At 63.6% G+C, this 112,350-nt stretch carries 117 protein-coding genes and 1 pseudogene (2 of these 118 running past the window's edge); 67 read left to right on the top strand and 51 right to left on the bottom strand.

The annotated features are described in order from the left end of the window. On the bottom strand, positions 1-356 hold the 5' end (the start) of the coding sequence (locus ACO07C_RS24350) for an HlyD family secretion protein (RefSeq protein WP_421916717.1). The gene continues 748 nt to the left of window position 1, outside the view; the window shows 356 of its 1,104 coding nt (coding positions 1-356); its start codon is at positions 354-356; its stop codon lies beyond the left edge, outside the window. Beyond that, on the bottom strand, positions 353-907 hold the full coding sequence (locus ACO07C_RS24345; protein WP_421916716.1) for a winged helix-turn-helix transcriptional regulator: 555 nt from the start codon (positions 905-907) through the stop codon (positions 353-355). Before ACO07C_RS24345 ends, ACO07C_RS24350 begins: the two co-directional genes overlap by 4 nt. A gap of 286 nt (positions 908-1,193) precedes the next feature. On the opposite strand from ACO07C_RS24345, the gene ACO07C_RS24340 reads away from it, so the two are divergent. Further along, positions 1,194-2,003, top strand: coding sequence for an MBL fold metallo-hydrolase (locus tag ACO07C_RS24340; RefSeq protein ID WP_421916715.1), 810 nt, complete (start codon positions 1,194-1,196; stop codon positions 2,001-2,003). A gap of 60 nt (positions 2,004-2,063) precedes the next feature. Here the strand turns inward: ACO07C_RS24340 and ACO07C_RS24335 are convergent, their stop codons facing one another. Then, positions 2,064-2,669 carry an NADPH-dependent FMN reductase gene (locus ACO07C_RS24335; protein WP_421916714.1) on the bottom strand — a complete coding sequence of 202 codons (606 nt, stop codon included), beginning with the start codon at positions 2,667-2,669 and terminating at the stop codon, positions 2,064-2,066. A gap of 88 nt (positions 2,670-2,757) precedes the next feature. Here ACO07C_RS24335 and ACO07C_RS24330 point away from each other — a divergent pair, with 88 nt between their 5' ends. Next, on the top strand, positions 2,758-3,126 hold the full coding sequence (locus ACO07C_RS24330; RefSeq protein WP_421916713.1) for a winged helix-turn-helix transcriptional regulator: 369 nt from the start codon (positions 2,758-2,760) through the stop codon (positions 3,124-3,126). A 46-nt stretch (positions 3,127-3,172) separates the two neighbouring features. On the opposite strand, the gene ACO07C_RS24325 is transcribed toward ACO07C_RS24330, so the two are convergent. Both ACO07C_RS24325 and ACO07C_RS24320 read right to left on the bottom strand, forming a co-directional pair. Continuing rightward, positions 3,173-3,481: a hypothetical protein gene (locus tag ACO07C_RS24325; RefSeq protein ID WP_421916712.1), complete on the bottom strand. Its 309-nt coding sequence runs from the start codon at positions 3,479-3,481 to the stop codon at positions 3,173-3,175. A gap of 119 nt (positions 3,482-3,600) precedes the next feature. Further along, on the bottom strand, positions 3,601-3,996 hold the full coding sequence (locus ACO07C_RS24320) for an acyl-CoA thioesterase (protein WP_421916711.1): 396 nt from the start codon (positions 3,994-3,996) through the stop codon (positions 3,601-3,603). Positions 3,997-4,125: 129 nt separating this feature from the next. Between ACO07C_RS24320 and ACO07C_RS24315 the strand changes: the two genes are divergently transcribed. The 6 genes from ACO07C_RS24315 (at position 4,126) to ACO07C_RS24290 (ending at position 10,030) form a co-directional block, all read left to right on the top strand. Further along, positions 4,126-4,416, top strand: coding sequence for a hypothetical protein (locus ACO07C_RS24315; protein WP_421916710.1), 291 nt, complete (start codon positions 4,126-4,128; stop codon positions 4,414-4,416). Positions 4,417-4,589: 173 nt separating this feature from the next. After that, a complete protein-coding gene (locus tag ACO07C_RS24310; protein WP_421916709.1) occupies positions 4,590-6,206 on the top strand; it encodes a GMC family oxidoreductase in 1,617 nt (538 codons plus the stop codon). After that, complete coding sequence (locus ACO07C_RS24305) at positions 6,203-7,414, top strand: mandelate racemase/muconate lactonizing enzyme family protein (RefSeq protein ID WP_421916708.1); 1,212 nt, start codon at positions 6,203-6,205, stop codon at positions 7,412-7,414. Before ACO07C_RS24310 ends, ACO07C_RS24305 begins: the two co-directional genes overlap by 4 nt. Next, complete coding sequence (locus ACO07C_RS24300) at positions 7,411-8,328, top strand: NAD(P)-dependent oxidoreductase (protein ID WP_421916707.1); 918 nt, start codon at positions 7,411-7,413, stop codon at positions 8,326-8,328. The genes ACO07C_RS24305 and ACO07C_RS24300 overlap by 4 nt, the downstream gene beginning before the upstream one ends. A gap of 158 nt (positions 8,329-8,486) precedes the next feature. Beyond that, the gene (locus ACO07C_RS24295) at positions 8,487-8,954 is read left to right on the top strand and encodes a DUF6790 family protein (RefSeq protein WP_421916706.1); all 468 of its coding nucleotides are present in this window, start codon (positions 8,487-8,489) and stop codon (positions 8,952-8,954) included. 95 nt (positions 8,955-9,049) lie between these two features. Beyond that, positions 9,050-10,030 carry an ankyrin repeat domain-containing protein gene (locus ACO07C_RS24290; RefSeq protein ID WP_421916705.1) on the top strand — a complete coding sequence of 327 codons (981 nt, stop codon included), beginning with the start codon at positions 9,050-9,052 and terminating at the stop codon, positions 10,028-10,030. 20 nt (positions 10,031-10,050) lie between these two features. Here the strand turns inward: ACO07C_RS24290 and ACO07C_RS24285 are convergent, their stop codons facing one another. Beyond that, a complete protein-coding gene (locus ACO07C_RS24285; RefSeq protein WP_421917593.1) occupies positions 10,051-10,989 on the bottom strand; it encodes a diacylglycerol/lipid kinase family protein in 939 nt (312 codons plus the stop codon). 203 nt (positions 10,990-11,192) lie between these two features. Here ACO07C_RS24285 and ACO07C_RS24280 point away from each other — a divergent pair, with 203 nt between their 5' ends. Together ACO07C_RS24280 and ACO07C_RS24275 are read left to right on the top strand one after the other, a co-directional pair. Beyond that, complete coding sequence (locus ACO07C_RS24280) at positions 11,193-11,444, top strand: hypothetical protein (protein WP_421916704.1); 252 nt, start codon at positions 11,193-11,195, stop codon at positions 11,442-11,444. A gap of 162 nt (positions 11,445-11,606) precedes the next feature. Beyond that, positions 11,607-12,128 carry a hypothetical protein gene (locus tag ACO07C_RS24275; RefSeq protein WP_421916703.1) on the top strand — a complete coding sequence of 174 codons (522 nt, stop codon included), beginning with the start codon at positions 11,607-11,609 and terminating at the stop codon, positions 12,126-12,128. A gap of 84 nt (positions 12,129-12,212) precedes the next feature. Here ACO07C_RS24275 and ACO07C_RS24270 read toward each other — a convergent pair whose 3' ends face one another. Together ACO07C_RS24270 and ACO07C_RS24265 are read right to left on the bottom strand one after the other, a co-directional pair. After that, positions 12,213-12,830 (bottom strand): hypothetical protein, encoded by a 618-nt coding sequence (locus tag ACO07C_RS24270; protein WP_421916702.1) that lies wholly within the window; start codon positions 12,828-12,830, stop codon positions 12,213-12,215. 212 nt (positions 12,831-13,042) lie between these two features. Further along, positions 13,043-13,285, bottom strand: a complete 243-nt coding sequence (locus ACO07C_RS24265; RefSeq protein ID WP_352610459.1) for a DUF1344 domain-containing protein — start codon at positions 13,283-13,285, stop codon at positions 13,043-13,045. A gap of 452 nt (positions 13,286-13,737) precedes the next feature. Between ACO07C_RS24265 and ACO07C_RS24260 the strand changes: the two genes are divergently transcribed. Further along, positions 13,738-14,232, top strand: coding sequence for a YegJ family protein (locus ACO07C_RS24260; protein ID WP_421916701.1), 495 nt, complete (start codon positions 13,738-13,740; stop codon positions 14,230-14,232). Between the two features lie 52 nt (positions 14,233-14,284). On the opposite strand, the gene ACO07C_RS24255 is transcribed toward ACO07C_RS24260, so the two are convergent. Continuing rightward, on the bottom strand, positions 14,285-15,334 hold the full coding sequence (locus ACO07C_RS24255) for a CapA family protein (RefSeq protein ID WP_421916700.1): 1,050 nt from the start codon (positions 15,332-15,334) through the stop codon (positions 14,285-14,287). A 97-nt stretch (positions 15,335-15,431) separates the two neighbouring features. Beyond that, positions 15,432-16,625, bottom strand: a complete 1,194-nt coding sequence (locus ACO07C_RS24250) for a TauD/TfdA family dioxygenase (protein WP_421916699.1) — start codon at positions 16,623-16,625, stop codon at positions 15,432-15,434. Between the two features lie 103 nt (positions 16,626-16,728). On the opposite strand from ACO07C_RS24250, the gene ACO07C_RS24245 reads away from it, so the two are divergent. Next, positions 16,729-17,658, top strand: coding sequence for a LysR substrate-binding domain-containing protein (locus tag ACO07C_RS24245; RefSeq protein WP_421916698.1), 930 nt, complete (start codon positions 16,729-16,731; stop codon positions 17,656-17,658). 12 nt (positions 17,659-17,670) lie between these two features. On the opposite strand, the gene ACO07C_RS24240 is transcribed toward ACO07C_RS24245, so the two are convergent. From ACO07C_RS24240 to ACO07C_RS24230, 3 genes are all read right to left on the bottom strand, one after another. Further along, positions 17,671-18,531 carry a hypothetical protein gene (locus ACO07C_RS24240; protein WP_421916697.1) on the bottom strand — a complete coding sequence of 287 codons (861 nt, stop codon included), beginning with the start codon at positions 18,529-18,531 and terminating at the stop codon, positions 17,671-17,673. Positions 18,532-18,605: 74 nt separating this feature from the next. Continuing rightward, positions 18,606-21,314, bottom strand: a complete 2,709-nt coding sequence (locus ACO07C_RS24235) for a hypothetical protein (protein ID WP_421916696.1) — start codon at positions 21,312-21,314, stop codon at positions 18,606-18,608. 38 nt (positions 21,315-21,352) lie between these two features. Then, a complete protein-coding gene (locus ACO07C_RS24230; protein WP_421916695.1) occupies positions 21,353-22,222 on the bottom strand; it encodes a protein-L-isoaspartate O-methyltransferase family protein in 870 nt (289 codons plus the stop codon). Between the two features lie 595 nt (positions 22,223-22,817). Between ACO07C_RS24230 and ACO07C_RS24225 the strand changes: the two genes are divergently transcribed. The 7 genes from ACO07C_RS24225 to ACO07C_RS24195 all read left to right on the top strand — a co-directional run bounded on the left by ACO07C_RS24225 (position 22,818) and on the right by ACO07C_RS24195 (position 32,927). Beyond that, entirely contained in the window at positions 22,818-24,503 is a 1,686-nt protein-coding gene (locus ACO07C_RS24225) for a tlde1 domain-containing protein (RefSeq protein ID WP_421916694.1), read from the top strand. A 153-nt stretch (positions 24,504-24,656) separates the two neighbouring features. After that, complete coding sequence (uvrB, locus tag ACO07C_RS24220) at positions 24,657-27,818, top strand: excinuclease ABC subunit UvrB (protein ID WP_421916693.1); 3,162 nt, start codon at positions 24,657-24,659, stop codon at positions 27,816-27,818. A 306-nt stretch (positions 27,819-28,124) separates the two neighbouring features. Then, positions 28,125-29,030: a DMT family transporter gene (locus tag ACO07C_RS24215; RefSeq protein ID WP_421916692.1), complete on the top strand. Its 906-nt coding sequence runs from the start codon at positions 28,125-28,127 to the stop codon at positions 29,028-29,030. Between the two features lie 247 nt (positions 29,031-29,277). Continuing rightward, positions 29,278-30,804 carry an ABC-F family ATP-binding cassette domain-containing protein gene (locus ACO07C_RS24210; protein ID WP_421916691.1) on the top strand — a complete coding sequence of 509 codons (1,527 nt, stop codon included), beginning with the start codon at positions 29,278-29,280 and terminating at the stop codon, positions 30,802-30,804. Positions 30,805-30,910: 106 nt separating this feature from the next. Further along, the gene (locus ACO07C_RS24205; RefSeq protein WP_421916690.1) at positions 30,911-31,297 is read left to right on the top strand and encodes a nuclear transport factor 2 family protein; all 387 of its coding nucleotides are present in this window, start codon (positions 30,911-30,913) and stop codon (positions 31,295-31,297) included. A gap of 486 nt (positions 31,298-31,783) precedes the next feature. Then, positions 31,784-32,206: a VOC family protein gene (locus ACO07C_RS24200; RefSeq protein ID WP_421916689.1), complete on the top strand. Its 423-nt coding sequence runs from the start codon at positions 31,784-31,786 to the stop codon at positions 32,204-32,206. 157 nt (positions 32,207-32,363) lie between these two features. Beyond that, positions 32,364-32,927 (top strand): dihydrofolate reductase family protein, encoded by a 564-nt coding sequence (locus ACO07C_RS24195; protein WP_421916688.1) that lies wholly within the window; start codon positions 32,364-32,366, stop codon positions 32,925-32,927. Positions 32,928-33,013: 86 nt separating this feature from the next. Here the strand turns inward: ACO07C_RS24195 and ACO07C_RS24190 are convergent, their stop codons facing one another. Next, positions 33,014-34,777: a tetratricopeptide repeat-containing sulfotransferase family protein gene (locus ACO07C_RS24190; RefSeq protein WP_421916687.1), complete on the bottom strand. Its 1,764-nt coding sequence runs from the start codon at positions 34,775-34,777 to the stop codon at positions 33,014-33,016. 44 nt (positions 34,778-34,821) lie between these two features. Continuing rightward, positions 34,822-35,016, bottom strand: a complete 195-nt coding sequence (locus tag ACO07C_RS24185; RefSeq protein WP_421916686.1) for a hypothetical protein — start codon at positions 35,014-35,016, stop codon at positions 34,822-34,824. A gap of 190 nt (positions 35,017-35,206) precedes the next feature. Here ACO07C_RS24185 and ACO07C_RS24180 point away from each other — a divergent pair, with 190 nt between their 5' ends. The 6 genes from ACO07C_RS24180 (at position 35,207) to ACO07C_RS24155 (ending at position 37,333) form a co-directional block, all read left to right on the top strand. Further along, the gene (locus tag ACO07C_RS24180; protein WP_421916685.1) at positions 35,207-35,443 is read left to right on the top strand and encodes a hypothetical protein; all 237 of its coding nucleotides are present in this window, start codon (positions 35,207-35,209) and stop codon (positions 35,441-35,443) included. Between the two features lie 186 nt (positions 35,444-35,629). Next, on the top strand, positions 35,630-35,896 hold the full coding sequence (locus ACO07C_RS24175) for a hypothetical protein (RefSeq protein WP_421916684.1): 267 nt from the start codon (positions 35,630-35,632) through the stop codon (positions 35,894-35,896). Then, positions 35,893-36,141, top strand: a complete 249-nt coding sequence (locus tag ACO07C_RS24170; RefSeq protein WP_421916683.1) for a hypothetical protein — start codon at positions 35,893-35,895, stop codon at positions 36,139-36,141. Before ACO07C_RS24175 ends, ACO07C_RS24170 begins: the two co-directional genes overlap by 4 nt. A 25-nt stretch (positions 36,142-36,166) precedes the next feature. After that, the gene (locus ACO07C_RS24165; RefSeq protein WP_421916682.1) at positions 36,167-36,304 is read left to right on the top strand and encodes a hypothetical protein; all 138 of its coding nucleotides are present in this window, start codon (positions 36,167-36,169) and stop codon (positions 36,302-36,304) included. A 91-nt stretch (positions 36,305-36,395) separates the two neighbouring features. Further along, a complete protein-coding gene (locus ACO07C_RS24160) occupies positions 36,396-36,620 on the top strand; it encodes a hypothetical protein (protein WP_421916681.1) in 225 nt (74 codons plus the stop codon). Between the two features lie 95 nt (positions 36,621-36,715). After that, positions 36,716-37,333: a flavodoxin family protein gene (locus ACO07C_RS24155; RefSeq protein ID WP_421916680.1), complete on the top strand. Its 618-nt coding sequence runs from the start codon at positions 36,716-36,718 to the stop codon at positions 37,331-37,333. A 15-nt stretch (positions 37,334-37,348) separates the two neighbouring features. Here the strand turns inward: ACO07C_RS24155 and ACO07C_RS24150 are convergent, their stop codons facing one another. Continuing rightward, positions 37,349-37,753, bottom strand: coding sequence for a Kazal-type serine protease inhibitor domain-containing protein (locus ACO07C_RS24150; protein ID WP_421916679.1), 405 nt, complete (start codon positions 37,751-37,753; stop codon positions 37,349-37,351). Between the two features lie 524 nt (positions 37,754-38,277). On the opposite strand from ACO07C_RS24150, the gene ACO07C_RS24145 reads away from it, so the two are divergent. The 3 genes from ACO07C_RS24145 (at position 38,278) to ACO07C_RS24135 (ending at position 39,560) form a co-directional block, all read left to right on the top strand. Next, the gene (locus ACO07C_RS24145; RefSeq protein WP_006202520.1) at positions 38,278-38,490 is read left to right on the top strand and encodes a cold-shock protein; all 213 of its coding nucleotides are present in this window, start codon (positions 38,278-38,280) and stop codon (positions 38,488-38,490) included. Between the two features lie 244 nt (positions 38,491-38,734). Then, positions 38,735-38,947: a cold-shock protein gene (locus ACO07C_RS24140; RefSeq protein WP_013530020.1), complete on the top strand. Its 213-nt coding sequence runs from the start codon at positions 38,735-38,737 to the stop codon at positions 38,945-38,947. Positions 38,948-39,161: 214 nt separating this feature from the next. Beyond that, positions 39,162-39,560, top strand: coding sequence for a BA14K family protein (locus ACO07C_RS24135; protein ID WP_421916677.1), 399 nt, complete (start codon positions 39,162-39,164; stop codon positions 39,558-39,560). A gap of 138 nt (positions 39,561-39,698) precedes the next feature. On the opposite strand, the gene ACO07C_RS24130 is transcribed toward ACO07C_RS24135, so the two are convergent. From ACO07C_RS24130 to ACO07C_RS24120, 3 genes are all read right to left on the bottom strand, one after another. After that, positions 39,699-40,337: an MBL fold metallo-hydrolase gene (locus tag ACO07C_RS24130; protein WP_421916676.1), complete on the bottom strand. Its 639-nt coding sequence runs from the start codon at positions 40,335-40,337 to the stop codon at positions 39,699-39,701. 249 nt (positions 40,338-40,586) lie between these two features. Beyond that, positions 40,587-40,904 (bottom strand): hypothetical protein, encoded by a 318-nt coding sequence (locus tag ACO07C_RS24125; protein WP_421916675.1) that lies wholly within the window; start codon positions 40,902-40,904, stop codon positions 40,587-40,589. A 145-nt stretch (positions 40,905-41,049) separates the two neighbouring features. Further along, entirely contained in the window at positions 41,050-41,943 is an 894-nt protein-coding gene (locus ACO07C_RS24120) for a branched-chain amino acid aminotransferase (RefSeq protein ID WP_421916674.1), read from the bottom strand. Positions 41,944-42,203: 260 nt separating this feature from the next. Here ACO07C_RS24120 and ACO07C_RS24115 point away from each other — a divergent pair, with 260 nt between their 5' ends. From ACO07C_RS24115 to ACO07C_RS24100, 4 genes are all read left to right on the top strand, one after another. Further along, positions 42,204-42,737 carry a MarR family winged helix-turn-helix transcriptional regulator gene (locus ACO07C_RS24115; RefSeq protein WP_421916673.1) on the top strand — a complete coding sequence of 178 codons (534 nt, stop codon included), beginning with the start codon at positions 42,204-42,206 and terminating at the stop codon, positions 42,735-42,737. Then, a complete protein-coding gene (locus tag ACO07C_RS24110; RefSeq protein ID WP_421916672.1) occupies positions 42,724-43,443 on the top strand; it encodes a response regulator in 720 nt (239 codons plus the stop codon). The genes ACO07C_RS24115 and ACO07C_RS24110 overlap by 14 nt, the downstream gene beginning before the upstream one ends. Positions 43,444-43,493: 50 nt before the next feature. Then, entirely contained in the window at positions 43,494-44,906 is a 1,413-nt protein-coding gene (locus ACO07C_RS24105) for an ATP-binding protein (RefSeq protein ID WP_421916671.1), read from the top strand. Positions 44,907-45,127: 221 nt separating this feature from the next. Then, positions 45,128-46,150 carry a glycosyltransferase family 4 protein gene (locus ACO07C_RS24100; RefSeq protein WP_421916670.1) on the top strand — a complete coding sequence of 341 codons (1,023 nt, stop codon included), beginning with the start codon at positions 45,128-45,130 and terminating at the stop codon, positions 46,148-46,150. Between the two features lie 67 nt (positions 46,151-46,217). Here ACO07C_RS24100 and ACO07C_RS24095 read toward each other — a convergent pair whose 3' ends face one another. From ACO07C_RS24095 to ACO07C_RS24085, 3 genes are all read right to left on the bottom strand, one after another. Further along, on the bottom strand, positions 46,218-46,577 hold the full coding sequence (locus ACO07C_RS24095; RefSeq protein ID WP_421916669.1) for a tRNA-binding protein: 360 nt from the start codon (positions 46,575-46,577) through the stop codon (positions 46,218-46,220). A 118-nt stretch (positions 46,578-46,695) separates the two neighbouring features. After that, complete coding sequence (locus tag ACO07C_RS24090; protein WP_227345645.1) at positions 46,696-47,196, bottom strand: YbjN domain-containing protein; 501 nt, start codon at positions 47,194-47,196, stop codon at positions 46,696-46,698. Between the two features lie 320 nt (positions 47,197-47,516). Next, positions 47,517-47,819 carry an accessory factor UbiK family protein gene (locus ACO07C_RS24085; protein WP_421916668.1) on the bottom strand — a complete coding sequence of 101 codons (303 nt, stop codon included), beginning with the start codon at positions 47,817-47,819 and terminating at the stop codon, positions 47,517-47,519. Between the two features lie 166 nt (positions 47,820-47,985). Here ACO07C_RS24085 and lgt point away from each other — a divergent pair, with 166 nt between their 5' ends. From lgt to ACO07C_RS24055, 6 genes are all read left to right on the top strand, one after another. After that, positions 47,986-48,846 carry a prolipoprotein diacylglyceryl transferase gene (lgt, locus tag ACO07C_RS24080; RefSeq protein WP_421916667.1) on the top strand — a complete coding sequence of 287 codons (861 nt, stop codon included), beginning with the start codon at positions 47,986-47,988 and terminating at the stop codon, positions 48,844-48,846. Next, complete coding sequence (locus ACO07C_RS24075) at positions 48,843-49,931, top strand: class I SAM-dependent methyltransferase (protein ID WP_421916666.1); 1,089 nt, start codon at positions 48,843-48,845, stop codon at positions 49,929-49,931. The genes lgt and ACO07C_RS24075 overlap by 4 nt, the downstream gene beginning before the upstream one ends. 118 nt (positions 49,932-50,049) lie before the next feature. Beyond that, positions 50,050-50,844, top strand: a complete 795-nt coding sequence (pgeF, locus tag ACO07C_RS24070; RefSeq protein ID WP_421916665.1) for a peptidoglycan editing factor PgeF — start codon at positions 50,050-50,052, stop codon at positions 50,842-50,844. Next, positions 50,844-51,995 carry a M24 family metallopeptidase gene (locus tag ACO07C_RS24065; RefSeq protein ID WP_421916664.1) on the top strand — a complete coding sequence of 384 codons (1,152 nt, stop codon included), beginning with the start codon at positions 50,844-50,846 and terminating at the stop codon, positions 51,993-51,995. The genes pgeF and ACO07C_RS24065 overlap by 1 nt, the downstream gene beginning before the upstream one ends. 42 nt (positions 51,996-52,037) lie before the next feature. Then, positions 52,038-52,637, top strand: a complete 600-nt coding sequence (locus tag ACO07C_RS24060; RefSeq protein WP_421916663.1) for a hypothetical protein — start codon at positions 52,038-52,040, stop codon at positions 52,635-52,637. A 127-nt stretch (positions 52,638-52,764) separates the two neighbouring features. Continuing rightward, positions 52,765-53,700: a ribose-phosphate pyrophosphokinase gene (locus ACO07C_RS24055; RefSeq protein ID WP_421916662.1), complete on the top strand. Its 936-nt coding sequence runs from the start codon at positions 52,765-52,767 to the stop codon at positions 53,698-53,700. 6 nt (positions 53,701-53,706) lie between these two features. On the opposite strand, the pseudogene ACO07C_RS24050 reads toward ACO07C_RS24055, so the two are convergent. Then, positions 53,707-53,925, bottom strand: a pseudogene (locus ACO07C_RS24050) (type II toxin-antitoxin system VapC family toxin); the annotation flags it as partial. 9 nt (positions 53,926-53,934) lie between these two features. Continuing rightward, positions 53,935-54,837, bottom strand: coding sequence for a LysR family transcriptional regulator (locus ACO07C_RS24045; protein WP_421916661.1), 903 nt, complete (start codon positions 54,835-54,837; stop codon positions 53,935-53,937). A 94-nt stretch (positions 54,838-54,931) separates the two neighbouring features. Here ACO07C_RS24045 and ACO07C_RS24040 point away from each other — a divergent pair, with 94 nt between their 5' ends. Continuing rightward, positions 54,932-55,813, top strand: a complete 882-nt coding sequence (locus ACO07C_RS24040; RefSeq protein WP_421916660.1) for an aldo/keto reductase family oxidoreductase — start codon at positions 54,932-54,934, stop codon at positions 55,811-55,813. Positions 55,814-55,834: 21 nt separating this feature from the next. On the opposite strand, the gene ACO07C_RS24035 is transcribed toward ACO07C_RS24040, so the two are convergent. Beyond that, positions 55,835-56,722: an AraC family transcriptional regulator gene (locus tag ACO07C_RS24035; RefSeq protein ID WP_421916659.1), complete on the bottom strand. Its 888-nt coding sequence runs from the start codon at positions 56,720-56,722 to the stop codon at positions 55,835-55,837. Between the two features lie 164 nt (positions 56,723-56,886). Between ACO07C_RS24035 and ACO07C_RS24030 the strand changes: the two genes are divergently transcribed. Beyond that, positions 56,887-58,128, top strand: a complete 1,242-nt coding sequence (locus ACO07C_RS24030) for an MFS transporter (RefSeq protein ID WP_421916658.1) — start codon at positions 56,887-56,889, stop codon at positions 58,126-58,128. 69 nt (positions 58,129-58,197) lie between these two features. Here ACO07C_RS24030 and ACO07C_RS24025 read toward each other — a convergent pair whose 3' ends face one another. Beyond that, entirely contained in the window at positions 58,198-59,061 is an 864-nt protein-coding gene (locus tag ACO07C_RS24025) for an alpha/beta fold hydrolase (RefSeq protein ID WP_421916657.1), read from the bottom strand. 147 nt (positions 59,062-59,208) lie between these two features. Here ACO07C_RS24025 and ACO07C_RS24020 point away from each other — a divergent pair, with 147 nt between their 5' ends. The 4 genes from ACO07C_RS24020 (at position 59,209) to ychF (ending at position 62,473) form a co-directional block, all read left to right on the top strand. Beyond that, a complete protein-coding gene (locus ACO07C_RS24020) occupies positions 59,209-59,637 on the top strand; it encodes a MarR family winged helix-turn-helix transcriptional regulator (protein ID WP_421916656.1) in 429 nt (142 codons plus the stop codon). 253 nt (positions 59,638-59,890) lie between these two features. Continuing rightward, the gene (locus tag ACO07C_RS24015; protein ID WP_421916655.1) at positions 59,891-60,532 is read left to right on the top strand and encodes a 50S ribosomal protein L25/general stress protein Ctc; all 642 of its coding nucleotides are present in this window, start codon (positions 59,891-59,893) and stop codon (positions 60,530-60,532) included. 23 nt (positions 60,533-60,555) lie between these two features. Continuing rightward, entirely contained in the window at positions 60,556-61,275 is a 720-nt protein-coding gene (gene pth, locus ACO07C_RS24010) for an aminoacyl-tRNA hydrolase (RefSeq protein ID WP_421916654.1), read from the top strand. A gap of 94 nt (positions 61,276-61,369) precedes the next feature. Continuing rightward, entirely contained in the window at positions 61,370-62,473 is a 1,104-nt protein-coding gene (gene ychF, locus ACO07C_RS24005; RefSeq protein ID WP_421916653.1) for a redox-regulated ATPase YchF, read from the top strand. A gap of 118 nt (positions 62,474-62,591) precedes the next feature. Here the strand turns inward: ychF and guaD are convergent, their stop codons facing one another. Continuing rightward, positions 62,592-63,950 carry a guanine deaminase gene (gene guaD, locus ACO07C_RS24000; RefSeq protein WP_421916652.1) on the bottom strand — a complete coding sequence of 453 codons (1,359 nt, stop codon included), beginning with the start codon at positions 63,948-63,950 and terminating at the stop codon, positions 62,592-62,594. A 125-nt stretch (positions 63,951-64,075) separates the two neighbouring features. On the opposite strand from guaD, the gene ACO07C_RS23995 reads away from it, so the two are divergent. The 4 genes from ACO07C_RS23995 to ACO07C_RS23980 all read left to right on the top strand — a co-directional run bounded on the left by ACO07C_RS23995 (position 64,076) and on the right by ACO07C_RS23980 (position 67,661). Beyond that, positions 64,076-65,410, top strand: coding sequence for a uracil-xanthine permease family protein (locus ACO07C_RS23995; protein WP_421916651.1), 1,335 nt, complete (start codon positions 64,076-64,078; stop codon positions 65,408-65,410). Between the two features lie 209 nt (positions 65,411-65,619). Next, positions 65,620-66,594, top strand: coding sequence for a magnesium/cobalt transporter CorA (gene corA, locus ACO07C_RS23990; RefSeq protein WP_421916650.1), 975 nt, complete (start codon positions 65,620-65,622; stop codon positions 66,592-66,594). 126 nt (positions 66,595-66,720) lie between these two features. Beyond that, the gene (locus tag ACO07C_RS23985) at positions 66,721-67,200 is read left to right on the top strand and encodes a MaoC family dehydratase (protein ID WP_421916649.1); all 480 of its coding nucleotides are present in this window, start codon (positions 66,721-66,723) and stop codon (positions 67,198-67,200) included. Continuing rightward, positions 67,197-67,661 (top strand): MaoC family dehydratase, encoded by a 465-nt coding sequence (locus ACO07C_RS23980; protein ID WP_421916648.1) that lies wholly within the window; start codon positions 67,197-67,199, stop codon positions 67,659-67,661. The genes ACO07C_RS23985 and ACO07C_RS23980 overlap by 4 nt, the downstream gene beginning before the upstream one ends. A 160-nt stretch (positions 67,662-67,821) precedes the next feature. On the opposite strand, the gene ACO07C_RS23975 is transcribed toward ACO07C_RS23980, so the two are convergent. The 7 genes from ACO07C_RS23975 to petA form a co-directional block, all read right to left on the bottom strand. Further along, positions 67,822-68,367 (bottom strand): adenine phosphoribosyltransferase, encoded by a 546-nt coding sequence (locus ACO07C_RS23975; RefSeq protein ID WP_227345623.1) that lies wholly within the window; start codon positions 68,365-68,367, stop codon positions 67,822-67,824. A gap of 86 nt (positions 68,368-68,453) precedes the next feature. Then, positions 68,454-68,909 carry a hypothetical protein gene (locus ACO07C_RS23970; protein ID WP_421916647.1) on the bottom strand — a complete coding sequence of 152 codons (456 nt, stop codon included), beginning with the start codon at positions 68,907-68,909 and terminating at the stop codon, positions 68,454-68,456. A 19-nt stretch (positions 68,910-68,928) separates the two neighbouring features. After that, complete coding sequence (locus ACO07C_RS23965; RefSeq protein ID WP_421916646.1) at positions 68,929-70,074, bottom strand: alpha-hydroxy acid oxidase; 1,146 nt, start codon at positions 70,072-70,074, stop codon at positions 68,929-68,931. Between the two features lie 171 nt (positions 70,075-70,245). Further along, positions 70,246-70,941, bottom strand: a complete 696-nt coding sequence (locus ACO07C_RS23960) for an acid phosphatase (protein WP_421916645.1) — start codon at positions 70,939-70,941, stop codon at positions 70,246-70,248. A gap of 129 nt (positions 70,942-71,070) precedes the next feature. Next, entirely contained in the window at positions 71,071-71,934 is an 864-nt protein-coding gene (locus ACO07C_RS23955; RefSeq protein ID WP_421916644.1) for a cytochrome c1, read from the bottom strand. 28 nt (positions 71,935-71,962) lie between these two features. Then, a complete protein-coding gene (locus ACO07C_RS23950; RefSeq protein WP_421916643.1) occupies positions 71,963-73,264 on the bottom strand; it encodes a cytochrome b in 1,302 nt (433 codons plus the stop codon). Positions 73,265-73,281: 17 nt separating this feature from the next. Further along, positions 73,282-73,842, bottom strand: coding sequence for a ubiquinol-cytochrome c reductase iron-sulfur subunit (gene petA, locus ACO07C_RS23945; RefSeq protein ID WP_421916642.1), 561 nt, complete (start codon positions 73,840-73,842; stop codon positions 73,282-73,284). Positions 73,843-74,156: 314 nt separating this feature from the next. Between petA and ACO07C_RS23940 the strand changes: the two genes are divergently transcribed. Next, positions 74,157-74,501 (top strand): cupin domain-containing protein, encoded by a 345-nt coding sequence (locus tag ACO07C_RS23940; RefSeq protein ID WP_421917592.1) that lies wholly within the window; start codon positions 74,157-74,159, stop codon positions 74,499-74,501. A gap of 81 nt (positions 74,502-74,582) precedes the next feature. Here the strand turns inward: ACO07C_RS23940 and ACO07C_RS23935 are convergent, their stop codons facing one another. From ACO07C_RS23935 to ACO07C_RS23915, 5 genes are read right to left on the bottom strand one after another with little or no spacing between them, the layout of a single operon-like run. Beyond that, a complete protein-coding gene (locus ACO07C_RS23935) occupies positions 74,583-74,888 on the bottom strand; it encodes a DUF6665 family protein (protein ID WP_421916641.1) in 306 nt (101 codons plus the stop codon). Position 74,889: 1 nt separating this feature from the next. After that, the gene (locus tag ACO07C_RS23930; protein WP_421916640.1) at positions 74,890-75,363 is read right to left on the bottom strand and encodes a GNAT family N-acetyltransferase; all 474 of its coding nucleotides are present in this window, start codon (positions 75,361-75,363) and stop codon (positions 74,890-74,892) included. Positions 75,364-75,367: 4 nt separating this feature from the next. Beyond that, positions 75,368-77,251, bottom strand: a complete 1,884-nt coding sequence (locus ACO07C_RS23925) for an ABC transporter ATP-binding protein (RefSeq protein ID WP_421916639.1) — start codon at positions 77,249-77,251, stop codon at positions 75,368-75,370. 10 nt (positions 77,252-77,261) lie between these two features. Further along, positions 77,262-79,142 carry an ABC transporter ATP-binding protein gene (locus ACO07C_RS23920; RefSeq protein ID WP_421916638.1) on the bottom strand — a complete coding sequence of 627 codons (1,881 nt, stop codon included), beginning with the start codon at positions 79,140-79,142 and terminating at the stop codon, positions 77,262-77,264. Positions 79,143-79,200: 58 nt separating this feature from the next. After that, the gene (locus ACO07C_RS23915) at positions 79,201-79,662 is read right to left on the bottom strand and encodes a hypothetical protein (RefSeq protein WP_421916637.1); all 462 of its coding nucleotides are present in this window, start codon (positions 79,660-79,662) and stop codon (positions 79,201-79,203) included. A 377-nt stretch (positions 79,663-80,039) separates the two neighbouring features. Here ACO07C_RS23915 and ACO07C_RS23910 point away from each other — a divergent pair, with 377 nt between their 5' ends. After that, a complete protein-coding gene (locus tag ACO07C_RS23910) occupies positions 80,040-80,498 on the top strand; it encodes a tRNA (cytidine(34)-2'-O)-methyltransferase (RefSeq protein WP_421916636.1) in 459 nt (152 codons plus the stop codon). A 175-nt stretch (positions 80,499-80,673) separates the two neighbouring features. Further along, positions 80,674-81,144 (top strand): redox-sensitive transcriptional activator SoxR, encoded by a 471-nt coding sequence (gene soxR / locus ACO07C_RS23905; protein ID WP_421916635.1) that lies wholly within the window; start codon positions 80,674-80,676, stop codon positions 81,142-81,144. 99 nt (positions 81,145-81,243) lie between these two features. On the opposite strand, the gene ACO07C_RS23900 is transcribed toward soxR, so the two are convergent. Then, positions 81,244-81,501: a hypothetical protein gene (locus ACO07C_RS23900; protein WP_421916634.1), complete on the bottom strand. Its 258-nt coding sequence runs from the start codon at positions 81,499-81,501 to the stop codon at positions 81,244-81,246. 206 nt (positions 81,502-81,707) lie between these two features. On the opposite strand from ACO07C_RS23900, the gene hemF reads away from it, so the two are divergent. Further along, a complete protein-coding gene (gene hemF / locus ACO07C_RS23895) occupies positions 81,708-82,622 on the top strand; it encodes an oxygen-dependent coproporphyrinogen oxidase (RefSeq protein WP_421916633.1) in 915 nt (304 codons plus the stop codon). A 249-nt stretch (positions 82,623-82,871) separates the two neighbouring features. Next, the gene (locus ACO07C_RS23890) at positions 82,872-83,057 is read left to right on the top strand and encodes a DUF1059 domain-containing protein (protein ID WP_421916632.1); all 186 of its coding nucleotides are present in this window, start codon (positions 82,872-82,874) and stop codon (positions 83,055-83,057) included. A 28-nt stretch (positions 83,058-83,085) separates the two neighbouring features. Here ACO07C_RS23890 and ACO07C_RS23885 read toward each other — a convergent pair whose 3' ends face one another. Genes ACO07C_RS23885 through ACO07C_RS23875 form a run of 3 tightly spaced genes read right to left on the bottom strand, consistent with a single transcriptional unit; the run spans position 83,086 to position 85,606 of the window. Beyond that, positions 83,086-84,348, bottom strand: a complete 1,263-nt coding sequence (locus ACO07C_RS23885) for a CCA tRNA nucleotidyltransferase (RefSeq protein ID WP_421916631.1) — start codon at positions 84,346-84,348, stop codon at positions 83,086-83,088. Then, the gene (locus tag ACO07C_RS23880) at positions 84,345-84,977 is read right to left on the bottom strand and encodes a CoA pyrophosphatase (RefSeq protein WP_421916630.1); all 633 of its coding nucleotides are present in this window, start codon (positions 84,975-84,977) and stop codon (positions 84,345-84,347) included. Before ACO07C_RS23880 ends, ACO07C_RS23885 begins: the two co-directional genes overlap by 4 nt. Then, positions 84,977-85,606, bottom strand: a complete 630-nt coding sequence (locus tag ACO07C_RS23875; RefSeq protein ID WP_421917591.1) for a DUF1285 domain-containing protein — start codon at positions 85,604-85,606, stop codon at positions 84,977-84,979. Before ACO07C_RS23875 ends, ACO07C_RS23880 begins: the two co-directional genes overlap by 1 nt. Positions 85,607-85,747: 141 nt before the next feature. Here ACO07C_RS23875 and ACO07C_RS23870 point away from each other — a divergent pair, with 141 nt between their 5' ends. The 4 genes from ACO07C_RS23870 to ACO07C_RS23855 are packed head-to-tail and all read left to right on the top strand — an operon-like array spanning position 85,748 to position 92,559. Continuing rightward, positions 85,748-86,752, top strand: coding sequence for an AAA family ATPase (locus tag ACO07C_RS23870; RefSeq protein WP_421916629.1), 1,005 nt, complete (start codon positions 85,748-85,750; stop codon positions 86,750-86,752). Beyond that, on the top strand, positions 86,752-87,666 hold the full coding sequence (locus ACO07C_RS23865) for a DUF58 domain-containing protein (protein ID WP_421916628.1): 915 nt from the start codon (positions 86,752-86,754) through the stop codon (positions 87,664-87,666). The genes ACO07C_RS23870 and ACO07C_RS23865 overlap by 1 nt, the downstream gene beginning before the upstream one ends. Continuing rightward, positions 87,663-90,485 carry a DUF4159 domain-containing protein gene (locus ACO07C_RS23860; protein WP_421916627.1) on the top strand — a complete coding sequence of 941 codons (2,823 nt, stop codon included), beginning with the start codon at positions 87,663-87,665 and terminating at the stop codon, positions 90,483-90,485. Before ACO07C_RS23865 ends, ACO07C_RS23860 begins: the two co-directional genes overlap by 4 nt. A 1-nt stretch (position 90,486) precedes the next feature. Further along, positions 90,487-92,559 carry a hypothetical protein gene (locus tag ACO07C_RS23855; protein ID WP_421916626.1) on the top strand — a complete coding sequence of 691 codons (2,073 nt, stop codon included), beginning with the start codon at positions 90,487-90,489 and terminating at the stop codon, positions 92,557-92,559. A gap of 245 nt (positions 92,560-92,804) precedes the next feature. Here the strand turns inward: ACO07C_RS23855 and clpS are convergent, their stop codons facing one another. The 4 genes from clpS to ACO07C_RS23835 all read right to left on the bottom strand — a co-directional run bounded on the left by clpS (position 92,805) and on the right by ACO07C_RS23835 (position 94,323). After that, on the bottom strand, positions 92,805-93,110 hold the full coding sequence (clpS, locus tag ACO07C_RS23850; RefSeq protein WP_421916625.1) for an ATP-dependent Clp protease adapter ClpS: 306 nt from the start codon (positions 93,108-93,110) through the stop codon (positions 92,805-92,807). A gap of 148 nt (positions 93,111-93,258) precedes the next feature. Continuing rightward, positions 93,259-93,579 (bottom strand): hypothetical protein, encoded by a 321-nt coding sequence (locus ACO07C_RS23845; RefSeq protein ID WP_421916624.1) that lies wholly within the window; start codon positions 93,577-93,579, stop codon positions 93,259-93,261. 151 nt (positions 93,580-93,730) lie between these two features. Next, complete coding sequence (locus ACO07C_RS23840; RefSeq protein ID WP_421916623.1) at positions 93,731-93,988, bottom strand: hypothetical protein; 258 nt, start codon at positions 93,986-93,988, stop codon at positions 93,731-93,733. A gap of 38 nt (positions 93,989-94,026) precedes the next feature. Beyond that, complete coding sequence (locus ACO07C_RS23835) at positions 94,027-94,323, bottom strand: hypothetical protein (RefSeq protein ID WP_227345598.1); 297 nt, start codon at positions 94,321-94,323, stop codon at positions 94,027-94,029. A 234-nt stretch (positions 94,324-94,557) separates the two neighbouring features. On the opposite strand from ACO07C_RS23835, the gene ACO07C_RS23830 reads away from it, so the two are divergent. After that, complete coding sequence (locus tag ACO07C_RS23830; protein WP_421916621.1) at positions 94,558-95,274, top strand: response regulator; 717 nt, start codon at positions 94,558-94,560, stop codon at positions 95,272-95,274. Next, positions 95,271-96,680 carry an ATP-binding protein gene (locus tag ACO07C_RS23825; protein WP_421916620.1) on the top strand — a complete coding sequence of 470 codons (1,410 nt, stop codon included), beginning with the start codon at positions 95,271-95,273 and terminating at the stop codon, positions 96,678-96,680. The genes ACO07C_RS23830 and ACO07C_RS23825 overlap by 4 nt, the downstream gene beginning before the upstream one ends. Positions 96,681-96,795: 115 nt before the next feature. Here the strand turns inward: ACO07C_RS23825 and ACO07C_RS23820 are convergent, their stop codons facing one another. From ACO07C_RS23820 to ACO07C_RS23805, 4 genes are all read right to left on the bottom strand, one after another. Next, positions 96,796-98,808 carry an autotransporter domain-containing protein gene (locus ACO07C_RS23820; RefSeq protein WP_421916619.1) on the bottom strand — a complete coding sequence of 671 codons (2,013 nt, stop codon included), beginning with the start codon at positions 98,806-98,808 and terminating at the stop codon, positions 96,796-96,798. A gap of 186 nt (positions 98,809-98,994) precedes the next feature. Then, the gene (gene choV / locus ACO07C_RS23815; protein ID WP_421916618.1) at positions 98,995-100,176 is read right to left on the bottom strand and encodes a choline ABC transporter ATP-binding protein; all 1,182 of its coding nucleotides are present in this window, start codon (positions 100,174-100,176) and stop codon (positions 98,995-98,997) included. Continuing rightward, positions 100,173-101,027, bottom strand: coding sequence for a choline ABC transporter permease subunit (gene choW, locus ACO07C_RS23810; protein ID WP_421916617.1), 855 nt, complete (start codon positions 101,025-101,027; stop codon positions 100,173-100,175). The genes choV and choW overlap by 4 nt, the downstream gene beginning before the upstream one ends. 132 nt (positions 101,028-101,159) lie before the next feature. Then, positions 101,160-102,095, bottom strand: coding sequence for a choline ABC transporter substrate-binding protein (locus tag ACO07C_RS23805; RefSeq protein WP_421916616.1), 936 nt, complete (start codon positions 102,093-102,095; stop codon positions 101,160-101,162). 238 nt (positions 102,096-102,333) lie between these two features. Between ACO07C_RS23805 and ACO07C_RS23800 the strand changes: the two genes are divergently transcribed. The 8 genes from ACO07C_RS23800 to ACO07C_RS23765 all read left to right on the top strand — a co-directional run. Beyond that, positions 102,334-102,945: a thymidine kinase gene (locus tag ACO07C_RS23800; RefSeq protein WP_421916615.1), complete on the top strand. Its 612-nt coding sequence runs from the start codon at positions 102,334-102,336 to the stop codon at positions 102,943-102,945. A gap of 174 nt (positions 102,946-103,119) precedes the next feature. Beyond that, positions 103,120-103,509 (top strand): c-type cytochrome, encoded by a 390-nt coding sequence (locus ACO07C_RS23795; RefSeq protein WP_421916614.1) that lies wholly within the window; start codon positions 103,120-103,122, stop codon positions 103,507-103,509. A 300-nt stretch (positions 103,510-103,809) separates the two neighbouring features. After that, positions 103,810-104,898 (top strand): hypothetical protein, encoded by a 1,089-nt coding sequence (locus ACO07C_RS23790; RefSeq protein WP_421916613.1) that lies wholly within the window; start codon positions 103,810-103,812, stop codon positions 104,896-104,898. Positions 104,899-104,924: 26 nt separating this feature from the next. After that, positions 104,925-106,070 (top strand): hypothetical protein, encoded by a 1,146-nt coding sequence (locus tag ACO07C_RS23785; protein WP_421916612.1) that lies wholly within the window; start codon positions 104,925-104,927, stop codon positions 106,068-106,070. A 48-nt stretch (positions 106,071-106,118) separates the two neighbouring features. After that, the gene (locus tag ACO07C_RS23780) at positions 106,119-108,029 is read left to right on the top strand and encodes an ATP-binding protein (RefSeq protein ID WP_421916611.1); all 1,911 of its coding nucleotides are present in this window, start codon (positions 106,119-106,121) and stop codon (positions 108,027-108,029) included. Between the two features lie 44 nt (positions 108,030-108,073). Beyond that, on the top strand, positions 108,074-109,366 hold the full coding sequence (locus ACO07C_RS23775) for a DUF6638 family protein (RefSeq protein WP_421916610.1): 1,293 nt from the start codon (positions 108,074-108,076) through the stop codon (positions 109,364-109,366). Between the two features lie 12 nt (positions 109,367-109,378). Continuing rightward, on the top strand, positions 109,379-110,497 hold the full coding sequence (locus ACO07C_RS23770) for a DUF2333 family protein (protein ID WP_421916609.1): 1,119 nt from the start codon (positions 109,379-109,381) through the stop codon (positions 110,495-110,497). 320 nt (positions 110,498-110,817) lie between these two features. Further along, positions 110,818-112,350: the 5' portion of a formate--tetrahydrofolate ligase gene (locus ACO07C_RS23765; RefSeq protein WP_421916608.1), read on the top strand. 147 nt of this gene lie beyond the right edge of the window; the window shows 1,533 of its 1,680 coding nt (coding positions 1-1,533); it begins with the start codon at positions 110,818-110,820; its stop codon lies beyond the right edge, outside the window.

The following is a 112,350-nucleotide window of genomic DNA, read 5'->3' as shown; positions in this document are numbered from 1 at the left end:
TTCTGCTCGACCGATGCCTGCGCATGCGCCAGTGCGGCCTTGAAGGGCCGATCGTCGATGCGGATGATGAGCTGGCCCGTCGCGACGTGCTGGTTGTCGTCAACGAGGATCTGATCGATATGCCCGGCGACTCGTGGTGCCAGCGGCGTTACATTGCCGCCGACATAGGCATCATCGGTCGACACCAGGAAACGGCCGGCCTGCCACCACTGGAAGCCATACCATCCGGCGACACCCATGGCGATCGCGGCTCCCGCCATCAGCCACGGCTTGCGGCGCTTCTGGACGGGAGCGGGAACCTGAACACTCGATGGCTGCGCCGGCTGCAACTCGGCCGCTGAGAGAACCTTGTTCATCTGCTTCGCGCCTCTTGATGGCTTTGATCGACCAACGTGTTGTCGACGAGCGGAAGACCTGAGCCCTCGCTGGCAAAGCGATATCTCTGCCGCATGCGCTCGGTGGCCATTGGCGCCGTGGCCATGGTGAAGTCCTCGCTGTCCAGTTCCCTGCCGCTGTGACGATCGACCACAACGGGCTCGGCCCAGCGCCCATCCACTTTGTCCACCATCACCAGGCTCGGGCCTTCGGGTGCCAGATGCTTGTTGCCCCAGGCGAGCAGGGTAAGCAGGACCGGGCGGAAGTCGCGTGCCTTGGCGGTCAGCACATATTCGTGGCGAAGCGGGCGCTCGCAGTAGGCGCGCTTCTCGAACAGACCGCGCTCGACCAGGCTGTTCAGCCGTCGCGTGAGGATGTTGGGCGCGATCTCCAGGCTCTTCTGAAACTGGTCGAAGCGCGTCAGGCCCTGGAATGCGTCCCGCAGAAGCAGGATGCTCCACCACTCGCCGACATCGTCAAGACTGCGTGCGATGGGACAGGGGCGTGTTTCGAAGCTTGTCTTTGCAACCATGGCATGAGCCTCTTTCATAATGATAGTGACTCATAGCTCAAGTTAGTTTCATTATGCAAGTCACTCGGTCGTGATCAAATAGCCTGGGCCCCGTTTCGCGGAAGATCGGAAAGCGCCCTGAGAGCGATCTCCGGGCACTGGATCGCGGTCATCCCCGACCATCTGTTCGACGGGCTCCGGCGGCTGACCGCGCTGAAGGCGCAGATGCCCGGAATGGACATTGCGGGTTGCCGACGCCGGGGCCCCATTGCAGACTGACGACCGTCTTCAGAATGGATCGACGAAAATGCACCGCACGGCTTCGGGCGACCTTCATTCGACCTACACTCTTGGTGAGCTACGCATCATCGCCTTGCGCGATGGCTATGTCGACATGCCGGTCGGACGGCTTCGACAACGCGACGACAAGCCATTTGGCGACGGATTGCCGGAACAGGTCGCATTGGTTGGCGGCCAGCTCAGGCTCTCCGTCAATGCCTTCGCGATTGACGATGGACATGAGATCATCATGATCGATACCGGCGCTTCAAATGCCTGGCACCCGACCATGGGCCGGCTGCCCCAGGCGCTGGACGAAGCCGGCATCGATGTCGGACGTGTCCGCACCGTCTGCTTCACCCATACGCATCTCGACCACATCCATGGTCTTGTGCTTGCTGACGGTGGGGACGCTTTCCCGCGCCTGGCGCGCCTGCTCATTCCCCGGGAGGAACTCGGCTTGTTTCGCGCCGAAGCGCGGCTCGAAAGATTTCACGGCATGGCCGAACCATTCGCAGACGGAGACCGCATCGGGGCACATGTCGACATTATCGGCGCTCATGGCCATGAAGTGGGGCACAGCTGCTTTCGCGTTTCGAGCGGCGGCGAGCGCATCTTGATCTGGGGCGACACCGTTCACGTTCCATCGCTTCAGTTCGATCGGCCTGAGGTGGCGTGGGAATTCGATGAAGATCAGGACCTGGCGCGCGAGAGCCGGTTGCGGCTGCTGGCGCTCGCGGCGGACGACAATCATCTTGTTGCCGGCGCTCACCTGGACTGGCCCGGCATTGGCCGTGTCGTGCGATCCGGCGGCAGCTTTCGATTTGAGCCGCTATGATTGAAAAGGGCGGCGCCAGCGCCGCCCCCTATCCCTTGGGAGGATAATTCTTCCAGCGGATCAGGCCGCCTTGATTTCCTCGTCGACCACGTCGGCGTCGCGCGCCTTCTTCAGCGCCTTTGCCCACCATGCGACGTCGTTGACCAGCGCCGTGGCGGCCTGGTTCAGATGCTCCAGATCCTCAAGCTTCTTCTCACCCTGGCGGACGGCGAGGAAATCCCCCCACACGATGTGGACCGCCGCCTTGACCGGAGCCATCTGCAGCTCGACGGCATGCATGCGGAGCTGCTCGACGGCACGGGCACCGCCGACACCGCCATAGCCGACAAAGCCGGCCGGCTTCTTGTTCCATTCATTCGCGGCGTAATCGATGGCGTTCTTCAGCACGGCCGTCGGGCCGTGATTGTATTCGGCGGCGGTGAAGATGAAGCCATCGAACTCGGCGACCTTCTTCTGCCAGCGCAGCGCCACTTCGTTGGTTGACGGCACCCAGGCGGAGGATGCAACCTCGTCGAAGAACGGCAGCGGAAAATCTCTGAGGTCGACGATCTCGACGTCGATGTCGGCATGCGACCTGGCGATCTTGGCGATCCATTGGGTCGGCACATCGGCGAAGCGCGCGGCGCGCGTCGAACCGATGACGATGGCGATTTTGGGTTTTGACATGGGGCTCTCCATACAAGCAATGCTGGTATCGTTTAGATACCAGAGCTATATGAGATACTGACAAAGCGCTGCGCAAGGAGGCACTTTTTTGATACCGAGGCACCCACACCGCACCGAAGACTGCCGCGCCGTTTCGGAAATCCTGCAACGGGTCGGCGACAAATGGACCGTGCTGGTCGTCGGCAAGCTGGGCGACGGACCACTGCGTTTCAATGAATTGCGCACCGCCGTCGGCGGCATCTCGCAGAAGATGCTGACCACCACCTTGCGGGGGCTGGAGCGCGACGGTTTCGTCACCCGCACCGTATTCCCGACCATTCCGCCGCGCGTCGATTACGAATTGACCGAGTTGGGCCACGAACTGCTCGTGCCTGTCAGCGCGCTTGGCGAATGGGCGCGCCTCAACACGCAGCGCGTCAGGGCCGCGCGGGAAAAGTTCGATGGCGTCCATGCCTGAAGCCCTTGCGCCGCAAGGGTTTGCATACGGCATGGCGAAACGAATTCTACGGCTGCATTTGCATTCCGGCCCACAACCGGCTTTCGCCCCGGCTTGACTTAGGGTCCCGCTCGACCAGCTTGCCGTTCACGGTGCAGGTCGTCTCCGCCGTGCAGTTTTTCACAGCCATCGCACCGCACGGGGCCGCAACGCAGGTTTGGCATCTTGCCGCTCGCGGTTTGACACCGCGATTTTCGGAGACGCAACTCGCCTCGGCATCGTCATGTTTGGCCTCGGTGTAGGCGGTCGCGGCCAGCAGGCAGAACAGTCCCGCCAAGGCCCCCACCAATACGCCGTTCAGCAATGGTTGACGCATTGTCTCTCTCCCAGGCCCACCGGGAGATGGTCAACGAAACATGCGAACGCGACTATGAAAGGCATCACACAGCATTGCGGTCCTCGATGCCTCGCGGGACCTTTAAGGCGAGTTGGCCGTCAGCTTTCCGGGGGAACCACCTTCGGCTTGCCCTCGCCGTCCAGCGCCACCATGACGAAGTCGGCATGGGTGACCTTTTCCATCAGGTCGGAGAGGTAGCGCTGCGCCCAGGCCTCGACCTTGAGCGTCATCGAGGTGCGGCCCACTCGCTCGACATGGGTGTAGATGCACAGCGTATCGCCGATCTTCATCGCCTTGGCGAACGACATTTCCTTCACCGCCGCCGTCACCACGCGCCCCCTGGCGCGCTCTGCGGCGCGGATGCCGCAGGCCAGATCCATCTGCGCCATCACCCAGCCGCCGAAAATATCGCCGGCCGCATTGGCGTCCGAAGGCATGGCCAGCGTCCGCAGGGTCAAATCGCCGATCGGCCGGCCATCCGCGTATTGCACCATTGGCGAAACTCCTTGTCCGGTCGTTGACTGCCTACCTATCGCGAAACGAATGGTCAACGTGGGCTGGACGCGGAAGAAGCCGTTGGTAGCATCCGGCACTCGAACGTGAATCAGAGCGAGGAGCCATCCATGACACGCGCCATTGTCATCGACTTCGACACAAGCCCGGAGGACGCTGATCTCAATTTCAAGATCTGGATTTTCGCCGAGGATCTGTACCGGGCGTTGAAGTCGAACGAACTTGCCTCGCTTCCGCTCGGCGAGGTGGATCGTGTCGCATCCCGCCTGGTCATCCCCGTTCACTCCAAGAAGAAAGTCCGCCGTGCCTCGGTGTTGATAGACCACCTGCTCGAAACCCATTTCCTGACCGCCGTCGCGAACCTTTCGATTGTCGATGGACACAGCCAGGTCGTTGAATAGGCCTTGGTCGGTTTTTGCATTTCTCATCCAAGGGATCGACAGCCGTCACCGATGGGACACGAGAGCCGACATTCCGGTCGCTTTTTTCACAACCAATGCCGGAACGCCCGGCGACTTCGGAACCTCGTCGCGTCTAGGCTGCACCCCGAATTCCGGAGCCGCCCGTACCCATCATGCAGACTTATGATTTTATCATCGTGGGCTCCGGCTCGGCCGGCTCGGTGCTTGCCGACAAGCTGTCGGCATCGGGCCGCTTTTCAGTGCTGGTGCTCGAAGCCGGCGGCACCGACCGGCGCTTCTACGTGCAGATGCCGCTCGGCTACGGCAAGACCTTCTTCGACCCGGCGGTCAACTGGAACTACAAGGCCGAGGCTGACCCCGGCCTTGGCGGCAATGTCGACCACTGGCCACGCGGCAAGCTGCTGGGCGGTTCGAGTTCGATCAACGCCATGGTCTGGATCAGGGGCGCGCGCGAGGATTTCGACGACTGGCGCGCGGCCGGCAACCCAGGCTGGGGTTACGACGACCTCCTGCCCGCCTTCAAGGCGCTCGAGGACAATGAGGCCGGGGCCAATGCATGGCGCGGCACCGGTGGTCCGCTCCACATCACGGACACATCCAACGCTGTCCACCCGCTGACCAAACGCTATCTCGCCGCTGGCCAGCAGGCAGGCCTGCCGTTCAATCCCGACTTCAACGGCGCCGCCCAGGAAGGGGTCGGCGTCTACCAGATCTCGACCCGGAATGGCCGCCGAATGTCGGCCGCCCGCGCCTTCCTGCGCCCGGCGATGAAGCGCGGCAATGTGCGCGTCGAAACGAATGCGCTGGCGACGAAAATCCTGTTCGAGGGCAAGCGCGCGGTCGGCATCGAATATCTGCAGGACGGTCAGGCGAAGACCGCCCGCGCCGGCCGCGAGGTCATCCTTTCCGCCGGTTCGATCAATTCGCCGCAGTTGCTGCAACTGTCCGGCGTCGGGCCCGCGGCGCTGCTCAAGGGATTGGGCATTCCGCTCGTCCACGCCAACGAGAATGTCGGCGCGCATCTGCAGGACCATGTCGGCATCAACTACACCTTCAAGGGCCGCGTGCCGACGCTCAACCAGATCCTGCGCCCCTGGTGGGGCAAGCTGCTGGTCGGCATGCGGTACATCCTGACGCGTTCGGGCCCGCTGTCGCTGTCGATGAACCATGCCGGCGGCTTCTTCCGCACCGACCCGGCATTGTCGCGCCCCAACATGCAGCTCTATTTCCAGGCCTTCTCGACGGTCATCCCCAAGAGCGGCGAGCGCCCGATCCTGACGCCCGATCCGTGGCCGGGTTTCTCCATCGGCCTGTCCAACTGCCGCCCGTCGAGCCGTGGCGAGATCATGATCCGCTCCAAGGACCCGCTGGATTATCCCAGGATCGTCGCCAACGCCTATTCCACCAACGCCGATGTCGAAGAGATGCTGGCGGCGGTTAAGTTCGTGCGCAAGATCGCCGCGATGCCGGCCATGGCCGAGATCATCGCGGAAGAGGTTTTGCCAGGCCCGTCAATCACTTCCGACGCCGATCTGATTCAGGATTTCAGGAAGCGCTCCGGCACCGTCTACCACCCGGTCTCGACCTGCCGCATGGGCCCGGATCCGGTGCGCTCTGTCGTCGATCCGCGCCTGAAGATGCACGGCCTCGAGGGCCTGCGCGTCATCGACGCCTCGATCTTTCCCGACAACATCACCGGCAATACCAACGCCGCCTCGGTCATGACCGGATGGAAGGGCGCCGAACTGGTTCTGGAGGACCAAAAATGAAGATCACCGACGTCAAGACCTGGGTTGTCGGCAACCCGCCGCCCGGCATCGGCGGCAAGTATTTCATCTTCGTCAAGCTGACCACCGATAGCGGTGTCGTCGGCTATGGCGAGGCCTACAACGCCACCTTCTCGGCTCACGTCACGGCAAAGCTCGTCGAGGACATGGCCGAGCGCTATCTCGTCGGCCACGACCCGCACGACATCGAGACCTTCTTCCGCCGCGCCTATTCTTCCGGTTTCACCCAGCGGCCGGACGTGACCGGCATGGGCTGTTTCTCGGCGCTCGAAATGGCCTGCTGGGACATTATCGGCAAGGAGGCCAACAAGCCGGTCTACAAGCTGCTCGGCGGCCAGGTGCACGAGACGCTGCGCTCCTATACCTACCTCTACCCGCATACCGGCAGCGTCCACACCGAGGATGTGCACGGCAAGAACGTCTACAACGATCCCGACCTCGCCGCCGCCTGCGCGCTCGAATACGTCGAGCAGGGCTTCAATGCGGTCAAGCTCGATCCGGCTGGTCCCTACACCGCCTTCGACGGCCACCAGCCCCGCCTTGTCGACATCGATCTCTCCGCCCGCATGGTCAAGGCGATCCGCGAAGCCGTCGGCAACCGCGCCGACATCCTGTTTGGCACGCACGGCCAGTTCACCGCGTCCGGTGCGCTGCGCATGGCGCGTGCCATCGAACCCTATGACCCCTTGTGGTTCGAGGAGCCGGTGCCACCGGACATGCCTGAAGTGATGGCACAGGTGGCTCGCGGCACGTCGATACCGATTGCCACCGGCGAGCGGCTGACCACCAAGTTCGAGTTCGCCCGCGTCATCGAGAACCGCGCCGCGACCATCCTGCAGCCGGACCTCGGCCGCTCCGGTGGCATACTCGAGACCAAGAAGATCGCCGCGATGGCCGAGGCCTACCACATCCAGATCGCGCCGCATTGCTATTGCGGTCCGATCGTCGGCGCGGCCAACATCCAGCTGGCGGTGACGCTACCCAACTTCCTCATCCTGGAATCGCTCAAGCAGTGGGACGGTTTCCACGCGACGCTTCTGAAAAAGAAGATCGAGTGGCAGGACGGCAATGTCATCCCGTCGAAGGAGCCGGGGCTCGGCGTCGAGCTCAACGAGGCGGTCTGCGACGCGCACCCCTACACCGGCAAGGATCTGCACCTGCAGATGATGCAAACGCCGTTGATGCCGTGAGCGAGAGCTACGCCTTCATCGGCCTTGGCCATCTTGGCGGCAACCTGGCCGCCAGCCTGATCCGCAACGGTTTTGCCGTCACGGTCTTCGACCGCGACCCTGCCGCCGTCGAACGCCTCGTGGCGCTCGGCGCCACCGCCGCGAACAGCCCCGCCGAAGCGGCCGCCCGCGCCGGCAATGCCATCACCTGCCTACCCTCGCCCAAGGTCAGCGAAGCGGTTCTGGCCGGCCCCGGCGGCTTGCTCGAAGGCCTGTCCAAGGGCGGCACATGGATCGAGATGTCGACCAATGGCCGCGACGAGATCGTGCGCCTCGCGGGCCTCGCCGCGGTCAAAGGCGTCGAGACCTTGGAATGCCCGGTCACCGGCGGCGTGCATCTGGCGGCGGTGGGCAAGATCACCGCGCTGGTCGGCGGCGATGCCGAACTTTACGCACGCCACCGCGCCGCCGTCGAGGCGATGTGCGCGAAATCGTTCCTGATGGGGCCGATCGGGTCGGCGGCGGTGATCAAGGTCATCACCAACATGCTGGCCTTCATCCATCTCGTCGCCGCCGGCGAGGCGCTGATGCTGGCCAAACAGGGCGGGCTCGACCTCGCCCAGTCCTATCACGCGATCGTTGCCTCCTCCGGCAACAGCTTCGTGCACGAGACCGAAAGCCAGCTGGTGCTCAACGGCTCCTACGACATTGGCTTCACGATGGACCTGGCGCTGAAGGATCTCGGCTTCGCATTGGGCATGGGCAGGGATTTCGGCGTGCCGCTCGACCTGGCATCGCGCGTCAACGCGATTTTCGAGCAGGGCAAGCAGGAATATGGCGGCGGCGCGTGGTCGACCCAGATCGTCAAATTGCTCGAGGATGCCGTCGGCACCGACCTTCGCGCCCCCGGCTTTCCGGCGAAACTGGAAATTTGAGCCTCCGAAAATATCGAACGGTTTCAGTCCGTTGAGCGAGACTTCGGATTCCAGGTCGAAACAAGCTGAATCAATCTCGCAGCCTCTTGATTCAGAAGGTCGGCTCCGCTCCAATAATCGCATGGCGCTGAAGTCGGGAGGACTTGGAGGGCGGTTCCATGTATCTGGCGGTCGTCGTGCTCTTGATGGGAGTCTTTCCCATCATTTCGATCCTGGTCGAATCCGCGCGCCACGGTGACGCCGGCCTGGTGTTCCTTATCGGTAAGTGGTTCGTCTTCTGGGCGGTCGGCATGCGGCTTCTGCTTGCAGGTGTCAGGCAGATGGCCAATCCCGCCTTCACCGCCGATACGATCTTCGGCATCAAGGACAAGGCAGCGCATATCATTGTCCGCGAGCTTGGCTTCGCCAATGTCGCCATCGGCGTCCTGGGCGGCCTGTCGCTGCTGAACCCCGAATGGGTTGTGCCGGCGGCGATCGTCGGTTGCCTGTTCTATGGCCTGGCGGGCGCCCTGCATCTGCGCAGTGGCCATCGCAACAGCAATGAGAACATCGCCATGATCTCGGACCTGTTCATCTTCGTGGTGCTGGCGGTCTACCTCGCCGCGACAGCCTTCAGGCCGGCTTGAACGGCCATCGGCGCGACCACTTAAATATCTCGGCGTCAGCGCGCCGGGTCTTGAAGTGACCACCCGTTTTCATAACCTTCGTATTGGAAACAGATATGAAGAAGCTGATCCTGCCGGTATTTCTGATCTTGTGTGGATTTGACAACGTGGCCGCGGCTGCGGAAAGGCACGCGGCTTCATCAGTCCTTCCGAAAGATTTGAGCAAACTGGAGGGGATGTACTGGTATAATTCCAAGACCGTCTTTTTCCACAGCGGGAAGACCGAAAGTCACGACGTTACCGACGTCCTGGAATTGGTTCCTTACGATGTGGATTCCATGTATTTCCGAGCGTCGCTGCAATTTTCCAATGGTCATTCTTGTTCGATTTCCGGAATAGCGGAACGGGATCAGGGACGTCTTACCTACTATGATACGACCTATGGAAATGGCTGCATTCTGCATGTCGTCCCGACGTCGACGAGCGTGACTTTGGCCGACCCGACGGGCCAGTGCCGGGCAATGAGTTGCGGCGCCAGAGGCGTTTACGGCTATGAGCAGTTCTCGCCGAGGCACAAGAAGAAAATCACCTACATGGCCGGGCTGAAAAACTCCCTGCGGTATCAGGAAGCGGTGGTGAACTATGACAGATTGAAGCTTGCCAAGGCCCGCGGAATTGCCCCCGAGTGGTCCAACGCCAGAGCCATGCTCGGCGTCTATGCTTTCTGGGGCAATCTGGAGGGGGTAAGGCAGGCGTTGACGCAGGGCGCCAGTTTGGAGTTCGACGACAAGCAGACACACGGGCCTGTATGGGGTGCCGGATATAGCCGGGACATTGGGATCACGCAGTTGCTGCTCGATCACGGATTGAACGTCAACAAGTTGGAAAACGGAAAAACACTGCTTTCCCACGCTGCTTACAATCGCCCCGGACGAGCCCTGGGCGATCAGCAATTTGCGTACGTAAAGTGGCTTTTTGAGAAGGGGGCGGACGCCAGCATTGCTGATGCCGATGGGGAAAAGCCTGTAGACATAGCAATCAAGACGAAGGCCGATCGGCGAGTTGTGGATTTGCTCAAAGACAAATCCGAAAAGTAAATCTACCTCGCAACGCCGGTTCAATATCTCAGCGTCAGCGCGCCGGGCAGGATGTCGAAGGTCGCGGGTATGCGCCCCGGCGACTCGCCGTCTATGTCGACCATTGCCCCATTCTTCTCCAAGTCGCCGAGCGGTTCCACCACCACTTTCCTGCCACGCAATATGGTGATCGCCGGATGGTTGCGGTGCCGCCCGCCATAGAGCAGGCGGATGTCCCAGATCAGCTTCAGCTTGCCCGCCGCGCGCAGGATGACGATGTCGAACTGGCCGTCTGTCAGTTCGGCATCGGGCGCGATCATCATGCCGCCGCCGAAGAACTTTCCGTTGGCCACCGCCACCAGCGCCATGCGCGCCTCGACCGGCGTGCCGTCGTCGATGGTGATCCGTACATCCTGGAACCGGTAGCGGATGAATTCGACCACCGTGCGCCAGAAGAACAGCGCCTTGGCCGACACCCTGCCCTTGCGCTTGTCGGCATTGACGGCGCGATCCGTGGCGCCGGACAGGCCCAGGCTGGCGATGTTGATGAAGTGGCGGCTGGCCAGCGCGCCATGGTCGTCGACATAGCAGACGCGCCCGGCGTCGACCTTGCGTCCCTCGGCCTCGGCCAACCGCTTCAGCGTCGCATCCACCTCTTTCGGCAGCCCAAGCCCGCGCGCGAAATCGATGCCGGTGCCGCAAGGCAAGAGGCCGAGTTCGGTGGTGCGGCCGGTCTCCCGCGCCGCCTGCAGCAGGCCGTCGGCCACTTCGCTGGCCGTGCCGTCGCCGCCCGCCGCGATCACCAGGTCAAAGCCACTCACGGCGAGATCGATTGCCAGCCGCTCGGCGTCGCCCTCGGCTTGCGTCTCGCGCAACTCGACATCGCCAAAATGCCTTTTCAGCGAAGCGGCGACCTCCGGCCAATGCCGTTTCAGCCTGCCGCCGCCGGCAATCGGATTGAGCACCACCCCGACCTTCAAAACGCATCCTCCCCAGCGCCGGGCATGCAGTGCCCGATCCTTTGCCGGCATTGAAACCCGCGCCTGCAAGCGGAGCAAGGGGCGAAACGCGCAGTCCCTGGTTTCGCCGGCTGTCTTTGTCACCTCACGCTCTTTTAACTACCCAGGGCTGCAACGGCCTCCGCCATCGGCTAATGTTCGACGTCAGGTGAAGGCAATACTTCGTGACATTGATCCAGAAGCTTGCGATGGCCTACGCCTTGCTGTTCTTCGGCCTGGTCGCCATCGGCTACGTGCCTGCCTTCAACGACGCCAACGGCAATCTGTTCGGCCTGTTTTCGCTGCAACGGTATGACGACCTGCTGCATGCCTTCACTGGCATCGTTATCAACGGTTCTGCTCGCTCAACGCAGCACTCGCCGAACCGGCCTCACGTTACCGTGCGCCGATTGCATCGGGTGTGCTGCCGGCGCTGATGATGGCGGGCGGAACGTGTCTACGACTACTGATGCTTTTCTATCACCTCCGATGCCAAAGCGGCCTTTGGCTTGGCTCGCCACGTTCATTCCACAATCGCATCCCAATCCCGCCTTGTTCCCCGGCGATGGGTGAGCTGGGGGAATTGAAGGGACAAGACCGTGATCAAGACCGCCCTTGTCGCCATGACCATCGTCGGCTGCGACTGCGACGCCAAGCTTTGCGAATATATCGGCGAGACGCCCGCCAAATGGGCGACCGTCGCCGATTGCGAAGCCGCGATGAAAAGCCAGATCCTGCGTCAGCACAATTTCAACTATCCGCTGGTGTCCGGCATCTGCCGCACCAAGGGTTCGTCGTCATCTTCGCAACTGGCGGCGACCGCGTCCGGCCCCGAACTGAAGTCTGTCAACCGGGCCGTTGAACCCGAAACGCCATTGCCGCCCGAACTGAGCCACCGGCCGAACGTCCCTGTCGGCTCCCCGACGACAGCCATGGAGGCGGCCGCCGCCCGGCCTGTTGCCTATGAGCAGGTGGTGGATGGCGGCACCGGGGTGCTCTATCGCACGAAGAACGGCTACGCCGTGGTCAAGACCGATCTCGGCCGGGCGGCATCGGCAACCGCCGACGCCGCGAAACGCTCCGTGAACTGGCTGGCCGGCCTGATGCCGAGAGGACTGTAGACCCCTTGATCGATCGCGCTCGCTTTCAAGCAGCCAAGTGCCGACGAAATCGACCGCCGGCGCCCCAGCCTAAAGCTTGAGCTTCTAAAGCTTGACCTTGAGGCTTTCCCAGAATTTGTCGAGCAGCGGCGCTTCGCTGCTGTCGTTCTTGTGGTCGATGCGGGTGACCATGATGATGCCCTGGTCGTCGCCGCCATAGCTCAGCACCTCGTAATCGGCACTCTCCGTACGCGTCTTCACCGTAGCGTGAATGCCGGTCAGTTCCTTGCCGTCGGCAAGCTTGCGCGTCGTCGGCTCCTGCGTCAGCGCCGCGCCCGCCTGCACGGATTCCTTGGTCATTTCCTGCAGCATCAACTGGTTCAGCGACACCGGGTTCATCGCCGAATATTCCTGTACCAGCACGATCGTGCCAAGCGCCGATGCCATCAGGTACTGTTTGATGTTGTCGCCGAGGTCGGTCTTGGTGACCGAGATGTTGCTGGGATGGACGAAGGAGAAGCTGCCGCCGGAAAAGGTGGCGAAGGCGTTGCGCTCCAGCGTTGCCTTGGCCTGCTTGCCGTCCGGCAGAGTGATATCGACACTTTCGCCGGCATCGATATCGACGGCAACGCCGTCTATCGTCAGCTTGAAGGCCTTCAAATCCTCCGCCCGGGCCGATGCGCAAAGCGCGATGAAAGCCAGTGTTGCCACTGCTTTTCTCATCCGCATGAAGTCTCCTGTCAGGTTCCACGCCAGCCCGCTCAGCGCCTTGATGGCACGATAGAACGTCGAGGAAAACCGTTCCGTGGGGTCACGTTGCCGTTGGCGGTGGGTAACGTCCGCGGCCCTTCGGACAGCGCCAGCAAAATGGCCGGCCCACGGGGGACCGGCCAAGGTTGGAACAGGGTATGGAAAATAGGATCAGGAGGTTGCGCCTAAGAAGCCTTTTTGATCGACGTCACAATGCCTGTCTTGTCGTCGACGGTCACCGCGACCTTGGCGCCGACCTTGAGCTTCCCGATCGCGGCCTCCGGTGACAGCTGGTAGATCTTGCCGTCGTCGAGCGTGATCGACTTGGTGGTCGGGTCGACCGCCTGGATGGTGCCCTGAACGGTCGCTGCATAGGCGGTGCCAAGAAAGGCGAGCAAAGCGGCGGTGGTTGCGAGGGTCTTCTTCATCTTTAGCACTCCGTGCTGTTTCGGTTTTCCGGACGGCCGTCTTGGGAACGGCAGCGCCGGACGACCTCAAACTGGTACGGATACCCTTGCCTGCGCAAATCACGTTGAGTGACTTTTCACAAACAGAATCAGAGGCTTAATTCTGACACATTAGCCGCGAGGCAGCCAACCCTTGCGACCGAAGGGCGGTTTGTGACAACGCTTTCCCTATGAAAAGAGTCTGTTACCCGGTCTGCCCGTGCGAGTGTGTGGCGATCATATGCTCGCCGCAATGCGCGCCTGGCGACATCACGGAACAGGCCGCGGAATAGTCGCCGAGACACATTTTGTTTCATGGATGAGGCGAAATCAGCGATGTCACTACAGATAAGATTCACGCTATGGTTGCAAATGCAAGACTGCTACACGATAATGCCAGCCATGACGAAGAGAGGTCGGGGGGCCGCCATTCCATGAAGCTTGCAATCCGCGCCGTGCTATCCGTGATTCTGGTGTTCGCTCCGGGGTTGGCTGGTGCACAAGCCACGGATCCGGGTGACGACAAGACGATGGTCTTTACTCCAGGCGACCCCGAGATGGCGGCGGCGACCGCGCGGGCGCTCGCCAGCCTGGATGAGTTCCTGGCCTTGTCCGAGGCACCACCAGCCGGCGCCGAAAGGTTCAAGCTGAAGGTCAAGGTGCGGGACGGCAACATCACCGAGCACTTCTGGGTCGTACCGTTCCGTCGCACCGAAACCGGGTTCGTCGGCATTCTGTCGAACCAGCCCGCGGAAGTGCGAAACGTCGTCCTCGGCCAGAATATAGAATTCACGCGGGAAGATATTTCGGATTGGGGATACAAGCGTAACGGCCGGCAGGTCGGCAGCTTCACTGTTTGCGTGATGCTCAAACGAATGCCGAAAGAAGAGGCGGACAGCATGCTTGAGAATTACGGCTTCGACTGCTGACGGATCTCTTCCCGCCAAGCCGCCTCATCCCTCGCGTCGCGCGGCGTGATGCCTATAGCGCCGCCGGGGAAGGAAACAGCGCATTCAGCCGGCCATCGACCTTGCCGCGCATCCCGCCCTCCAGCCTCGTCAACTCCACCAGCTTTTCATGATCCCCGGCGCGTAGCCGCACGAAAGGATGCAACCTATAGGAGGCGATCGAGCCCTTCGTTCCCGCATCCGCGCTGACATCGACGACGAAGATGCCGCCGATGCGGCCGGGCCAGGGCTGCGTGGCGAAGGCGGTGCCGAGGAAGTCGCCGAGCCCATAGGCGACGAGCGTGCCGCCGATCCGCTCGACTGGCTGGACGACATGCGCGTGGTGGCCGGCGATCAGCCCGACGCCCTGCCCGGCCAGCCGCCTTGCCAATGCCCGCGTCTCGGCACGCGGGAAATGCCGGAACTCCCAGCCCCAGTGGGGTACGGCGCAAAGGAGATCGGCGGCGCCGGCCTCGCGAGCCCAGTTTGCCGCATCGCTATCCATCGAGACGCGGCCCGCGAACAGGTCCGCATCGGCATTGCGCCACAGCGTGAAGGCGGCAAGCCCGATGCCGAGCGGGCCGACAGCCAGCCCTGCGACCGGGCCGTCCTCGGTTGTACCGATGGTGCGGATACCCATTCTTTTGAGCGCGGCGATGGTCTCGTCGAAACCGGCAACGCCTTGGTCGAGCACATGGTTGTTGGCCAGCGACAACACCAGCTTCTCGTTGGAAATGCCGACCGCCGCCAGTGCCTCGCCAAGAAACCGCTCGGTCATCGCGTGATGTGTACCGAGCCATGTCCCCAGAACGGCGCTCGGCCGCTCGACGATCGGGCTCTCGCAATTGCCGACGACAAGGTCGGCGGAACCGAGCAATGCCGCGATTGCTGAATCGCACCGCGGCGCGCTGGAATTGGCGATGGCGGAGATATCGCCGACAAAGGCAAGGCGAACCGTGCGCGCCGGCAGCGGATCGATCAGGGTCGCGGCGATCGGCGCGAAACCGCCGACGTCGCCGCGAAGCGACGGCTTCAGGAAGCGTGGCAACCAAGAAAGCTTGTAGGAGAGCGGATAGTTCGACACGCGATGCCCAGATGTTTGCCTTCTGTAGACCGTCCGGCTGACGGGTTGAAGCGTATCCGTCAACTATCGGGCACTGGAATCGCGTGCGTTCCGCTTCCTAGAAAATCGACCCCTGATAAAGCACCGCCTCCGCCTCTTGCGGCGCAAAGCGCCGCGCCAGCGTGCGGAACGCGCTGTGTACGCCGTCGCGGTCGATGTTGCAGCTTCTGAGATGCCGCACGGCCAGCGTCGGATCGAAGGCGCTGCGGCCATGCAGGACGCGCTGGTTGTCGAACAGCAGCACCTCACCCGGCTGCAGCTGGTGCTGGAACTGGTTTTGCGGATCGCGAATCAGCCGCGTCAGTTCGGCCAGCGCCTCGATCAGCCCGTCGATCCGGTCTTCGGACGCCCATTGCGGCGCAAGGCAGCGGTCATTGTATCGGATGCCGGTGACAGCACCGGCGGCGTCGAGGCTGATGACATGCGCTTCGGCGCTGAAGAACACCTCGCCCCCATGTTCGCGATGGAAGGTCACGCCTTGCCGCGTCAGCAGGTCGAACAGCTCCGGCGTGTTCGTCCGCATCAGTTCGGCGACATGAAACCCGTCGACCATCAACGATGTGCCGCCCGAGCCGGCTCCTGTGCGGATGGCGTGAAAGAAGATAAAACCCGGCGGCGAATAGCGGAAAGGCTCGTCCGTGTGCGGGATCTGCGCCCGCGCCGTCTCTCCGGCCACCCTCGCATCCGGCCGCGAAATCAGATCGAAGACCTTGCCGTAGCTGGTCTCGCGGATCGGCCCGTAGCGCCCGGCGACGCGTGCCGTCGCTTCGGTCTCGGCGGGCACCCCGGTCAGCATGGCGATGCCATGGTCGCGCAGCGCGCGCAGCGAGCCGAACAGCGCCTCGTTGTCCTCGACCACCGCGTCGAAGGCGAACCGGCCGAGTTTTCCGCTGAGATCGCTGCTCCACAGTTGCGGCCGAAACCGCACCGGGCCCCAACCGCCGGCATGGCTCGCCAGGAAATCCAAGCCATAGCGCGAGACATGGCCGTCATCCCAGACGACGCTCACCTCGCCGCCCGAAACGTCGAGCGCGGCGGCCCGAACCCCGACCGGCACATCGGCCGGTGTCAGCCATCTCTTGCCAGATGCGGTGTCGCCGCACACCTCGCATTCGCAGGCCAGGCGCAGCCAACGGGTGGAAAGCCGGCCGGTCCCGCCATTGTCGAGATCGACAGCGATACGGTCTCCCTCGTTGCGGATGGCGCGGACGAGCCCACCAGTCGCGGTTGATTGCCTCGGTGTATCCAGCACGGTCGCCTCTCCTTACGATTGATTTTGCTTCAAGGAAGCTATGGCTGGATTGCCTGGCAATCAAACGAGTTCCATTCGCCAGGCTTTGAGATAAACTCAATCCATGATGACACTGAGAGACCTTCCTTTGTCGGCCCTGCGGGCGCTCGCGGCGGCGGCGCGAACCGGCAGCCTGACGCGCGCGGCCGAGGAACTCGGCGTGACGCCGGGCGCCATTGGCCATCAGATCAGGCAGTTGGAGGACAGGCTGAGCATCAAGCTGGTTCGGCGCGCCGGCAACGGCATCGTTCTGACCCGCGCCGCCGAAGCCGCACTGCCCGACATCGACCGTGGCTTCGACGCGTTGTCGTCGGGCCTGCGTCGGCTGCGCTTCGAGCGGCGGGCCGAGACCTTCACCATATCGGCCGACCCATCCTTCGCCTCGCTGTGGCTTGCACCGCGCCTGGACCGGGTGCGCGCGGCACTGGCGAAGCTCGATGTCCGCATCGTCGCCTCGGTTGCCCTGGACGCGATGCTGGAGGAAGGCGTCGACCTCGCCATCAGCTACCGCAGGAGCACCGCGCAGGACATCGCCTCGGTCGACCTGTTCACCGAACGGGTGATTCCGGCCTGCGCCCCATCGCTGATCCCAGCCCGCGCCCGCCCGGATTCGGCTGATATGCTCGACAGGATGCCGCTGCTGCATATTGACCCGACCATGGGCGACGACGTCTACCCGGCTTGGCGCGACTGGTTCGCGGCCGCCGGCCGGCAGCCGAAAGGCATCGACCAGGGGGCGCGTTTCGGACTGACCATCGTGGCGGCGCAGGCGGCCATCGCAGGCATGGGCGCATTGCTGGCCAGCGAACTGGTCCTCAAGCGCCACCTGGAGCCCGGCCATCTCGTAGAGATCGGCCGCGACGTTCCCGCGCTGACGATCCGGCGCAGGCTGGTCTGGCCCATGCGCGGCCCGAAGGCGCGCCTCGCGGCCACGGTAGCCGCCCAGTTGGCTGAGATCGCGGACATCGCCATCGATGGCGCCCTGCCGCGGTGAACCAGCATAGGTTCAGCGAGGAAATCCGTGCATGCGCGCCAGCAGCCATTGCAGCGGATTGGCGACGAAGGCGCGGGTGACGAAGGTGTCGTGAGCGGCGTGCGAGGCAATGAACGCGATGGTTCCGGCATCGAGCCGAGGCGGCGGGTCCGAGCTGACCCGCACGCCGTGGCTGCCGAGCAGCCTGACAATCGCGGCATTGCCCGGGGCCGAGGAGTCGCCATAGGCGCTGACGAAGAAGCGGCTGGTTGCGTTGCCGGCGATCCAGCCGGCGAAGACATCGGCCTCGTCGAAGACGGCGTCGAGCAGGATGACGCCGCGCAGGCGGACGCCGGCGTCGCCATTCTTCAGCACCGCGGCGGCCGGGTTGTAGCCGCCGCTATAGGCTGCCAGCACGATCGGCATGGCGTCGAACCGTGAAGCCTTGGCGCCGGTGAGCTTCGCGAGCCCTTGCCCTGCCTCCTCCAGGAAACTCGTGAACGCGCCCGGCGTCCAGAAATTGCCGGCGCTGGAATCCAGCGCGTTGACGGCGAATTGCGGCGCCACCAGCACGGCGTTGAGGCCGGATGCCTCGACCTGCGCGAACACACGCTGGCGCTCGACGACGTCGCGCTGCAGGGTCGCGCCATTGCCATGGAAGAACACCACGATCACCGCCGGCTTGGCGGGGTCGAATCCCCTTGGCACCGCCAGCAGCGTGCTCCTGTCGCCATAGGTCTCGTCTTCCCAATAGATGCCGCCGCGCGGCGAGGTGTGGCCGCGCCGGCCATTGCGCGTCACGTCGAGAAACGGGCCAGAGCCGTCCGGTAATTTGCCCGTGTACGGGAAAGGCGAACTCCTGAACGGCACGATGGCCGAAATGGCCTTGCGCATTCGCGCTCCCTGGCTTCTCTGGGGAAACGCCACGGTGGCCAGCAGGCCGCCGACGATGGCGCGCCGGCTTGGCATCAGGCGGCCACGAGCCGGGCCGGCTGCGTCTTGGGCGGCCTGAGCACGGCGAAGAAGGCGGGTATGGCGATGACATAGGCGATTGCCGCCCATTGCAGCACGGCGCCGAGGCCGAAGCTGGTGGCGACGATCGGCACCGCGGCCGAGCCGATGACCGAGAAGCAGCCATTGATGCCCCAGGCCCAGACGAACAGGTGCTCCTTCTCGAGCCGCGCCAGCCAGGTCATGGCGGTGGCCATGGGCATGCCCATCAGGAAGGCCGGCGGCGACACCAGCAGGAAGCAGAACAGCAGGCGCATGGAATAGGGATAGGAGCCGATCCAGTCGAGCACCGGCGACAGATACAGGCCATAGACGAGCAGCAGAACCCCGATCGACGCCAGCACCGCCGGCAGCAATACGTTGGCGCGGTCGAAGATGCGCTCGGCAAACAGGCTGCCGAGGCCGGAAAACACCAGCATCGACGAAATCAGCACCGAGGCCGACACGGTCGGATTGGCGAGCGCCACGGTGAACCGGCTGATCAGGCCCACCTCGACCATGATGTAGCCGACCCCCAGGCAAGCGAAATACAGGATGGTGCCAAGCTTGCCGCGCGAGCGCGAAAACACGATCCGCCAGCCGAAGATCATCGGCAGCAGCACCAGCGATGCCGCGGTGATGCAGGCGATGCCGAGCGTCGCCCACAGCAGCAGATAGCCCCAGTCGTCCTGGAACAGGTCGAGCCGGTCGAGCGTCTTCGCCAGGTCGGCGGTCTTCACATAGGCGGCGAAATAAGGCTGGTCGTTGCTTAGCGAACGCGTGTCGAAGACATAATCATCGGCGACCTTCTCCCAACCGCCGATAAGCAGCGAATGCCAGGCCAGCCGCGCCAGGGCCGTCGCCGGCAGCACGTCGGTTGCAGGCGCCGCGGTGGCATTGGCGCAGCTATCCAGTGTCGGATCGGCCGGCGCCGTGGGATCGCAGTCCGCATTTGCCGGGGGCCCGGTCGGATCTGCCGGCGCCGTCGCATTGGCGGCGGGCCCGCTCAGCGTCGCATCTTGTCCGCTGCCGAAGATCGACGCGCGGTAGTCGTCGAGCAACTGCCGGCTTTTCGAACCATCGAAAGCCATGCCTGGATAATAGAGCTCCTCCCAAGACATCGACCTGGTGTAGTCGCGCAGCCTGGTGATCTCGTCGGCGCTGAAGCCGCCTCGCTTGAACAGCACTGTCGTCGTCGAGAGATAGCTCGACACGGCGAAGATGTCGTTCTGGGCGCCCGCGGGATCGAACGCCTTGGCCGCTTGGGCGATGGTCGTATAGAGCTTGAGCACCGATTTCGGCGGCTCTTCCTTGTTCCACAAGGTCACCGACAATACGCCGCCATCGGCCAACGCCCTGAAATAGCTCAGCATCGCCTCGTGCGTGTAGGCGTATTTTTCCGAGATCGCGAAGCCGCCGGGATTGGACAGGCCGACACTGTCGGCGAGGCTGAGATCGACGACGTCGTAGCGCTCGGCGGTGTTGGCGAGGAAGAGGCGCCCGTCATAGTCGATGACCTTGACGCGCGGATCGGCCAGGATATCACCGGTGACGTCTTTAAGGGCCGTATCGTGGAATGCCTTGAGCACCATCGGATTGCTCTCGGCGACGGTGACCGAGGTCGAACCGGCATTGAGCGCCGTCTGCGTGGATATGCCGCCGCCGAACTGAACCACGAATGTCTTGGAATTGCTCTTGATGACATAGGGATAGTGCATCGGCAGGTAGCGGAAATAGACCTGCTCGGCCGCCGCCAGATTGCGCATGATGCCTTCCGGCCCGTCGCCGTCGCGATACATGCCGACATAGGTGTTGGCGGGAACTTCCGGCATGCCGAAGGCGGCGTTGTCGCTCAGGCCGGGCGCGAAATGCATGTAGGAGCTGGCGTAGACCTGCAGGTCGCCGAAGGGCGAGATGCTGCGGTAGATGCGCTTGCCATCCGGAAAGTTGCGGGCATAGGCGACGCCCTTGTACTGCGACACGGCGATGTCGGGTATGCCGAGCAGGCCGGGCAGCGCGAGATAGCCGGCGATCGACAGCGCCGCCACGACCGCGCCGGCCACCACGCTCCTCCAGGCGCCAAAGGCTGTGAACCATAGGATCGAGCCAATGGCCCACAGCAGCAACGGCACGACGATGATGGTTTCCGGCGCGAACACATACATCGAGACCAGCACGACGAGGCCGGCCAATCCGGAACCGGTGAGATCGGCGAAATAGACTCGGCCGAAGGCGGTGCGGCTCTTCAGGAAGACGATGCCGAGGAAGAACGCGCCGGCCAGGAACGGCAGCAGATAGAGCAGGAAATTGGCCAGCAGGCGCCATTTCTGCGCGGGATCCGAGACCAGGAAGATGGCGTTGAACGGCACGGTCTGGGCGACGAGGTTGGAGCCAACCGCGAGCGGGCCGATCAGCAGCAGGGCGGAGGTGGCGGCGCCCTGCCAGTGCCGGTCGAACCAGTCCTTGCCGGCGAAGATGACGACGCTGGACAAAGAGAAGCCGAGCATGGCGAGGCTGACCACCAGCGAGCCGAAATGCGACCAGCTGCCGACGGCGAAGACACGCATGACGGCGATCTGCAGCGCGATGATGGCGCCGGCAATCAGCCCGATCGCCAGGAAATGCGCCAGCCGAGGCGTTTCCAGCGACGGGATGCTGATGCGGGAGTTCGACGCGACGGCTGCCATGCTAGCCCCGTTATGCGCTGACGATGCGGACAGGCAACTCAGCCGTTATGCGTACCGACGATCTGGTCGCCTTCCAGCTTGGTGAAGGGCACGAAGGGCACCACCTTGCCATTGTAGATGTCGGAGCGGACGATGTTGAAAGTGCCGTCCGGCAGCTTCTGCTTGACCACCTTGAGCACATGCTGCGCGCCGGGCGGCCCGACCGGAATGACCATGACGCCATCGGGCTTCAGCTGCTGCAGGAGCGATGGCGGAATATGGTCGATGCCGCAGGTGACGATGATCTTGTCGAAATCGCCGACGCCCTCCCAGCCGTAGTAGCCGTCGGCGCTCTTGCTGGCGATGGCGCTGAGCTCGCTGTAGCCGCGCCCGACCAGCCCGTCATAGATGCCGCGGGTGCGGGCCGCCAGCGGGTCGATGATCTCGATCGTGTGAACCTTGTCGGTCAGGTTGGACAGATAGGCCGACTGGTAGCCCGAGCCGGTGCCGATCTCCAGCACGGATTCGCCGAACTTCACGTCGATGGCCGTCGTCATGCGGCCGACCAGGTGCGGGCCGGAAATGGTCACGCCATAGCCGATATCGAGAAAGGCATGGTCGTAGGCGCGGGCCAGATTCTGCGGCAGCACGAATTCCTCGCGCGGCGTGAACAGGAAGGCGCGCTTGTTGCGGTCGTCCAGCACGTCCTTGTTGTAGACCATGATCTGGAAACGGTCGAAGCGCGCGGCCAGGTATTTCGGATCCTCGCCGCGATTGGCCACCATCCAGTCGATGAACGCCTTCTTGTCGCCCATCGGCACATCGGCATTGCGATCGAACGGAACCGGCACATTCGCCCTTGCGATGCCAGGAAGAATGGAAAACGCCGCCGCGCCCGCCGACAGCGTCAAAAAGTCTCGACGCTTCATCAATAGTCCCCCGGGAATAACCTAAGCCGCCAAAAATCCCTTGATTGATCCGATGCACCGGCACCCAAAACGAGTCAATGGCCGCTCAGTAGCCACACCGCCAAGGCCGTGAGCCCAAAGAAATCGTTGCAAGCATGCCACAGTAATATGTGAGCAATGACTGATGCACCAGCACAACATCGAGCGACAGAATTGCGGGCAGCTGCCGCAATCTGGGCTTTCGAAGGCCTCGATTGCTTGACTTGGGTCGGAAAAACAGGCAGCAAGCCAAGTTCGAAACGGGTGAAACACCATTTTGACGATTCTGGACGTGCCTTCTCGGCGAGAAGGAGACGCCCGCCGCATTGACGCCAAAAACAACTTTCGGCGGGCCATGCGTGGATCGAAAACGTGATGCGGCATCCTTTTCGCGTCCAATCGGGGTGCGACATAATAGAAGAGAGGGATTGGTTAACCAACTTTGTCCATATTTTGAGGCAATCGGCAACCAACGACAGGCGCGGACAACGCGTCGGGGACCACCTGGGATCATATCACAGAATGGTCGTCGCGGCTCTAAGGGCCGCGGGCGAGGGAGCTGATTTGAACAAGATTGGTGACTGTTTTGCGTAAGAATAAAGTTGGAGCGGACGAAAACTGGCATGGCGAAGACGCCGGTGCCCGTCGTCCAAGGCGCATCAATACCGGATCAATCGTTCGCTGGGTCGCCGTGCCCAGTGTCGGCACCGCGATTGGCCTTTGGCTGGTGGGCACCATGGCCGGCCTCAGTTCGGTCGGCGCTTCGCTTCCCACAGGAGGCCTGCAGCAAACCTTGCTGATGCACGGCTCGCTGACCCAGGCCAACCCGCTCAAGCAGCATTTCCAGACATCGACGGCGCCGTTCGTGCTCGCCAACGTCCATGGTGCCGAACAGGCACTGCACGACCACAGCCCTGAATGCGGCGACAGCTGCTTCAAGTTGGCCTCCGTCGAAACCCATGCGGAAAAATCGTCGCGTATCGCCGCCGCTACCGCCCAGCCGGCCGCCACCACCGGCACTGCGATTGTTACCCAGACCAAGGATCGCTTCGAGCGGATGGAAGCGGCCTTGTCGCCATCCCGTATCGCCGCCGCCTTTGCCGGCACGGCAAAGCCCCAGCAGACCGCGAACGCAGCCCCCCATCCCATCATTTCCAGCGTCGCGCCGGCTGTCGAGGCGTCGCTGACGCCTTCCAGCAAGGTGGTGGCCAGCCTGTCGAATGATGTGACCGGCATCTCCGACCAGTCCTACGAGACCGCAAGCCTGCCAACCGCGGCAGCGCCTGCCGCCGAACGCTTTGCCCGCGTCGATCCCAACTCGGTCGTGGTCCAGACCGCGCCGCAACCCATGCGCTTCGGCGCACCGGACGTCACCGAGACGCCGGATCCCTCGCAACTGGCGCTGGCTCTGGTCAAGTCGATGCCGGTCGACGACGAGGCGTTCGCTTCGCCGCTGCCGATCGAGGAATCCTCGGTCGATGTCGCTGTCACGCCAAGCAAGACGCTGCCCGAGAAGCCCGGCGACGTGGCATCCCTGCCCGATGCGCTGTCCGACGATGTTCCGCTGCCGACGCAGCGCCCGCAACTGGACAATGCCCCGGCGCCCAAAACCATCCAGCCCAGGGTGGTGGAACAGCCCAAGGCGGTTCCACAGCCGAAAGCCGTTCAGCAAACGAAGCCTGTGCAGCTGGCTGCAAGGCCGGCTCCGCAGACGCGGCAGGGCAAGCCCGCCAACAGCGGCGATGAGCTGGCCTACGCACGGCCGGACACGCCCTCGGGCGGTCTCGGCCAGGCATTCAAGAATCTGTTTAGTGGTCCGCGTGGAGGCAGCAGCGGCGCCGGCAATGGCGTCGCCGTTTACGACATCTCCGCGAAGACTGTTTATCTGCCGGACGGCCAGCGGCTGGAAGCCCATTCCGGCCTCGGAGCCATGGTCGACCAGCCCCGCTATGTCGACCAGAAGGATCGTGGGCCGACGCCGCCCAACACCTATGATCTGACTCTACGCGAATCGCGTTTCCATGGCGTCGAGGCCATCCGCCTCACGCCGGTTGGCGGCAAAGCCAAATATAACCGTGTCGGTCTGCTCGCGCATACCTACATGCTTCGCGGCGGCCGCGCCGAATCCAACGGCTGCGTCGTATTCAAGGACTACAATCGCTTCCTTGCTGCCTTTAAAAAGGGCAAGGTCACGCGTTTGGTCGTCGTCCCGCGCCTGAATGGATCTCCTACCCAGGTGGCATCCAACGCACGCGGCGTCTGACGGTTCCGAGCAATAACGCACGCATTGCCGAAAGGTTCCCAACGGGAATGTGGAGCCGTCTCCTGACAACCTTCTGTCAGGAGCAGCGCCTGGCACTGCGCGCCGCGCCGACGCACTCTTTCCATTTTGGCCGATACCTCCCATATTCGGGACATGGCCAGATCCCCCGACAAGAAGACGCCCTCGGCGGCGAGTGACAACCGCGCCGCGCCGAAGCGGCGCAGCCCGCTGACCGATTTCATGGACGCCTCGGAGCCGCTGCAGAGGGGCGGCTTCGCCGAGATGCCGCAACCCGAACTGTCGGGCGTGCCGCTGACCGGATCGATTGCCGACTGGGCGCAGCAGATCGAGCAGGAAGCCGAGAAGGAAGGCCGCCTCGCCGTGAAAGGCGACGGCGGCAAATCGCCCAAGGCCGGCAAGAAGATTCCAGAACGCTCCGCTTCACCGGGCCGCAGTTCGCGCGGCACCTCGATGGGTGGCGCGGCGTCAGCCAGGGAGCGCACGGCCGCCGGCCTCAACCCGGTTGCCGGTCTCGACATCTCGCTGGAAGACGCCGAAACCATGGCATCGAGCAGCGTCACCGCGACGGTGGCCGCGCTGTCGGCGCTGATCGAATCCGGCAATCCCCTGCATAAGGACGGCGTGCTGTGGACGCCGCACCGCCCTGCCCGCCCGGAAAAATCCGAAGGCGGTATCGCCATCAAGATGGTGTCTGACTTCGAGCCCGCCGGCGACCAGCCGACCGCCATCAAGGACCTTGTCGAAGGCGTCGACAACGGCGACCGCACCCAGGTGCTGCTCGGCGTCACCGGCTCGGGCAAGACTTTTACCATGGCCAAGGTGATCGAGGAGACGCAGCGCCCTGCCCTGATCCTGGCGCCCAACAAGACGCTGGCGGCACAGCTTTATTCCGAGTTCAAGAAATTCTTCCCCGACAATGCGGTCGAGTATTTCGTCTCCTACTACGATTATTACCAGCCCGAAGCCTACGTCCCGCGCACGGACACCTTCATCGAGAAGGAATCCTCCATCAACGAGCAGATCGACCGCATGCGCCACTCGGCGACGCGCTCGCTGCTCGAACGCGACGACGTCATCATCGTCGCCTCGGTGTCCTGCATCTACGGTATCGGTTCGGTCGAGACCTATACGGCCATGACCTTCCAGATGCAGATCGGCGACCGGCTCGACCAGCGCGCCCTCCTCGCCGACCTCGTCGCCCAGCAATACAAGCGGCAGGACATCAACTTCGTGCGCGGCTCGTTTCGCGTGCGCGGCGACACGATCGAGATCTTTCCCGCCCACCTTGAGGATCGCGCCTGGCGCATCTCCATGTTCGGCGACGAGATCGAGCAGATCACCGAGTTCGACCCGCTCACCGGCCAGAAGACCGGCGAGCTCAAGAGCGTCAAGATCTACGCCAACTCGCACTATGTGACGCCGCGCCCGACGCTCAACCAGGCGATCAAGTCGATCAAGGAAGAGCTCAAGCACCGTCTGGTGGAACTGGAACGCGCCGGCCGCCTGCTGGAAGCGCAGCGGCTGGAGCAGCGCACCCGCTTCGACATCGAGATGCTGGAAGCCACCGGCTCCTGTGCCGGCATCGAGAACTATTCGCGCTATCTCACCGGCCGCCAGCCGGGTGATCCGCCGCCGACCCTGTTCGAGTATATTCCCGACAATGCGCTGGTCTTCATCGACGAAAGCCACGTCACCGTGCCGCAGATCGGCGGCATGTATCGCGGCGACTTTCGGCGCAAGGCGACGCTGGCGGAATATGGCTTCCGCCTGCCGTCCTGCATGGACAACCGTCCCTTGCGCTTCGAGGAATGGGACGCCATGCGCCCGCTCTCCGTCGCCGTCTCGGCGACGCCGGGCAACTGGGAGATGGAACAGGCCGGCGGCGTCTTCGCCGAGCAGGTCATCCGCCCGACCGGCCTGATCGACCCGCCGGTCGAGGTGCGCCCGGCCAAGAGCCAGGTCGACGATGTCGTCGGCGAGATCCGCGAGACCACCAAGGCCGGCTATCGCACGCTGGTCACCGTGCTGACCAAGCGCATGGCCGAGGACCTGACCGAATATCTGCACGAACAGGGCGTGCGCGTGCGCTACATGCACTCCGACATCGACACGCTGGAGCGCATCGAGATCCTGCGCGACCTGCGCCTCGGCGCCTTCGACGTGCTGGTCGGCATCAACCTTCTGCGCGAAGGCCTCGACATTCCCGAATGCGGCTTCGTCGCCATTCTCGACGCCGACAAGGAGGGTTTCCTGCGCTCGGAGACGTCGCTGATCCAGACCATCGGCCGCGCCGCCAGAAACGTCGACGGCAAGGTCATCCTCTACGCCGATCAGATCACCGGCTCGATGGAGCGGGCGATGGCGGAGACCAGCCGTCGCCGCGAGAAGCAGATGGAGTGGAACGCGGCCAACGGCATCACGCCGGAATCGGTGAAGTCGCGCATCTCCGACATTCTCGACTCGGTCTACGAGAAGGACCACGTCCGAGCCGACATCTCGCAGTTCACCGACAGCGCCGGCGCCATGATGGGCAACAATTTCAAGGCCCATCTCGACGCGCTGGAAAAGCAGATGCGCGATGCCGCCGCCAATCTCGACTTCGAGAAGGCGGCCCGCATCCGCGACGAGATCAAGAGGCTGCGCGAGATGGAGCTGTCGATCTCCGACGATCCGCTGGCGCGCGAGGTAGAGGGCCAAAGTCCCGCCTCGGGCCGCGAAAAAGGCAAGCACAACAAGGGTGTGGCCAAACATCGTACGACCGAGGAACAGGAGCGTTTCCGCAAGCTCGACGAAGCACGCGCCGCCGAAGAGGCGGCCAAGGCTGCCCGGACCAATCTCTTCCGCAAGCCCGATCTCGACGAGATGGGCGCGGACGGCGCCGTGCCGGTGAAGAAACCGCTGTTTTCCAAGCCATCGATCGACGACATGGGCCCCGGCACCGACATGCCGACACCGGCCGGCGCCGTCTCGCGCTCGCTGTTCAAGAAACAGTCGGCGGCCGAGGCGCATGGCTCCGATTTCGGCGTTCCCGGCGAGCCGGTCAAACCGCTGTTCAAGAAGAATTCGCTGGATGAGATGACCGTGCGGCGCACGGAAAAGCCGGTCGAAGGTAAGGTGCCGGCGAAACCTCAGCCGGTCGCAGGGCCCGGCAGGACCGAGGCGGACGCCAAGGAACCCAGCGATTCCGCCAAGCCCATCATCCGCCAGCGCGCCGGCATCGGCTCCTACGAGGATCCCGGCGACGCGCGCCGGGAGAAGCGCAGGCCTGGCAAGACGGGTCGGCCGGGACGGTAGCGCCTTCGCGCCCCCTCTGTCCTGCCGGACATCCCCCTACGAGGAGGAGAGCGGCAGCTCCACCGCGCCCGTCTGACTATGTTGGCGATTGGCGAAAGCAGTCGTGACAGCCAATCTCCCCCTCGTGGGGGAGATGTCCGGCAGGACAGAGGGGGGCGCGCTGTCCCTCCAACATACGAAAGCTCTTCCTCGACCAACCTGACCAGCAGCTCCCTCCTGGACCATGCACCCGTCCTTGCCAGCCTCCGGTGGACACTATACGGGCCTTGCCATCCTGCACTCCGCCAGAAATATGCCGGCCACACCATGAAACCCAAGGACATCGCCGCCTACGTCTTCCTTGCCATCACCTGGGGACTGTCGTTCCTGGTGCTGCTCAAGGTGGTGCATGCCTTCGGCTGGGTCGGCGCGGTTACCTTGCGCTCGCTGATCGCGGGCATCACGCTCTTCCTGCTGGCGGCGGCAACGCGGCGGCGGCTCGATTTCAGCGCCGGCTGGCGGCACTTCGCAATGGTTGGCGCGACGACGGTCGCCGCGCAACTGATCGGCCTGTCCTACGCCACGCCGCGCATCGGCACGGCGATGGCCGCCATCCTGGTTGCCGCGATCCCGCTGTTCTCGATGATCCTCGGCCAGTTGTGGGGGCTTGAACGCATCACCCTTCGTGGCCTGGCGGGGCTGCTGCTCGGCGCCGCCGGGATCACCGTTCTGGTCGGTTTTCCCGCCGTTCCGATCACGGCATCCTTCGCCTTCGGCTGCGCTGCCTCACTGTTGAGTTCATTCTCCGCCGCCTTCGGCAGCAACTACGCCAACCGCCATTTGCGCTCCGCCGGCTCATGGGAACTCACCGGCGCCGCCTTCCTGCTCGGCAGTTTGATGACGCTGCCGCTGCTGCTGGCCGTGCCGGTGCCGGCGATGCCCGCCCCCATCGACTTCCTCTATCTCGTCCTTCTCGCCTGCGTGATGAGCGCGCTGACATACATTGTCTATTTCCGTCTGGTGGCCAGCATCGGCGCCACCAGGACAATCAGCGTCGAGTTCGCCGTGACCACGATCGCGGTGCTGGTCGGCACGGTTCTGCTGGGCGAATCGCTGACCATCATCCAGGCCTTCGGCGCGGTGGCGATCATCGGCGGCTGCATACTGGTGCTGGATCCCTTCCCGCGCCGGGTGAAAGCCGCGGCCTTGCCATCGGCCCCGCCTTTGGTGTAACGCGGTTACACACTCGAACGTTTTGAAAGGAGGGCTCACGTGTTTACGTTTTTTCGTCACCATCGTCAGCGTGGCCCGATTTCTGCCCTGCGAGTTCGCTTGCAGGGCTGACCAGGGACGGTCCGGGTTTTTCCCGCTTCGATTTTTTGGTCTGCCCTTCGTGGTGCCGCAACGCCGAGCCTGATGGCCAGCACGCGCACCGTCAAAGTGCACCCGGAATTGTTTCCGGCAAGACCAGAGAAATCCAATGGCCCTGATCAGCCTCAAATCCCTCGGCGTCACCATGAGTGCGCCGCTCTTTGCCAACCTCGACCTCACCATCGGCAGCGGCGACCGGCTCGGCATCGTCGCCGCCAACGGACGCGGCAAGTCGACCTTGCTGAAATGCCTGACCGGCGAGATGGAGCCGACCTCGGGCGACATTACCCGCACGCGCGGCCTGCGCGTCGGCCATGTCGAGCAGTCCGTTGCCCCTGCCCTTCTTGGCCGCACTTTCCATCAGGTGGTGGCCGACGCCCTGCCGCCCGAACAGGCCGAAAGCGAGATGTGGCGCGTCGACGTGGTGCTGGATTCGCTCGACGTGCCCGAACCGATGCGCGAACGCAAAATGCAGGCGCTGAGCGGCGGGTGGCAGAGGCTGGCGCTGATCGCCCGCGTCTGGGTCACCGACCCGGACGTGCTGCTGCTCGACGAGCCGACCAACCATCTCGACCTCGCACGCATCAGCCAGCTGGAAACATGGCTGAACGCTTTGCCGCGAGAAGTGCCGGTCGTCATCGCCAGCCACGACCGTGCCTTCCTCGACGCCACCACCAACCGGACGCTGTTCCTGCGTCCGGAACAGTCGCCGGTATTCGCGCTGCCTTATTCCCGCGCCAGGCAGGCGCTCGACGAAGCCGATGCCGCGATGGCGCGCAAGTTCGAGCGCGACATGAAGGTCGCCCAGCAACTGCGCAAGCAGGCCGCCAAGCTCAACAACATCGGCATCAATTCCGGCAGCGACCTGCTGACGGTCAAGACCAAGCAGCTCAAGGAGCGCGCGGAGAAGCTGGAAGACGCGGCCGCCCCGGCACATCGCGAGAGATCGGCCGGGGCGATCAGGCTGGCGAACCGCGGCACCCACGCCAAGGTGCTGATCACGCTTGACGACGCGGCTGTCGAAACGCCTGACGGAACGCTGCTGTTCAGGACCGGCAAGCGCCATATCTGCCAGGGTGACCGCATCGTATTGCTCGGCCGCAACGGCGTCGGCAAGTCGCGCTTCGTAACGCTGATCCGCAACGCCATCATGGAGCCCGATACGGTCCAGAATGTGAAGGTGACGCCGTCGACGGTGCTGGGCTACAGCGACCAGGCGTTGTCCGGCATCGGCGGCGACGACACGCCGCTGGCGATGGTTTCGCGCCGCTATGATGTCGGTGAACAGCGCGCCCGCTCGCTGCTCGCCGGCGCCGGCGTGGTCATCGAGATGCAAGAGAAAAAGATCGGCGTGCTGTCCGGGGGCCAGAAGGCTCGGCTGATGATGCTGGCGCTCAGGCTCGCCAACCCGAACTTCTATCTGCTCGACGAGCCGACCAACCATCTCGACATCGATGGCCAGGAAGCGTTGGAAGCCGAGTTGCTGGCGCATCAGGCAAGCTGCCTGCTCGCCTCGCACGACCGTTCCTTCATCCGCGCCATCGGCAACCGCTTCTGGCTGATCGAGAAGCGGCGGCTGACCGAAGTGGAGGATCCAGAGGAATTCTTCAGCTCGGTGGCCGAAGCGGGCGGCTAGCCATGCTTTCGCCGGGCCGGCACCCCAAGGGAGGCCGGCCCGCACTTCCCCGTCCCCGGGAAAAGGCGCATGCTGAACGTTCCGCAATCGAGGGAGGAAACCGGTCATGCGCGGCGTGGAGATCATCAAGAACCTTTATGATGCCTATGCGAAACGCGACATCGTGGGCACGCTGGCCCACTGTTCCGACGATGTCGTCTTCCGCTGGGTCGCCGAACCGCATGCACCCTACATCGCGACAGGCAATGGCAAGCAGGAGTTCCTCGCCCGCCTGATGTCGCTGGACAGTGATTTCGAATTCCGGAGCTATGTCCCCATCGACATCGTCGACGGCGGCGACAAGATCGCGGCGCAGGTCGAGATCCATTTGACGCGCAAGACCACCGGCCAGGAGCTTGTCATGCGTACCGCCGATTTCTGGACGATACGCGACGGCAAGGTCATCGAGATGGCGGAGTATTACGACACAGCTCTCGCCGCTTCGGTCGCCTGAAACAAGTTCGACGAGCTGTCGGGTCGTCCCGAACCGCCACGTCCTTGGGATGCCGGCACGATGGTGCCGGCGCCAGCCAGGGAGGAACTGTCATGTCGGTCCTGTCATGCGTCGGTCGCATCGCAACCCCATACGCCGCGGCATGGGCTCGTCACCGAAGCGAACGCATCCTGCTTTCACTGGCCGCCGCGCTCCGCAAGGATGTCGGCTTCCCCCGAAATCTTCGACGCGCAAGACGGCCGTCGCCGTTGACGCCGGCGGCCTTGGCGAGCACTTTCAATCATGCCTGTCGCCTGAAAGCGGCATCGCCCGCATGGATGCGCGTTTCGAAAGCCACGCGCGCCAGCCGCGTCCGCGTCCTCCATTGAACAATGCCCACCGCCCAAAAAATCTTCACCGCCATGTAGGATCGCCACGGGCTCGTGCGTCCTAGGGTCCGCAAGACCAAAGCCGAATGCCCCATCCAGATGCAAAGAGGAGCAAGACATGACCGACCAGACCCCCGTTCAGCCCAGGGCAGAAGTGCTCGGCGGATTGACCCCCTATCTGCAGGTGGACGGCGCCTTCAAGGCCGCCGAATTCTACAAGAAGGCCTTCGGCGCCGAACAGGTCTTCGCCTATCCGCCGGACGAAAAGGGCCGCACCATGCACATCCATCTCCATATTAACGGCTCGACGCTGATGTTGGGTGACGCCTACCCGGAGCATGGCCACCCGCACAAGGACGCGCAGGGCTACACGCTGCAGCTCCACCTGGCTAACAGCGATATCGATGCCTGGTGGCAGCGGGCCGCCGATGCGGGCTGCGAAATCGTCACGCCGCTGCAGGTGATGTTCTGGGGTGACCGCTGGGGCCAGGTGAAGGATCCCTTTGGCGTCTGCTGGGCGATGAACGCGCCGGTCAACTAGCTTTCCTTAGCGAGCAGGCGTCGCCCGCCTATACCAGGGCTGACGCGCTCACGGCGCCGGGTCGTATCCCCGCCGACCCGGCGCTCATTTCTCGGCGAACGAGACCCGCGATGTCCCACGTTGATGGCTTCTACATATTTCAAGATAGGACCGACTTATGCGCAAGCTGATCGTATTCAACAGCATCTCGCTCGACGGCTATTTTACCGACGGGCACGGCGCCATGGACTGGGCGCACAGCCAGGATCCGGAATGGAACGCCTTCGTCGCCGACAACGCCAAGGGCGGTGGCATGCTGGTGCTGGGCCGCGTCACCTACGACCTGATGATCCAGTTCTGGCCGACGCCGATGGCCGCCCAGATCGCCCCAGTGGTGGCCGAACGCATGAACGCCATGCCGAAGCTCGTGTTTTCCCGCACGCTCGACACGGCAAGCTGGAACAACACCGAGCTGGTCAAAAGCGGGCCGGCCGCGAAGCTTCGCGAGCTGAAGCAGCAGGCGGGCAACCACATGACGATCCTGGGAAGCGGCAATCTCGTCGCTCAATTGGCCGAGGAGAACCTGATAGACGAATACCAGTTCGTCATCGTCCCGGTCATGCTTGGCGCCGGCAGGACGATGTTCGAAGGCATCGGCAATCCGCTCAACGTGACGCTGGCCCGGTCGCAGGCCTTCGCCAATGGCAATGTCTTCCTGCGTTACGAGCAGAAGGCCGCCTGAGGCATGTCGCGCAAAATGGCTGGGCGATCAGGGCGATGGTTCAACCAACCGTCGTCATGATCCTCCAGGGAGCATGGGCAGCCTGTTCAGTCCAGCCTGTCCAGCAGCGGCTTCAGCCGGTCGCCGTAGAGCTTCCACAGGTCGACCGACCCCTGGTACATAGGCTGGCGCACCTGCGCGGCCGAGGCCGTGCGCACCGGGCGATCGGTTTCGTGGAACGACAGCACCTTGTCATCCCATGGCAGGCCGAGATGCGTCATCAGCGCCCGCGTCTGCCCTTCCTGGTCTGCGACGAAATCCTCGTAGCGCACATCGTGCACGACACCCGGCAGCACTGTGTGCCAATGCGCCATGATGTCGGTGTAGAGATTGTGGAAGTCGGCGAGTTCGCCTAGGTCGTAGCCATAGCGATGGGTGTCATTGCGGAAATGCACCTTGAAGATCGACAGGCAGGTGGCCGCCGCGTCGCGCGCGCAATGCACGATCCTGGCCTTCGGCAGCATCATGTGGATGAAGCCGATCAGCAGGAAGTTGCCAGGCATCTTGTCGGTGACATGGCGGAACCCCGGATAGCGGGTGTGCAGCATGTCGAGATAAGCCTGCCCGGCCTCCGCGAACGCCTTGTCCGGCAGGCCGGCGATGCCTGCGGGAAAGCCGCCGGGCATGTTCATGGGAAACTGCTTGCCGACCGCCGTCTTCAGGATGCTGAGCTCGCCCGCGCCATAGACCTGCGGATGGCTGGCGATGATCTGTTCGATCAGCGTCGTGCCCGAGCGTGGCATGCCGACGACGAAGATCGGCGTGTCGTCGACGATCGGGCTCGGCTTGTGTTTTTCGAAGAAGCCAGCATCGAAGGTCGCCTTCATCGCCTCGAACTCGGCCCGCGTCCTGGCCTTGTCGTAGTCGATACCCTTGCGTCGGATCGCATTGCCTTCGGTGTAATAGTCGAAGGCGCGGCCATAATCCTTCAGGTCGTCATTGGCCTTGCCGAGGCCGAAGGACAGCTGCATGCGCGCCAGGCTGCCTTCCGGCGCCTTGGCGTGCTGGGCTTCCATGCCCGTCAACTCCGTATCGCGTTCCTTCTGGCGCTTGACCTGCGTCAGCATCAGCCAGGCCCTCGACATGCCGGGATCGACCGCCAGCGCCTGCCGGAATGCATTGGCGGCCTCGTCGAGCTTGCCCTTCTCCATCAGTCCGACGCCCAGCCCGTGCAGCAGGTCGGCATCCTTGGGCCGGATGTTCAGCGCCTCGCGGAAGGTGGCCAAGGCCTCGTCCAGACGCCCGGCCTCCTGCAGCGTTTCGGCAAGCCCGATGCGCGCGCGGATATGGAACGGGTTGCGCCCGATGGTGCCGCGATAGGTCTCTTCCGCGCCCTCGAATTGCCCAAGCTGCTTCAGCGACGAGCCGAGATTATCACGCGCCGCGAGCTGGTCGGGACGAAGCTCCACGGCCTTGCGGAAGAAATCGATGGCGGCGGGAACGCGGCCGAGGTCGCGCATCACCGTGCCGACATTGTTCAGGAAATCCGGATTGTCCGGAAGCATCCGCACCGATCGCTCGAGCAGTTCCAGCCCTTCCGGGCTGCGCCCGGTCTGATGCAGCAGTAATCCCAGGAAATGCGCGGCCGCCGGATGATTGGCCTTCTGTGCCAGTACCTGGCGGTAAAGCGCCTCCGCTTCCTGCCGCCGGCCGGCCTGGTGCAACTGCAATGCCTGCTGTACGCGCTGGTCGAGCCCCAGCGGCGGCTGTGCACCGCCTGCGCCTGCTGGTCGTCTTGGATCTCGGTTGATGGGAAACCTGCCGTGTTTTTGTGCCTGACGCGATCTAGGCCATTGGCGCGGCAGGTTCAAGGGTTACGAGGCTATCGAGCCCCTATTCCGGCAAGCTCGGAGCGTCATATCAGGCGATTTGTCTCGGCCAGATGCCTAGCCCGCCGTAGCGTTCCGTCGGTGTCGGCGATGGTTCGCCTGGCAGCCTCATCGCTTCTGATGGTCAGCCGCGCCGACTTGACGGCGGCCGGTTTTGCGATGGGCATCGCGATCGGCGCGATTGTCACAATGGTACCCGCAGGGGTTTTTACGGAGATCATGAGATTTATTCCTTTCATGCGTAAATAAAATCAAAATCAGAGATAAATGTTCCCGCCTTACTTCAAACAATTTCCTGCCATGCGATGGATCCCTACCTGAATTTCCTGGATGGGCAAAGGCGATTAATTTTCAAGAGATGTCAGATTTTCTCGCATCACTTCTTGATTAAATCGAAGATTACGACTATCTGTGAGCTATCGTTTTTGGGCCAGCTTGGCATCTCGCGGCGTCAGAGGTTTTCGACCCGCCAATCTCATCCAGATTTCCGATACCCGGCGCGCGGCAGACCGCGACGATGTCTCGATTCCGAAAGACAGACTTATGAACACCGGAACTGTAAAGTTCTACAATGACCAGAAAACGCTGTTCGGGTTCGCGCAAGACAGCAAAGGCCGCGAATTGGCAGCCAGTCTGAAACTGATCTGATCCGGCCGAATTCGATGAACGCTGACCACGGATGTACTGGCAGCTCTCGAAGGCGGCTTATTTCCAGCGATTGCCGGAAATAGGAAAGCGGGGCTCGTCCCCGCTTTTTTGTCTTTCCGGCACGCTGTTCGTTCGCATGGCGTCGCGAGACGCAAGGTTCCCGGACAAAACGTCGAGGCAAACCAGATGTCGGCCCGCACCACCCATTCCATCGCGCATTTCACGGCACCCTTCGTGCTCGGCGGCGTGGAAGGACAGTTGCCGGCTGGCGACTACGACATCGACCACGACGAGGAATTGGTTGACGGCCTGTCATGGCTTGCCTGGCGCCGTGTCGCCACCTTCATCCATCTGCCTGCAAGGACGGTGAAAAATCCGACCAGCCAGCTCGTCGCCATCGACCAGACCGAACTAGAAGCAGCGCTGACGCGCGACAGGGAGAACGCAGCATGATCCGCTTCCAGCAGAACGCGCGCCCGCGCAACGACACGCCCGTGCATCTTTTCGCGGTCGGTCAGACGGTACGCATGAAGAGCCGCATGGGCCTCGTCCAGAAGACGGCGGAACTGTTCAAGATCCAGAGCAAGCTGCCGGTCAAGGACGGCTCGCCGCAATACAGGATCCGCAGCGACCAGGAGACCCATGAGCGGGTCACCACCGAGGACAATCTCGAATCCGCCGACAATCCAGCGGTCTGAGGACCCCAACCAAGGAGCACGGAACATGGCCAAGGGCCAACAGCGCAGCAACCGCGAGACACGCAAGCCCAAGAAGGACAAGGTCGCGGCCAAGCCCGCCGCCCCGTTCGGCTCGTCCGTCAAGCAGGCGGAAACCAACCTGAAGCCTAAATCTAAAGGCTGATAGTCTCTTCTCCGGCACCTTTCGGCGCCGGAGATCATCTCCAGCGCGATAGCGGACCGCGCAACGCCCTGCCCGCATCACGGAGGCGTGCTTGAACTTCGTCATCGAGTTCTACCGGTCCCGCGAAGCCGACGAAGCGACGCTCGACAAGGTGTCGCTGGAAGCACCCAACCTGCGCGCGGCGCTGCAGGGTGCCACCGCGCTGTTCCACACGCTGGCCATGCCGCAAATTCCAGACCGCCTGCGTATTTCCGACGAGGATGGCAGCGAACTCTACGCCGGTCCGGCCGACGGTGCCTATCCGGCCGGCATGTGAGCGCCACGCCGCCCAGTCAGCACCGCCCGGGTCCGCTCGCAACCGTCAGCCCCCGACGACGTTGGGCCTGCACATCAACATGCAGGAAGCGCGCAATGTCCCTCACCGCCTTTGCCATCAACTGCTCCTTGAAAGCCTCCCGCGACAAGGAGAAATCATCCACCGACAAGATCATCGCCGATCTGCTCTCGGCCCTGAAGCCGCATGGCGTGAAGGGCGAGGTCGTTCGGGCCCTCGATCATGACATCAAGCCCGGCGTCTTGTCCGACATGGGCAAGGGCGACGACTGGCCGAAACTGCGCGATAAGATCATCGCCAGCGATATCTTCATCCTCGGCCTGCCGATCTGGATGGGCCAGCCATCAAGTGTGGCCAAGCGTGTCATGGAACGCATGGACGCGTTTCTCGAGGAGACCGACGACAAGGGGCGCATGCCCGCTGCCGGCAAGGTCGCGCTGGTTGCAATCGTCGGCAATGAGGACGGCGCGCATCACTGCCACGCCGAATGCTTCCAGTCGCTCAACGACGTCGGCTTCACCATCCCGGCCAATGGCGGTGTCTACTGGGTGGGCGAGGCCATGGGCGACATCAATTATGTCGACCTGCCGAAAAGCCCCGACAAGGTCGCCGGCATGATCGAGATGGCCGCCTCGAACGCGGCCCACCTGGCCGCCCTGCTGAAAGGCAGGGCCTATGTCGGAGTGGGCAAGTAGAGCGGTTCGCGCCCCTCAGCACGGCCCGTCGCCGACGATGCGATAATCGGCGGCGCGCGCCTCACATGCGTTGGGAAAGCTGCGCATCTCGCCGCCGCGGCGGGCGCAGACAGGGCGGTATTCGCGCGTGCAGAATGTCTGTTCCCCGCTGCCACCACCGCCGTCACGGCACTGGCCATCGCGGATGATGCGGTATCCGGCCCGGTCGGCAAGGCAGGCATTGGCGAAGGTCTGGCGATCGCCGCCGCGCCGGGCGCAGACCGGTTGATACTGCATGGAGCAGAACTGCGGCTCGGGCCTTGGCGGACGCGGGCGCGGGCCGGGGCCGTCATCCACCACGACCGTGCAGGCGGCAAGGAGTGCCGACAGGAAAAGGACGGCAAAACCCTGGCGCGAGAAGACTGCCGCAAGAAATTTCATGATGACGTCCCTCCCCCATGCCTGCCGGCGGGAGACCGGCGAACGCTGTGCCGATCGTCGCGATTCCGTCGCCGAATGCAACCCCCGTTTGCAGGCGGCCATGCCTTCTGCAAAGGCGCGCGTCGGACCCCGGGCCGGGCTGCGATACGCACCGCTTTTGTGCGCTGGCCCATGCTTGGCCCGTCTCTGGCCGATGACCCGGCCGCACGCCAAGTCTATCCCCTGCCCATCGAAATCAGCGGACATCATGCGTCGGGACGCGCCCATCAGGGCGACCCGCGGCACTATCTTGCAACCTTCACGTTTCCGTGCGATAAATTCCGTGTTCGGGCATTTGCGACCCGGAGAGCGGAACGTTTTGGACGACCTTTCCCCGATACTGTGAATCTCTGACGGCCCCGTTTTCGGCGGGGGGTTTGACCATGCGCCAATGCATGACTGCCGAAGCAACCACCGGGACTTGCCCTCGACGCCAGGTGGCGGGCAGGACCAACATAGACTGAACGGGTGAAGGAGTTTCCCCAATGGCCCAGACCGGCACCGTTAAATTCTTCAACGCGACCAAAGGCTTCGGTTTCATTACGCCCGACGGTGGCGCCAAGGACGTGTTTGTCCACATCTCCGCGATCGAGGCCTCGGGCCTGCGCACGCTCGTCGACGGCCAGAAGGTCACCTTCGACGTCGAGCCGGACCGCATGGGCAAGGGCCCCAAGGCGGTCAATCTCCGCGCGGCCTGAATCGTCGCCACGTTGCGCGTCCCGGTGGGCGCGCGAGGCGGCTTCCACGTCCTGAACAGGCGTGCGAAGCCGGCTTTGAGTTTTGGAAGGCGCGGCGGTTTTCGTCGCGCCTTTTTCATGGCCGAGGCGCTGCATCGGGCCGGTCAAAACTTTCTCTTGCCGATAGCGCCAAAATAAAGGACAAATTTCCCTTCGGGCATTTGCCGGCCCGAGACTGGACTTTATGGGATTAAGGGAGCTTCCCATGCCGCAGACCGGCACCGTCAAATTCTTCAATCATGCCAAGGGCTTCGGCTTCATCACGCCTGACGATGGCGCCAAGGATGTCTTCGTCCATATTTCGGCTGTGCAGGCGTCGGGTCTTCCCGGTCTCGAGGACGGGCAGAAAGTGTCATTCGACACGGAGCCCGACAAACGCGGCAAGGGACCCAAGGCCGTCAACCTGTCGGTCGGCTAAGCCGGCTTCAGACGGGGGCTATAGCTGCTCGGGCAAATTGCTTTGCCCGCTCCGGGCTGCGTATGATGGGTGTTTTTCACGTTGATGTGATCACGCCCCACGAATTGCGGAACGATTTCGTTCAGCCTCCGTTCAGCCACGGTCCTATATTAGTCATCCGTAAAGCCGGATCGTATCCCCCGAGACCGCACGGACCGGCACGAAGGAGATCGACATGAACCGAGTTTTCAAGACTGCCATCCTGTCGGGCGCCGTCTTAGCGACGATGGCCGCGACTTTGCCCTCTGCAAGTGCCGATGACTGGCGCTGGCACCATCGCGGTGGCAATGCCCTCGCCGCCGGCGTGGTCGGCCTCGCAACGGGCGCCTTGATCGCGGGCGCGCTTAGCCAGCCCACTTACTACGATCCGGGCTATGACGACTACGACTATCGTTATTATCATCCCCCGGTACGTCGCTACTATGTGCAGCCGAGGGTAGCCTACAACAGCTATGCCGAGCCGTGGACGCGTGGCTGGTACGAGTACTGCTCGGACCGCTACCGGACCTTCAACGCCCGGACAGGCACGTTCACCGGCAACGATGGCGCGCAGCATTTCTGCACCGCCAACTGACCGGACTGACAGTATCGGCATACTGTGTCCTTCTCCTCCGGGGACACGGATCGGTCGAGGCTTCCCTGCCCCTCCCGAACAAGAAGCGCTGCCCTCAAGGACGGCGCTTTTTTGTTGTGGCTTGCCGGGGAGCACGGCTCAGGTCAGGAACGGATTGGTACGCCGCTCCTCGCCAAAACGGCCGCCGGGGCCGTGGCCGCAGATGAAGCCTATATCGTCGCCGAGCGGCAGGAGCTTGTCCTTGATCGAGGCGATCAGCGCCGCATGGTCGCCACCCGGCAGGTCGGTGCGGCCGACGGAGCCGCGAAACAGCACGTCGCCGACATGGGCGAACTTGGCCGCGCGGTTGTAATAGACGACATGGCCGGGCGCATGGCCGGGACAATGCAGCACCTCGAATACATGGCCGCCGAACGAGACGGTGTCGCCGTCGGCGAGGAACCGGTCGGGCACGCAGTCGCGCGCGCCGGCAATGCCATAGCGCCGGCCCTGGTTTTCCAGATTGTCGAGCAACGACTTGTCGGCAACGTGCGGGCCGATGATCTCGACGCCCAGCGCCTCCTTGAGATCCATCGCGCCACCGGCATGGTCGATATGGCCATGCGTGATCCAGATGGCTCCGGCTGTGATCGCATTATCCTTCAGCGCGGCAAGCACCTTTTCGATGTCGCCGCCCGGATCGACGACGACGCCGTGCTTGTCGTCCATGTCGAACAGGATGGTGCAGTTCTGCTGGAAGGGTGTGACCGGCACGATGCCGGCATTGAGCTGACCCATGATCGTCCTTTCGCTGCCTCGCCTTCGATGTAGGCAATGAGGCGCGGGGCGTCTACCGCCGAGAGTGGAACAGTGCGTGCCCAAAACGGAAATGGGCGGCCGAAGCCGCCCATGGAATGTGACAGAGACCCTAGAGCATGCCGTCGAAAAGTGTGAAGCGGTTTTCGGCCGACATCATGCCCCTTCCATCGTTCTTGAGACGGATTCAGAAATCAGGTCGATTCGACCTGAATAATCCGGCTCCAGGGCTTACTTGTTCATCGCGCCCATGACCGCGCCGATGATGCCGGTCAGGATCGCGCCGCCGCCAGCGCCGCCGACAATGTTCTTGATGTCCAGAACGCTGCCCAGACCACCAGCCGCCGTGGCAGCCGCCGCCGGATCGATCGTACCGCCGCCGAGCAGGCTGCCAAGGATGGCCGCGCCGCCGACGCCGCCAATGGCTCCACCCAGGATCTTGGGAAGCTGCCCCAGCGCCGCCGTCTTGAGCGCCACACCGACCGCCTGACCGCCAATGATGCCTGTAATCACCTGCACAATGATCGGAAGAAGCGTATTCATGTCCATGTTACTATTCCCTCCATAGCCGCCAGCCTCCCGGGCCGACCTCATCATGAGACGCCGAATTGGGGGAAAGTCAAATGCACGCAAGCTCAAATGAAAGAGGCGGTTCGAAAACCGCCTCCACATCATTGAAACATTTGACGTTGCTTTATTCCGCCGCGATCGCTTGCTTGGGCTGAACAGCGGCGGAATAGTCGTTCATCAGTGTCCTGGCGATTTCACCGACCTCGAATCGGTAAGGCCCGATCTCCGAAACCGGCGTGACTTCCGCCGCCGTTCCGGTCAGGAAACACTGTTCGAAGCCTTCCAGTTCTTCCGGCATGATGGCGCGCTCGATCACCTCGAGGCCGCGATCCTTGGCAAGCCCAATGACCGTGCGGCGGGTGATGCCATCGAGGAAGCAGTCGGGCTTGGGCGTGTGGATCTTGCCGTCCTTGACGAAGAAGATGTTGGCGCCTGTCGCCTCGGCGACCTGGCCGCGCCAGTCGAGCATCATGGCGTCGGCGTAGCCCTTGGCTTCGGCGGCATGCTTGGACATGGTGCAGATCATGTAGAGGCCGGCTGCCTTCGACTTGGAGGGCGCGGTGCGCGGATCGGGCCGGCGCCACTCCGCGAGGTCGAGGCGGATGCCCTTGAGCTTCTGCGCCGGGTCGAAATAGCTCGGCCACTGCCAGATGGCGATGGCGACATTGATGCGATTGTTCTGCGCCGAAACGCCCATCTGCTCACTGCCGCGCCATGCGATCGGCCGCACATAGGCATCCTGGAAACCCTGCTTCTTCAGAAGCGTGGTCGAGGCGTCGTTGAGCTCGGCAACCGAATAGGGGATCTTGAAGCCGAGCAGGCGCGCCGATTCATGCAGGCGTTCGGTGTGTTCGTTCAGCTTGAAAATCTCGCCGCCATAGGCGCGCTCGCCCTCGAACACCGCGCTGGCGTAGTGCAGGCCGTGGGTCAGCACATGGATCTTGGCGTCGCCCCATTGGACAAACTCGCCATTCATCCAGATGAAGCCGTCCAGTTGATCGAAGGGAACGGATGCCATGGTAACCTCCCGCGAGCCCCGGCCCGCACATATTGTCTCGTTTCGTGTTCTTTTTCGGCCGCGCCATGTGGTTGGGGACGCCGGCCAGTGTCGCGAATCGTAAGCGGATAATCGCGCTCTGGCAAACTCAGGAAGTTCCGGAAAAACGGTCTTCTCTTGCCTTTTCGTTCGCAATCCGCCGAAAAGCTTGTCAAAAATTACCATTGCCGGGAAATTGCGTCAATAGTACTGACATAATTTCCATTTGTGACGGAGAAATGATGACGGATCGAAGCCAAACTGCCGGAAAACCGATCAGGACGGCCATCACCGACGAGGACGGCATCGATTTCGCCATCATCGAACTGTTCTTCTTCGCCTATCGCGATTTCACCTCCGATCCCGACCAGATACTGGCCGACTATGGCTTCGGCCGCGCTCATCACCGCGTGCTGCATTTCGTCAACCGCCGGCCCGGCCTCACCGTGGCCGAACTACTCGACGTGCTGAAGATCACCAAGCAGAGCCTTGCGCGCGTGCTCAAGCAACTGATCGATACCGACCATATCGTGCAGTTGCAGGGACCGCGCGACCGCCGCCAGCGCGAACTCTATCCGACCGCCAAGGGTCGCGCGCTGGCGCTGGCGCTGGCGCGGCCACAGTCGCGCCGCATCCATGCTGCATTGGAAGATTCCGGAACCACCGAACGGGCCTTGGTGGAACGGTTCCTGGAGGCGATGGTCAATCCGGAACTGAGAGCACAGATCGACGTAGGGCCCGCAAAAATGTCAGGGAAAAGCCATGGAGAGCACTGAGAGGGTCGACCAGGCGACGGCACCGGACGACGATGCGCCGCATCTGCTTGTGGTCGACGACGACACCCGTATCCGCAACCTGCTCAAGCAATATCTGACCGAGAACGGCTTTCGCGTCACCGTTGCCGGCAATGCTGGCGAGGCCAGGCGCAAGCTCGCCGGCCTCGATTTCGACCTGCTGGTGCTCGACGTCATGATGCCCGGCGAAACGGGCGTCGACCTGACCAAGTCGCTGCGGGCCGAAAAGAACGTGCCGATCCTGATGCTGACGGCACTGTCCGAAACCGACAGCCGCATCAGCGGGCTGGAGGCAGGCGCCGACGACTATCTGCCAAAGCCCTTCGACCCGCGCGAGTTGATCCTGCGCATCAACAACATCCTGCGCCGGGGGGGGCCTACGACGACGCCCAAGGTCGAACAGCTGGTCTTCGGCCCCTATACGTTCCAGATCGCACGGCGGGAGCTCAAGCGTGGCGGCGAGGCGTTGAAGCTGACCGATCGCGAACAGGAGATCCTGGCGATCTTCGCCGCGCGGGCCGGCGAAACCATCCCTCGTCACGAGCTTGTCGGCGACGATTCGGAAGTGGGCGAGCGCACCATCGACGTCCAGATCAACCGGCTGCGCCGCAAGATCGAGCGCGACCCGTCCAATCCGGTCTGGCTGCAGACGGTGCGTGGTATTGGGTATCGGCTCAGCGTGGAATAGAATGACGCCCACGGCCCGTTGAAAGGCCGCGGGCGAACGAAAAGATCGAAATGGCGACCACGGAACTGGAAGAGCCGGGGAATGGCGGATTGAGCGAGCGCGCCATGCGGTCGCTCAAAGCCATGCCGCGCGCCTGGAACCGTTTCTGGCGCCTTGTCGCGCTCTACATGCCCAAGCGGCTATATGCCCGCTCGCTGATCATCGTCATCGCGCCGATGATCCTGCTGCAATCGGTCGTCGCCTTCGTCTTCATGGAACGCCATTGGGCAACCGTGACGCAGCGCCTGTCGCAGGCGACCGTGCGCGACATCGCCGCCATCATCGACATGATGGAGACCTATCCGCACGACACCGACTACGCCAACATCATCCGCATCGCCCAGGACCGGATGCAGCTGAAGGTCGACCTGCTGCCGCCAGATCCCCTGCCCGCGCCCGGTCCAAAGCCGTTCTTCTCGATCCTGGATGACGTCCTCTCGGCCGAGATCACCCGGCAGATCAACCGCCCGTTCTGGATCGACACGGTCGGCAATTCAAACATCGTCGAGGTCCGTGTCCAGCTGGAAGGCAAGGTGCTGCGCGTCTTCGTGCGCCGCAGCCAGGCCTATGCGTCGAACACCCACATCTTCCTGATCTGGATGGTCGGCACTTCGCTGGTGCTGTTGATGATCGCCATTCCCTTCCTGCGCAACCAGATCCGGCCGATCCTGACATTGGCGGAAGCAGCCGAGAGCTTCGGCAAGGGCCGGCCTATGCCACGCGATTTCCGACCGCGCGGCGCCGAGGAGGTCCGCCGCGCCGGCTTCGCCTTCATCCAGATGCGCGAGCGCATCGAACGCCAGATCGAGCAGCGCACCGCCATGCTGACCGGTGTCAGCCACGATCTGCGGACCATCCTCACCCGCTTCAAGCTGCAACTGGCCCTGGCCGGCAGCCGCGCCGACACCAAGGCGCTGAACCAGGACATCGACGACATGCAGTCGATGCTGGAAGGCTATCTCGCCTTCGCGCGCGGCGAAGCCTCCGAAGACGCCGGCCGTTTCGATCTCGAAGCCTATTTCCAGAAGCTCGGCGAGGAAGCCAGGCTACGCAAGCGCAAGCTGTCGACGACGCTGGTCGGCGACCGCGATGTGCATGTGCGGCCCAATGCCTTTGCCCGCCTGATGTCCAACGTCATCGGCAACGCCTTCCGCTACGCCAGGACGGTCGAGGTCAACGCCACGCATGGCCGCGGCACCCTGCTGGTGACCATCGACGATGATGGCCCAGGCATTCCCGCCGACCGGCGCGAGGATGTGTTCAAGCCCTTCGTGCGGCTGGACGAAGCCCGCAACCTCGACGCCAGCGGCACCGGGCTCGGTCTCTCCATTGCCCGCGACATTGCCCGCAGCCATGGTGGCGACATTACGCTGGACAACAGCCCGCTCGGCGGCCTGCGCGCCGTCATCAAGGTTCCCGCCTAGAACCGGGCGGGCCGGCCGCGGTTGCTGGCCCTTCATCCGCACGTCATGAAACCATGGTGAAGAGCGCGCATGAAGCGCGCGACAACAGTCGATTCGATCCTGCCGCCTCGCCTCGACCCCGTGCCCACCCGGGTGCGCTGGATCGAAGCACGGGCCGCAAGCTGGTCGCCGTTTCGGCATCGTTCCAAGGCAGACAAAGACCTTTCGAGCAGAGGACCGCCATGCGCATCCTGATGGTCACCGACGCCTGGCGCCCGCAAGTCAACGGCGTCGTCCATACGCTGGAGCGGCTCACCGAAACGCTGAAATCCTTCGACGTCGAGGTGGACTTCCTCACACCCAACATCTTCCGCACCTTGCCCCTGCCGACCTATCCCGACATCAGGCTGGCGCTGACAACGCCCGGTCATGTCGCCAGGCTTATCGAGGCCCGCAAGGCCGATCACATCCACATCGTCACCGAGGGTCCGCTCGGGTTCATGGCGCGGCGCTACTGCCGCATCGCGGGCCGGCCCTTCACCACCAGCTACCACACCCGCTTTCCCGAATATCTCAGCGCCCGCCTGCCGGTGCCCGAGAGCTGGGCCTATCGCTGGCTGCGCGATTTCCACAATTCCGGCCAGGGCACGCTGGTCGCCACCCAGTCGCTGGCCGACGACCTGGCGGCGCGCGGCTTCACCAAGCTCCGGCCCTGGACACGCGGCGTCGACACCGATCATTTCCGTCCCGACAAGAAGAAGGACCTCGGCTTCCTGGGCCCGGTGTTCCTGTGCGTCGGCCGGGTCGCCATAGAGAAGAACCTGACCGCCTTCCTCGACCTAGACCTTCCCGGCAGCAAGGTGATCGTCGGCGAAGGCCCGGAATTCGCAAAGCTCAAGGCAAGATATCCGGACGCCCATTTCCTTGGCCACCGGCCCAATGACGAACTGGCCGAGATCTATGCTTCGGCCGATGTCTTCGTCTTCCCCAGCCGCACCGACACGTTCGGCAATGTCATCATCGAGGCGCTGGCCAGCGGCACGCCGGTCGCCGCCTATCCGGTGACCGGGCCGATCGACATCGTCGGCGACGGCATTGGCGGCGCGGTGTCCGAAGATCTCAGGGAAGCCGCGCTCGCCGCGCTCAATGTCAGCCGCGACCAGGCGCGCGAACGCGCCATGCGATACAGCTGGAAAGCCTGCGCCGAGATGTTCATGGACACTGTCGAGGAAGCGCTTGGAGCGCCGCGCAAGCTGGCGGCGTGACAAACCAGGCGCCCGGACGCGGGCGGCTGCCGTTCGCAAGCCGGCCTCACCTGAATATCAATGTATCCTAGAACAGCCGCCCGCCATCCGGCACCTTGCGCTCGATGGCGCCCAGCACCACGGCGCCCTCTTCATCGGGAAAACCGAGCGTCAGCACTTCGGACATGAACGGCCCGATCTGTCGCGGGGGGAAATTGACCACCGCGAACACCTGCCGGCCGACCAGCGTTTCGGGCGTATAGTATTTTGTGATCTGCGCCGACGACTTCTTGATGCCGATGGCACCGCCGAAATCGATCTTCAGCTTGAAGGCTGGCTTGCGCGCTTCCGGAAACGGCTCGGCCTCGACGATCGTGCCGGCGCGAATGTCGACACGGTCGAAATCGGCGAAGCTGATCTCCGGCTTGCGCTCGCTGCTCGAACTCATTGCGGTCCATACCCCGACTTGGAGCACGCCCTCGAAAAAAGAAATCCGGCTTCCGGACAAGATCGTGCTCGAAAAAACAGACAGAGCCCTATCCTGATTCCACCGCGATGGAACAGGCTCAAGCGTTGCCGTGCGTTTCGAACAGTACGCCGGCCAGCGCATCCTTGGCCGAGGTTCCCGACCACACGACGAACTGGAATGCCTGGAAATAGCATTCGCAGGCTTCAAGCGCGGACGAAAGGAGCACCTCGACCTGCTGGCTCGACGGCTCCACGCCACCGGCCAGAAGCAGCGACTGGCGGAACATGATCGCGCCTTCCTGCTCCCAGAGATCGAAATGGCCAAACAGCATCTGCTCGTTGATCAGCGACAGCAGCCGCATCACTTCCAGCGCGCGGGTTTCCGGCACCTTGATGTCGAACGCGCAGGCCAGGTGCAGCGCCTCGAAATCCTCCATCCAGGAGAAGGAGACATGATAGTCGGTCCAGCTTCCGACGACCGAAATCGAGATCTCGTCATCGCCGGCCCGTTCGAAGGACCAGTCGTTGTTGTGGGCCACCTGCTCGATCACATCCACCGGATGGATTTCGCGGGACAATTCGAGTTCGAGAAGTTCCATGGAATGCTTCCTGTGTTCTGAGGAGCGCCACCACACGCTCCGGGGGGCACACACAACGAACAATCATGTCTAGAACTCGGACGGTCAGGGACTTCTCAACGCAAAGACCCAGACCGGAACCCCACCGCCCGGCGCATGACCCGGTTCCGAATCATGCAACAAATTCAGTCTATTGATCGGGAGTCGCGTGAACAGCCTAATTTTTCGCACTGCGTCATTCGCATGTGGAAAGCCGCTGTCACAAAGATTCATGCAATGCCGGTAAGCGATTCACGGCAAAGCGCTTTTTAGGATTGTGCTTTGTGGAAAAGTTTAACGAATTATTTTTTTGGCCTGGGCTTGGCGGAAGCCGGCGGTGTGGCCTGTCCGGTCAATTCCGCGAGCCGGGCTTCCAGCTCGTCGATGCGGCTCGACAGCCGGGCATTTTCCTCGCGCGCCTTGGCCGCCATGTCGCGGGCGGCCTCGAATTCCTCGCGCTGCACCACGTCCATGGTGTTGAGGATGCGTTCGGCCTGCCCCTTGAAGGCGGTCTCGACCTCACGGCGCACTCCTTGCGCGGCGCCTGCGGCGTCGGTCATGAGCTTGGCGAATTCATCGAGAATGCGGTTCGGTCCGGTCGACATGGCAAATCCTCGGTTGCTCGAAATGACGTAGTGGCGCGCGGCGCGGAATGCAAGAACGTTGCTGCATGCCGCGGCATCAAGTCGAGGGTTCAGCCTTGCCTTGACCCCGCCAAAACCCTGCCGCATGGTCCGCGCCCAAACGCGTTACGCAACCGAGAGTGCCCCGTTGAACGAATTTTTCCTGCTGCCGCTGGCCTCCCTGCCCTTTCCCAACATCAACCCGATCCTCATCCAGATCGGGCCGCTGGCGGTGCACTGGTATGGCATCGGCTATATCGTCGGCATCCTCTTTGCCTGGTGGTATGCCAAGCGGCTCATCACCAATCCGAAGCTGTGGCCCGACGGCAACCTGCCCATGAAGCCCGAGGACCTCGACGACTTCATCGTCTGGGCGGCGGTCGGCGTCGTGCTTGGCGGACGCACCGGCTATGTGCTGTTCTATGATCTGCCGCGCTACCTTGCCCACCCGCTCGATATCTTCGCGGTCTGGCAAGGCGGCATGTCCTTCCATGGCGGCCTGCTCGGCGTCATCCTCGCCATGACGCTGTTTTCCATCAAGCGCGGCATCCGCACCTGGTCGCTGTTCGACGTGGTGGCGGCGGGCGTGCCGGTTGGCCTCGGCCTGGTGCGCGTCGCCAACTTCATCAATTCCGAGCTCTGGGGCCGCCCATCCGATGTGCCATGGGCGATTGAGTTCCCCAATGGCGGTCCATTCTCGCGCCATCCGAGCCAGCTCTACGAAGCGTTCCTCGAGGGCATCGTGCTGTTCCTCGTGCTGCGCATCCTCACCCATTCGCGCCTCAAGCTGAAGACGCCGCGCTTCGTCGGCGGCGCGTTCATCTGCGGCTATGGCCTGTCGCGGATCTTCGTCGAGTTCTTCCGCGAACCCGACCAGCAGCTCGGCTATCTCCTCCAAACCAACTGGCTGACCATGGGAATGATCCTGTCCACGCCGATGGTGCTGGCCGGCATCTGGGCGATGGCGACAGCCAGGCCGGTGACGCAATCGCAGCCACAGGCGACATGACGCGGCTGAAATCCCGCATCGTCGAGCTGATCGAGGCGACGGGGCCGATGCCCGTCAACGAATACATGGCGCTCTGTCTGTTCGACCCCCGTGACGGCTACTACACGACGCGCGAGCCGTTCGGCGCCGCCGGCGACTTTATCACCGCGCCGGAGATCAGCCAGATGTTCGGCGAACTCATCGCCGTCTGGCTTTACCAGGCCTGGGCGGCGACCGGCCGGCCGATGCCGGTCACCATCGCCGAGATCGGCCCGGGACGCGGCACGCTGATGAAGGACATGCTGCGCACCTTGGCGCGGCTCCATCCGGCCCTGGCCGGCGGCGCATCCTTCGCCATGATCGAGACCAGTCCACGGCTGGCGCAGGTTCAGAAGCAGACGCTTTCCGCGACAGCCGCCAGCATCGGCTGGCACGAAACCATCGACACGCTGCCGCGGCAGCCGCTGCTCATCGTCGGCAACGAGCTGTTCGACGCGGTGCCGGTGCGGCAGTTCATCCGGGCCGGTGCTGGGTGGCGCGAGCGCATGGTCGGCCTCGACGACGACGACAACCTTCGCTTCTTCGCCGGCGCCGGTTCGGTCGACCAGTCGCTGCTCCCCGACGATGCCACTGACGCGCCGCAGGGCGCGATCGTCGAGATCGCTCCGGCACGCACAGCGCTCATGGCTGCCATGGCCGAACGGATCTCCAGGCATGGCGGCGCCGGCCTGTTCCTCGACTATGGCCATCTGCGGCCCGGTGTCGGCGACACATTGCAGGCGCTGCGCCAGCACCATCATGAAGATGTGCTTGCCAATCCCGGCGAGGCCGACCTCACCTCCCATGTCGATTTCGCGGCCCTGGCCTCGACGGCCCGCGCGCATGGCCTCGGTGCTCATCTCTCAACACAGGGCGACTTCCTGCTGGGCATGGGTCTCCTCGAACGTGCCGGCCGGCTCGGCGCCAGCGCCGATGAAGCGGCACGACAAACAATCTCCGCAGCGGTCGAACGGTTGGCTGGACCGCAAGCCATGGGCGAGCTCTTCAAGGTGCTCGCTGTCCTGCCGCTCGGCGTCGCCGTCGCGCCCTTTGCACCCGCGCATTGACTTTTCGCCGCCACCTCTTTCACTCTGCCGACTTTCGCGAGGCCGGCGCACCGGCCCAGTACGTCGCCCGCCTGAACTTCGTCTTGACGAAACAGCCCACACGGACAACAACGCCCTCATGCTGAATCAGACCAAACCGGATCCCGTTCGGTCGGCCTTGCTGGACAAAGCGCGGGCGCAAGGCATCCGCCACGGCTATTTCACCCGCGTCGGCGGCGTCTCCAACGGAATATACCAGGGTCTCAACATCGGAGCAGGTTCGAGCGACGACCAGGCGCTGGTCGCCGAGAACCGCCGCCGTGTCGCCGAATGGATGGGCGTGCCGGCCAGCCATCTCCTCAGCGCCCATCAGATCCATTCGCCCGATGTCGTCATCGCCAGGGAGCCCTTCGCCGGCGAGCGGCCGAAGGCTGACGCCATCGTCACCGACCGTCCGGGCATCGCCATCGGCGCTTCGACCGCCGATTGCGGCCCGGTGCTCTTCGCGGACGCTCAGGCGCGCATCATCGGCGCGGCCCATGCCGGCTGGAAAGGCGCCTTCACCGGCGTGCTTGAAAACACCATTGCCGCCATGGAAGGCCTTGGCGCGCGGCGCGAACGCATCGTGGCCGTGCTCGGCCCCTCGATCGGTCCCGAGAACTACGAGGTCGGGCCGGAATTCGTCGCCCGCTTCGTCGAGGCCGACGCCGCCAACATCCACTATTTCACCCCTTCGGCAAAACCCGGCCATGCCATGTTCGACCTCAATCTCTATACGGTCGACCGGTTGAACAAGGCCGGCGTGACCGCTGAGGGTCTGGGACGCTGCACCTACGCCGAGGAAGATCTTTTTTATTCCTATCGGCGCACCACGCACCGCAACGAGCCCGATTACGGACGACAGATTTCAGCAATCGTTTTGGAGACGGAATAATGGCGCTGCATTTCGAACGCTCGGAATTTGACGCGCGGCGCGACCGGCTGATGATCGAGATGGCCGAGAAGAAGCTCGATGCCGTGCTCCTGTTCGCCCAAGAAAGCATGTACTGGCTGACCGGCTACGACACGTTTGGCTTCTGCTTCTTCCAGTGCCTGGTGGTGAAGGCCGACGGCTCGATGGTGCTTCTCACCCGCTCCGCTGACCTGCGCCAGGCCCGCCACACCTCGATCATCGACAACATCGTGTTGTGGACCGACCGGGACGGCGCCAATCCGGCGGTGGACCTGCGCAATCTGCTCAACGAGCTAGACCTGCTCGGCGCCCGCATCGGCGTGGAGTACGACACGCACGGCCTGACCGCCTACAATGGCCGACGGCTGGACGAACAGTTGCAGACCTTCGGACAGATCGCGGATGCCTCCGGAATCGTCAGCCGGCTGCGCCTGTTCAAGAGCCCCGCCGAAATCGCCAAGGCGGAGAAGGCCGCCAACCTTTCCGACGATGCGCTGGACGCGGCGCTGCCGCTGATAAGGCAGGGCGGCGACGAGGGCCTTATCCTGGCCGCCATGCAGGGCGCGATCTTCGCCGGCGGTGGAGACTATCCCGCCAACGAATTCATCATCGGCTCCGGCGTCGATGCGCTGCTCTGCCGTTACAAGGCCGGCCGCCGCAAGCTGACCAAGAATGACCAGCTGACACTCGAATGGGCCGGCGTCTTCAACCACTACCATGCGCCGATGATGCGCACGGTGCTGACAGGCAAGGTGTCGAAGCGCCATCAGGAGCTTTTCGATGCCGCCCGCGCCGCGCTTCTGGCCGTCGAAAAAGCGATGACGCCGGGCAATACGTTTGGCGACGTCTTCGACGCGCACGCCCGCACCCTGGAAGCGCACGGGCTGACCAAGCACCGACTGAATGCTTGCGGCTACTCGGTCGGCGCCCGCTTCACCCCGTCCTGGATGGACATGCCGATGTTCTACCAGGGCAATCCCGAACCGATCGCCCCGCATATGACGCTGTTCGCCCATATGATCATCATGGATTCCGACACCGAGACGGCAATGACGCTGGGGCGCACCTATCTGACCACGGAATCGCAGCCCAAGCCGCTCTCCCGCCATGATCTCGACTTGATCGTACAGTGAATCCATAATGGAGGTGTACGTCGCCAGGGAGTTTTCAGGCACATGAGGCGATCGCATGTGACGACCGTGTCGTTGCTCGTTGCACTGGCGCTCTCCGCTTGCACCAATGCCAAGGATGTCCTTGAGCCGTCGGCCATCACCCCGCCCGCGTCATCGTCGACCCAGGCGCTGACCCCGACGCAGGGCACCACCACCGCGGCCGTTCCCGCGCCCGCGACGACGACCCCCGCGACAACCACTGTCACGCCAGCCCAGAGCGCCGCCATCCTGTCCAAGACCCGCCTGCAGATCGCCCCGATCGTCGGCGCCTCGGTGGAGGCGGCGACGCCGCTGACGGCGGAACTGCAGACACGGGCCAGGCAGCGTGGCATCACGCTGGCGGGCAGCCAGGACCAGACCGCCACCCACGTGCTGAAAGGCTATTTCTCGGCGATGTCCGAAGGCAAGGACACGACGGTGATCTATGTCTGGGACGTCTATGACCCGGCGGGCAACCGGCTGCATCGCATCAACGGCCAGCAGAAAGCGCCATCGGTCAATGGCGCCGACAGCTGGAAGGCGGTTGCGCCGGCGACGATGCAGGCGATTGCCGACCAGACCATCGACCAATTCGCCGCATGGCTAGGCGGCGGAGCCGGCTGAGATATGGCACCGACGCGCCACGACGTGACGTTTTCCCAAGATTAGCCGGCGGATTCCGGATATGGGCGCTTGCAATACCGGCACGGGCCGCTAAAAGCCCGATCAAATCCTCCACCAGGAACGGTGCATGAAACTCTTCGCGGGCAATTCCAACAGGGTGCTGGCCGAAGCGGTCGCTCGCTATCTCAACATCCCGCTGGGCAAGGCCAGCGTCAGGCGCTTCGCCGATCAGGAGATTTTCGTCGAGATTCAGGAAAACGTGCGCGGCGAGGATGTCTTCATCCTGCAGTCGACCTCGTTCCCGACCAACGATCACCTGATGGAACTGCTCATCATGATCGATGCCTTCATGCGCTCCTCGGCCAAGCGCATCACCGCCGTCATTCCCTATTTCGGCTATGCAAGGCAGGACCGCCGTGCTTCGGGCCGCACACCGATCTCGGCCAAGCTGGTCGCCAACATGATCACGCGCGCCGGCGTCGACCGCGTGCTGACGCTCGATCTCCATGCCGGCCAGATCCAGGGCTTCTTCGACATCCCGACCGACAATCTGTTCTCGGTGCCGGTCATGGCCCGCGACGTGAAGGCCAAGTACAAACAACTCGCCAATGTCGTCGTCGTGTCGCCCGACATCGGCGGCGTGGTTCGCGCGCGTGCGCTGGCCAAGCGTTTCGACGCGCAGCTCGCCATCGTCGACAAGCGCCGCGAACGTCCCGGCGAATCGGAAGTCATGAACATCATCGGCGCTGTCGCCGGCAAGGATTGCCTGCTGATCGACGACATCGTCGATTCGGGCGGCACGCTCTGCAACGCCGCCGAAGCCCTGCTGGCCAATGGCGCCACCAGCGTCACCGCCTACATCACCCATGGCGTGCTGTCGGGCGGCGCCGTTGCCCGCATCAGCGGCTCGAAGCTGCAGGAACTGGTCATCACCGATTCCATCCAGCCGACCCAGGCCGTGCTCGACTGCCACAACATCCGCGTCATCTCCATCGCCGACCTGATGGGCGAAGCGATCTCGCGCACCGCGACCGAGGAATCGGTGTCGAGCCTGTTCGATTAAGTACCGTCAATACTCCCATGGAGACGTGAGGTTGAGCCCTGTCGTCTCGAAGTCGGAGATATTGCGAGTGGCCAAACGGCCACCGTTTACACGGGCAATGGCCGCGATCATGCCGTCAGTTGCCGACATTGCCCTGCCCTGCCCGCCGTCCACGCCCATGATTTCCCCATGGGCCAATGAGGCTTCCTCTGTCAGGCCGAAGATTCGATCCGCGAAGCTTTGCCGACTCTCCGCTCAATCCCACCGCATCGCGCTGGTGAAATCGATGAAGGCGCGCAGTGGCGCAGGCAGGTAGCGGCGGCCAGGATAGTAGAGAAACGGGCCCGAGAAGCGCTCCCACCAGGGCTCCAGCACCGGCTCCAGGACACCACTGTCGAAATAGGGCCGCAGCCAGTCCTCGAAGAGGCTGATGATCCCGCAACCAGCAACCGCCGCTTCAACCGCGAGGTCGGTGGCGGTGCCGGTGCTGACGATGAGCGGGCCTGTCGGCTCCACTTTCACCACCTCGCCGTCGCGTGCGAACTCCCAGGCACTCATGGCACGGCTTTTGAACCGGCTAAGCAGGCAGGCGTGATCGAGCAGGTCGCGCGGATGATCGGGACGGCCGCGCCGGTCGAGATAGGCCGGCGACGCGGCGGTGGCGAAACGCTGGTGGCGAGGGCCGATCGGAATGGCGATCATGTCCTGCTCCAGCCGCTCGTCATAGCGGATGCCCGCATCGCAGCCGGCTTCCAGGACATCGACGAAACTGTCTTCGGCAATGATCTCCAGGCGGATATCTGGATAGGCGGCCAGGAAAGGCGGCACGAGGCGAGGCAGGACGAGCCGCGCCGCGCTGACCGGCACGTTGAGCCGCAATGTGCCCGCCGGTCGGTCGCGAAAGCCGTTGACGACATCGAGCGCCGCCTCGACCTCGCCCAGGGCGGGTCCCAGCCGGTCGAGCAGGCGCGCGCCTGCCTCGGTCGGCGCGACGCTGCGCGTGGTGCGATTGAGCAGCCGCACGCCAAGCCTTGCCTCCAGCCGGCTCACCGCTTCGCTGAGGCTGGAGGCGCTGCCGCCGCCGGCCCGCGCCGCATCGCGAAAGCCACCGGCATTCGCGACCGCAACGAAAGCGGTGAGATCACCAAGCTCCGCCATTGTTCGCTCTCCCGAACGGCTTGTTTCGATTAAATCATATTATCGTACAGGGCGAACCGACATACATGCAAGGTCGATCCAAGAGGAGACCGACATGACCGACATCAGCACTGCAGGAACATTCAAACTCGGCAACCGCACCGTGAAACGCCTGGGCTACGGCGCCATGCAGCTCGCCGGTCCCGGCGTCTTCGGGCCACCGAAGGACCGCGATGCCGCCGTCGCGGTGTTGCGCGAGGCCGTGGCCAGCGGTGTCGATCACATCGACACCAGCGACTTCTATGGCCCGCACATCACCAACCAGATCATCCGCGAGGCCTTGCACCCTTACCCTGACGATCTCGTCATCGTCACCAAGATCAGCGCGCGGCGCGGTACGGATGGGTCCTGGATCCCGGCCATGTCGCCCAAGGAACTGACGCAGGCCGTGCACGATAATCTGCGCAACCTCGGCCTTGAAAGGCTCGAAGTGGTCAATCTTCGCAGCATGCTTGGCATACACGGGCCCGTCGAAGGGTCGCTCGAACCGCAACTCACGGTCCTGGCCGACCTCCAGCGCCAAGGCCTGGTGCGCCATATCGGGCTGAGCAATGTCACGTCCAAACAGATCGCCGAAGGCCGCCGCATCTGCGAGATCGTCTGCGTGCAGAACATGTACAATCTGGCGCACCGCGAAGACGATGCATTGGTCGATGAACTGGCGGCGGCGGGCGTCGCCTATGTGCCATTCTTCCCGCTCGGCGGTTTCACCCCACTCCAGTCGACCACATTGTCCGATGTGGCCGGCAGGCTAGGCGCGACGCCGATGCAGGTGGCGCTAGCCTGGCTGCTGCAGCGGGCACCCAACATCCTGTTGATCCCCGGCACATCGTCGGTCGGCCACCTGCGCGAAAATCTCGCGGCGGCCGATCTGAAGCTTTCAGCGGACACGGTCGCTACGCTCGACCGGATCGCGGCTGAATCCGTGGCCGCCTGATATAGCGGCTCGCAGGGGCAATCAGGGGAGCTTGAGGCCGACCGGGCTTGGCCCCTGCAGCATCGGCATGTCAGCCCTTGCCGACCCGCCCGTCCGCCGCATGTAGCCGCGCGGCGACGTCCCCAGCATCCGCTTGAACATGGTGATGAAGGCCGGCACGCTGTCATAACCGAGATCGAGGGCCACCCTTGTGATCGGCTCTCCATCGGCCAGCCTCGGCAGGGCCGCGAAAAGGCAGGCCTGCTGGCGCCATGTCGACAGTGACAGGCCGGTCTGGCGATGGAAGGCGCGGGTGAACGATCGCCGGCTCATGCCGGCCGCATCCGCCCATTCATCGATCGTGGCATGCGGCGAAGGGGCCGCGACGAACCGCCGGCACAGCGCCGCGAGTTTCGGATCCGACGGAAAAGGCAGGCCGAGCGGCCGTTCCGGCAGATTGGGGATCTCATGCAGCAACAGGCTCATGATCAGCCCGCCGCGCCCCTCCAGTTCTCCACCCTGGGGCAGCTTTTCCGACTCCACGATCAGACTGTGCATCAGGTCGGTGACGCCGACCACGCGCAAGCTGTCCGGCAGCCCGGCGATCGCCTGCGGCATGACATAGACCGAGCGCATCGAGACATCGCCAAGCATTTCGACCGCATGTTCGGTTCCGGCGGGGATCCACATGGCGTGATCGGGCGGCACCATCCAGCGCCCATGCCGTGTCGTCACCAGCACGACGCCGACCAGCGCATGCAGCAGCTGGCTGCGGCTATGGCGGTGCTGCGGTACGTGGTAGCCGTCCGGATACTCCGTCGGCAGCGCCACCGCCGGCCCGGCGACCTGCTCCAGCCACTCCCAGCGGCTCTCATGCAACTGCCGGCGCTCGACTGTGCCTGCGTGGGATATTTCCCGTCCATGCGGCATCGGATATGGCCCACTTGCGAAACTATTGGACCAAACCACGAAAGAAGTAGCTTGGCAACCATCCTATAAGGCGGCGTGCGGGAGAGCCCGCGGTTTGCCCGCGGGCGTGCCCGCCAAAAAGACCCCCGGCGGGTTCGCCCGCCAAAATGACCACGGAGTCCGTCTTGTCCGATACAACAGCCACCGGCGTCGCACCCGCCAGCATCAGCCACACGTCAGCCCAGGCGACGGCCTTCACCGTCATCCTGGCGGTGAGCTTTTGTCACGGCATCAACGACATCATGCAGTCGCTGCTATCGGCCATCTATCCGCTGCTCAAGGAAAACTACGGTCTCGATTTCTGGCAAATCGGTCTGCTGACCTTCACCTTCCAGGTGACGGCGTCGCTGCTGCAGCCGGTGATCGGCATGATCACCGACAAGCGGCCGATGCCTTACTCCCTGCCCTACGGCATGGCGGCCTCGCTGGTCGGCCTGGTCGTGCTGGCTTATGCCGGCCACTACTGGCTGCTTCTGATTGGCGCCTCGCTGATCGGCATCGGTTCGGCGATCTTCCATCCGGAATCCTCGCGCATCGCCCGTTTCGCCTCCGGCGGCCGTTTCGGCCTTGCCCAGTCGCTGTTCCAGGTCGGCGGCAATTTCGGCCAGTCCATGGGTCCTCTGCTGGCGGCCTTCATCGTCGTGCCCTTCGGCCAGACCAGCATTTCATGGTTCGCCGTCGGCTCGCTGATCGGCATCGTCGTGCTGTGGCAGGTGGGTGGCTGGTACAGCCGCATGCGCGCCGCGCAGGCCAATCGCAAGACAGCCAGCTTCGTCTCGCCCTTCCCGCGCCGCAAGGTGATGTGGGCCCTGGCGGTACTGACCCTGCTGGTGCTGACCAAGAACGCCTACATCGCATCGCTCTCCAGCTACTACACATTCTACGCCATTCATAAGTTCGGCGTGTCGGTGCAGATGAGCCAGGTCATGCTGTTCCTGTTCCTCGGCGCCTCGGCGCTCGGCATCCTGCTCGGCGGCCCGTTCGGCGACCGTTATGGACAGAAGGCGATGATCTGGTTCTCGATCGTTGGCGTGCTGCCCTTCACGCTGGCGCTGCCCTACGCCAACCTCGAATGGACGATGGTGCTGACGGTGCTGATCGGCCTGATCCTGTCGTCGGCCTTCTCCAACATCGTCGTCTTCGCGCAAGAGCTGGTGCCGGGCCGCGTCGGCATGATCGCCGGCATCTTCTTCGGCTTCGCCTTCGGCATGGGCGGCATCGCCGCCGCCGTGCTTGGTATCGTCGCCGACGTGAAGGGCATCGATTTCGTCTACCAGATCTGCTCGTACCTGCCGCTGCTCGGCCTGCTGACGGTGTTCCTGCCGAACATGCGGGAAGCAAGGAAGCTCGAAGCCGTGACCCGCTAGGGCGCATTGCTTGCGACATGAAAAAGCACCCGCCGGCTGCCGGCGGGTGCTTTTTTCGTTCCTGAAACCTTACGCCTTGAAGAAGGCAAGCAGGTCGGCGTTGATGATGTCGGCGTGGGTTGTCGCCATGCCATGCGGAAAGCCCTTGTAGACCTTGAGCTCGCCCTTCTTGAGCAGCTTGATTGTCAGCAGGGCCGAATCGGAGATCGGGACGATCTGGTCGTCATCGCCATGCATGACCAGCACCGGCACGTCGATCGCCTTGAGATCCTCGGTGAAGTCGGTTTCCGAAAACGCCTTGATGCAATCATAATGCGCCTTGGTCCCGCCCATCATGCCCTGGCGCCACCAATTGTCGATCACGCCCTGCGAGACCTCCGCGCCCGGACGATTGAATCCGTAGAACGGACCAGCCGGAACGTCGCGAAAGAACTGGGCGCGGTTGGCCGCCTGGGCGGCGCGGAAGCCGTCGAACACCTCGATGGGCAGGCCGCCGGGATTGGCTGGTGTCTTGAGCATGATCGGCGGCACGGCGCCAATCAGAACCGCCTTGGCGACACGGCCGCCGGCGCCATACCGGGCGACATAGCGCGCCACTTCGCCACCGCCGGTCGAATGGCCGACATGGATGGCATTCTTGAGATCGAGATGTTCGGCAAGAGCCGCGACATCAGCAGCGTAGGTGTCCATTTCATTGCCGATGTCGGTCTGGGTCGAACGGCCGTGGCCTCGCCGGTCATGTGCAATGACACGGTAGCCCTGCGCCAGGAAGAACAGCATCTGGGCATCCCAGTCGTCGCTGCTCAGCGGCCAGCCATGATGGAAGACGATCGGCTGGCCGGTTCCCCAATCCTTGTAGAAGATCTGCGTTCCATCCTTGGTGGTCAGTGTGCCGCTGCCCGAGCCGGCCTTGGATTGCGAAGCTTGGTTCATGTCGGTATCCCTTCTTTTGATACTACGATAATTGATATCGCGATATTCATATCGATAAGGCAGCCGGACGCATATGTCCACAGAAATATGTATCGCGATATCATTTATTGCGGTATGAAGCCGTCTAACCTCAAGAAGGAATACCCTGTGCCCCTGCCGCTGGACAATCAGATCTGCTTCACGCTCTACGCCACGAGCATGGCGATCAACCGCACCTACAAGCCGATGCTGGACGAGATGGGGATCACCTATCCGCAATATCTGGTGCTCAACGCGCTGGGAGAAACGGACGGCATGTCGGTCGGCACCATCGCCCGCCGGCTGGCCCTGGAATCGAGCACGGTCACGCCGCTGGTCAAGCGGCTGGAACAGGCGGGGCTGGCGACCCGCCAGCGCAGCCATGCCGACGAGCGGCAGGTCCAGGTCGACCTGACCGACGCCGGCCGTGCGCTTCTGGTGCAGTGCAATTGCCTGAACGAGACCCTGATCGAGCGCTCGGGCATGACGCTTGCCGAGCTGGATGCCTTGAACCGCCAGGTCCAGGCGCTGCGTGATGCGCTGGGTGGCGACCGGTAGCCATCCTGGCGTTCGCCTTGGCACTGTCCTGCCCAACGGCTTGCACCTCCGGCAACCTTCCGCTATAGAGCCGCCACCCGCGTAGACACCCTTGGAGGCAACGCGGCGGAAGGCTGCCTTCCCCTGATATCCCGAACAAAGGTCCGCTCTCGCGGCTGCCGGCATTCGGACATCCAGGACTGGCGGCTTTCGACGTTTACGGCCAAGCACATCGCCGCCGTGGGCGCTCCAGAACAAACCGAAAGGAAATGCCATGAGCCACGACACTTACGAGCTCAAGGCCGAAGCACGCGAACAGGTCGGTAAGGGGTCCGCCCGTGCAGTTCGCCGCAACGGTAAAGTGCCTGCAGTAATCTATGGTGACAAGCAGCCTCCCCTGGCTATATCGCTCACCTACAAGGACATCTTCTACAAGATCCATGGCGGCGGGTTCCTGACCACGATCGCCACGATCGATGTCGACGGCAAGAAGATCCAGGTCCTGCCGAAGGACTTCCAGCTCGACCCGGTCAAGGATTTCCCGCTTCACGTGGATTTCCTGCGCATTGGCAAGGACACCGAAGTCAATGTCGACGTGCCCGTGCACTTCATCAATGAAGACAAGTCGCCCGGCCTCAAGCGCGGCGGCGTGCTCAACATCGTGCGTCACGAAGTCGAGTTCCACTGCCCGGCCAATGCGATCCCGGAATTCATCACCGTCGATCTCACCGGGGCCGACATCGGCGATTCCATCCACATCTCGGCGGTCAAGCTGCCGGCCGGCGTCAAGCCGGTGATCTCCGACCGCGACTTCACCATCGCGACCGTTGCCGGCTCGTCGGCAATGAAGCCGGAGACGGAAGAGACGGCTGAGGCCGCGGCTCCCGAAGCGGTTCCGGCCGCCGAAGAGAAGTAAGACCTTTCCACCCGGAGAAGACGATGCTGCTGTTTGCAGGTCTCGGCAATCCGGGCGCGAAATACGCCAACAACCGGCACAATGTCGGCTTCATGGCGGCGGACGCAATCGCCCGCCGCCATTCCTTTTCGCCCTGGTCGAAGAAGTTCCAGGGCCTGATCTGCGAAGGTACGCTCGGCGGCGAGAAGGTCGTCCTGATCAAGCCGCAGACCTTCATGAACCTGTCCGGACAGTCGGTCGGCGAAGCGCTGCGCTTCTACAAGCTCGAATCCTCGGCCCTCACCGTCTTCTACGACGAGATCGACCTCGCCGAGGGCAAGGTCCGCATCAAGACCGGCGGTGGCGCCGGCGGCCATAACGGCATCCGCTCCATCGATGGCCATATCGGCAACACCTATCGCCGCGTGCGCATCGGCGTCGGCCACCCCGGCGTCAAGGAAATGGTCCAGCACCATGTGCTCGGCGACTTCTCGAAATATGACCGCGAATGGCTGGAGCCGCTGCTCGACGCCATCGGCGACAATGCCGGCATGATCGCCAAGGGCGACGAATCCGGCTTCATGAACAAGCTCAGCCTCGCTGTTCGGGGCAACGCCGAGCCCGAGCCTGAAAAGCCGGCGCGGAAACAGGCTCCCAAGCAGCAGAGCCATGTTCGGCAGGCGCGCCCGCAGCAGGCGCCTGCCAAATTGCCGGAAACCGGCCCGATGGCCGCCATGCTGAAGAAGCTGTTCGGCAAGGACTGAGTGACGGACCATGAGCGCCACGGGGCTTGACGATCATCTACCCTATCCCCCATAGCCCTGATCAAATTTCGATTTCCCGATAGGACCGGACACAATGGGTTTCAAATGCGGCATCGTTGGCTTGCCCAACGTCGGCAAGTCGACGCTTTTCAACGCGTTGACCAGGACGGCGGCGGCGCAGGCCGCCAACTATCCGTTCTGCACCATCGAACCGAACACCGGCGAGGTGGCGGTGCCCGATCCGCGCCTGCAGAAGATCGCCGCGATCGCCAAGTCGAAGGAGATCATCCCGACCCGCATCTCCTTCGTCGACATTGCCGGCCTGGTGCGCGGCGCCTCCAAGGGCGAAGGCCTGGGCAACCAGTTCCTCGCCAACATCCGCGAGGTCGACGCCATCGTGCATGTGCTGCGCTGCTTCGAGGACGATGACATCACCCATGTCGAGGGCCGTATCGATCCCGTCGCCGACGCCGAGACGGTCGAGACGGAGCTGATGCTCGCCGACCTCGACAGTCTCGAGCGCCGCATCGTGCAGATCCGCAAGCGCGCCGGCAGCAAGGACAAGGAAGCGACCACCGTGCTGCCGATGATGGAGGCCGCGCTTGAGTTGCTGCAGGCCGGCAAGCCGACCCGCGTCCTGCTCAAGGGTATTGCGGCCGAGGACCTGCGCATCCTGCAGGGCCTGAACCTGTTGACCTCGCATCCCGTTCTCTATGTCTGCAACGTCGCCGAGGCCGATGCCGCGACCGGCAACGAGCACACGAGGGCCGTGGAAAAGATGGCCGCCGCGCAGGGCGCCGGCACCGTGGTCATCTCGGCCGCGATCGAGGCCGAAGTCGCCCAGCTTTCGGACGAGGAGGAGATGGAATTCCTGTCCTCGCTCGGCCTCGACGAGCCTGGCCTGAACAAGGTCATCCGTGCCGGCTACGACCTCTTGCATCTCATCACCTATTTCACCGCCGGGCCGAAGGAAACGCGCGCCTGGACCATCCACAGGGGCGACAAGGCCCCGCAGGCCGCCGGCGTCATCCACACCGATTTCGAACGCGGCTTCATCCGCGCCCAGACCATCGCCTACAACGACTTCGTCACGCTGGGCGGCGAAGTGGCCGCCAAGGAAGCCGGCAAGGCGCGCGACGAAGGCAAGGAGTACGTCGTCCAGGACGGCGACGTCATGCTCTTCAAGTTCAATACGTGATTGGGCGCGCCATGGCGGCGTGGTGCATCGGCGGGATCGGTCTTGGTTAGTTTCCGGGGTTGGCGGCGCCAACGCCCGTGATGGTGCAATTCACCCGATGGCCTGCTACCAGTGGCTTTCACCCAACCACCATCCGGCCGCCCACCCAGACACTCACGATGTTGGCCCTCCCCGCGTTGAGCACGATCTTCTGGAAGACATCTTCAATCGTATCGTCGGCGTTGATGTGAATGTTCGACGCCTTGGCCCTCGTATCGATCAGCAGCGCGTCGAACTCGTGGCCGACGCGGAAACTGCCCGTCGGCAGGTCGAGAGCTTCCGCGCCGCCGGCGGTGGCCAGCCAGAACGCTTCCTGATGCGTGATGGGTTCGCCCGGCGCGCCGCGCTCTGAAGCCGGCAGGGCGGCGTGAACGCCGCTCTGCAGCATCCTGGACGCCGACAGCGCATGCCGGCAGCCGTCGAACAGCGACGGGCTGTAGCCGCCGGAAATGTCCGTTCCCAGCCCGACATGCATATGCCGGTCCAGTGCCGCGCGCAGCGGAAACGCGGCATTTGCGAAATAGATATTGGACAGCGGGCAATGGGCAATGCCCGCGCCCTTCTCCTTGATCAGGTCCATGTCCTGCCCGTCGATGAAGTTCGAATGCGCCAGGATCGTATGGCGGGTGAGCAGGCCGAAACCCTCGAGGCTTGCCGCGTCGGTGCTGCCGAACCGATCTTCCACGAATGCCTTCGCCCAGTCGCTCTCGGAGCAATGCGTCTGCACGTGGCAGCCGAATTCGGTCGCAAGTTCACCCAGCCCGTGCAGCGCGGCGTCCGTGCAGCTCGGGATGAAGCGTGGCGTGATCACCGGCTGGACGAGCGGCCGCGTGCTGCTGTCCAGCGCCTTGACCGCCTCGATGAAGAGCCTGGTGTCCGCTACCGCGCTGGCCGCATCGGCATCGCGGTAGAAGGGCGGGCACTGTTCGGGATCATCCATCGCCACCTTGCCGACAAGCGCGCGCTGGCCCTTTTCAAGACAGATCTCCGCCAGCGCCAGGCTGGCTTCGACATGGACCGTGGCGAAATAGAGCGCCGTGGTGGTTCCATTGGCCAGCAAATTGTCGACCAGATCGGCATAGACCTCGCGCGCATAGTCCAGGTCGGCGAAGCGCGCCTCTAGCGGAAACGTGTATTTGCGCAGCCAGACCTCGAGCGGCACATCCAGCGCCTTGCCCATCTGCGGCCACTGCGGCGCATGGATGTGCAGGTCGACGAGGCCCGGCAGCAGGAACTGGCCATCGCCAAGCAGCACGAGCGTGCCCGCCCGCCGGGCGTCGCTTTCGCGCGCCGCATAGTCGGGATGGCCGGGCGCCAGCACTTCGGCGATACGCCCCTGCTCGTCGACGCTGAAAAGATGGTCCTCCAGCACCTCCAGCCGGCCGCGTTCCGGTGTGTGGAAGGCGGTGCCGATCAGGGTGAAGGGTTCTTTCATCATGCTTGGTTGCTCCCGGCTAAGGCGCTGCGTGGCCTACTAAAAAGCAGTTGGCAAAACCGTGTGGCCACTGTCCTTCGAGCCCGACTGATCACATGGTCGAGCGGAAATTTCCAGAGGGGGACACCATGGAACGCGTTGCACCAGAAATCACACTGATCGCCCGGCCAGACGATCCCTTGCCTTTGGGCAAGGCCGCACTGCTCGGTCTCCAGCACGTGCTGGCGATGGACGTCTATATCGTGCCGTTCATCATCGCTTCGGTGCTCGCCTTCAGCGTCGGCGATGCCGGCGCCTTCATCCAGTCGGCCTTCGTCGCCGCGGGCATCGCGACGCTGATACAGTCGCAGCTTCTGATGCGGCTGCCCGTCGTCCAGGGACCATCCTTCGTGCCGATCGGCGCGGTGCTGGCCATCGCGTTCGGCGCCGGCGGCGGTATCGCCGGCCTCTCCGCCGTGGTCGGCGCGCTCATCCCGGGCGCCATACTGGTCATGCTGCTGGGGTCGCCGACGAAGATCTTCCACCGCCTCGTCAACCGCTTTGTCCCGCCCATCGTCGGCGGCGCGATCATCATCGTCGTCGGCGTCGCCCTGATGCCGGTGGCGCTCAAGGAAAGCGTGTTCGCCATCCACGGCCCCGCGACCGTCGGCGGCAACATCGTCCTCGCCTTCATCGCCGCCGCGGTGCTTGTCGGCTGCATGCTGGCCGGCATGGCGCTCGGCGCCAAGGGCAACTGGCTGCGCCTGCTCTCGGTCATCATCGCGCTCGCGGCCGGCAGCGTGGCCGCCGCCTTCATGGGCCAGCTTGACATGTCGGGCGTTTCAGCGGCGACCTGGTTTTCCATGCCGCGCATCGCCTTCTTCAATATCGACGTGACGTTCTCGCTGTCGGCGACACTGACGATGCTGATCGTCTATATCGTCGTCCTGGCCGAAACCACCGGCACGTGGTTCGCGGTCGGCGCCGTCATCGACAGGCCGCTGACGAATGACCAACTCGACAAGGGTGCCACGGGCGAAGGTCTCGGCTGCCTGATCAGCGCCCTGCTTTGCAGCACGCCGGTCACCGGCTACTCGTCGAATGCCGGCATCATCGCCATCACCGGCATCGCCAGCCGGGCCGCCTTTGGCGCGGCCGGCATCTTCCTGGTGCTGTTCGGGCTGATCGGCAAGCTCTCGGCTGTCATCGCCTCTATACCGGGGCCGGTCATCGGCGGCGTCTTCGGCGTGCTTTGCGTCGTCATCGCCATGAACGGTTTTCGCGTCGTGCGCGGCACGCCGCTCAACGAGAGGAACATGCTGGTCATCGGCCTGCCCATCCTCATGGCGCTGTTCGCCACGCTGGCGCCGCCGGATTTCGTCAAAACCCTTCCCGATCTGGTGCAATATATACTCGGCTCATCGATCGCATTCGGCGCCGTCTGGGCCATCGTGCTGCACCAGACCCTGCCCAGCGCCCGATAGACGCAACGAAGGACGGCCGGCGCCGTCGGTGCCCGTCTCGGCCTTCCACGATGCCGGACAGCCCTCGCCGCTTTTCTTCCTCGTCTTGATTTTGTCATGTCGGGGGTCTAAGCGGCGGACGTACGGACGGCGCGCGCTTCATGTCCGCGCCATCCGACACGACGCGTCCGTTTGAACGCACCCTTTAAATCCGGCGGGGAGATCTGGCGATGATCAAGGCATTCGTCGTGGAAAACGATCGCCTACGGGCCGTCGACGATCTCGGGCAGAACGGCGATGCCATCGTCTGGGCCGATCTGCTCAACCCCACGAGGGACGAGGAAGCCGCTATCGAGAACTGGCTCGGCGTTGCCATCCCGACCCGCGAGGAGATGGAGGAGATCGAGATTTCGAGCCGCCTCTATGTCGAGGACGGCGCCTATTTCATGACCGCCACGCTGCCGGCCCAGACCGAGGTCGACGATCCGCTGATGTCTCCCGTCACCTTCGTGCTCGCCGGTACAAGGCTGATCACCGTGCGCTATCACGAACCCAGGGCGTTCAAGACCTTTCCGCAGCGCGCCGAAAAGGTGGTGATGGGCTGCACCAGCGGCGACACCATCCTGATCGGGCTGCTGGAGGCGATCGTCGACCGTCTCGCCGACATACTGGAACGCGCCGGCCGCGACATCGAGACCATCTCGCGCGATATCTTCCAGGCCACCTCGACCAAGGTTTCCAAGCGCAACCGCGATTTCCAGGAACTGCTGAAGGGCATCGGCCGCAAGGAAGACATCGCGTCCTCGGTGCGCGACAGCCTGATCTCGCTGCAGCGCCTCGCCGGCTTCTTCGCCCATGCCTCCACCCGCATGAAGATGAGCAAGGACACCAAGGCGCGCATCAAGACGCTGTCGCGCGATGTGCTTTCGCTCGCCGACCACGCCACCTTCCTGTCGCAGAAGATCTCCTTCCTGCTCGACGCGACGCTCGGCATGATCTCGATCGAGCAGAACGCCATCATCAAGATCTTCTCGGTCGCCGCCGTCATCTTCCTGCCGCCGACGCTGGTGGCTTCGATCTACGGCATGAATTTCGACATCATCCCCGAACTCAAATGGAACTTCGGCTACCCCTTCGCCATCGCCATGATGGTGCTGTCGGCGATCCTGCCCTACTGGTATTTTCGCCGCCGCGGCTGGCTCTGAACCCTTGCATCAGCGCCGGCCTCGACAGTCTGGCGTACCAGAAAATACTTGACCTGACCGCGTCCGGCCTTCATCCGGGGAACGCCGAGCCGTAGCACCCGTATGTTCTTCAACCGGATTTGAGATATGACCGGAAAGACTTCTGTTCCCGGAAAGACCTGGACCTATGATGATTTCGTCGAGGGCTCTTCGCTCGACCTCGGCACGAAGCTGGTGAGCGCGCAAGAGATCATCGAATTCGCCGGGGAGTTCGACCCGCAGCCGATGCATCTCGACGAGGAGGCCGGCAAGGCTTCCATCCTCGGCGGCCTGGCCGCCTCTGGCTGGCACACCTGCGCCATGTTCATGCGCATGTGGTGCGATGCGTTCCTGCTGGACTCGACCTCGCAGGGCTCGCCCGGCATCGACCATGTCAAATGGAAGAAGCCGGTTCTGGCAGGCGACACGCTCACCGGCCACAGCACCATCGTCGCCAAGCGCCTGTCGAAATCGAGGCCGCGGCTTGGCCTGGTCACCATGCGGGCGGAACTTTTCAACCAGCGCGGCGAAAGCGTCTTCGAGCTCGAAAACACCGGCATGTTCCTCACGCGCGAGGCCTTGGCATGACCCTCGACGAGTTCTTCCGCATCGGCACCACCGTCACGCTCGGCTCGCACAGGTTCGAGCCGGAAGAGATCAAGGCCTTCGCCCGCAAATACGACCCGCAGGTCTTCCACGTCGACGAAGAGGCGGCCAAGGCCAGCGTGCTCGGCGGCCTCTGCGCCTCCGGCTGGCACACCGCCGCCACCTGGATGAAATACAACCTCCAGGCACGCATGGACGCCGAAGGCTGGACCGGTCCCGGCCCCGCACCGGAATTCGGCCCCTCGCCCGGCTTCAAGAACCTGAAATGGCTGAAGCCGGTTTATGCGGGCGAAACAGTGACCTTCACCCGCACCGCCCTGTCCCACCGTCCCATCGCCTCACGCCCCGGTTGGCGGCTGCTGGCGCTGCGTTCGGAGGCCTTCGATTCGACCGGCGACAAGGTGCTGGAGTTTGAGAGCGCCGTGCTGGTGAAGGTGGAGTAGTTCCTTCTCCCCGTTTACGGGGAGAAGGTGCCAAGGGGCGGATGAGGGGCGGCGCCAGCGTTGGCATCTTTAAGTCGGCCGCCGCGCTGCTCCTCACCCTGCTGCGCTCGCGCTGCTCGCTCCGCTTCCCTCTGCCCGTAAACTGGGCGAGGGAGGACGCTCAATGCCCCTCGAACCCGATCAGCGTCCTCACCGGCACGCCGAGCGCTTCAAGCTTGGCGCGCCCGCCGAGGTCCGGCAGGTCGATGACAAAACAGGCGGCGAGGATATCGGCGCCGATCTGGCGCAGCAGCTTGACCGCCGCTTCCGCCGTGCCGCCGGTGGCGATGAGGTCATCGACCAGGATCACCTTCTCGCCGGGCGCGACACCGTCCTTGTGCATCTCCATCTCGTCCAGCCCGTATTCCAGGCTGTAGGCGACGCGCACCGTCTCGAAGGGAAGTTTGCCCTTCTTGCGGATCGGCACGAAGCCGGCCGAGAGCTGGTGGGCGACGGCGCCGCCAAGGATGAAGCCGCGCGCCTCGATGCCGGCGATCTTGTCGATCTTCTGGCCGGCATAAGGATGGACCAGCTCGTCGATGGCGCGGCGGAAGGCGCGCGCATTGCCAAGCAGCGTGGTGATGTCGCGAAACAGGATGCCGGGCTTGGGATAGTCCGGAATGGTGCGGATCGCGGCGAGCAGCTCGTCTTCGAGCGAAGGTTTCATGACACGGCTCTCCGGATGATCCAGCTTCGGCTGACAGGTATGAAGGAGCGCCGGGGCCAATTTTGACACGACGCCACCGACAACGGCTAGCGCGATGTGGCGCCCAAGACAAGCGTGTCCGGCAAAGGATTGGCCTCGCTTGCCTTGTCCCACGCCTGGGCGGCGATCTTCCACTGCCCCTCGCTTTTCACCAGCAGCATCATTTCAACGGAGCGGCTGGTCTCGCCTCCATTCTCGGTCATCTCGGCGCCGGCGGCCGCGATCGCGATGTTGCCGAAGACATGGATATCGACGCCAAGGACCGTCTCGTCGAATGTCCTGAGCGATGTCTGCGAAAGCTTGCGCATCCGCTCGACAAAGTCGCCAACCGTGATCGGCTTGGCCGGGCGGGCGGCGGCAAACAGGCTGGCGCCAGCCAGGAAATCCCCGGCAAAATTCTCCCAGCCGGGAGCACGTCCCTCGCCCCAGCTCAGGCTTGCGAACTGGCGGGCAATGACCGCCCTGATCGCGTCCTCGTCTCTCTTGCTTTCGCTGTCCGGCATGGCCCCCTCCCCGGCAAGACTACCTGAAACGGAGATTTTCGCGCGACAATTGTCCGATCGTGGTGCAGCCCATCAGCTTCATGCCGCGCTCGATCTCGACGCGCATCTGTTCCAGCGCCCGTTCGACGCCCGGCTGGCCCGCGGCCGCCAGCGGGAACAGATAGTAGCGGCCGACGCCGACGGCCTTGGCGCCGAGCGACAGCGCCTTCAGCACATGCGTGCCGCGTTGCACGCCGCCATCCATGATCACGTCGATCCGGTCGCCGACCGCATCGACAATCTCCGCAAGCTGGTCGAATGCCGCCCGCGAGCCGTCCAGCTGCCGGCCGCCATGATTGGACAGCACAATGCCGCTACAGCCGATCTCCACCGCGCGCTTGGCATCCTCCACCGACATGATGCCCTTGAGGCAGAACGGCCCCGGCCACTGCCTGACCATGTCGGCAACGTCATCCCAGGTCATCGACGGGTCGAGCATCTCGGTGAAATAGCGGCTGATCGACATCGTGCCGCCGCCCATGTCGACATGTTCGTCCAGTTGCGGCAGCTTGAACCCCTCATGGGTGAAATAGTTGATCGCCCAGGCCGGCTTCAGCGCGAATTGCAGCATGCCGGCAAGGTTGAGCTTGAAGGGAATGGCAAAGCCGGTGCGCTTGTCGCGCTCGCGGTTGCCCCCGGTGATGCTGTCGACGGTCAGCATCATCACTTCAACGCCGACGTCCCTGGCCCGCTGCATCATGGCCCGGTTGAGGCCGCGATCCCTATGGAAATAGAACTGGTAGACCTGCGGGCTGCTGCTGATCTTGCGCGCCTCCTCGAGGCTGACGGTGCCAAGCGAGGACACGCCGAACATCGTTCCGTACTTGGCCGAGGCCCTGGCAACAGCGCGCTCGCCCTGGTGGTGGAACAGGCGTTGCAGGGCAGTGGGCGAGCAGTAGAAGGGCATCGCAAGCTTCTGGCCCATGACCGTGACCGACATGTCGACTTCGCCCACGCCACGCAGCACGTTGGGAACCAGGTCGCAACTCTCGAAACTTTCGGTGTTGCGGCGATAGGTGACCTCGTCGTCGGCCGCGCCGTCGATGTAGTTGAAGATCGGTCCCGGCAGCCGACGCTGCGCCATGCGGCGGAAATCGGAAAAGTTATGACAGTCGCTAAGCCGCATCATCGAATTCCAAACACATGGGCTGAGGTCATTCGCCGCCCTTCATGCCTCGAATATCAACCCGGTGTCCCGCTGCCAACGGGCTAGTTGCCGGCTGTCCGTCGGACCTGGCGGCGACAATGAAAAAGGGGCGCCCGAAGCGCCCCTCTGGTGGAGATCGTCGGCGAGGACTCACATGCCGAGGTCGGAGCGAAGCTCGGCCTTGGCAACGTCGTACTCGGCCTTGAAGTCGTCCCGGTTGAGCAGAACAGCGGCAATGACACTGCCGGAAATCTTGCCCATCTCGACATCGGACGGATAGTGGATGCCGCCGACGACGCGGTTGTGGGCATACAGCGCGGCGCGCGCCATGATCTCCGCGCGCTTTTCCGGAACCATGTCGGCGAGGATGATGCCCATCATGGTGCCGACGGTCGCGTGGCCGGACGGCCAGGAACCGGAATTGGACAACTTGACGGCGGGCTTCACCAGATCGCTGAGCTGATGCGGGCGCGGACGTTTCCACACGTCCTTGGCCGGATCGACGACGGCGCCCTCGGTTGCCACCACGCGATCGAAGAAGGCCGAGAATTTCGGCAGCGATTGCTTGTTGAATTTCGGCCCCATGACATCGGCGAAGCGCCAGACATTCTCCTCGGCATCGGCGACGGCACTGGCCACCATCTCCGGCGTGCGCGTCACCTGCAGCGTCAGCACTTGGCCGATCTCGGCCCTGGTCTGCGCGGAATCATTGGCCGGTGGTGGCGGCAGGATCATCGTCAGGTCGATGTCCTTGCTGGTGACGAAGGGCTGGGCGTCGTCTGCCCGGGCAGCGGAGCCGATGACCAGCAGCAGGAGACCAACCGCCAGCGATGCATATTTCTTCATGGGCGCAATCCTTGTTGGGAATGGCGCAGGATCGCCAGATGGGGTGACGCCCATGTGACGCGACCGCCTCCTGGAACGCAAAAAGGGCGCCACGCGGCGCCCTTTTTGTAATCCCTTGGCAGTGCGCGGTTAATGCGCCACGCCGTCCCACACCTTGCGCTTGGTGAGGTAGACCAGCGCACCAAACAACAGAAGGAAAAACAGCACGCGAATGCCGGTCTTCTTGCGGTCTTCCATGTGCGGCTCCGCCGCCCATGTCAGGAACGCGGCCACGTCACGGGCATACTGGTCGACCGTCTGCGGTGAGCCGTCATCATAGGTCACCTGGTCATCCGAAAGCGGCTTCGGCATCTTCAGCGACACGCCCGACATGAAGTACGGGTTGTAATGCGTGCCCTCGGGAATGACCATGCCGGCAGGCGGCGTCTGGTCGTAGCCGGTCAGCAGCGAGTGGATATAATCCGGGCCGCCCGCGTCATACTGGGTGAAGATATCGAAGACGAATTGCGGAAAGCCGCGTTCCACGCCGCGTGCCTTGGCCAGCAGCGACATGTCGGGCGGAGCAGCGCCGCCATTGGCGGCAGCAGCGGCCTCCTCATTGGCGAAAGGCGCCGGGAAATGGTCGGAAGGCTTGCCGGGACGATCGAACATGTCGCCGGCATCATTGGGGCCGTCATGGATCGTGTAGCTCGCCGCCAGCGACTTGACCTGGGCATCCGAGTAGCCGAGGTCCGTCAGGGTCCGGAACGCCACCAGGTTCATCGAGTGGCAGGCCGAGCAGACTTCCTTGTAGACCTTCAGGCCGCGCTGAAGCTGGCCCTTGTCATACTTGCCGATTGGCCCCGTGAAGCTCCAGCTCATCTCCTTCGGCTCATTGATCGGGAAATGCGTCGGCGCCGCCGCATTGTGTGCTTCTTCGGCGGCGATGGCCGCTGCCCCGGTGCCAGCGGCGATCAGGCCGATCAGCGCCAGCGAGGTGAGAATCTTCTTCATGCCAAATCCCCTTAGATTCCCTACCCGGTCAGCCCTTGGTTTCCGGAGCCGCCGTAGCGCCCGCCGGATGCCCGCTGCCGCCCTTGTTCTTTTCAAGCACCGCCTCGGTGATCGAATTCGGCAACCGCCGCGGCGTCTCGATCAGGCCGAGCACCGGAAGCACGATCAGGAAGAAGGCGAAGTAGAACAGCGTTGCCATCTGCGCCATGAACACATAGCTGCCCTCGGCGGGCTGCGAGCCCAGCCAGCCAAGCAGGACGGCATCGGCGACGAACAGCCAGAAGAACAGCTTGTACCAGGGCCGGTAGACGGCCGAACGCACCTTGGACGTGTCGAGCCACGGCACCAGGAACAGCATGACGATGGCGCCGAACATGCACAGCACGCCGCCGAGCTTGGAGTTGATCGGCCCGACATTGAAGGTGATCGCGCGCAGGATCGCGTAGAACGGCAGGAAGTACCATTCCGGCACGATATGGGCGGGCGTCTTCAGCGGATTGGCTACGATGTAGTTGTCCGGATGGCCGAGATAGTTCGGCAGGAAGAAGACGAAATAGGCGAAGAAGAACAGGAACACGATCATGCCGAACGCGTCCTTGATGGTCGCGTAGGGCGTGAAGGCGACGGTGTCCGTCTTCGACTTGACCTCGATGCCGGTCGGGTTCGACTGGCCGACCACATGCAGTGCCCAGACGTGCAGCACGACGACGCCGGCGATCATGAACGGCAGCAGATAGTGCAGGGCGAAGAAGCGGTTCAGCGTCGGGTTGTCGACGGCGAAGCCGCCCAGCAACAGCTGCTGGATCCAGTTGCCCACCAGCGGAATGGCCGAGAAGAAGCCGGTGATGACGGTGGCGCCCCAGAAGCTCATCTGCCCCCACGGCAGCACGTAGCCCATGAAGCCGGTCGCCATCATCAGCAGGTAGATGATGCAGCCGAGAATCCAGAGCAGCTCGCGCGGCGCCTTGTAGGAGCCGTAGTAAAGACCACGGAAGATGTGGATGTAGACGGCGACGAAGAAGAACGACGCGCCGTTCGCATGCATGTAGCGCAGCAGCCAGCCCGAATTCACGTCGCGCATGATCTTCTCGACCGAGCCGAAGGCGAGATTGGTGTCCGCGGTATAGTGCATGGCCAGCACGATGCCGGTCAGGATCTGCGCCACGAGCATGATCGACAGGATGCCGCCGAAGGTCCACGCATAGTTCAGGTTACGCGGCACCGGATAGGAGACAAAGGAATCGTGGATCAGCCGCGGCAGCGGCATGCGGGCGTCGAACCAGCGTTCGATACCGGTCTTGGGCGTGTAGGTCGAGTGTCCCTCGCTCATGGAAATATCCCCCTGCCTCAACCGATAAGGATCTTGGTATCGGAAATGAACTTGAATACCGGAATCGCCATGTTCTCGGGCGCCGGACCTTTGCGGATGCGGCCCGCGGTATCGTATTGCGAACCATGGCACGGGCAGAACCAGCCGCCGAAGTCGCCTTCCTGGCCGAGCGGAATGCAGCCCAGATGGGTGCAGACCTGAACCATCACCATCCAGGCTTCCTTGCCGGGCGTGGTACGGTTGGCGTCGGTCGCCGGCGCATCGGACGGCAGGTTGGCGTTGCGGGCGATCGGGTCTTTCAGATCGGTGAGGCTGACAGCCTCGCCGTCCTTCATTTCCTTGTCGGTGCGGTTGCGCACCACGACCGGCTTGCCGCGCCATTTGACGATCAGCGACATGCCCGGCGTCAGCGAGCCGACATCGACTTCAACCGAAGCGAGCGCCAGCGTCGAGGCATCGGGGCGCATCTGGTCGATGAACGGCCAAGCGACCGCACCAGCGCCGACCACCGCGGCCATGCCGGTGGCGACGTAGAGAAAATCTCGACGGTTGGGATCGTGGGTTTCGGTTGCGCTCACGGGTGCCTGATCCTTTCGCCTCTTCCGCGCCGGTGGCCGAGCCTTGTTCCCCGCTCATTCACGCCAACCCGACAGCGCATGGCGAACAGGCTAGCGAATTCCTCCGGCATTTGGACTTCGGTTTATGCGTGAAGCCCGTTTTTGTCCAGACGGGTGAAGGCACATGGGCAGATTGTCGCGGGGACAAAATACCCTATCGAGCGACAAGACCACGAACGGCCGGCAAACACCGCTAAATGACAGGGAAACAACCGCAAATCCGGCACCCTCGTGCGCCTCGACACGAGGTGCCGGCCAGGTCTATCCTGCGGCTCATGGCGCATGTCATCGATCGTGAGGAATGGGCTGTCCGTTCCGACCATTGGAAGGGCGAGCTGCAATGCGGCGCCTACGGTTCCAACTCCTGCCTGATCTTCAACTATCTGCCCGACGTCGGCGGCGGCCCGAGACTGCACAAGCATCCCTACGCGGAGATCTTCATCATCCGCCAGGGAAGCGGCCTGTTCACCATCGGCGACCAGGAAATCGAGGCCTCCGCCGGCCAGATCGTCATTGTGCCGCCCGGCACGCCGCACAAGTTCACCAATCTCGGCCCAGGCCCGCTGGAGACGACCGACATCCACGAGAGCGGCAAGTTCGTCACCGAGTGGCTGGAGTGACCATGATCCCGAACCGGAGGTCAGCATAAGCAAAAAGTGGAAACCGGTTTTCGGAAAAGATCATGGTCCAATGTAAAAGAGCTACTTCGCGCCGAGCCTGACCAGAACGGCCTTCGGGATATCATATTCACGGATCACGCCATCGTGCCTGCGCAGGCCGCACAGTTCGCGCTGGATGAAATAGCCGTGCACGGCTTCGGCCGCCTCCTTGAGCAGCCGGGGCCGGTGCTCGGCGTCGCCATTGTCGCGCAGCCTCGCCAATGTCTCCTCGACGCGCTGGCCGGCGCGGCCCAGTGCCGCCGCCTTTTCGGCGAGGATCTCGTGGCCGAGCGCGTCGAAGGCGGCTTCCGCCGCCGAATTGCCGACAGATGGCGGGCGCAGCGACATCTCAGTCTCCTTTCCCGTGTCCGGAAAGCATCATGCGGTGTGTAATGAATTCTTCGCCGACCACGCGCTGGAAGCCAAGTCCCTCATAGAAAGCAAAGGCTTCCTTCGGCGCGCGGGTGTTCAGGATGGCGAAACACTGGCGTGCCCTCTCAATCACGGTTTCGACCAGCATGCGGCCAAGGCCGTTGCGGCGGTGGCCCGGACTGACGAACAGATGCCGGACCCGCCCCTGTCCGCGGTCGAAATAGGGATCGATGTTCAGCCCGCAGACACCCGCGAGCTCCTTGCCGTGCCAGGCGCCGAAAAGCGCCTCGCCGCGTTTCAGGAACTTGTTGCGGCCGCTTGCCCAACCATCCGCCAGGCGCACCAGCATCCAGTACCCTTCGAGCCGGCTCTCTTCCTTCAGCGCGTCGAATGCCGGCACGGTCGGGCGAAGCCGCTTGAGAACATAGGAGTTTTGCGCCGCACCGCTCACGCTCCTACTCCGCCGGCCTCGTCTCTTCCAGCACGCCGTCATCGTGATACAGGAACCCGCCGGACTGGCGCTTCCACAGCCGCGCATAGAGGCCGTCCAGCGCCACCAGCTCGTCATGCGTTCCCTGTTCGACGATGCGGCCGCCGTCGAGCACTACCAGCCGGTCGAGTGCGGCGATGGTGGACAGCCGGTGCGCGATGGCGATCACCGTCTTTCCTTCCATCAGCCGCGTCAGGTTCTCCTGGATCGCCGCCTCGATGTCGGAATCGAGCGCCGAGGTCGCTTCGTCCAGCACCAGGATCGGCGCATCCTTGAGGAAGACGCGGGCGATCGCGACGCGCTGGCGCTGGCCGCCCGACAGTTTTACGCCGCGCTCACCGACAAAGGCCTCATAGCCGATGCGGTCCCTGTTATCGCGCAGGCCAAGGATGAAGTCGTGCGCCTCGGCTTTCCTGGCCGCGGCGATCACCTCGGCGTCGGTCGCGTCGGGCATGCCGAGCTTGATGTTGTCGCGCAGCGAACGGTGGAAAAGCGCGGTGTCCTGGCTGACGACGCCGATATTGGCGCGCAGCGAGTTCTGCGTGACCTTGGAGATGTCCTGCCCGTCGATGGTGATCTTGCCGCTTTCGAGGTCGTAAAGGCGCAGGATCAGATTGACCAGCGTCGTCTTCCCGGCGCCGGACGGGCCGACCAGCCCGACCTTCTCGCCCGGCCTCACGACAAGGTCGATGCCGTTGAGCACGCCGGAACCCTTGCCATAGTGGAATTCGAGATTCCGGACATCGATGCGTCCGCCGGCCACGACCAGCTCCTTGGCGTCGGGCGCATCGACCAGCCCGAGCGGCTGCGAGATCAGCGCCTTGGAGTTCTCCAGCACGCCGAGGTTTCGCAGGATGCCGTTGAGCTGCATCATCAGCCGGCCAAGCAGCATGTTGAGCCGCAGCACCAGCGACAGCGTGAAGGCGACGGCTCCGACGGTGATCGACCCTTCGACCCAGAGATAGACGGCAAAGCAGGCGATGGCCGTGATCATGACGCCCGCCAGCGTCGTCAGCGCCATGCGCACCCCGGTCAGCCGGCGCGTGAACGGACGCAGCGCGTCGAGATAGATATCGAAGCCGCTGCGGATATAGCGGTCGTCGCCATCGGCCGAAAACAGTTTCAGCGTCTGCACGTTCGAATAGGAATCGACGATGCGGCCATTGATCATCGAACCGGCTTCGGCCGTTGCCTCCGCATGCTTGCGGATCGCCGGCAGATAGAGTTTCGCCAGCCAGCCGAAGGCCACGATCCATACGACCACCAGTGCCGCCAGGCGCAAGTCGAGCCCGGCGACCACCGCCAGCGTCGTCACCGTATAGACGACCATGAACCAGACGACCTCGATGAAGCTTTCCATCAGGTCGCCGGTCGCCTGCCCGGCCTGCCAGACCTTGGTGGCGATGCGCCCGGCGAAATCGTTCTGGAAGAAGGCGTAGGACTGGCGCGACACGTGCCGGTGCGCCTGCCAGCGCACCAGATTGTAGAAGCCGGGCGTGATCGTCTGCTCGTCGACCAGCGCGGACAGGCCCACGACGATGGTGCGCACGACCAGCACCACCACAGCCATGAACACCAGTTCGGGGCCGGCGGCATGCCAGAGAGCCTGCCAGCTGCGCGGGTTCGGAAGCTGGTCGAGAATGTCGACCAGTCGCCCCACGAAGTAGAACAGGCCGGCCTCGACCAGCGGCGCGATGCCGCCGATGACCAGCATGGCGAAGAAGGCGAACTTCGCCTGCCCGACATAGTGCCAGATGAAGCCGCCGACACTCGCGGGGGGCCGCAGGTTCGCCGGCTCCCGGAAAGGATAGACCCAGTTCTCGAACCAGCGATAGATGGCAGTCATCATGCGGCGGCCATCATTCTGCGGCTTGCCCCTTTGCCTGTGCGTCGTTGGCCGCATCAGCCGGGCCGTCCTCGAGCAGGAAGCCGCCCGACTGCCGCTGCCACAGCTGCGCATAGAGCCCGCCCCTGGCGACGAGCTCCTCATGCGAACCTTCCTCGATGATTCGGCCTTTGTCCATCACCACCAGCCTGTCCATGGCGGCGATCGTCGACAACCGGTGTGCTATGGCGATGACGGTCTTGCCCTGCATGAGCTTGTAGAGGTTCTCCTGGATGGCGGCTTCCGCCTCGGAATCGAGCGCGGACGTCGCCTCGTCGAGAATGAGGATCGGCGCGTCCTTCAGCATAACGCGGGCAATGGCGATGCGTTGCCGCTGGCCGCCGGACAATTTGACGCCCCGATCGCCGACATGGGCGTCGAAACCCTTGCGGCCTTCGCCGTCGGAAAGCCCGCCGACGAAGTCCATCACCTCGGCGCGGCGGGCCGCCTCGACCAGCATGTCGTCGGAGGCGTCGGGCCGGCCGTAAAGGATGTTCTCGCGCACCGAGCGATGCAGCAGCGAGGTATCCTGCGTGACCATGCCGATCTGCGCGCGCAGCGAATCCTGCTTCACGCCAGCGATCTCCTGGCCATCGATCAGGATCTTGCCGCTTTCGAGGTCGTAGAAGCGCAGAAGGAGGTTGACCAGCGTGGACTTGCCCGCACCCGAGCGGCCAACGATGCCGACCTTTTCGCCCGGCCTCACCCGCAGCGACAGGCCCTCGATGACGCCTTTCTGTTTTCCGTAGTGGAAGCCGATGTCGTCGAACCGGATCTCGCCCCTGGAAACGGTGATATCGCCGGCATCCGGCCGGTCCTCGACAAGGCGCGGCAATGAGATCGAAGCGATGCCGTCATGCACCGTGCCGATATTCTCGAACAGCGCCGACATTTCCCACATGATCCATTGCGACATGCCCCACAGCCGCAGCACCAGGCCGATGACCACGGCGACCGCGCCTATCGACACCGCGTTGTTTAGCCACAGCCAGAGCGATATCGCGGTGACCGAGAACAGCAGCAGCGAATTCATGATGTAGAGCAGGACGTAGAGCACCGTCACCAGGCGCATCGACCGGTAGACCGTGTCGAGAAAGCCGCCCATGCCCTCCTTGGCGAAGGACGCTTCGCGGCGCGCATGGGAAAACAGCTTGACCGTCTGGATGTTGGAGTAGCTGTCGACGACGCGTCCCGTCATGATCGAGCGCGCATTGGCCTGCGCCTCGCCGACCTTGCCCAGGCGCGGGATGAAGTAGCGCAGCAACAGCATGTAGCTGACCAGCCAGACGCCGAGCGGGGCGGCCAGCCGCAGGTCGGCCGAACCGACGATGAACAGCATGCCGAGGAAATAGACGATGACGTAGTTCAAGACGTCGATCAGCTTGATGACGCATTCGCGCACGGCGAGCGCCGTCTGCATCAGCTTGGTGGCGATGCGGCCGGCGAACTCGTCCTGGTAGAAGCTCATCGACTGCTTGAGCAGGTAGCGATGCACCTGCCAGCGTATGCGCATGGGATAATTGCCCATCAGCGTCTGCTGGTTCAGCATCGAATGCAGCCAGACCGTGCCGGGCAGTGCGAACAGCACGACGAAGGCCATCAGTGCCAGCCTCCAGGCTTCCGTCTGCAGGAAGGTCTCGCGATCTTGCGCCGACAGCCAGTCGACGATGCTGCCGAGGAAGCCGAACATCCACACTTCGGCAATGGCGATCGCCGCCACCAGCACCGCGTCGATCAGGATGAAGGGCCATGCGCCGCGCGTATAAAACACGCAGAACGCGACCAGCGTCTTGGGCGGCTCGACCGGCTCCTCGGTCGGGAACGGATCGAGCCTCTTTTCAAACCAGGCAAACATCTATCGGTACTCTTCAATATCAATATCAATATACAGGGATCGGCGGCACCGGTCCCGGCTATGCGGCAAGCGAGCGTACGCCATCGACTGCCGGCGACTCGGATTCACCCGAGTCGCCGGTCTTGCTTCGCCCAATATAGGATGTCGACGACGTTTCGCCGACAGGCTGGTTCGGCGTTGCTGACGGCACCGTGGCGACCGCGCGGGTCTTCGGCCGGATCAGCCTCATCAGCCGGCGCACCAGCGACGGCCGGCTCGGGTCGGGAACCGCGCGCGAGAAGTCGACATCCGGCAGCATGCCGCGATGCGGACGCCGACGTTGCTCGGCGTGAACCGCCGACGAATAGGTTTCGCCGATCAGCAGCGCCCAGGTCGGCATCCGGTGGGTATGCAGGCTCCTTGAGCCGGGTATTCTGTAGGGATCGAACATGGGTCCGTCCTCCGTGTGAAAATAGTGATAAAAAGGCGAGACAACATCGTCCTCCGGCATGCGGCCGGAGGCGCGGATTGCATCGGTCATGACACGACGGCCAGCGTCGGCCCGGACATGACAGGTGTCGCTCGCGACACGTTCAGGTGGGGCGCTCGGCCCTTTTGACTTTTTGAAAAACATCGCAGGATTCCTTCGACAGCCGAAAAATCGTTTCGGCGGGAATCGGTGCGATCAAGTCTTAGAGTGTCAGGAGAATCGTCGTACCGAAACCGCCGTGGAGCTTACAAGTCCACGAGAGGGGCGCTGGATGTGCATGGTCATCATGAATTACCCCTCCATCGGTTCGGGTTGACAATGGTCGGCGTATACAAGACTTGGCAGAAAATGGCCACCCGCAGGTCCAGGAATTTCCAAAACCGCCGAACTCCTGTGGCCGTTCTGCCACTTATTAGAAGGATGTGGAAATGAACGACCGTCTCCGCATCGCCCTCTACCAGCCGGACATCGCCGGCAATACCGGCACAATCCTGCGCTTCGCCGCGTGCCTCGGCCTTGGCGTCGACATCATCGAACCCGCGGGCTTCCCGCTCTCCGACCGGGCGCTGAAACGGGCGGGCATGGACTACATCGAAATGGCTGACATGACCCGGCATGCCGACTGGCACGCCTTCGAGGACTGGCGCAAGACGGCGGCGCGGCGGCTGGTGCTTTTGTCGACCAAGGCCGCTATTGCCTACACCGGCTTCGCTTTTGCGGGTCGCGACATCCTGCTGTTCGGCCGAGAATCCGCAGGCGTGCCGGATTCTGTCCATGAGGCGGCGGATGCGCGGCTGACCATTCCCATGCAGCCGGGGGCGCGCAGCATCAACGTCGCGCTTTCCGTCGCCATGGTGGCGGGCGAAGCCATCCGGCAGCTTGGATAGCAAGCCATCGGCGGGCATGGCGATCACCGCCTCCCCGCCAGCGACAAGACCGTCCTGCGTCATTCTCACCCAAGCGCACATCGCCTTCTCCCGCGGTTTGCATGTCCTTGGCTTCTTGGCTACAAGCTCAACTTAACTTGAGGTCAAGCAGAAAAATCGGGCGGAAGGGCCGGGAATGGCGCCAGTAAGGGAATTGACTGTCGGCCAGGTGGCCGCGCGCAGCGGCGTGGCGGTGTCGGCGCTGCATTTCTATGAAGCGCGCGGGCTGATCCGCAGCCACCGCACCTCCGGTAACCAGCGCCGCTACGGCCGCGACGTGTTGCGGCGCGTGGCTATCATCAAGGTCGCGCAGGAGGTCGGCATCTCGCTGGCCGAGATTGGCGCCGCGCTGGAATCGCTCCCAGAGGGCCGCACCCCGACACGCGAGGACTGGAATCTTCTTTCAACGGCTTGGCGCGACGGGCTGGATCAGAAGATCAACCAGTTGAAGAAGCTGCGCGATGGCCTGACCGACTGCATCGGCTGCGGCTGCATGTCGATCGACAAATGTCCGCTCAGGAACGAGGGCGACAGACTTGCAAGGGAAGGCTCGGGGGCAAGGCGGCTCGTTCTTCCTTCTCCCCGTTCACGGGGAGAAGGTGCCTGAAATGCGGATGAGGGGCAGCGCCGGCATTTGAAGGTTTGCGCCGCCCCTCACCTGCCTGCCGGCATCCTCCTCCCCGCATAGTGACGGGGAGAGAAAATTCTAATCCGCGGCCGGCAGCCGCCTGATGGTGAACTCGATCAAGTCGCCCGGCCGCTCGAACCAGCTTTCGATCTCGGTCCAGTAGGCCTGCTTGGGGAAGCGTTCGAACCATTCCTTGGCCTTGAGGCGCGCATCGGAGCGCGGCAGCACGAATGTTTCGCGCAGAAACCCGTCGCGCGGCTTGTTCGCGCGTTCAGCCCGGCTTTGGGCGAGCCTTTTCTTCAGTCCATGCAGCGGCGGTCTTGCCGGCGTGCCCACGAAAGAACTCCTTGTACATCGCCCATGACCTCCATCGAATTCGAAGGGATCATGCACAAACCAAAGTGTTATAGCGCCCTTTCGCGCGTCCAATGGACGCGTGGCGCTGCAACGGGACTTGACCCTGTCCCCTAAGAGATTAGGGATCGCGCCCGGAAAAGACGAGTCATTTGTGGACTCGCCGACCGCCCAACCGGAGACGGCACGTGGAACGACCCGAAATACCGGCAGGCCTTCCCGCCGACATCGAAGAGAAGAAGATGAAGGCGCGGCTGTGGTTCGAGGCGCTGCGCGAACGCATCTGCGCCGGCTTCGAGCAGATCGAGCAGGATCTCGGCGGTCCGCTGGCTTCGTGGTCCCCCGGCCGCTTCGACAAGACGCCATGGGAACGCGACGAGGGCAAGGGCGGCGGCGGCACCATGTCGATGATGCATGGCCGTGTCTTCGAGAAGGTCGGCGTCCACACCTCGACCGTCCATGGCGAGTTCTCGCCCGAATTCAGGAAGCAGATGCCAGGCGCCGAGGAAGACCCGCGCTTCTGGGCATCGGGCATTTCGCTGATCGCGCATCCCTGGAACCCCAATGTGCCGGCCGTGCACATGAACACGCGCATGGTCGTCACCTCGCGCCAATGGTTCGGCGGCGGCGCCGACCTGACGCCGGTGCTCGACCGGCGCCGCACGCAGGACGATCCCGACACGGTCGCCTTCCACCGCGCCATGCAGTTTGCCTGCGAGAAGAACGCCGGCGTCGCCGACTACCCGAAATTCAAGGCCTGGTGCGACGAATACTTCTACCTGCCGCATCGCGACGAGCCGCGCGGCATTGGCGGCATCTTCTTCGACTGGCTGCATTCGGGCGAGGACAAGGGCGGCTGGAACGCCGACTTCAACTTCGTCCAGGATGTCGGGCGCTCCTTCCTCGTCGTCTACGGACATCTCGTGCGCGCCAACTTCAACGAGAACTGGACCGACGGAGACCGCGACGAGCAGCTCATCCGCCGTGGCCGCTATGTCGAATTCAACCTGCTGCACGATCGCGGCACCATCTTCGGCCTGAAGACCGGCGGCAATGTCGCGTCCATCCTGTCCAGCCTGCCGCCAGAGGTGCGCTGGCCGTAGACAGTTGGTGAGCGGGGGCGTGGTTGGCGCTTTGCGCCAGCCGATGAGGTGCGGAATCTCACAGGGATTCAGTACCTTGGCGCCTATCGCGGGACACGCGGCGCTTTCGTGCAACCAAGACCGCCCTATTGGTGTTATAGTTTTGTCCCGCCAGCGATCCGCGGACTAAACGGATTGCTTGCCAAAAAGATGCGCCGGACCCTCACCCGTTTCGAAGGATTCGGCACCACGGAGGAAAGGAAACAAGCCATGAAACAATTTAACTGCGGCTCACTCGTTCCCGGCTGCGACTGGCACACACGTGCCGACGAGGAAGCAGAGGTCATGCGCCGCGCGGTCGAGCACATGCGCGAGACGCATGGCGAAACGGTCATCCGTGAAACGATGGTCGAGGCAATCCGCTCCAGGATCGAGAAGGTCCGCGACGCGGCTTAGACCGCGGCCATGTCCCAACGTTCCGGGTTCATGGCTTCAGGGCTTCGGCGGCGCGCCTGATCAGCGCGTCGCGATCGGGCGCGAAACCTGCCTCGATCCATTCCGCTTCAAGATTCTTCAGGACTTCGCCGAGCTTCGGCCCGGGTGTTGCCCCGATCGCGGTGAGATCGGCGCCCTTGAGCGGGAAAACCGGCTTTTCCCATTTCACCGCGAAGGCGAGCAGGCGCGAAAAGCCGCCGGCTTCCAGCAGCGCGTCCGTTTCCTCCACCGCGCGCGCCCGCGCCGAGGCGAGCGACAGCCTGAGACGATCGACAAACCCTTGCCGGTCGCCTCGATAGAGTTTCTTGGCGAGTTCGCCTTCGGTGGTCTTGGGCTCGACGGCGGCACTCAGCGCCCAATAGCGCAGGCGATCGGCTTCGACGGTCGAGAATTTCAGCCTTTCGGCAAGCGTCTTCATCCGCTCGGCATCGGGCGGCACGATCGCTTCCAGCCTGAGCAGCGGATCGGGCGTCCAGCCCAGATCCTTCTCGGCCCGGGTCAGCGGATGGATCGAATCGATGCCCCATTTCTCGCTTTCCGGCAGCACGCTGGTCAGCACGCCGGCCTGGCGCATCCACAGCAGCGCCCGTGACGGATCGGACGCCGACAGCAGTTTCTTCAGTTCGGACCAGACCCGCTCGGCGGAAAGCTGGCCGAGTCCCTCCTTCAACCGGGCACAGGCCTTCAGCCCGTCGGCGTCCGGCCTGCCATCGCCATACCAGGCGAAGAAACGGAAGAACCTGAGGATGCGAAGGTAGTCTTCGCGAATGCGCGCCTCGGCATCGCCGATGAAGCGCAAGCGACGCGCCTCTATGTCCGAGAGACCGCCGACCAGGTCGATGACGGTGCCGTCGGCTTCGGCATAGAGCGCGTTGATGGTGAAGTCGCGCCGCTCGGCGTCGGCCTGCCAGTCGCGCCCGAACGAAACCTTGGCACGCCGCCCGTCGGTCTCGACATCCGCGCGCAAGGTGGTGACCTCATAGGGCTTGCCGCCGGCAACGACCGTGATGGTGCCGTGCTCGATCCCGGTCGGCACCGCCTTGAAGCCTACCGTCTCGGCGCGGCGGATGGTTTCATCAGGCAGGCACGTCGTGGCGATATCGATGTCGGCGACCGGCTGGCCCATCAGCGTATTGCGTACCGCGCCGCCGGCGACGCGGGCCTCTTCACCACCTTCGGTCAGAATGCCGAGCAGGCGCTGCAGATGCTTTTCGCCGAGCCAGTCGGCCCTGCCCGCAATCGATGAACTCACGCATAGAGCCTTTCATACAACGTACGGATGATGCCGGCGGTGACGCCCCAGATGCGGCGGTCGCCATACGGCATGTCGTAGAAGAACCATTCGAGATCGTTCCACATGCGGCTGTCGCGCTTGTGGTTGGCCGGATCCATCAGGAAGCGCAGCGGCACTTCGAAGGCGGCATCGACCTCGTCGGCATTGAGTGTCAGCTGGAAAGGAGGCCGAACTATGCCCAGCACCGGCGCGATGCGGTAGCCGCTGCCGGCGACATAATCGGGCATGCGGCCGATTACCTCGATCCGATCTTGCCCAAGCCCGATCTCCTCGAAGGTCTCGCGCAGCGCCGCCGCCTCCGGGCTTGCATCGGCCGCGTCGATGGTGCCGCCGGGAAAGGCCACCTGCCCCGAATGGCTGCGCAGCTTTTCAGCCCGCTTGGTCAGGAGAACCGTCGCATCGCCATCGTGGTCGACCACCGGGATCAGCACGGCGGCATCGCGCAGCGTCTTCGCCTGGCTGAGGCGCGGATGACCGGGATTGAAGCGATGGTCGCCAAAATCGTCGCCGGCATGCGCGGCCGGCTGCGCGGCGAAGCGGGCGCGGAAATCCGCGGTGGAAAACCGTACCGGCGTCACCTGGTCCATCACGCACTCAGACGCTTCAACTGGTCGGCGGCCATGATCGGAAACACGGCCCCCTTCGAGCGGACCGCGAACATGGTCTTGCCGTCGATCTCGATCTCCTCGCCGTGCCCGACCAGTTCGTACATCACCGGCCGCGCCACCAGCGCCTCCAGCCGGCCGCGCACCAGCGCATAAGGTTTCAGTCCTCCGGTCTCGCTCTCGTCGACGAAACGCAGGGGACGGTCCGGCCCGACCTCGACGACATCGCCGACATTGGTGCGGAAAGTGATGACCTGATCGTCGCCATGTCCGGAAACATTCATTTCGACGGCGATGAAGGGCGCATCGGCGACGCGGATGCCGACGCGCTCCACCGGCGTCACCAGATAGGTCTTGCCGTCCGCGTCCTTGCGCAACACCGAGGAGAAAAGCTGGACCAGCGGCATGCGGCCGATCGGCGTGCCCAGGTAGAACCAGGTGCCGTCGGCCTTGATCTCCATGTCGAGATCGCCGCAGAAGTCGGGATTCCAGCGCTCGACCGGCGCCGGCCCCTTGCCGGCGCGCGTGGCGCGGGAGACCAGCGCCTCCAGTCCTCGCGCCTCGGTTGCGGCCGTCAGGCTTTCTTCACGATGTTCGGAGTGTTCCGTCATGGTCACGAAATAGTCACTGTTGTTTCGCTTGTCAGCCTAAGTGTACGATTTAAGTTCGAACGTAGGCGCTACGCGAGGCCGAATCGCGGCAGTCATGGTATTCTGCGGGCCGGTATTTCCAACAACAAGGATCGATGCTGCATGAGCGTGATGATCAAGGAAAATCCGATCAGCGAAGCCGAGATGATCGCCCAGGCCGAAAAGGCACTGTCCGACATCTCCAGGGTTCGCGACGGTGTCGGCCGGGTCATCTTCGGCCAGGAGAGCGTGGTCGAGCGCACGCTGGTGGCCGTGCTGGCCGGCGGCCACGCGCTGCTGGTCGGTGTGCCCGGGCTTGCCAAGACCAAGCTGGTCGAAACGCTGGGCATCGTGCTTGGCCTCGATTCGCGCCGCATCCAGTTCACGCCGGACCTGATGCCGTCCGACATCCTCGGCTCCGAGGTGATGGAGCAGGACGAGACCGGCAAGCGTTCCTTCCGCTTCATCCCGGGGCCGATCTTCGCCCAGTTGCTGATGGCCGACGAGATCAACCGCGCCTCGCCGCGCACCCAGTCGGCGCTGCTGCAGGCGATGCAGGAATATCACGTCACCATCGCCGGCGCCCGCCACGACCTGCCGGCACCCTTCCACGTGCTGGCGACGCAGAATCCGCTGGAGCAGGAAGGCACCTATCCGCTGCCCGAGGCACAGCTCGACCGCTTCCTGATGCAGGTCGACATCCTCTACCCCGACATCGAGGCCGAGCGCCGCATCCTTCTGGAGACGACCGGCATGGAGGACGCGAAAGCGCAGAACGTCCTGCAGCCGGCCCGGCTGAGGGAGATCCAGACGCTGATCCGCCGCATGCCCGTGCCGGAAAGCGTCGTCGAGGCGATCCTCAAGCTGGTGCGCTCGGCGCGCCCCGGCCAGGGCAACGCCGACACCGACAAGCATGTCGCCTGGGGCCCGGGACCACGCGCCAGCCAGGCGCTGACGCTGTGCGCCCGCGCCCGCGCCCTTTACGACGGACGCCTGGCCCCTTCGGTCGACGACGTCAGGGCGCTAGCCGAACCGGTGCTGCAGCACCGCATGGCGCTGACCTTCGCAGCTCGCGCCGAAGGCACCACCGTTCGCGACGTGGTGGCGAAACTGGCCAAAGGCATCTGATGGCTCGTATTGGCGAGCTCCAGGCACCGGCAGCGACACAAGACGCGCTTGCCCGTGGCCGGTTGCGGGCTTCGTTGGTTCCGGACCTGCTTGTCGAGGCACGGCGCATCGTCAACACGGTCATTGCCGGCTGGCATGGCCGCCGCAAGCGTGGCATCGGCGAGAATTTCTGGCAGTTCCGGCCTTATGTCGAAGGCGATTCCTCGCGCATCGATTGGCGCCGCTCGGCCCGTGACGACCATACCTATGTGCGCGACCGCGAATGGGAAGCCGCCCATACGGTCTGGCTGTGGGCCGACCCGTCACCGTCCATGCTCTACAAATCGACGGGCGCCAGCGTCTCGAAGCAGTCGCGCGCCCTGGTGCTGGCGCTGGCCATGGCCGAGCTTCTGTCGCGCAGCGGCGAGCGCATCGCCTGGCCGGGCCTCACCGATCCCTTCACCGCCCGCAACGGCGCCGAACGCATCGCGGCGCGGCTGACGCATGCCGGCGAACTGCCGGCAAAGCCCGATCTGTCGGCAATCCGACGCTTCGCCGATATCGTCATCGTCAGCGACTTCCTCGATCCGGTCGAGGAGATCATGGCCTGGCTCGACGTGCTCGCCCGCCACGGCGTGCGCGCGCATCTGATCGAGGTCGCCGACCCGGCGGAGGAGACCTTCCCCTATGCCGGGCGCACCGAGTTCACCGACCCGGAGACGGGCGACAAGCTGACAGCTGGCCGCGCGGAAATGCTCGGCGATGACTACCGCCTGCTCTACACCGCACGACGTCAGGAACTGGCCAACTGGTGCCGTCGGCTCGGCTGGAGCTTTACCGTCAACCACACCGACCGCCTCGCCTCCGAAGCGCTTGTGCGTCTGCACATGGCGATGACCGCCGATGGCGGCTATGCCGGAAAGGTCAGCGCATGAGCTGGCTGCCCCTCTCCTTCGGCGCACCCATGGTCCTGTGGGGCCTGCTGGCGCTGCCGGTGATCTGGTGGCTGCTGCGGCTGACCCCGCCCAAGCCGCAGGCCGAGATCTTTCCGCCGCTCAAGATCCTGGCCCGCGTGCTGAAGCGCGAGGAGACACCGCGGCGGAGCCCATGGTGGCTGACGCTGCTCAGGCTCATGATGGCCGCACTGATCGTCGCGGCGCTTGCCGAACCGATCTTCAATCCGCGCGAAAAGCTGCCCGCCGAGGGCGCGGCACTGGCGCTGGTCGTCGACAATGACTGGGCAAGCGCGGCCGACTGGGGCAAGCGCGTCGCCACCGCCGAGCGGCTGATCGCCGATGCCGGCTCGAACGGCCTGTCGGTGATCATCGCCTTCACCGCCGAAAAATCCAATGCCGAGATCGGGCCATTCGATGCAGCCAAGGCTCTTGACCGGCTGCGCGCCACCAAGCCCCGCCCGATCCCGACCGACCGTCCGGCCGTCTATGCCCGCGTCGCCACCGCGCTCGCATCCCTGCCGGGCGCCAGCGTCGCCGTGCTGGCCGACGGCCTGGCCGCTCAGGGTGACGAAGCCGCCTTCAACACGCTCCTGTCCAGGAACGCCGCGCGTGTCGTCTGGGCCGTAACCGACAGGCCATCGCTTGCCGGCCTGACCAGTGCCGAGAACCAGGTGGACGGCTTTGCCCTCACCGCCATCCGCGCGCCGGGCGACGTCACCCCCCGCCAGGTGACGGCCGGCGCCTTCGACGACAAGGGCCGCCGCATTGCCGACGCGACGCTGACCTTTGCCCCCGGTGAGGCGACCGCCACCGGCACGATGGCCGTGCCGTTCGAACTGCGCAACGACTTCGCCTCGATCGCGCTCGATGGCGAGCGTCACGCCGGCGCGGTGCGCGTGCTCGACGAGAGCTCCAAGCGACGCCGCGTCGGGCTGCTGTCGCAGGCCGAGGCCGACCAGGCGCAGCCGCTTTTGTCGCCGCTCTATTACATTCGCCGCGCGCTACAGCCCTTCGCCGATCTGGTGGAGCCGTCGAGCGCCGACCTAGCCGACGCCATCCCGCAGATCCTCGACCAGAAGCCGGCGATGATCATCATGGCCGATATCGGCACGATCCCGGAGCAGGTGCGGCAAAGACTGGTCGACTGGGTCGACAATGGCGGCACGCTGGTGCGTTTCGCAGGCTCGCGGCTGGCCGCGGCCGGCAATGACGACGAACTGCTGCCGGTCAGGCTGCGCACCGGCGAGCGCTCGCTCGGCGGCGCCTTGTCATGGACATCGCCGCAGCCGGTCACTGAATTTCCGAAGACTGGCCCCTTCGCCGATCTGGCGCCGCCCACCGAGGTGACCGTCACTCGGCAGGTGCTGGCGGAACCGACGCCCGACATCGTCGATCGCACCTGGGCGGCCCTTGCCGACGGCACGCCGCTGGTGACCGGGCTGAAGAAGGGCAAGGGCACGCTGGTCCTGTTCCACGTCACGCCCGAGGCGACATGGTCCAACCTGCCGATTTCCGGCAGCTTCGTCGAGATGCTGCGGCGCATCGTGCAGATATCGCGCAACCAGGGTGCGGCGGTGGCCAACGCCGAAGCCGCGGCCACTTCGCTGCCGCCCTACCGTATGATCGCGGCCGACGGCGCGCTGGCGCCGCCGACGCCGGACGCAAGGCCGCTGGTTCCCGGCGCCGGACGCCTGCCGGTGACCTTCGAGAACCCGCCCGGCCTCTATGGCTCCGAGGCCGGTGTCTTCGCCCACAATCTCCTCGATGCCGGCAGCGTGTTGACGCCGCTGGCGCGCCCGACCATTTCCGTGCCTGTCACCGACATCCAGTACGCATTCGATGAATCGCGCAACCTGAAAGGACCGCTGGTGACAATCGCCCTGTTGCTGATGGCGCTCGACACGCTGGCCGTCTTATGGATGGGCGGCCTGTTCTCGCGTCGGCCACGCCGCGCCGGGGCGGTGACGACGACAGCCGCGCTTCTGATCGTGTTTGGCGCGCTGTTTGGCCACGCGGACTTCGCGCGCGCCGACGATGCCAAGCCAGGCGACCAGGCCGCGATCGAAGCGGTCGGGAAGACTCGCATCGCCTATGTGCTGACCGGCGTGCCCGGCGACGATTCGATCAGCCGGGCCGGCATCGAGGGCCTGACCCGCTTCCTGATCGAGAAGACCGCGCTCGAACCGGGGGCACCGGCCGGCGTCGATATCTCCAAGGACGAGCTGTCCTTCTACCCGCTGATCTACTGGCCGATCGATCCGGCGGCGCCGATGCCGAGCCAGGCGGCGATAGCCCGCATCGACGCCTACATGCAGCAAGGCGGCACGGTGCTGTTCGACACGCGCGACCAGTTCGCCAACGGCATCGGCGCCGATTCGACCAGCCCGGCCACGGAGCGGCTGCGCGACATCCTGGCCAATCTCAACGTGCCGCCGCTGGAACCGGTCCCATCCGACCATGTGCTGACGAAGTCCTTCTTCATCATGCCCGAGTTTCCTGGCCGCTTCGCCGGCAGCCCGCTCTGGGTCGAGGCATCGCTCGACGCCAGCAACACCGACAACCGCCCGGTGCGCACCGGCGACGGCGTCTCGCCGATCATGATCACCGCCAATGATTTCGCCGGCGCCTGGGCGGTCGACGAGAATGGCGATCCGCTGCTGCCGACCGTGCCGTCGGATCCGATGCAGCGCGTCTATGCGCTGCGTGCCGGCGTCAACATCATGATGTACATGCTGACCGGCAACTACAAATCCGACCAGGTGCATGTCCCCGTGCTGCTCGAACGGCTGGGGCAATAGGATGAACTGGTCGATCTCCTTCGAGCCGCTGATATCCTGGCCGCTCCTCGCCATCGTGCTGGTGCCGTTGCTGTTGCTGTCGCTGGTCGGCCTGTGGTTTCGCCAGCGTGGCGCCGTCCTGCGCTTCGTCGCCCTGCTCGCTTTGGGGGCGGCGGTCCTCAATCCGGTTTTCCTCGACGAGGAACGCGAGGCGCTGAAAAGCGTCGTCGCCCTGATCGTCGACCGCAGCCCGAGCCAGGACATCGGCGACCGCACAAAACAGACCGACGAGGCGCTGGCGGGTCTCCAGCAGCGTCTTGGCCGTTTCAAGCAGTTCGATGTCCGCGTCATCGAGGCCGGCAAGACGGAAGCGACCGACGAACGCGCCGAAACACGGCTTTTCAGTGCGCTCGAGGGCGCGTTCCGTGACGTGCCGCCATCGCGCATTGGCGGCGCCATCATGATCACCGATGGCCAGGTGCATGACGCGCCTTCCGGCGCGCCCGATTTCCACGCGCCGCTGCACGCGCTGATCACCGGCAACGACCACGAAAAGGACCGCCGCATCCGCTTCGACAATGCGCCGCGCTTCGGCCTGGTCGGCAAGCCGCTCGACATGAGCTATCGGGTCATCTCGACCGAGAACGAGACCGCCCCGGTCGATGTCCGCGTTTCCGTCAACGGCCAGCAGGTTTCGGTCGAGCATGCCATCGTCGGCCAGACCATGCCGCTGCAGGTGACCATACCAAGCGCCGGCCGCAACATCATCGAACTCGCCATCGACAAGGAACCGGGAGAACTTACCGAAACCAACAACCGCGCCATCGCGCTGGTCGACGGCATCCGCGAAAACCTGCGCGTCCTCCTGGTTTCGGGCGAGCCGCACGCCGGTGAGCGCACCTGGCGCAATCTGTTGAAATCCGACGCCTCGGTCGACCTCGTCCACTTCACCATCCTGCGGCCGCCCGAAAAGCAGGACGGCACGCCGATCAACGAATTGTCGCTGATCGCCTTCCCGACGCGCGAACTGTTCGTGGAGAAGATCAAGGATTTCGACCTGATCATCTTCGACCGCTACCAGCACCGAGACGTGCTGCCGATCCTTTATTACGACTACATCGCCGAATATGTCGAAAAGGGCGGCGCGCTGCTCATCGCCGCCGGCCCCGAATATGCCGGCGATGCTTCGATCGCGCGCACGCCGCTGATGTCGGCGCTGCCGGCGATGCCGACCGGCGAAGTCATCGACAAGGCCTTCTACCCGCGCCTGACCGACCTTGGCCAGCGCCACCCGGTGACGCGCGGGCTCGACGGCTCCGCCACCGAGCCGCCGCGCTGGAGCCGCTGGTTCCGCACCATCGGCGTGCAGAATCCCGAGGGCCAGGTGGTGATGAAGGGCGCAGACAACCGGCCGCTGTTGCTGCTCGACCGCAAGGGCGAAGGCCGCGTCGGCATGCTGCTGTCCGACCAGGGCTGGCTCTGGGCGCGCGGCTTCGAGGGCGGCGGCCCGCATGTCCAGCTTTACCGGCGCATCGCCCATTGGTTGATGAAGGAGCCGGAACTCGAAGAGGAACGGCTGACCGCCGACGGGCGCGGCATGGTGCTGGAAATCCGCCGGCAGACCATGGCCGACGATCCCGGCACGGCCCAGGTCATCACTCCTTCCGGCAAGACCATGAGCGTCAAGCTCGACAAGTCGGAGCCCGGCGTGTTCCTCGGCAGCGTCCAGACCAGCGAGATCGGCCTCTACCAGATCGCCAATGGCGACCTGACCGCGCTTGCCCATGTCGGGCCGATCAACTCCCCGGAATTCGCCGATGTCGTTTCCACGACGGATCGCTTGAAGGCCCCAGCCGAAGCGACCGGCGGCAGCGTGCGGCGATTGACGACATCATCGGCGAGCGACATCGCCCTGCCCTCCATCGTGCCGGTGCGTTCCTCGGGCGAGGCCGCGGGCAGCGACTGGATAGGACTGCGCACCACCGACGACAGCGTACTGAAAGCGGTATCGCGTGTGCCCCTGTTCGGTGGCTTCCTCGGCCTCGGCCTGTTGCTCCTTGCGATAGGCTCGATGTGGTACCGCGAGGGACGGTAGCTTCCTTCTCCCCGTCACTATGCGGGGAGAAGGTGCCGGCAGGCGGATGAGGGGCAGCGCTGACCTCTGCGATATTGAATTTCGCCGTGCCCAACCGGTAGAAACCAGCCGTTGCGCGATGGCTCCCGGCGCTTCACGACATACGGCGTCTGCCGGGGACCCCGTTGCCTCCGGCAACTCCCCAGCGTTCGCGGTCTTTCATCGTGCCGCCGGCACGATGAATTCGCCTACGGCGAACCGACCACTCACTCCTCCGGTTCGGTCGTGAACATCAGCGGGTAGCCCTTGGCCTTGCCGGCGTCGGTCGCGCGCGTTGCCTTGGTCTCGGCGACATCCTTGGTGAAGACGGCGACAACGCAGACGCCACGGCGATGGGCGGTGATCATCACCCGGTGCGCCTGGTCCTCGCTCAGCTTGAACTCGCCCTTCAGCACCCTGACCACGAACTCGCGCGGCGTGAAGTCGTCGTTGAGAAGGATGACCTTGTAGAGCTTTGGCCGCTCGACCTGCGGCTTGACCTGAACACGGGGTTTTGTGGTGATCTCGGGCATCGGAAACCGGCAATTCCACGCTAATTCAAGTCAGGGAGGTGGCCGTCATTTTGCCACGGGCGGGCGCTGTCGTCCATTTCGCACGGTCACAACCCGGTTACCGGGCGACCACCGCCATTCATCCTATGTGGGAATTATCGACCGCTGTTCAACGGCCCTGTCGCCCGACCATGCGGCGCGATTGCGTTCCGGCCGCATCCTGGCGGCGCTCGCGCCATGCGACCGCCACCCAGGCGACGAAACAGATCAGCGTGGCGCTGGCCAGCACGATCATCAGCCAGTTTTGCAACGGCGTGATGTAGTCCCAGTCGCTGGAAATCTGAGGCGCGAAGAGCGAAGGCTCGGTGCGCCCGCTGGCCGGATCCGGAACCGGACTGGCGGTGAACAGGATCAATACCCTGGCCAGCGCGGAGACCACCAGGCCGCCGAGCACCATCGAGCGCAAAATGGACGAAGGCCGCGTGTTCATGCGGATAACCTTAGCGGGTGGCGATTGCGATCAGGTTAAAAATCGTCGCGACCCGTCGGATGGGTGTGTTGGGTTGCACGGATAGAAGAAGGCCGCTCCAGCCGAAGTCAACTGAAGCGGCCTTGTTCAGGCTAACGATGGAGTCCTGGGATCAGGGCTTCTTCGGAGCCATCTTCTTCGGGGCCATCTTGGTCTTCTTGACCGGGCACTTATGCGTCTTGGTCGCCTTGCAGGCTTTCTTCATGGAAGCCTTCTTCATCGGCGCCTTCATCGGCGCGGCAGTTGCCGGCGCGGTCGTGGTGGTGGTGGCGGCCGGAGCGGTGGTCGTCGTCTGGGCGTTGCCGAGAACCGGCATCGAGAAGGAGAGAGCGACGGCGAGACCGAGGGCGGAGAGAAGGGACTTGTTCATGGCTGGTTTCCTTTTTTTATGCGGGTCGGTAGTGAGTGTCACTGAGCCGGGTCGATCGGTGTCACTCCAAGCAGTTTCAAAGCGTTGGCGAGCATCCGGATCCCCTGCGCCTGTTTCTTGTTGGCGCAGAACCGGTTGCCCTTTCTCTGAAGTGCCTTTGCCGCGGTGACCTGCGTTGCCGTGGCGTGGGTTTCGAGGGCTTCGTCAAATTGGTGGCTGAGATTGGTGCAGCGTTCGGTCCGGGTGAGCACCTTTGCGTCCGATTGTTCGACCACGGCCGTGACGAGCGATATGCCGAGCACCGCACCCATCAGACTGATCGAGAACCTTTGCATTGGCTTTCCGTAACTCCGGGCACTAACGTCGCAGCCGTTCATGTGACCGCCACGTGACCACTTATGCCCCTGTATGTTTTCGCTAGTTTTTCCCGAATATAGAAATTTGTTTCTGAATTGTTTCTGGGAAATCGGGACTGAAATCCGGCCATCGCCACTGGCCAAGATATGGCCTGAATTCTATCGTGAGGGTGACGGAATGATGATTATGCAATTCATGATGACAGGCACCCTGTGAAATCAGACGCACACATACTGATCGTCGACGACGACAAGGGCATTCGCGACCTGCTTCAGGAGTTCTTCCAGAAGCGGGGACTGCGCACCACGGTGGCATCCGACGGCACGGAGATGGAGGCCATCCTGCGCCGCACGGCGGTCGATCTGATCATCCTGGACGTCATGCTGCCGGGAAAGAGCGGACTCGAGCTGTGCCGCGACATCCGCGCCAGCTATTCGACGCCGATCATCATGCTGACCGCGGTCACCGAGACCACCGACCGCGTGGTTGGCCTGGAGATGGGCGCCGACGACTATGTTCCCAAGCCCTTCGATCCGCGCGAATTGCTGGCCCGCATCCGCGCCGTGCTGAGGCGCCACGGCTCGGCCGAGCCGAAGCGCGCCACCACCAAGCAGATCTACCATTTCGCCGGCTGGACCATGGACTGTTCGCGCCGGCGGCTGATCGCGCCGGGCGACGTCCGGGTCGAGTTGACGATGGCGGAGTTCAACCTGCTGCAGACCTTCGTCAAGAGCGCGCAGCGCGTGCTGACCCGCGACCAACTGATCGAACTGTCGGGCGGTGACACCGACTACAGTTTCGACCGCAGCATCGACATTCTCGTGAGCCGCCTGCGGCGCAAGATGGAGGACGACCCCAAGACGCCGAAGCTGATCCTCACGGTGCGCAGCGGCGGCTACCAGTTCCTGCCCGAGACAACGTCCGAATGAGACGCTTCCTGCCGCAGACCCTGCCCGTCTGGGTGCTGCTCATCGTCATTGCCGGCCTGCTGATCAGCCAGGTCGCGACGCTATACATCGTGTCGCGCGATCGTGTGGCGGCCAACGACGTGGTCGACCTCTACCGGCTCAACGACCGCGCCTTCTCCCTGGTGCAACTGATGAGCGGCGCCACGCCCGAGCAGCGCAAGGCGACCGCGGCCGGCCTGTTCAATTCCGCCTACGCGCTGACCGTTTCGGACACGCCCGCCGTCACCTCGTCGATCGCCGGAGACGACGAACTGGCCGAACTCGAGGACATCATGGTCAGCCGGCTGTCGAAATTCGGCATCACCGATGCGCGCGTACGCCGCGATCCGGCGACGACCGATACCGATAGCACCGACGGCACGGTCGATGGCCCCGACATCGGCCAGGTGGAGCGCGACCTCCTGGCGCTGTCGGCCAACTTCGCCCAGAGCGACAAGCTGACGGCTTCGCTGCGCTTCGGTGACGGCCAGTGGCTCAACTTCACCGAACCCAACACGCCCGTCGGCCCGATACTGAGCGTCGACAGCCTGCCGCTGTATTCGCTGATCGCGGGCCTGGTGGTGATCATGTCGATCTGGTCTCTGCATCGGCTGACCGCGCCCTACCGCATGATGGAAACGGCGGTGAACCGCATCGGCAAGGACCTGAAGAGCCCGCCGATCGCCGAGAGCGGCAGCCGAGAGGTCCAGGCAGCCGCCAGGGCGATCAACGCCATGCAGGCCAGGCTGCGCGAATATGTCGAGGACCGCGAACACCTGGCCGCGGCACTCGCGCATGATCTGCGCACGCCGCTGACCAGGATGCGCCTGCGCCTGGAGTTGCTGCGCAAGTCGCCAGCGCGCGCCGCACTCGCCCATGACCTTGCCGACATCGAGGGCATAGCAAGTTCCGTCATCGACTTCGCCACCTTCGAGGTGACCGAGGAAAAGAGCGAGAGGATCGATTTCCTGTCGCTCGTGGAAGCCGTCGCCGACGGGTTCGAGACTGTAACGCTCGAGGATGACGAGGCGCATTCGCGCGGCCTGATCTGCATCGCGCGGCCGGTGGCGCTTCGCCGTTGCGTCACCAATCTCGTGCAGAATGCCGTGACCTACGGCAAGCGGGCGCACCTGACCCTGCAGCGGTCGGAAAACACCGTAACGCTCTCCATCCGGGACGAGGGCCCGGGCATACCGCAGGCTCAGATCGACTCGGTGTTCGGCTCGTTCGTCCGTCTTGAACAGTCCCGCAACCGCCAGACGGGCGGCCTTGGCCTTGGCCTGACGATTGCCCGCAACATCGCCCGCGGCGCGGGCGGCGACATCAGCCTGTCCAACTATCCCGGCGGCGGCCTGCTGACGCAGCTGCGCCTGCCGCTGGCGGCTTGACTATCTTGAAGCTCTCAGCCGCCTGGACGATAAATCGCGTAAGGACAAAGACTTAACTCAAAGCGGCATCCGTCTTGAAGCGATACGCTTCGGCGGGGGTATGCCCCCGTGCTCCTCAAAACGCCTTGCTGAGACGCACCTGGCCTCGGGCGGTGAAAGCGTTGTCGCTGCCATAACCGACCTCGAAACCACTATCCAACATGACGCCATGGCCGACCGCCGCCGCGACGTCCGCGCCGGCAAATCCGCGCACCGCCGTCTTTTTCTCACCGGAAGCAAAGGAGATGTCCTGGCCAAGCAGCGTGGCCGAAACGTCACCGCTGCTCTGGGCGATGCCGTCCAGGCCAGCCCGCAGGGTGGTCTGCCAGGCCTGGGTCGGCGTGGTCACTTGCGGCAATGCCAGCGCCAGTTGCCCGCGCACTTCGAACAAGTGAACGTCGCGCCGCGCAACCGCGAGATCGGCGGCGGAACCCGTTTCCGTATAGTCGCCGACAAAGAGACCCGCGTAACGCAGCCGCACGCTCGGCATCAGCGTACCCATGGCGACAGGAAGCCGCGTGCCGAGTGTCAGCGCCGGGCTGATGAAGGTGCCGTTGAAATCCGCCCGGGCCGTCTCGATACCCCCGAGCACGAGATTGTTGGCGACCTGGCGGCTGCTGCGTTCATAGAGGGCGCCGGCGATGAACGACAGGTTGGCAAAGCGTTGACCGGCGTCATAGCCGAGATAGCCGCCCCCGAACACGCTGCGATGGGTGATCTCCTGCGCGCTGTCGTCAACCTCGGTCTGTCCGGCAGCCGCGCCCACGAACACACCGCCGAGGAACCCGTCGTCCGAGCGCCTTTCCGCACCGACGACGACGCCGCCAAGCGCCTGGGTGAACCCGGCCGCGGCGCCTGAGCCATCCTGTGAACGGACCGCGCCGAATGTCGACAGCCAGGCGTCCGGTCCGGAACGTGGCCCAAGCACATCATTGTGCGGGGTAGCCAGACGCGTCTCGACAACACCGGTCACCGCGTCGGTAAGGTCTTCCACCAGCGACCCGGCACTGGCAAAGCCGGTGATGTCGACCACCGCCACCTGGTTGCCGTTGACGACGAAGGGCCGCCCCCCGGTCAGGATGGTCTGCGGAACACCGCCGCTTCCCGAAAAGGTCATGGCGGCGTTCAACGCCGGCCCGAAGCTGACCGTATTGCCGGATCCGTTGAAGACGATAGGCCCCTGGATGGCCGTGCCGGCCAGGAGGTTCAGCGTCGCATTGGACGCGCCGAACGAGATGGCCGTGCTCGTGCTGTCGTTGAAGTCGTTGAAGATAGTGCCGGAGTTGGTGATCACCGCGTTTCCGACCTGGGTGACTATGCCTGTCGATCCAGGCCCGAACGCGTAAACCGCGCCGCTGTTGACGATGAAAATATCATTGCCCCCTGCGCCTATGGCGGTGGCGCCATTTCCGGAAACCTCGATCGTCCCGGAATTGGTCAGGTTCAGGCCAGAGCTGCTTTGCCAACCTATGGCGAGGGCACCGTCCCCTTCGACTTGGATCAAGCCGCTGTTCACTATTGTCAGGTTGGGCTTGTCGCCAATTATACCCCCGACGCCTCCGATCGTGCCGGCGGAAACGTCAATCGTCCCGCTATTTTCCACATAGGCGTCGGAACCATCGCTGATGATGGCGAACGTGCCATCGCCGCTGGTTGCGATCAAGCCGCTGTTGACGATGTTCGCGTTGTCGCCCTCGGACACTATGCCGAAGGCTCCGGCGCCTCCCGCAAGAATGATACCGTTGCTGATGATCTTTGCGTTATCGCCCGTGGAATACACGCCGAAGCCACCGCCGCCAAACGTTCCGATGCCCCCGGAATTGGTCAGACGCTGGTCTGAATTCAGCATCTGCACCGCATTTTCGCCGGCGATGGATGTCTCGACTATTCCGCCACTATCGACGGTTCCGGTATCGCCGGCATTGTTCATGGTCTGCGGGCCGACATCCTGGCCATTGCCGACAGTGAAGCTCTGGGAAAATGCGGGGCCATCGCCAAGCGCCACCGCTGCGAAAAGCGATATCGCTACGGCTGCCTGAGCCCTTGTACGCAGCTTTAGTATCATCCCGCCCCTTGCGTATGTACGCATTGCCAAAACCCTGCACCGGTCGGACACGAAAGACAAGGTCAGGCCCGGGGCCAGTCCTGTATACCGGCAACCTTGTGTGGACTATCTGCAACACCGCGTCTTTGCAGGCTCGAGAGACTGTTGATGCCCGGATGGCACGTGTTTGGCCCGAATCGCCGGCAAACCGCCGAAGGCGGGGGAGAATGGCTACCGCCGCAACACCGCCGACAGAACGTCCCTGATGCCGATGGCGCCGACGAATCGCGACTGGTCGTCGAACAGCGCCACCGGAGCCGTCTGCGAGCGGTGCATGGCCAGCATCACCGTCTTCAACGGCGTGCCGGGATTGGCCCAGAACACCTGGGCGCCCTCCTCCGGCTGGGCCTCGACATCGGCGCAGGACACCCACACCGCCGGCTTGCCGTCGCGTTCGGCCGCCGCCACCAGCCCATGGTCGTCGATCTTGAAGCGCGTCGTCTTGCGCCGGTCGAGCCACACCCAGCCGTCGTCGCCATGTTCGAGATCGCGGCGGTCGCGCATCACGTTCCAGGCGGTGAGCACCGACAGCGGGTTCACATTGGCGATGAAGTCGCGGACATAGTCGTTGGCGGGGCGCAGCACGATATCTTCCGGCGCGCCGGTCTGCACGATGCGGCCGCCCTCCATGATGGTGATGTGGCTGCCGATCTTCAGCGCCTCCTCGAGGTCATGGCTGACGAAGATGATGGTCTTCTTCAGTTCGTCCTGCAGCTGCAGCAATTCATCCTGCAGCTTGGTGCGGATCAGCGGGTCGAGCGCCGAGAACGGCTCGTCCATCAAAAGGATCGGCGCTTCGGTGGCGAAGGCGCGCGCCAGGCCGACGCGCTGCTGCATGCCGCCGGAAAGCTCGTGGGCGTATTTCTTCGACCATTGTTCGAGATTGACCAGCTTAAGCTGCCTGTGCACGCGTTCCTTGCGCTCCGCTTCCGGCACGCCGGCGAGTTCCAGGCCAAGGCCGACATTTTCTTCCACAGTGCGCCACGGCAGCAGGCCGAACTGCTGGAACACCATGGCCACCTGCTTCTGCCGCAGCCGGCGCAGCGTTGCCTGGTCGCAGGTGACGACATCGACGGTCTTGTCGCCATCCTTGACCAGAACCTGCCCGCGCGACACCACGTTGAGCCGGTTGACCGCCCGCAGCAGCGTCGACTTGCCCGAACCGGACAGGCCCATCAGTACGGAGATCTCGCCCTCGTGCACGGTCAGGCTGGCGCCAGCACAGCCCAGCACATTGCCGGTCTTCTCGAGGATCTCGGCGCGGGTGGCGCCGGCGTCGATCAGCGCCAGGGATCCCGCCTGGTCGGCGCCGAAGACGATATCGACGTTCCTGAAATCGACAGCAATCGTCATTTCTTGCCTCCAACGCCAATGCGGGTCATCCGGTCGAGAACGATGGCGAGCACCACGATGGCAAGGCCAGCCTCAAGTCCAAGGTCGATCCTGCGCGAGCCCAGCGCGCGGTTGATTTCAGTGCCGAGACCGCCGGCGCCGATAAGAGCGGCGAAAACCACCATGGACAGCGACAGCATGATCGACTGCGTCAGGCCGGCCATGATGGTGGGCAACGCCGAAGGCAACTCCACCTTCCACAGCAGCTGGCTCTTGGTGGCGCCAAACGCCTCGCCGGCCTCGACGATGGCCTTGGGCACCGAGACCACGCCGAGATGGGTGAGCCGGACCGCCGTCGGAATGACGAAGATGATGGTGACGATGAGGCCGGGCGCGTTGCCGAGGCCGAACAGCGTCAGCACCGGGATCAGGTAGACGAAGGTCGGCAGCGTCTGCATCAGGTCGAGCACCGGCAGCATGACGCGGTAGACCTTCGGCTTGTGCGCGGCCCAGATGCCGAGCGGCACGCCGATGGCCATCGCCATCGCGGCGGCGGCGACGACCAGCACCAGGGTCTGCACCGTCTGCTTCCACAGGTTCTGGTTGATGATGAAGATCAGGCCGAGGAAGACGCCAATGGCCAGCGGCCTCGAGCGTTGCAGCAGCCAGGCGATCACGGCGATGATCAGTGCCAGCAGCACCGGTGGCACCAGAAGCAGGACGTTGACCAGGCCGTCGAGGAGGAAATTCAGGCCATTGGAGAAGGCCCTGAAGATCGTGTCGAAATTGTCGGTAAGGAAGCCGAAGAACGCCTTGCCCCAGGCGCCTATCGGGATCTTGTGATCGATCATGAATTGGGAAATCGGATCCATTTCACCCCTCTTCGTCCAGGAGCCGCCCTGCTCTCGGCTCGCGCAACGTCATCTTGTCACAGGATATGAAAAAGGGCAGCCTTTTCTAAGATGGCTGCCCTTTCTGGTTCGGCCTTGCCGAATTCAGTCGGCTCAGCTTCCGAGCGCGGTCTTGACCGCCGCTGCCGCGTCGCCGCCGTCGAAGGTGGTCACGCCGGCGAGCCAGGGGGCAATCGCATCCGGATTCTTCTTCAGCCAGGCGGTCGCCACCGTCTGGGCATCGCCACCCTTGAGGATGGCGTCCATCATCTCGCCTTCCATGGCCAGATTGAACTTCAGGTTGGCGATCAGCTTGCCGGCATTCGGGCACTCTGTGGTGTAGCCCTTGCGCACGTTGGTGAAGACCGTCGCTGCGCCGAAGCCGCTGTCGCCCATGCCGTCGAGATAGGTGATCTTCATGGCGCCCATCACCGGATGCGGGGTCCAGCCGAGGAAGGCGATCCACTCATTGTTCTTCATCGACTGCTCGGCCTGCGTCAGCATGCCGGCCTCGGAGGATTCGACCAGTTCGAAACCGTCGAGCTTGTCGGCGGGGTTCTTGATCATGTCGAGGATGATGCGGTTGCCGTCATTGCCGGCCTCGATGCCGTAAATCTTGCCGTTGAACTTGTCCTTGAACTTGCCGAGATCGGTCAGCGTCTTGACGCCGGCATCCGCGACATAGGTCGGCACGACGATGCCGTAGCCGGCACCGGTCAGGTTGGTGCTGATGGTCTCGACCGAGCCGTCGGCGGTGTAGTCCTTGATGTCGTTGGTCATCGACGGCATCCAGTTGCCGAGGAAGACATCAAGGTCCTTGTTCTTGAGCGACGCCATGGTGACCGGGACCGAAAGCTGGATCACCTTCGGCTCGTAGCCGAGCGCGGTGAGCAGCACCGAGGCGAGGCCGGTGGTTGCCTGGATATCGGTCCAGCCGACATCGGAGAGACGCACCGTCTTGCAGCTTGCCGCGTCACCGGCATAGGCGGCACTCGTGGACAGCAGAGCCGCAAGACCGAGCCCTGCGACGAAGGAATTCATACGCGACATAGTCATTCTCCCATTGTGATTCTTTGGCGGAGCGAAATTACGGTTTCTCTGCCCGCCTTGTTTCGTCAGCCAAACACCATTTTGGAGCGGTTTCAAGCCGCAAGGCAATCACGATCAACGGCGCGGACTGGCCGATCAGCGACACGCTTCCTGCTTTTCTTGTCGAAGGGCGGCGTTTTGTGGTGGACTGTCGAGGCGCCCCCTCCCCGCGCATCGGCAAGTCGGCTTAAAAGGCGGCATGGCAAAGCTCTACTTCAATTATGCGACGATGAATGCCGGCAAGACGACGATGCTGCTGCAGGCGTCGTACAATTACCGCGAGCGCGGTATGACGACGATGCTGTTCGTCGCCGGCCATTATCGCAAGGGCGACACCGGGCTGATCTCGTCGCGCATTGGGCTGGAGACCGAGGCCGAGATGTTCCGCGACGGCGACGACCTGTTCGCCAGGGTCGCCGAGCATCACGACCATACGACTGTGCATTGCGTCTTCGTCGACGAGGCGCAGTTCCTCGAGGAGGAACAGGTCTGGCAGCTTGCGCGCATCGCCGACCGGCTGAACATCCCGGTGATGTGCTACGGCCTGCGCACGGATTTCCAGGGCAAGCTGTTTTCCGGCTCGCGTGCGTTGCTGGCCATCGCCGACGATTTGCGCGAGGTGCGCACCATCTGCCGCTGCGGCCGCAAGGCGACGATGGTCGTGCGCCTCGGCGCCGACGGCAAGGTGGCCCGGCAGGGCGACCAGGTAGCGATCGGCAAGGACGTCTACGTCTCGCTCTGCCGCCGCCATTGGGAAGAAGAGATGGGCCGCGCGGCACCCGACGATTTCATCGGCTTCATGAAGTCCTGAACCGCCCTGCAGGTGCGGGCAACGTTTCCGCTCGCGACCGCGCCGACATCGACCTTCCGAGCGGCTTTGTTCGCCACGACCTGGCGCGGGACGCCTGAAATCCGTGAGAATGCAGCCTTTGTTAAGGGCTGCCTCCTATCTTGCGCTCCCAGCCAGAACTCGTCGGGGTCAGCCATGCTTCGAACCGTCCCGTCCGCCGGTGTCCTTCTCCTTGCCGGCACCCTCGCCGCCCATGCCGCCGGCGATGCCGCGCTGGGCAAGCAGGTCTTCAACAGATGCATCGCCTGCCATGAAGCGGCGACCGACCGCGACAAGGTCGGCCCGCATCTCCTGGGCGTCGTCGGCCGCACCGCCGGCACGGCCGAAAGTTTCCTTGGCCACTATTCGCAGGCGATGAAGAGCGCGGGAGCCGCTGGTCTCGTCTGGAACGAGGCGAACCTTGCCGAATATCTCAAGTCCCCCAAGCTGAAGGTCCCCGGCAACAAGATGTATTTTGGTGGCCTGAGCAGCGACGACGACATCGCCAATGTCATCGCCTATCTCAAGGCCGATCCCAAGCCCTGAGCAGGGCCGGCCTCGCCTGACACGCCAGGACTGCAACGGCTTGGTTCCCGGTTGAATTTCGCAGCGTCCGCACCGGTCAGGATCGACTGCCTTGCCGGCCCGGAAGTTCAATGGCAATTGAACTACGCTTAGCCGGGCAGCTAATCACGCCATGACCACGCTTCGACTGCCATTCAAGGGCGTGACGGATTTTTTTGTTTTCGGGCAAGCTCTTGTCTTGCGCCTTTCAATCGCCGGATGCCCCACATATATTCGCCGCTGTTCGCGATCAGCGACCTGATGCCGAAGCGGGAGGCCCCTATGGCGACATTGCAGAATTTCGATGCCGAAATAGCCAAGACCAAGCAGGTCGTGCAGGACATGCGCTCCAAGATCGAGCAATCCGGCACAGTGCTCGACACGCTCGCCACCGCCGACAAGAAGATCGGCGACGCCAATTTCGACATCGAGAATGCCCGCATCGAGGATGTGCTGAAACAGCAGAAGGTGATGGAGGGCAACATCGCCGACCTCATCATCGGGCTCGAGGACGCCACCAATGTCTTCGGCGCCGAATTCGAGAGCATGAAAAACTATTCGGGCTGGGAAAATTTCGTTGGCATTTTCTCGGCCCAGCGCAAGCAGCGCATGCGCACCGACCGCGTCCGCAACATGTCGCTGGCCGGCAATCTGCAGGAACTGCTGGCCAAGTCCGACACCATCGTCGGCATCCTGAAGGCGCAGAAGCAGATCCTCGACCAGCGCTACAAGACCTCCGAGGCCAGCCTGTCGCAGGTGATCGAGCGCCGCAAGACCACCATGTCCAACCTCGAAGCGGTGCAGAAGCGCATCGAGGAATTGAACCCGATGCTGCTCGACATCGAAAACAAGATCGCCGCGTCGACCAGCCAGAAGGATCGCACGGAGCTCGAGGGGGACCGTTCCAAGCTTGCCACCGAATACAATGAAAAGCAGGCCAAGGAGCAGGAACTGCTGGCCGAAAGCCAGACGCTGGAGCGCTACACCTCGATGTTCCAGACATTCGTGGATTCGCTCAACAACCAGATCGCCGCGCAGTCGACGCTGATCAACAAGCTGACCATCGATACCGAGCAGCGCATCGTGCTCTACAAGGCGCTGGAGGACTCGCTGAAGACCGCCGCCCAGCAGGACGTCGCCCACAAGATCAACACGCTGGGCAGCCGGGTAGACAACACGGCGGAAGAGACCATGGCCGGCATTGGCGCGGCCTCGCAGAAGCACATTGGCGACCTGCTGGAAATGCACGAGAAGAACATGGTGGCCAGCGCCGACATCCAGCGCCGCAAGAAGCTGGCCGACGACGCCTTTGCCCGCCGCTTCGACGACGTGCTGAAGAAGCACAACGCGGCCAACTACGTGCAGTCGTAATTGCCGCACTCCTCAGGGCCAATATCATGACCCCCGAAAACGACGCGGCGGCGCGATATTTCTCGGCCATCACGGCTGCACTTGCCGGCCTCGAAGTGTTCATGCGCGACGACCGCTCGCCGCTCTACCGGCATGGCATCGTCGCCGGCATCGTTGCCGAGTACATCGCCCGGCTCGACAAGTCGTTTTCCTGCTGGCGCAACCGGCTGGGCTTCATGGACACGTTCCGGATCTCGCGCGCCGAGAGCGGCTTTCCGGTGTTCCAGAACCTGCTCGAGTTGGAGAACGACCGCCGCCAGGCTGACAGCCGGATTGCCAACATTCCGCAGCCCGGCGAGTTGCGCGAGGAGATGGCCGACTTCATCCTGCGCCGCAAGGAATTCCCCGCCGCGCTGCAGAAGTCGATGGCCGAGCGGCTCTATCTGGAAGACGTCAGGAGCAAGGAGACCTTCGGCCCCTTCACGCTCGCGCGGACGGCCAAGGTCTCGGTCAATCCCAAGACCGGACGCCCCTATTATCTCGTCCACTGGGCGAGCTTCGACGGCAGCGCCAACCTGCCGCTGGTCTACATGGTGACGGTGGAGGATTCCTCCGAGGCGATGATCCGCCAGCTTGTCGACAGGAATGGAAAGCTGAACGACAAGGTCGACATCCCCTTGCCGGTCGACGGCCTGCTGAACCCAGAGCTTGCGCACCGTTTCGACGATTTCACCGAGAAGAATTCGGCCTACACGCTGTCGCCGGCGACCATTGCCGTCAACCTCGACAATGACTTTCCGGACCTGCATCCCAAGCAGCTGCGCCGCGTCGTGCTCGGCCCATTCTATTCGGCAGGGATTACCGACAACAATTCGACGGTGGCCGAGGTTCTGGCCAAGGTGCGCAAGCCGGACAATGCATGGCTGCTGACCTGGACCATCCAGGAGGTCTACTCCAAGGGCGAGAAACCCGGCCGCAAGGGCCTGTGGTCGAGCGAGCCGTCATCGGAAGAATTCTTCATCGACACCGATGACCTGGAAGCTGCCCGGCAGGGCGTCTCGAGCTACGAGAACCACGCCCTGATCCCGCACGAAGCCTACCAGGCGCTCTACGCCGCCGGCGAGGCACAGAAGATCTTTGCCGGCTACAAGGTCCACATCCTGTCGAACGGACAGGTGATCAGTGATGTTTGAGGCAAGCTTGGTTTCGGCTGCACTGCCCTTCTCGGAGAGGACAATCTGATGGACACCGGCCTGACCACCATTTCCGAGGCGGCGATCGAAAAGCATCGCGCCACCGCGCAAAGCTTCATCACCCGCATCGTCGTGCTTGAGGACCCGTCGCGCGGGTCCGGCACAGCACTCGCCGGCACCAACCGCCGCTTCGTCTCGACCGTTTCGGTCGGCTCGGTGCGCCGCACCAGCGAGGTCGAGCTGTCGAAGACCGTCGGCGCCGTTCATCCCGACGACCAGTTGCTGACCATCCCGCAGCACACACTTCTGTTTCGCGCACGGCGCGGCACGGCGATCGCGCTGGCCATTTCGGACATTTTCGCCGAGGGCTCCGATCTCGAAAGCCTGCAAGCCAGGAACGTCCGCGCGCCGCTTGAAGGCGACGACGCCGCCACCTTCAAGAAGCTTCTGTCGGCCTCGGCCTACATTTCCGCCTTCAGCCTCTCCTCCTATCTCTCCCAGCTGATCGACAGCGATGGCGAGGCGCCCAACGACACGCCCGAGCCGGACTTCCTGTTCGACACGCCGCAGGACGCGGTGAAGTCGATTCTCGCCGGCCTCGACAAGGCCATCGCAGGCTCGGCCGACGACACCGACCTGATGACCAGGGCGCGCGCCTTTGCCCGTGTCGCCATCGATGGACTACTGGCCAGAAAAGGCCGTTTCGACGGCATTGGCCCGTTCGAGAACGCCCATATCCGCATCGACGCCGATGATTTCACTCTCGACGGCTTCGACGTCGCACCCGGCAAGCGTTCCAGGCCGCTGGTCATGACCTTCAAGAAGCCCGAAGAGGTCGTCGGCAACCACATCGCCAAATACCAGTCGGTCAAGCTCGCCAAGATGCTGATGGCCTATGATTTCGAGCGCGAGCTGAACCCGTTTGTCGAGCTCGGCGGCTTCCTGTTCACCTTCATCGGCGACGGCGCGCCCGGCACCGGCAAGACGACGCTGATCCAGATGATCGCCGGGCTCGTCAACGATTACTGCCAGGTCGCCGGCTATCCCTTCGCCTATGAGAATTTCGGCGTCGACCAGATATCGTCCTACCAGGGCAAGTCCGGCCAGAACTGCCGCCAGTTCATCAACAACGTCCTGAACCCGCGCGTCATCGGCTTCGGCACCATCGACGATATCGACCAGGTCGCCGCGCGCCGTTCCGACGACCGTGCCTCCGCCGGCCAGCAGGAAATCACCGGTGTTTTGATGGATGCCTTCGCCGGCGCCTCCACCGTGGTGCGCGGCAACTGCTCCTTCGGCATGTTCTCGAACTATCCCGAAAACGTCGACGATGCGCTGCGCCAGCGCGCCGGCGCGCGATGGCTGGTCGACGGGCCACAGACCCGCGACGACTACATCGACATCTTCGTGCTGCTCGCCGGCAAGAATCACAAGATCCCGCTTGGCGACCACAAGCTCTACGCCGCGCAAGAGATCCAGCGCGCCGTGACCGAGGCCTATGAGGAGCATGAGAGGCCGCGGGAGGATGGCCTGATGCGGGTCTACGAGCGCTACATGAGGGAGAATGGCGAACCAAAGTCGATGGCCGACATCGGCACCTATCTGCACCTGATCAAGGCCGCCGAGCCGCGCTTCACCGGCCGCGCCATCAAGAACGTCACCGACGCCATCAAGATGCGCGCCATGGACATCGAGCTTCCCGACGAATGGTTCGAAAAGCCGGAAGCCTTCATGCACAAGGGCTATGACGACAAGAAAGCGATGATCGAGGACCTGCGCGGGCCGTTCTCGATGGAAATGGTCATGCAGGAAATCAACCGCTACGCCGACAGCGAGTTCCGCTATTCCGACAAATCCGACGACGCCGCCGTGGAAAAACTGCTGCGCGACGCAAGGCTGCGTGAGAGGGCAGGCCGCGAGATGGAGGAGATGAAGAAGAAGGGGCTTTGGAATGTGTGAGCGCAGCGGCTCTTCCTTCTCCCCGTGAACGGGGAGAAGGGAAGTTGAAACACGACCTCCTCCGCGACAATGACCTCATCTACGGCCGGCTGCTGACCGTCGACGAACCGCATCTCATCCAGCGCTACAACAAGGCGTTGGCCGCCTTCGGCAAGCAGCCGACCAAGCTTGAGAGCTTCGAGATCGATCGCACCGGCTTCTCGCCGCAGGTTGCCGAGGAATGTGGCGATTACGACTATCTCGATCCCGACGAGGTCAACCGCCGCTTCATCATCCTGACCCCGTCGCAGATCGACCTGCCGGTGGTCCACACCGCCTTCTCCAACACCTCGCAGCTGATGTTCGAGTTCATGACAAGGAACCAGCGCGCGATCGACGCGCTGACCATCAAGGATGTGATCTACGGCGAGATCGAGGATTCCGTCCCCAAGGTCAACGATATCGAGGACCTGCTGTCGATAAACCAGGTCGAGTTCAAGGTGCTGTCGGCCGAGGATGTGCTGGGCAAGGCCGCCGAGCTCGGCAAGCTCGTCGACCGGCTGAAGCAGGAGCCCGACGCCTGGCGCGACAATGCCATGCTGACCCGCATGGTGCAGTTGGCAAAGGTCTGCGGCGACATCCGCGAGAACGCGCTGGTGCCAGACCAGGTGATCTTCCGCCACAATGCCTATTGGACCAGCCATTTCGGCGGCCTGTACGTGTTCGTCGATCCCGATATGACGACGGTGATCGGCGATCCGGCGGCGCCCGGCTTTCGCCGCTCGCGGCCTTGGCAGGTGAGCTACCTGTCGATCAGGGATGCCGACAAGGTGTTCAGGTTCCTCGCCACCACCGGCCGCATCGAGCTGCCGCGCGCCTCATGGATCGAGGCATCCGGCTATCTCGAGCATCGCGCCGAAATGATCGTCCGCGCGCTGATCCGCGACGCCGAGCCGGACCGCAATCTGACCGACGTCGACAAGGTCTGGCTGCAGGCCTGGATCCAGAACCATGCCGACCTGATCACCAGCGACGGCAACTTTCCCTTCCTCAACGCCGCCAAGCGCGAGATCGCCCAACTCGGCCAATTGAGGATCGATGATGTATCGCCGCGGCAGCGCTTCCTGGTCATCCGGGCAAAGCCCGATCACCCGGACGCCTGGCTGACCAACCGCCTGATCTCCGATTTCGTTCCGACGGATTTCGTCTCGCGCTACATCTTCAACAAGGACGGCTTCTACAAGGATTATGAAGGCTTTAGCGACGCCTGGCGATCGCATGTTGTGGACGTTTTGAAAACCACATATCTGAAAGACAAGGTGGCGTTCCGCACCCGCCTTTATGGCCTGACTGACTAGGGGGACATTGCCATGCTTGATCCGATCGTGAACTTCGTCACCCTGATTTTCCAATGGATAGGCCGCGGCCTCGGCTTTGCGATCGGCGTCATCCTGTGGCCGTTCATGTGGGCCGGGCGCTGGTATGTTCAACGCGGCTGGATCCTCAAGGCCATCGTCGGCGCCGCACTTCTGGTGTTGATCGGCCTGTACGGCAATTTCTTCTACGCCACCCAGTGGTGGAACAATTTCAACCCGAATTATCCCGATACCTACAGTTTCGACAAACGCAACGTCTCCGCCGGCGAGCAGGTGGCGGCTGGTGCCGGAACCGACACCGCCAAGACATGCGGAAACTCGGGCATAGCCCAGGTGGCGGCCGACCTGACCGACTTCAACGTCAACCAGAATGCCTGGGTGTCGTCGATGATCCTCTACAAGCTCGGCCTCTTCGGCATCGATTGGGACAGCACACCGTTCTTCGACAACAAGGCATCGTTCCAGCGCGGTATCAACCAGGCGGTTCGGCGCACCGCGACCGAACTCGCTGACAATCTCGGCCGCGTGCGCACCACCTCGCAGATCGACAGCAATCTCCAGGAAGCCCGCGGCCAGCTGCAGTATGACGAATCCATCTGGTACATCAGCCGCAACGGCATGACGGCGACGACGCCCAGCGTTTATAGACGCGCGATTGCCAATTTGCGCGCCTTCAATTCCCGGCTGGAAACTTGCCAGACGGTGTTCGATGCCCGCGCCGACAATCTCAAGCAGTATATCGACCGTATCGCCAGCGATATCGGCTCGACCTCGGCCATCCTCAAGGACCGGGCCGAGCACTACAACAATGGCTGGTTCGATTTCCGCGCCGACGACCGCTACTGGTTCGCCTATGGCCAGCTCTACGCCTATTACGGGCTGATGAAGGGCGCACAGGCCGACTTCGAGGATGTGATCAAGGAAAAGCACCTGCAGAACCTCTGGGACACGATGGATCAGCAATTCACCTCGGCGCTGCGCATCCAGCCCTTCATCATCGCCAATGGCCGCGAGGATGGCTGGATTTTCCCGACGCATCTGACGACGATGGGCTTCTACGTTCTCAGGGTCCGCTCCAACCTGGTCGAAATCAGCAACGTGCTGACGCAGTAGCGGTGTCCACGGGCGACATGGCGATGGCGAATTTGCGCCCTCCCCTCTGTCGCATTCCGTGCATTGTGCGGCTGTTTTGAGACGGCGGAACGTCTCGTGCTCTGGCTTCTATACGGCGCGGCAACCGGCACGAGAAGAACCGCTGACAGGTCCGTCGGCTGCAGAGAAATTTTTCTTCATAGGAAACATAGTTGCATGCAAGTTGACGCCGCGGCAGCGACAGGGTTAGAACATGCCCTCGCGCCCGCGGGCCGTTTCCAACATGCTTGCGATAGAGATCAACCCGTCCCCTCCACCGACCAATCTGAAGGAAAGCCGTCATGGCCGAAGTGAAGTCCGACATCGAGATCGCGCGCGGCGCCAAGAAGAAGCAGATCCAGGAGATCGGCCAGAAGATCGGCATCCCGACCGAACATCTGCTGCCCTACGGCCACGACAAGGCGAAGATCTCCGCCGAGTTCATCAAGTCGGTAAAGGGCAACAAGGACGGCAAGCTGATCCTCGTTACCGCCATCAACCCGACGCCGGCCGGCGAAGGCAAGACAACCACCACGGTCGGCCTCGGTGATGGCCTCAACCGCATCGGCAAGAAGGCCATCGTCTGCATCCGCGAGGCCTCGCTCGGCCCGAATTTCGGCGTCAAGGGCGGTGCCGCCGGCGGCGGCTACGCGCAGGTCGTGCCTATGGAGGACATGAACCTCCACTTCACCGGCGACTTCCACGCCATCACCACGGCGCACAACCTGTTGTCGGCCCTGATCGACAACCACATCTATTGGGGCAATGAACTCGGCATCGACACGCGCCGCGTCGTGTGGCGCCGCGTCATGGACATGAACGACCGCGCATTGCGCGAAATCATCTGCTCGCTCGGCGGCGTCGCCAACGGTTTCCCGCGCGAAGGCGGCTTCGACATCACCGTCGCCTCGGAAGTGATGGCCATCCTTTGCCTCGCCACCGACCTCAAGGACCTGGAAAAGCGCCTCGGCGACATCATCGTCGCCTATCGCCGCGACAAGTCGCCGGTCTATGCCCGTGACCTCAAGGCCGACGGCGCCATGGCCGTGCTGCTCAAGGACGCCATGCAGCCCAACCTCGTGCAGACGCTGGAGAACAACCCTGCTTTCGTGCATGGCGGCCCGTTCGCCAACATCGCGCATGGCTGCAACTCGGTCGTCGCCACCACGACGGCGCTGAAGCTCGCCGACTATGTCGTCACCGAAGCCGGCTTCGGCGCCGATCTCGGTGCTGAAAAGTTCTTCGACATCAAGTGCCGCAAGGCGGGCCTGAAGCCGGCGGCCGCCGTCATCGTCGCCACAGTGCGCGCCATGAAGATGAATGGCGGCGTCAAGAAGGAAGACCTTGGCAAGGAAAACGTCGAGGCGGTGAAGAAGGGCTGCGCCAACCTTGGCCGCCACATCGAGAACATCCGCCAGTTCGGCGTGCCGGCGGTGGTCGCCATCAACCACTTCTATTCCGACACCGACGCCGAAATCCAGGCGATGAAAGAGTACGTCGCCTCGATGGGCGAAGAGGCGATCCTGTGCAAGCATTGGGCCAATGGCTCGGCCGGTATCGAGGATCTCGCCAACAAGGTGGTGGCACTGGCCGAGTCCGGCGCCTCGCAGTTCGCGCCGCTCTATCCCGATGAAATGCCGCTGTTCGAGAAGATCAACACCATCGTCCAGCGCATCTATCGCGGTTCGGAGGCCATCGCCGACAAGTCGGTGCGCGACCAGCTCAAGGCCTGGGAAGACGCCGGCTACGGCAAATTGCCGGTCTGCATGGCCAAGACCCAGTACTCGTTCTCGACCGACCCGAACCTGCGCGGCGCGCCGACCGGCCACACCGTG

It is taken from the genome of Mesorhizobium sp. (genome assembly GCF_965229135.1).
Taxonomy (GTDB): Bacteria; Pseudomonadota; Alphaproteobacteria; order Rhizobiales; family Rhizobiaceae; genus Mesorhizobium.
The sequence above is the reverse complement of the archived record's forward strand: the minus strand, read 5'-3'. Positions and strand labels throughout refer to the sequence as shown.

Coding starts and splice junctions, on each gene's coding strand:
- pth (WP_421916654.1), top strand. CDS start 60,556: ATGCTGCTGTTTGCAGGTCTCGGCAATCCGGGCGCGAAATACGCCAAC.
- ACO07C_RS23875 (WP_421917591.1), bottom strand. CDS start 85,606: ATGACGGAACACTCCGAACATCGTGAAGAAAGCCTGACGGCCGCAACC.
- ACO07C_RS23975 (WP_227345623.1), bottom strand. CDS start 68,367: ATGAAACCTTCGCTCGAAGACGAGCTGCTCGCCGCGATCCGCACCATT.
- ACO07C_RS24025 (WP_421916657.1), bottom strand. CDS start 59,061: ATGAACCAAGCTTCGCAATCCAAGGCCGGCTCGGGCAGCGGCACACTG.
- ACO07C_RS24100 (WP_421916670.1), top strand. CDS start 45,128: ATGCGCATCCTGATGGTCACCGACGCCTGGCGCCCGCAAGTCAACGGC.
- ACO07C_RS24155 (WP_421916680.1), top strand. CDS start 36,716: ATGTCCCTCACCGCCTTTGCCATCAACTGCTCCTTGAAAGCCTCCCGC.
- ACO07C_RS23800 (WP_421916615.1), top strand. CDS start 102,334: ATGGCAAAGCTCTACTTCAATTATGCGACGATGAATGCCGGCAAGACG.
- ACO07C_RS24035 (WP_421916659.1), bottom strand. CDS start 56,722: ATGCCGCATGGACGGGAAATATCCCACGCAGGCACAGTCGAGCGCCGG.
- ACO07C_RS24315 (WP_421916710.1), top strand. CDS start 4,126: ATGACACGCGCCATTGTCATCGACTTCGACACAAGCCCGGAGGACGCT.
- ACO07C_RS24295 (WP_421916706.1), top strand. CDS start 8,487: ATGTATCTGGCGGTCGTCGTGCTCTTGATGGGAGTCTTTCCCATCATT.
- ACO07C_RS23820 (WP_421916619.1), bottom strand. CDS start 98,808: ATGCGTACATACGCAAGGGGCGGGATGATACTAAAGCTGCGTACAAGG.
- pgeF (WP_421916665.1), top strand. CDS start 50,050: ATGCTGAATCAGACCAAACCGGATCCCGTTCGGTCGGCCTTGCTGGAC.
- ACO07C_RS24045 (WP_421916661.1), bottom strand. CDS start 54,837: ATGGCGGAGCTTGGTGATCTCACCGCTTTCGTTGCGGTCGCGAATGCC.
- ACO07C_RS23855 (WP_421916626.1), top strand. CDS start 90,487: ATGAACTGGTCGATCTCCTTCGAGCCGCTGATATCCTGGCCGCTCCTC.
- choV (WP_421916618.1), bottom strand. CDS start 100,176: ATGACGATTGCTGTCGATTTCAGGAACGTCGATATCGTCTTCGGCGCC.
- ACO07C_RS23940 (WP_421917592.1), top strand. CDS start 74,157: ATGGCGCATGTCATCGATCGTGAGGAATGGGCTGTCCGTTCCGACCAT.
- ACO07C_RS24145 (WP_006202520.1), top strand. CDS start 38,278: ATGGCCCAGACCGGCACCGTTAAATTCTTCAACGCGACCAAAGGCTTC.
- ACO07C_RS23925 (WP_421916639.1), bottom strand. CDS start 77,251: ATGATGACTGCCATCTATCGCTGGTTCGAGAACTGGGTCTATCCTTTC.
- ACO07C_RS23835 (WP_227345598.1), bottom strand. CDS start 94,323: ATGCAAAGGTTCTCGATCAGTCTGATGGGTGCGGTGCTCGGCATATCG.
- ACO07C_RS24105 (WP_421916671.1), top strand. CDS start 43,494: ATGGCGACCACGGAACTGGAAGAGCCGGGGAATGGCGGATTGAGCGAG.
- ACO07C_RS23880 (WP_421916630.1), bottom strand. CDS start 84,977: ATGGACCAGGTGACGCCGGTACGGTTTTCCACCGCGGATTTCCGCGCC.
- ACO07C_RS24135 (WP_421916677.1), top strand. CDS start 39,162: ATGAACCGAGTTTTCAAGACTGCCATCCTGTCGGGCGCCGTCTTAGCG.
- ACO07C_RS24290 (WP_421916705.1), top strand. CDS start 9,050: ATGAAGAAGCTGATCCTGCCGGTATTTCTGATCTTGTGTGGATTTGAC.
- ACO07C_RS23780 (WP_421916611.1), top strand. CDS start 106,119: ATGGACACCGGCCTGACCACCATTTCCGAGGCGGCGATCGAAAAGCAT.
- guaD (WP_421916652.1), bottom strand. CDS start 63,950: ATGATGAAAGAACCCTTCACCCTGATCGGCACCGCCTTCCACACACCG.
- ACO07C_RS23870 (WP_421916629.1), top strand. CDS start 85,748: ATGAGCGTGATGATCAAGGAAAATCCGATCAGCGAAGCCGAGATGATC.
- ACO07C_RS24345 (WP_421916716.1), bottom strand. CDS start 907: ATGGTTGCAAAGACAAGCTTCGAAACACGCCCCTGTCCCATCGCACGC.
- ACO07C_RS24065 (WP_421916664.1), top strand. CDS start 50,844: ATGGCGCTGCATTTCGAACGCTCGGAATTTGACGCGCGGCGCGACCGG.
- ACO07C_RS23920 (WP_421916638.1), bottom strand. CDS start 79,142: ATGTTTGCCTGGTTTGAAAAGAGGCTCGATCCGTTCCCGACCGAGGAG.
- ACO07C_RS24270 (WP_421916702.1), bottom strand. CDS start 12,830: ATGAGAAAAGCAGTGGCAACACTGGCTTTCATCGCGCTTTGCGCATCG.
- ACO07C_RS23770 (WP_421916609.1), top strand. CDS start 109,379: ATGCTTGATCCGATCGTGAACTTCGTCACCCTGATTTTCCAATGGATA.
- clpS (WP_421916625.1), bottom strand. CDS start 93,110: ATGCCCGAGATCACCACAAAACCCCGTGTTCAGGTCAAGCCGCAGGTC.
- ACO07C_RS24325 (WP_421916712.1), bottom strand. CDS start 3,481: ATGCGTCAACCATTGCTGAACGGCGTATTGGTGGGGGCCTTGGCGGGA.
- ACO07C_RS23785 (WP_421916612.1), top strand. CDS start 104,925: ATGACCCCCGAAAACGACGCGGCGGCGCGATATTTCTCGGCCATCACG.
- choW (WP_421916617.1), bottom strand. CDS start 101,027: ATGGATCCGATTTCCCAATTCATGATCGATCACAAGATCCCGATAGGC.
- ACO07C_RS23890 (WP_421916632.1), top strand. CDS start 82,872: ATGAAACAATTTAACTGCGGCTCACTCGTTCCCGGCTGCGACTGGCAC.
- ACO07C_RS23980 (WP_421916648.1), top strand. CDS start 67,197: ATGACCCTCGACGAGTTCTTCCGCATCGGCACCACCGTCACGCTCGGC.
- ACO07C_RS24185 (WP_421916686.1), bottom strand. CDS start 35,016: ATGATCTCCGTAAAAACCCCTGCGGGTACCATTGTGACAATCGCGCCG.
- ACO07C_RS24120 (WP_421916674.1), bottom strand. CDS start 41,943: ATGGCATCCGTTCCCTTCGATCAACTGGACGGCTTCATCTGGATGAAT.
- ACO07C_RS23865 (WP_421916628.1), top strand. CDS start 86,752: ATGGCTCGTATTGGCGAGCTCCAGGCACCGGCAGCGACACAAGACGCG.
- ACO07C_RS24110 (WP_421916672.1), top strand. CDS start 42,724: ATGGAGAGCACTGAGAGGGTCGACCAGGCGACGGCACCGGACGACGAT.
- ACO07C_RS24260 (WP_421916701.1), top strand. CDS start 13,738: ATGAAGCTTGCAATCCGCGCCGTGCTATCCGTGATTCTGGTGTTCGCT.
- ACO07C_RS24165 (WP_421916682.1), top strand. CDS start 36,167: ATGGCCAAGGGCCAACAGCGCAGCAACCGCGAGACACGCAAGCCCAAG.
- ACO07C_RS23860 (WP_421916627.1), top strand. CDS start 87,663: ATGAGCTGGCTGCCCCTCTCCTTCGGCGCACCCATGGTCCTGTGGGGC.
- ACO07C_RS24125 (WP_421916675.1), bottom strand. CDS start 40,904: ATGGACATGAATACGCTTCTTCCGATCATTGTGCAGGTGATTACAGGC.
- ACO07C_RS24310 (WP_421916709.1), top strand. CDS start 4,590: ATGCAGACTTATGATTTTATCATCGTGGGCTCCGGCTCGGCCGGCTCG.
- corA (WP_421916650.1), top strand. CDS start 65,620: ATGATCAAGGCATTCGTCGTGGAAAACGATCGCCTACGGGCCGTCGAC.
- ACO07C_RS24245 (WP_421916698.1), top strand. CDS start 16,729: ATGATGACACTGAGAGACCTTCCTTTGTCGGCCCTGCGGGCGCTCGCG.
- ACO07C_RS23955 (WP_421916644.1), bottom strand. CDS start 71,934: ATGAAGAAGATTCTCACCTCGCTGGCGCTGATCGGCCTGATCGCCGCT.
- ACO07C_RS24150 (WP_421916679.1), bottom strand. CDS start 37,753: ATGAAATTTCTTGCGGCAGTCTTCTCGCGCCAGGGTTTTGCCGTCCTT.
- ACO07C_RS23910 (WP_421916636.1), top strand. CDS start 80,040: ATGAACGACCGTCTCCGCATCGCCCTCTACCAGCCGGACATCGCCGGC.
- ACO07C_RS24140 (WP_013530020.1), top strand. CDS start 38,735: ATGCCGCAGACCGGCACCGTCAAATTCTTCAATCATGCCAAGGGCTTC.
- ACO07C_RS23805 (WP_421916616.1), bottom strand. CDS start 102,095: ATGTCGCGTATGAATTCCTTCGTCGCAGGGCTCGGTCTTGCGGCTCTG.
- ACO07C_RS23985 (WP_421916649.1), top strand. CDS start 66,721: ATGACCGGAAAGACTTCTGTTCCCGGAAAGACCTGGACCTATGATGAT.
- ACO07C_RS24265 (WP_352610459.1), bottom strand. CDS start 13,285: ATGAAGAAGACCCTCGCAACCACCGCCGCTTTGCTCGCCTTTCTTGGC.
- ACO07C_RS23935 (WP_421916641.1), bottom strand. CDS start 74,888: ATGTCGCTGCGCCCGCCATCTGTCGGCAATTCGGCGGCGGAAGCCGCC.
- ACO07C_RS24230 (WP_421916695.1), bottom strand. CDS start 22,222: ATGAAGCGTCGAGACTTTTTGACGCTGTCGGCGGGCGCGGCGGCGTTT.
- ACO07C_RS24015 (WP_421916655.1), top strand. CDS start 59,891: ATGAGCCACGACACTTACGAGCTCAAGGCCGAAGCACGCGAACAGGTC.
- ACO07C_RS24055 (WP_421916662.1), top strand. CDS start 52,765: ATGAAACTCTTCGCGGGCAATTCCAACAGGGTGCTGGCCGAAGCGGTC.
- ACO07C_RS24130 (WP_421916676.1), bottom strand. CDS start 40,337: ATGGGTCAGCTCAATGCCGGCATCGTGCCGGTCACACCCTTCCAGCAG.
- ACO07C_RS24060 (WP_421916663.1), top strand. CDS start 52,038: ATGAGGCGATCGCATGTGACGACCGTGTCGTTGCTCGTTGCACTGGCG.
- ACO07C_RS24075 (WP_421916666.1), top strand. CDS start 48,843: ATGACGCGGCTGAAATCCCGCATCGTCGAGCTGATCGAGGCGACGGGG.
- ACO07C_RS24090 (WP_227345645.1), bottom strand. CDS start 47,196: ATGGAACTTCTCGAACTCGAATTGTCCCGCGAAATCCATCCGGTGGAT.
- ACO07C_RS24240 (WP_421916697.1), bottom strand. CDS start 18,531: ATGCGCAAGGCCATTTCGGCCATCGTGCCGTTCAGGAGTTCGCCTTTC.
- uvrB (WP_421916693.1), top strand. CDS start 24,657: ATGGCCAGATCCCCCGACAAGAAGACGCCCTCGGCGGCGAGTGACAAC.
- ACO07C_RS24320 (WP_421916711.1), bottom strand. CDS start 3,996: ATGGTGCAATACGCGGATGGCCGGCCGATCGGCGATTTGACCCTGCGG.
- ychF (WP_421916653.1), top strand. CDS start 61,370: ATGGGTTTCAAATGCGGCATCGTTGGCTTGCCCAACGTCGGCAAGTCG.
- ACO07C_RS23845 (WP_421916624.1), bottom strand. CDS start 93,579: ATGAACACGCGGCCTTCGTCCATTTTGCGCTCGATGGTGCTCGGCGGC.
- ACO07C_RS23995 (WP_421916651.1), top strand. CDS start 64,076: ATGGAACGCGTTGCACCAGAAATCACACTGATCGCCCGGCCAGACGAT.
- ACO07C_RS24305 (WP_421916708.1), top strand. CDS start 6,203: ATGAAGATCACCGACGTCAAGACCTGGGTTGTCGGCAACCCGCCGCCC.
- ACO07C_RS23970 (WP_421916647.1), bottom strand. CDS start 68,909: ATGCCGGACAGCGAAAGCAAGAGAGACGAGGACGCGATCAGGGCGGTC.
- soxR (WP_421916635.1), top strand. CDS start 80,674: ATGGCGCCAGTAAGGGAATTGACTGTCGGCCAGGTGGCCGCGCGCAGC.
- ACO07C_RS24175 (WP_421916684.1), top strand. CDS start 35,630: ATGTCGGCCCGCACCACCCATTCCATCGCGCATTTCACGGCACCCTTC.
- ACO07C_RS24085 (WP_421916668.1), bottom strand. CDS start 47,819: ATGTCGACCGGACCGAACCGCATTCTCGATGAATTCGCCAAGCTCATG.
- ACO07C_RS24205 (WP_421916690.1), top strand. CDS start 30,911: ATGCGCGGCGTGGAGATCATCAAGAACCTTTATGATGCCTATGCGAAA.
- ACO07C_RS24235 (WP_421916696.1), bottom strand. CDS start 21,314: ATGGCAGCCGTCGCGTCGAACTCCCGCATCAGCATCCCGTCGCTGGAA.
- ACO07C_RS23915 (WP_421916637.1), bottom strand. CDS start 79,662: ATGACCGATGCAATCCGCGCCTCCGGCCGCATGCCGGAGGACGATGTT.
- ACO07C_RS24195 (WP_421916688.1), top strand. CDS start 32,364: ATGCGCAAGCTGATCGTATTCAACAGCATCTCGCTCGACGGCTATTTT.
- ACO07C_RS23790 (WP_421916613.1), top strand. CDS start 103,810: ATGGCGACATTGCAGAATTTCGATGCCGAAATAGCCAAGACCAAGCAG.
- ACO07C_RS24170 (WP_421916683.1), top strand. CDS start 35,893: ATGATCCGCTTCCAGCAGAACGCGCGCCCGCGCAACGACACGCCCGTG.
- ACO07C_RS24115 (WP_421916673.1), top strand. CDS start 42,204: ATGACGGATCGAAGCCAAACTGCCGGAAAACCGATCAGGACGGCCATC.
- ACO07C_RS24040 (WP_421916660.1), top strand. CDS start 54,932: ATGACCGACATCAGCACTGCAGGAACATTCAAACTCGGCAACCGCACC.
- ACO07C_RS24095 (WP_421916669.1), bottom strand. CDS start 46,577: ATGAGTTCGAGCAGCGAGCGCAAGCCGGAGATCAGCTTCGCCGATTTC.
- ACO07C_RS23825 (WP_421916620.1), top strand. CDS start 95,271: ATGAGACGCTTCCTGCCGCAGACCCTGCCCGTCTGGGTGCTGCTCATC.
- ACO07C_RS24215 (WP_421916692.1), top strand. CDS start 28,125: ATGAAACCCAAGGACATCGCCGCCTACGTCTTCCTTGCCATCACCTGG.
- ACO07C_RS23960 (WP_421916645.1), bottom strand. CDS start 70,941: ATGAAGAAATATGCATCGCTGGCGGTTGGTCTCCTGCTGCTGGTCATC.
- ACO07C_RS23795 (WP_421916614.1), top strand. CDS start 103,120: ATGCTTCGAACCGTCCCGTCCGCCGGTGTCCTTCTCCTTGCCGGCACC.
- ACO07C_RS24340 (WP_421916715.1), top strand. CDS start 1,194: ATGCACCGCACGGCTTCGGGCGACCTTCATTCGACCTACACTCTTGGT.
- ACO07C_RS24335 (WP_421916714.1), bottom strand. CDS start 2,669: ATGTCAAAACCCAAAATCGCCATCGTCATCGGTTCGACGCGCGCCGCG.
- ACO07C_RS23965 (WP_421916646.1), bottom strand. CDS start 70,074: ATGCGGCTTAGCGACTGTCATAACTTTTCCGATTTCCGCCGCATGGCG.
- ACO07C_RS23950 (WP_421916643.1), bottom strand. CDS start 73,264: ATGAGCGAGGGACACTCGACCTACACGCCCAAGACCGGTATCGAACGC.
- ACO07C_RS24210 (WP_421916691.1), top strand. CDS start 29,278: ATGGCCCTGATCAGCCTCAAATCCCTCGGCGTCACCATGAGTGCGCCG.
- ACO07C_RS23840 (WP_421916623.1), bottom strand. CDS start 93,988: ATGAACAAGTCCCTTCTCTCCGCCCTCGGTCTCGCCGTCGCTCTCTCC.
- ACO07C_RS24200 (WP_421916689.1), top strand. CDS start 31,784: ATGACCGACCAGACCCCCGTTCAGCCCAGGGCAGAAGTGCTCGGCGGA.